Genomic DNA, 112782 nt, shown 5'->3' with positions numbered 1-112782 from the left:
GCCAATCCGAGGACGACCCCGAGACCGTGGATCACACCATCCGCCACGATCTCGCGGGGCGTGTAATGCCACGTCAGAGAGAGTGGGCGACCATCCTCCGCGAGAGACATTATCAAGCCTCCTGCCACGCCTGCAGTCTAAAGCTTAAAACGTCTTGATCGTTCCATGTGCAGAGTGCTGAGCGGGAGTTATCCCGAGGATTCACATGAGCACCTATAGCTCTCGTGCAATGGCAGCAGCATCGCCGCATTGCAGGAAAGACTAAACGCCGCGTCCCGCCAGCCCCTCAAAGCCGATCGGTGGGTCGGACGGCACCGACCGAACCCGGGCGATTCCCAATCCAACCCCGTGGCTGAGGCGGGCATGGACCGTCGCCATGATCAGGACCGCCATCGCCAGAACCTGATGGGCCAGCGCTGCCCAGAGCGGGATCGCGAGCAACAGTGTCGCGATCCCGAGCGCCGCCTGGGCCGATGCCAGAACGGCCACGCCGGCCGCGCGCCCCGCTGCACCGGCCGGTCCGGTGATCTTGGCATCCACCGCGTGCAGGATCGCCACGATGATCACGAAGTAGGCGGTCATCCGGTGGTCGAGCTGAACCAACGCGTGATTGTCCACGAAGTTCTCGATCCAGGGTCGAATGGCGAACAGGGTATCGGCCGGCGGGACGAGAGCACCGTCCATCGTCGGCCACGTGTTGTAGACCAGACCCGCATGCGAGCCCGCGACGAGCCCGCCCAAGAAGATCTGCACGAGGATCAGCACCGGAAGCAGCGCCGCGATCGCGCGCAGGCGGGTCGGCACCGGCTCCACCGCACGGCCGCGTTCACCCGCCGCGAGCCAGACCAAGCCCGCCAGGATGAGGCTTGCGGTGGTCAGATGAAGCGCGAGCTTGAGCGGGGCCACCGCGGTCATGCCGGGTTGGAGGCCTGAGGCCACCATGACCCAACCAATGGCACCCTGCAGCCCACCAAGGACGCCGAGACCGAGCAGGCCGAGTCCCAGAGTGCGGCTGATCCGGCCCTGCCACCAGAACACGATCAGCGGGAGGAAGAACACGAGACCGATCAGCCGGCCTAGCACTCGGTGACCCCATTCCCAACCGTACAGGACCCTGAAGGCAGAGAGCCCCATACCCTGGTTGAGGATGCTGTATTGCGGCGTGTCCTTGTACTTGGCGAACTCCGCCGCCCAATCGGCGTCGGAGAGGGGCGGGATGATCCCGGTGACCGGTCGCCATTCGGTGATGGACAGACCCGATCCCGTGAGACGCGTCGCACCGCCGACAGCCACCATGGCGACCACCAGTGCGGCGACCACGTAGAGCCAGGTCCGCACGGCGCCGGAGCGCGGCTCCTCCGCATTGTTGACAACCATCTGCAGTCCTTCGGCCTAGAACCGGGATGTGCCGATCCCGGTTGCCGGGTTAAAAGATGCATGGGCCTGCAGCAACGTCGGCGGCGCCGCAGCCCGCGGCAGGCTGCGCGTTGCCAAGCCCTTGCGTGAGCGCTAGCCCCTTTGCAGAGGCTCCAAGCAGAACCACCACGAGACGCCATGCGACGACGAACCCGGACCCTGATCGGCACCCTCGCGATCCTGGCCTTCGTCTGCGTCTACGGACCCTTGGCGATGACCTTGGCGGACAGCCGCATCGCGGAGACGCCGGCAGCAATGCAGGCCGTGCTCTACTCGATCCTGGGAATCGCCTGGATCTTCCCGCTGATGCCGCTGATCCGTTGGATGGAACGGCCGGATCGCTGACGCGACCCCTCGATTTCGCCGCACTCCGAGATCAGAAGCGACGCGTCCTCTTCCGAGATCGCTGCGTCGTGCTCCGTCCCCCCATGCGCCTCATGCCTCTGGCAGCCCTGATCGCGCTGCTCGCGCCCCTGCCGGCCCTGGCCCAGGGAACCCCGCGTTCGATCGGCGAATGCGAGCGGCTGAAGAACGATCTCGCCTACAATCAGTGCCTGGCGATGTTCGGTCCTGCCGCCAAGAACGTGGCCGGTGGCTTCGCATCCTCCGACTCGGCCCCGACGCCCGCCGCCGCGATGGCGGAAGCCATCCCGCAGTTGGAGGAGACAGCGGAGCCCGTGACGAGCGGACGGCGACGCTACCGCGGGCATCGCGGTCGGCAATACGCCTCGTTCTCGAGCGGGTATCGGCACCGGCGGCGGCGCTAGCGTCCGTTAAGCCACGTTCAGGCGGCGACCGCGGTTCCAGGCCAGGAACGGCACGCCGGAGAGCAGACCGCCCAGGGCTGCCCGCGTTTGATGGCAGCCGTTGATCGACACGCGGGGCAGCGCGTGGAGATGCCCGGCGTGGCCCGCGAAGAGGTGGCCGGGCCGGGTCGTCACCGCGGTGGCGAAGCCCTGGCTCCGGGCCAGCGCAAATTCCCGCGGCCCGGCCGAACCCGGATCGCCGACCGGATAGGACAAGTGCCGCACGGGCCGGTCGAGCGCCGCCTCGATCCGCGCACGCCCCTCGGCGATCTCCTGGGCGGCGAATGCCTCCGGGTGCTTGGCCAGCATCGGGTGGCTCACCGTGTGCGCCCCGATCGTGACGGCGGGATCCTTGGCCAGATCGCGCAGGTCCGCCCAGGACAGGCACAGTTCGGACGCGATCTGCCCCGGCTCGAAACCAGCTTGACGACACAGCGCCGCGATCCGGGCGAGGAGTTCGGCCTCACCGCCGCCGCGCAAGTCGCGATAGATCGCGTCGAAGGCGAGCGCCTTCTCGCCCGCGCTGCGCGCCGGCAGATCGACGCTGCGCGCGCCGATGTCGATGCGAACGCGGTCGAGCCGTGCGATGGCGCGCTCCAATTCGGTCCACCAGAGCCGTCCGGTCTGATCCGCGAAGGCGCTGGTGGCGAATAGCGTCCAGGGGGCGTTATGGCGGGCCAGAACCGGTCGCGCGTGCGCGACATTGTCCCGATAGCCATCATCGAAGGTCAGGACAGCGAAGGGTGGGCCGTAGTCGGGTTCGGCCAGGCGTTGCGGCACGGCGTCGAGGCCGATCACCTCGAAACCGCGGGCATCGAGTTCGCGCAGGGTCAGGTCGAGGAAGTCCGGGGTGATGGTCAGCAGGCGGTTCGGGGCGAAGGTTGGCGGCGCGTCCGGGCTGACATGGTGGAAGGTGAGGATCACGCCGAGCCCACGGGAGGCCGGAGCCATCCAGCGATCTGCCCCAATCGCCTGGATCGCGCGAAACCCGGTCGCGAAGACCCGATGCTTGGTATCCGACGACAGCATGATCTCACACCGATCAGGCCGATCGGCCCGCGCCCGGCACCCTGCGCGCGTCGCGGTAAACAAAGTTCGAAGACTGTACGACCGTCAATATGCACGCAACAGAGCGTTAGCCACATCAAGTTTTTGAGCGCCTGCCGACGCGTGAAGTGTCTTACCAGGCCGAGAATTCCACTGCTTGTTCAGCCGCAGGCGGCGAAGGTCTGGACGCGACGGGCGACCGGGCGCGGTCCAGCAAAGGTCAGAGGCAATGGCGGTCGCCCTTCGGGTCACGGATGCGGATAGGGTCGATGCTCCGTCGGTCGGAGCCCTCGCAGCGGAAATTATCGCGGACCCGGCCGCCGCGGAAGCCGTCTGGCGCCAGATCGAGTGCGATCCCGACAGCATTCAGACCCCCTATCAGCGGTTCGACTGGACCATGGCTTACTTGCGCGCGCGCAGTCAGGTCGGCACCGCGCGGATCCTGGTCCTCCGTGATCGGGACGGTCGTCCCCAGATCCTCCTGCCGCTGCTTGTCGAGCGACGGCTCGGCCTGCGCGTCGCCCGGACTGTGGGCGACACCCACGCGAATTATCATCTGCCCCTGTTCGCGAGCCGCGACGCGACGTCGATCCGGGCCGAGGACATATCAGCGGCTCTGACGCGCGCCGCGCGTTCGGCCGGGATCGACGTCTACGCGCTGCAGCATCAACCCCGGTCCTGGGACGGCACGGCGAACCCGTTCGCGACCGGCGGCGAGCCGGAGGCCAGCAATGGCTATGGGCTGACCCTCGAACCCGATCCCGAAGCCACGATGCGACGGGTCTTCAGTGCCGATGCCCGCAAGAAGCTGCGCTCGAAGGAGAAGCGTCTGATCGAGGCGCATGGACCCGTCGTCTATCGCCGCGCCGAGACGGCCCAGGAAGCGAACCGGTTCCTGGCGGCCTTCTACGCTCACAAGGCCATCCGGTTTGCCGCGATGGGCATCGCCGACCCTTACGCCGATCCGTCGATCCAGGCCTTCCTGGCGGCGGCCGCGGCGGGCCCGAATTCGGCGCTGGAGATCCATGCGCTGTGCATCGCCGAGAGTGGTCGGGTGCTGGCGACGTTCGGCGGAGCGGTCAATGCGCAACGCTACAGCGGGATGATGACGGCGTTCGATCCGGATTCCGAAATCGCCCGGTACAGCCCTGGGGATCTGCTGCTGCAACATCTCGTGCGCGAGCAGGCGACCCGTGGTCGCCTCGGCTTCGATCTTGGGGTCGGCGAAGCGCGGTACAAGGCCAGCATCTGCGACGAGACCATCGAACTCGTCGAGAAGATCATCCCGGTGACGCTGGCGGGCCGAACCTACGGGGCGGTCCGGCAGGTTCTCGTGCGCGCCAAGCGCGGGATCAAGCGTGACCCGCGCCTGTATGCTGCGTTTCAGCGGCTGCGGACGTGGCGGCGGGCCTGACCGGATTCGCGTCGGCTGCCCCGCGGTACACGACAGTATCCCGCGGCCGGCTCGTCGGCGATCCCTACCGCCGGGGTCGCCGACGGCCCGGGAACGCTCTCAGCGATCACGCGGCGTTGAGGCGCAGATCGGCGTCGATCGCAGCGCCGGCCGTCGGCCGGTCCTGGGCCACGAGGATCTGCCTGGCACCTGCTTCCTGCGCGGCGGCGTAGAGATCGGCCAAAGCCGGATCCTCCGCCGAGGCGTTCGAGGCGATCACCACCGTATCCATGTAGCCGGCGACGAGATCGAGAAGGTTGTCGGCATCCGCGGTGGCCTTGAGGCAGCAGACCACCCAGTCGTAGGCTTCCGCCATCGCCTCGAAGGTCAGGGTCAGGGCATCCGGCTCCTCGGACAACACAGAGCTCGAGTGCCGCCCGGCCTCGATCACATGCAGGCCGCTGGAGCGATCGGCCTGGATCACGTCGAGGAAGGCGGCCTCGCCGGCCACCAGATCTGTGAAGCCGAGCTTCCCGTCTCCATGTCCGCCGTTCAGCGCGACGGCGACGAGGGTTCCGGCGCCGCCGAGCGCCCGCGTCAAGGCGGTCGAGAGCCCTGCCACACCGTTGGTCCGGCTGGTCTCCAAGATCAGGACGCGCCGGCCGGAGGGTGCGTCGGCGGCGCGCGGAGCGGCCGAGATCCGGGCGATCAGCGGCGCGAGGTCGAATGCCTCCGCGGTGGCTGCGGGCGCCGTTTCCGGAGCCGCCGCCGTAGGCTCCGCTTCAGCGTCGGACGCATCGGACCAACCGGTCGGCGACATGGCCTCCGGGAAGGCGAAGCGTGGCCGATCCAGAACCGGCTCTCGGCGCTGGCGAGCCTCAGCGGGATCGAAAGCCTCGTCCCGATCGGACGCGGACCGGGCGGCATCGGTCAGCAGGGCGCGGGCGATGATGGCACCGATTGAGAGCAGTAGCGTGATCAGGGTCGCGAACGCGATGATCGGCAGCTTCTTCGGGAAGGACGGCACCTCCGGCGTGACCGCGCGCGACACGATGCGCGCATCCGCCGGAGTCGCGGCTTCGCCGTCGCGGGCCGACGCCTCGCGGTAGCGCGACAGGTAGGATTCGAGCTGCTCGCGCTGCGCCTTGGCCTCGCGCTCCAGGGCGCGCAGCTGGATCTCGCTGGAATTGCCGCGGACCACGACGTCCTGCTGGCCGTCCACCGCGGCCTGCAGGCTCTCGACGCGGGCTTCCGCGATCTTGGAATCGTTCTCCATCGTGCGAACGATGCGTTCGGCCGAAGCCTTGATCTGAGCGTCGAGATCTTCGAGCTGCGCCTTCAGCTCCTTGATGCGCGGGTGGGCCGGCAGGAGCGTCCGCGATTCAAGGGCGAGCTGCGCCCGCACGGCGATGCGGTTCTCGACGATACGCCGGATGACCTCGTTGTTGGCGACATCCGGGATCTCGAAGGACCGCCCGTCCTTGATCAGATCCTTGATGGCCTTAACCTTGCCGGTGAGATCCGCCTTGAGGATCCGAGCCGCGGAGAGCTGGCTGGACAGCTCGCCGAGCTGCTGTGCGTTGAGCGGCCGGCCTGCGGCGCTTCCGACGAGGCCGTTCTTGGCCCGGAATACCTCGACCCTCGCCTCGGCCTCCGCGACGCGCTTGCGCAGTCCGTCGATATTACCGCCGAGCCACGAGGAAGCGTAGCGGGCTGTGTCGACTTTGTCGGCTTCGAGCGACGCGATGTAGAGCTTTGCGATGGTATTGGCGGCTTCAGCGGCAAGTGCCGCATCCTTCGCGCGGAACTCAATCGTGAGGATGCGCGACTTACCGGCAGGATAAACGAGCAGGTGCTCGAAATAGGCGTCGAGCACCCGATCCTCGGCCGGGCGGTCGAGGGGGTTGGCGCCGATGCCGAGCATCATCAGTACGCGCTGCACCGGACCGATGCTGGTTGCGCCGGGGTCGAATTCAGGATTGCCGACCAGCTTGAGCCGGCGGATCGCCTCCCGGGCGAGATCGCGCGACATCACGACCTGCACTTGGCTCGCCACCGCCTGCTCGTCGATCGGCGCGAGCTGATCGCCCCGCTCCTGCGCGGTGCGGGCGAAGGCCGGGTCGCGGCTCTCGAGGATGAGCTTCGACTCGCCAGTGTAGCGGGGGCTTACGACGTTGACGAAGACTGTGGCACCCAGGGCAACGACGAGCGTCGGGCCGACGATCCAGCCGAGCGAGCGGCCCAGAATGCGCGGCACCTGCGCAAGACCGAGACCGTCCTGGGCGCCGGACAGCGTGCTCGGCAGGGCTTCGGTCGAGCGTTGACGAATACGAGACATGCGGACGCTCTGGGCACGGAGGCAGACCGGCAGCACGTAAAGCCGCCCGCCGGCTAGTAGCGGATATTAAGGTTGCTCAAGAGTTAAAGCCGGGCCGTCCGTGGCAAGACGCTCAGCGGTGACGTTTGATCAGACTTCGTTAACCTTAACAGCTTAGTCCTGGCCTCTACCGCATCCATGACGGCGATGGTGATGAACCGGCGTGCTCTTCTCCTCTCCCTCGGCACGACCCTGGCGCTCGGCGGATGCCTGCGTCCGACCTTCCGGACCGATCAGCTCGATGCGACCGGCACCGGGTCGATTGCCGCCCGCTACACCCTAGCTGCAGGCGACAAGCTGCGGGTGATCGTCTTCGGCCAGGACAACCTGTCGAATATTTATGCGGTCGATGGAGCCGGTCGGATCGCGATGCCGCTGATCGGCGTCGTGCAGGTCGGCGGGCAGACGACCGGGCAGGCGGCCCGCTCGGTCGAGGCCAAGCTCGCCTCCGGCTTCGTGCGAGAGCCGCACGTGACCGTGGAGGTCGATGCCTACCGGCCGTTCTACATCCTCGGCGAGGTCACGACCTCCGGCCAGTACCCGTTCGTGAACGGGATGACGGTCGAGACAGCGGTGGCGATCGCGGCGGGATTCGGCCCGCGCGCGGCACGGGACTATGCCGTCTTGACCCGCGACACGGGCGGCGGGAAGCTGGTCTCCGGCATCGTACCGATGACCTACTCGGTCAGGCCTGGCGACACGATCGTGGTCAAGGAGCGGTTCTTCTGAACCGTCCGATCACTGTCCGTCCCGCCATGGGTTGATCACCCGCATGGCGGTCTTTTCGGTCGGGATCGGCGTCGCGGTCACCGGCACGTTGGCATGCGCCACCATGCGCCCGGCCTCTTGGGCAGGACGCAGGCCTACGGGCGTGAACAGGCCAGCCAGAACCTTGCGCGTTCCCTTGCTGACGAAGCGCGAGCTTTGCGTCGGCTCGAAATCCCGGACAGTATGGCGTTTGTCGGGATCACCGGCGAAGACCTTGGCTCCGGTGTTGAGGACGACGATGTCACCGGGACGGAGCGTTTCGTCCTTCAGCAAGGCCGCGGTCGCTCCCGCCTTCATATCGATCGAGGTCTGACGCGGCGAGATATCCGCCTCTTTCACGCGGATCCTCACCGGCAAAGCGCTGTAGCGAGTCTGCAGGTGGCGGCGGGCCGCGCCGAGGCGCTGGTAGGTGTGCTCGGTGGTCTGGGACTCAAACGACGGCGCCGGCTGCACCGCTTGGGGCGCTGGGCGTGCACCGAACAGCATTTCCAGGAAGCCCATTTCGGCGGCTTCGGCCTGTGTTCCGCTTCCGACGACCAGTCCAGCGGCAGCGACGACAGCCAGCATGCAACACGTGCGAAGCGTCATAGCGCCCTCTGGAACCGATCCTCGACGTGAGCATCTTACCCTCAACCGCAAGCTGTGCGATTGAGTTCCAAGATTGCCGCACTCCGCAGACTCACTTCGTGATGTTTGAAATATGAGGTCTTCGAGACTTCGGTCGAGGCTATTGACACGCTTGACCGATCGGGCCGGCGTCGCAGTGCGGTTGGTCAGGCCGGAGCGGACTGCTCACCTTCGCCGATGCAATCCAAAGCCCGTTCAACCGCACTTACTGCATCCAGAAGGTTCTGGACGGTGCGTTCGACCTCGCGCGCGGGACGCCCCATAGCGGCGGCGCGTGCGCTCACGTCCTCAAGCTGGTCGAGCAGCTCGAGAAGGTCGCCTGCTACGGTGACGACCTCACAGCGGGCGAGGCGCGCGACGTTTGCGCGGGGACGGAAGGGCAAGACGTTGCTCATCGCCGGTGGTTGTCGCCCGAAAGGCCCCGGATTGGCCAGAGGGTGCCAAGCCCTATCCGCTGCAAACGAACGGCGTGGTGGATTTTCCGTGGCCGCTGCGCATCGGAGGCCGCAGAACCGATTCACGGTTGGCGGTCACTCTTGACGAGGTCTACCTGGGCCTGACGATGGCGGCACTGCCGTTTCTGCATTCAAGGCCGATCATCGGCCGAACCCGTCAGGACCTCCCATGCGCCTCGTCCTTTTGGCCTTCTCCGCGCTCACGATCGGCGGCCTGTGCGCCTGCGCCACCGACGGGCCGGACTCCCGCAGCGGTCTCGCCGAGAGCTTCAACCTCGACAATTACCGGGCCTCCAGCAACACCAACGGCACCCAGACCCGGCGGGATGTGAACCGCGCCTACACGCAGCCGACCCTGCCGACGATCGGCAACCGCGGTATGTAAGTGACGCGTCGCTGCCGCTGGGACGCGGAGGCGACGCGTTCACCGTCCGGCCATCGAAGCCCGTCAGCGCTTCGTCAGCGCGTCCGCGAAGGTGGTGATCCGGTTCCGGGCATAGACCGGCAGCCCGGCACTGATCGACGTGCCGGTGTTGAAGCTCGAATTGCCCATCAGCACCTGGGCGGGCAAGAGGTTCTTCAGCACCGGCACACGGGCGTATTCCGCCTTCCGGTCGAGCACGTCGCCCTTGATGGCGAGCGCCATGTAGGTGGTGACGACCGTCTTGCCCGGGTCATTCGGCATCGGCTGGAACACCGCCAGGAACTTGCCGAAGCGCAGGATCTGGTTGACCCAGAAGATCGTCTGCTCCAGCCCGCCAGTCACCGGCGTATCGATCTTGGTCAGGGCTCGGAGCGGCCCGTCCTGGTCGGGCCCGAGCACCCGCAACTCGCTCTGGAACGAGACATATTCGGCGATCTTCTTGGCCGAACCTTCCTCCAGCTTGTTGGCGAGCTTCACGCCGAGCGGCAGCTTGCCCTCCAGATCGTAACGCGACTCGATGCAGGCACCGGCGCCCTCGCACCAGGGCCGATCGGGCCGCTTGGCGAAGGCGGCGGCCGGATCCTTGTTGGGCGTCACCTCGGCGGAGGAGACGGCGCGGTGCTTGATCGCCGGATCCATCTTCTGAACGAAGGCGAGATTGGCGTAGGACGCGCTGTCGATCGACTCGGGCGGCCGAGGAACGACGAACCGGCCCTCGGCCACGTAGATCTTGAGGGTCTCGTGCCGCGGCTTGGTCACGCCGTTCACCGTGACGGTGTAGTCGGGCTCCTTGTAGCCGGGGTAGGGAGCGAGCACCGCCGCCTCGGCCGGACGCACCTTCTGCCAGTCGAGATACGGAATCAGCCCGTTCTCCGGGGCCGTCGGCTTGTCGCGATGGTCAGTGAACAGGATCTGGCCCGGCTTGATCGTCGCCGGATCGACGGCCGTGACCGACGGCACCTCCTTGATCCGGTCGGCCGCGGGGGCCGGCGCGGTGTTGGCGGCGGGCGTCTGCGCGCGGGCCGGGATCGCGGCCAGCAGCGCAAGGGCAAAAGCCGCGGGGACTCGGGCGGCGGGAAGCTGCATTCGCAACGGGTGTCTCATCTTACGGGGGAGGGCGGTCAGAAGCCGGACTCTTCGCCGAACAGGTAGTCCGGATCGCGGCGGCGGGGCCTGCGAACGCCGTCATCCCCGAACGGCGAGCGTGCGGCCTGGCCCGGCCACGGCCTGTACGGGTCCTGGCCGGACGGATCCAGATCCCCCTGCGCACGGCGGCTGCGCGGCGGCGGACGGTCTCCGAACGGGTCGAGCGGATCCGCGGGCGCACGCTCGCCGGTCATGGTGCCGTAATAGTCGCCCGCCACGCTCGCACCGTCCTCGGCACCGCCCAGGTCGCCATCCTCGGCGTCCGGCCGCATCGCGTAGAGCGTCTCGCGCGGGACGAGGCGGTATTGGGTATCGGCCATCCTGCCGTCGCCGCTGGTGCGGAAATGCTCGATAAAGCCGCCGCCCGCGACCCGGACACCGCTGCGCGGATCGATCGCCAAATCGGCGATGAACGGCCGCGCCTCGGACGTAGGCCCCTTCAGCGGCGTCTTCGGCACGCCGTTGGCCCAGGCCGCCTGCAGGATCGCCGAGGCGATCGGAACCGAGACATGGCCACCGGTCTGGCCGCGTCCAAGCGTTTTACGGCTGCCGTCGGCATTGTCGTAGCCGACCCAGACCACCACCGAAATCTCGTTGGTCAGACCCGCGAACCACGCATCGTTCTCGTTCTCCGACGTGCCGGTCTTGCCGGCCACGTAGGCCGAGACCTTCGACAACGCCGCAGCGGTGCCGTGCTGGGTGACGCCCTGGAGCATGGTCTTGAGCTGGTAGAATGAGACCCGGTCGGCCGAGCCGATCCGAACTGGTTCGCGCGCCGCATGCGTGTACAGCGACTTACCGTCCCGCTCGACCGATTCGAGGGCATAAGGTGTCGGCCGCGCCCCCTCGTTGGCCACCGCCGCGTAGAAGGCCGCAAGGTCGAGCATCCGTACCGGCTGCGCGCCCAGGACAAAGGGGTAATAGGGTTCGCACTCGGCGTAGATCTGCGCTTCGAGGGCGATGTCGCAGACGCGCTTGAGGCTTGCCGGCGCCTTCGGGGCGATACCACCCTGTAGGAGGCGGGCAGTCACCAGATTCTTGGAGAATTCCAACCCGCGCCGGAGCGTCGTGGGGCCAGAGCCGCCGCCCTCGTAGTTCTTCGGAGACCAGGAATCGCCGGTCCCGTTGATCGGCGGAAGGGTGACGGGCGAATCCATCACCAGCGTGTTCGGCTGCAGGCCGGCATTGAGGGCAGCGAGATAGGTCAGCGGCTTGAGGGTCGAACCCGGCTGGCGCACCGTCTGCGTGACGCGGTTGAGCTGGCTCAGCGGGTAGGAGAAGCCCCCCGCCATGGCGAGGATCCGGCCGGTCTGATTCTCGATGACCACAGCCGCCCCCTGGACGGTCGGCCGGACGCGGAGCTGCGCATGCGCGCCGCCCTTGCCCTGCGTGACCTTCACACGCACCACGTCGTAGAGTTGCAGCTTGCCGCGGGCGATCCCGGCATCGAGGGTGGCTGTGCGGCCGTCGGCGAGCCCGACTTTGAGGCCGCCGCGCCCCGTCTCCAGCACGATGGCCATCGGCCAGCGCACGTCGTAGAGCACCGGTCGCGCGCTCTCCAGCGCGAGCAGCCAAGCCGGTTTCCGCTGCGGCGTCACAGCTACCTTCGGTGTCCGCGGGCTCCTGGCGTCCGGCTTGACGGGATCCGCCCGGGCCCCGGTGACCGAGGGGGCCGATTGCGGCGATGCCTCAGGGGCCGGCGTCGCGACCTGGATGCGGCGGACGCTGTCGGCGAGGTTGAGCTCAGGGCCGGTAAAGGCTTGGCGGCCGGTGGAACGCTCGTAATTGGCGAGACCGTCCTGCAGCGCCTCCTCGACGGCGCGCTGCAGGCCGGCATTGATCGTCGAGCGCACTGTGAACGAGCCGGTGGTGAGGGAATCGACGCCCGCGAAAGTCCGGGCCTCGCGATTGAGGAAATCGACCGCGTAGAACCCGGAATCGCGTCGCGCGGTCTCGATCGACTTCAAGCCGAGATCCGACTTGATCGCGGCATTCATCTCAGCCTCGGTGATGGTGCCCTCTTCCTTCAGGCGCGACAGCACGTAGGCCCGGCGCTCCCGCGCCCGCTCGGGGTACTTGTCGGGGCTGTAGAAGTTCGGGCCCTTGGGCATGCCGGCGAGCAGGGCTGCCTCCGGCAGGGTGAGCTGGCCGACCGGCTTTCCGAAATAGCTCTCCGCCGCCATTTCGATGCCGTAGGCGCCGCGGCCGAGATAGATGCCGTTGAGATACAAGCCGAGGATCTGCGGCTTGGCGAGGATCCGCTCGAGTCGCGAGGCGACGATCATCTCGCGGATCTTGCGCTCGTAGGTGACATCGTCGCCCACGGAGAAGTTCTTGACCACCTGCTGGGTGATGGTCGAGCCGCCGGCGGGCCGGCCCGGCGAGGCGAGGTTGCCGATAAAGGCGCGGATCACGCCGCGTTCGTCGATGCCGTGATGGCTCTCGAAGCGCTTGTCCTCGGCGGCGATAAAGGCCTTCTGTACCAACGGCGGTACCGCCGAGATCGGTACCACGACGCGTCGCCCGTTCGGCTCGGACGCCTCGGCGAAGGGTTTTCCCGCGCCGTCGAGGATCCGGGTCATGCCGGGCAGGGCCTTGTCGCGCAGGGTCTCGGCGCTGGGCAGGTCTTTGACGGCGTTGTCGTAGAATTCGATCACCGCCTTCGCATCGAAGGGGGAATTGGGCGGGTTCTCACCCTTGCAGAATTGCTTGTAGCTGACGTTCAGCTCGTTGATATCGAGCCCGTGCAGGATCTTCGGCGCGGATGGGCCGGCGACCGTCGTCGGATCCTCCATCGCGGTGGAGATCAGGTCGTCGAGGTTGATATCCTCGATGTCGAAGCTCTTGCGCATGTGGGCGCAGCCGTCGCGCAGCAGCCGTATGACCTCCGGTCCGTCGGTGGCCGGATCGAAGCGGGTACGGACCGCATCCGGGTGGGTCGTGACCTGGCTGAGCGTCAGGGCAGTCGCGAACAGCTTGATCAGGATGGCGTTCATGCAGGCTGGGTTCGGGGACGCAACGGGTGCGCCGGACCGTCCGGGCACGCGTCTGAACAGGGCGTGCACAACGCGGCTGATTTAAGGACGCGCCGAACGGCAACGCTTTGGGCCGGCCCCACGTTCTGAAGGCGCGACGATGCCGGGGGGCAGTATGATCAACGACCTGTGGTACAAGAACGCCGTCATCTACTGCCTCTCCGTCGGAACCTTTATGGATGCCAACGGCGACGGTGTCGGCGATTTCGCCGGGCTCGAACGCCGCCTCGACTACATCCAGGGCCTGGGCGCCACCGCGGTCTGGCTGATGCCGTTCCAGCCCTCGCCCAAGAAGGATGGTGGCTACGACATCGCCGATTATTACGGCGTCGATCCCGCCTACGGCTCGCTCGGCGACTTCGTGGCCTTCACGCACGCGGCCAAGCAGCGTGGCCTGCGGGTGCTGATCGACCTCGTGGTCAACCACACCTCGGACCAGCATCCCTGGTTCCAGGCGGCCCGATCCGACCCGAACTCGCCGTTCCGAGACTGGTACGTCTGGTCGGACAAGCGGCCCGCCACCGCCGACGAGGGCATGGTCTTCCCGGGCGTACAGGACACGACCTGGACCTACGATTCGAAGGCCAAGGCCTGGTACTTCCACCGGTTCTTCAACTTCCAGCCGGATCTGAACACCGCCAACCCCGCGGTGCTGGCCGAGATCCTGAAGATCATGGGCTTCTGGATCCAGCTCGGTGTGTCGGGCTTTCGGATGGACGCGGCGCCCTTCGTCATCGCCGAGAAGGGCGCGGAAGTCGGCGGCAAACCGCGCGAGCAGTTCGACATGCTGCGCGACTTCCGGGAATTCCTGCAATGGCGCCAGGGCGACGCCATCATCCTGGCCGAGGCCAACATCCTGCCGAAACAGGATTTCGACTATTTCGGCGACGACGCCGACCGCATGCACATGATGTTCAACTTCCAGGTCAATCAGGCGAGCTTCTACGCTCTCGCGGCGCACGACGCGCGTCCCTTGCTCAAGGCGATCGAGAAGACGAAGCCCCGCCCGCTCTCGTGCCAGTGGGGCATCTTCCTGCGCAACCACGACGAGCTCGACCTCGGCCGCCTCACCGAGGCGCAGCGGGAGGCCGTGTTCGAGGAATTCGGTCCCGAGAAGGGCATGCAGCTCTACGATCGGGGCATCCGCCGCCGCTTTGCGCCGATGCTGTCCGGCGACCCACGGCGCATCCGGATGGCCTACTCGCTGATGTTCACCCTCCCTGGGACACCGGTGCTGCGCTACGGTGACGAGATCGGCATGGGCGACGACCTCACCCTGAAGGAGCGCGACTGCGCCCGCACGCCGATGCAGTGGACCGGCGAGCACCAGGGTGGGTTCTCGCAGTCAGACACCACCGTGCTCCCGGTGATCGACCACGGCCCGTACGGCTACGCCCATGTCAACGTCGCCGACCAGCGCCACGAGCGGGATTCGCTGCTCAACTGGATGCAGAGCATCATCCGCCAGCGCAAGGAGACCCCGGAGATCGGCTGGGGCGACGTCGTCGCGGTGCCGACGGGCCGAAGTTCGGTGCTGGCCCTGCGTTATGAATGGCGCGGCAACGCGGTCCTCTGCATCCACAATCTCGCGGCGGAGCCGGTGGAGATCGCGCTCGAATCAGGCAACCCGGATCCGGAGCACGACGTGCTGGTCGACGTGCTCACCGGGTCACGCAGCGAGGTCCGGGACGACGGCACGCATTGCTTGTTCCTGGAGGGGTACGGCTATCACTGGTTCCGCGTCGGCGGGCTCGACGCGCTCCTGAAGCGGCGTCCGGCATGAAGGAGGTCCGATCACGCCTCGCGCTCAGCCGGCCGAACCGGTAGGACACGCCGGAGCAAGGTGAACCATGGCCCGGACGAAGCCCTACCCCCCGGACGCGACGATCGCGGACATCCTGCCCGACCTCCCTGACGGAGAGGCCTATCTTCGGCAGGTGCTGGTCACGATGCGGATGTGCCAGAAGCATTACGGCGACGCCTGGGTCCGGATCGGCGTCTCCGGCAAGGCCGCTCCGCCTTCCTATCGGATCGACCGGTCCGATCCGACCTCCGATGGGGTGGAACGGGTGCTGTTCGGAGCCTATGGCGGCAAGTCCCACGACCGCTTCACGCAGACGAACACCGCCGAGACGTGGTGGAGCAGCCGGGCGCTGGGCATGGCCGATATGTTGAAGCTCCAGGACGGCTTCCGCCGGCCGCAGGGCCGGGCGGACGAGCCCGTGGTCTCGGAGGCCGGAGACGGCTCCGTTTCTTGAGCCCCCAGGTATAGGCTCTCGCCTGCGGCAAGGCCCGTCTTGGAAGGTGACGGCGAGCATCGATCCCAAGCAATCCGCGTTAGAAAACGCACGCGTCCGCTTGGGAAAGGGCCGCGTCACGTCGTTCTGGAGCCAATGGGAAAACGACGTCACCGACGGAGATGGGAGGCCGAAAGATGCTCGGCATACCCGAACGGTGCGATGCCTGCGACGCCGTCATCGGCGATAGCAGGGCCTGTCCTCATTGTAACTGCATCACGCCCAACGCCGAGGAACGCGCCGGAGACCGGATACGAATCGCGTTCGTGTTCGTCCTGGCTGTGCTGTTGGTGATCAGGTGAAGTGTCCTCGGCGCGCAGTATCGATGAGCGCCCCGCGCTGCCGTCCGGACAGAGCGAAGGCGCTCTCGACCGCGAAGACGACAGATCAGGCGCGGGCCGGGATTTCGGAAGACCGGTTTGGCCCAGCGCGCGATGGCGTTGCGACCATGCAGGGCGCAGCAAGGGTACCGCAGCGCCTCTTCTGCGCTAGAACCCCTCCACGAGCGCCGAAGCCGGCGCGGCCAACCCGCGGAACTCCATGCCAGGTACGCCCCGCGCCGGGATCATCCCGGTCACGCCCTTCCAGCAGAATTGCACCCTGATCTGGGACGAAGCCACCAAGATCGGCGCCGTGGTCGATCCCGGCGGCGACCTCGACCGGATCGAGGCGGCGATCCGTGAGCAGGGCGTGCAGGTGGAAAAAATCCTGCTGACCCACGGCCATGTCGATCACGCGGCCGGCGCCGACGAGCTGCGCGAGCGCCTCGGCGTGCCGGTGGAGGGCCCGCATCTGGCAGACAAGTTCCTCCTCGACTCCCTGCCGGAGACGGCGGCCAATTACGGGCTCGGTGAGGCTCGGGCCGTAACGCCGGACCGTTGGCTCGACGAGGGCGACGCCGTGACCGTGGGCGGCCTCGATTTCGACATCCTTCATTGCCCGGGCCACTCCCCCGGCAGCGTGGTGTTCGTCAGCCGGGACGCGCGCTTCGCCCTTGTGGGCGACGTGGTGTTCAAGGGCTCGGTCGGCCGCACCGACCTGCCGGGCGGCAACCACGATCAGCTCATCCGGGCGATCAAGGAGAAGGTGCTGCCGCTCGGCGACGACATCGCCTTCATCCCGGGCCACGGCCCGACCAGCACGCTCGGCGAGGAGCGCGTTTCCAACCCGTTCCTGCAGGATTGACCGCCATGGACAAGCGCCGCATCGGCCGCTCCGACCTCACGGTCGCGCCCTTCTGCCTTGGTGGCAACGTCTTCGGCTGGACCGCCGACGAGGCGACGTCTTTCGCGATCCTCGACCGGTTCGTCGAACGCGGCTTCGACTTCATCGACACCGCCAACGTCTATTCCCGCTGGGCTCCGGGCCACGCCGGCGGCGAATCCGAGACGGTGATCGGGCGTTGGTTCGCGGCCCGCCCAGGTGCGCGGGACCGGGTCGTGCTGGCCACCAAGGTCGGCATGGATATGGGCGAGGCCGGGAAGGGCCTGTCGGCGCAGCATATCGAGCAGGCTTGCGAGGCATCGCTGCGGCGGCTGCAAACCGACCGGATCGATCTCTACCAGTCCCATCTCGACGATGCCGAGGTTCCGCTGGAGGAAACCTTGCGCGCCTGCGAGCGTCTGATCGCGGCCGGCAAGGTCCGGGCGATCGGGGCGTCGAATTATGGCGCCGGGCGGCTCAAGGAGGCGTTGACGCTCTCGGCCAAGGCGGGCCTGCCACGCTACGAATGCCTCCAGCCCGATTACAGCCTCGCCGAGCGCGGCTACGAAGCCGAGCTGGAGCCCCTGTGCCGGGCCGAGCAGGTCGGCGTGATCGGCTATTTCTCGTTGGCGGCGGGCTTCCTCACCGGCAAGTATCGCTCCGCTCAGGACGCTGCCGGCCGGGCCCGGGAGAACCGGGTCGCCAAGTACCTCAACCCGCGGGGCTTCGCGTTGCTCGATGCGCTCGATTCGGTTGCAGCCGCGCACGGGGCGAGCCCGGCGCAGGTGGCGCTGGCCTGGATCATCGCCCGGCCAGGCATCACTGCGCCGATCGCCAGTGCCACCACGGTGGCGCAGCTCGACGAGTTGTTGGGTGCGGCCGGGCTGACGCTGTCGGCAGAGTCCGTTGCCCGGCTCGACGCGGCCAGTGCGGGCGGGATCGAGGGCTAACGCGGCGTTAAGCCGGGGGCCTCAGAAAAGACGGACCGGTCCCACCGCGAGCGCGCAAAAATCGTGCAAACTCAAGGTGGAACCCCTATATTGCGTAGACCGAGTGAGAGTTCAGGCGTGGGCGCCTGACGGCGCGAGACCCTCCGTCGCGTCAAGGCCCGCCTGCCCGAGGAAGTACATGGCCGACACCCCCCAATCCGAGCACGCCGATTACGGCGCGGAATCGATCCGCGTGCTGAAGGGCCTCGACGCCGTCCGCAAGCGCCCCGGCATGTACATTGGCGATACCGACGACGGCTCGGGTCTCCACCACATGGTCTATGAGGTGGTGGACAACGCCATCGACGAGGCGCTCGCGGGCCATGCCGATCTCGTCACCGTCACCCTCAACGCGGACGGGTCCGTCACGGTCTCCGACAATGGCCGCGGCATCCCGGTGGACATCCACAAGGAAGAGGGCGTCTCGGCGGCCGAGGTCATCATGACCCAGCTGCACGCGGGCGGTAAGTTCGACCAGAATTCCTACAAGGTCTCCGGGGGCCTGCACGGCGTCGGCGTCTCGGTCGTGAACGCCCTGTCGTCGTGGCTCAAGTTGCGCGTCTGGCGCAACGACAAGGAGCACGCGATGGAGTTCCGCCACGGCGATGCCGTGGCACCGCTTGCGGTGGTTGGGCCCGGCAACGGTCGGCGCGGCACGGAAGTCACCTTCCTGCCCTCGACCGGCACCTTCACCATGATCGAGTTCGATTACGGGACGCTAGAGAAGCGCCTGCGCGAACTCGCCTTCCTCAATTCGGGGGTGCGCATCGTCCTGACCGACGGTCGCCATGCCGAGAAGAAGCGCGAGGAACTGTACTACGAGGGCGGCATCGAGGCCTTCGTGCGCTACCTCGACCGCTCCCGCAAGCCGATCGACGGCATCAGCAATCCCGTGGTCGTATGCTCAGAACGCGATGGGATTCGCGTCGAAGTCGCGTTCTGGTGGAACGACTCGTTCAACGAGACGGTCCTGCCCTTCACCAACAACATCCCGCAGCGGGATGGCGGCACCCACATGGCGGGTTTCCGCGCCGCGCTGACCCGTCAGATCACCGGCTATGCCGATTCCTCAGGCGTGTCCAAGCGGGAGAAGGTCTCGCTCACCGGCGAGGATTGCCGCGAGGGTCTTACCGCGGTCATCTCCGTGCAGGTGCCGGACCCGAAATTCTCGTCGCAGACCAAGGACAAGCTCGTTTCCTCCGAGGTCCGGCCCGCGGTCGAGAACGTCCTCAACGAGGGCCTGTCGACCTGGCTCGAAGAGAACCCGCAGCAGGCCCGCTCTGTGATGGGCAAGGTCGTCCTGGCGGCCTCCGCCCGGGAGGCAGCCCGCAAGGCGCGCGAGACCGTGACCCGCAAGGGCGCGCTCGATATCGCCTCGCTCCCAGGCAAGCTCGCCGATTGCCAGGAGCGCGACCCAACCAAGTGCGAGATCCTGCTGGTCGAGGGTGACTCCGCCGGCGGCTCGGCCAAGCAGGGCCGCGACCGGACCTTCCAGGCGGTACTGCCGCTCCGCGGCAAGATCCTGAACGTCGAGCGTGTGCGCGCCGACCGGATGCTGTCCTCGGCCGAGATCGGGACGCTCATCACGGCGCTCGGCGCCGGGATCGGGCGTTCCTCCACAGATCGCGAAGGCTTCAATCCTGAGAAGCTGCGCTACCACCGCATCATCATCATGACCGATGCGGATGTGGACGGCTCTCACATCCGGACCCTGCTGCTGACCTTCTTCTTCCGGCAGATGCCGGAGCTGATCGATCGCGGCCACCTCTACATCGCGCAGCCGCCCCTCTACAAAGCCGAGCGCGGGCGCCGGGCGATCTACCTGAAGGACGAGCGTGCCCTTGAGGATTACCTGATCGATCAGGGCACCGACGGTGCGATCCTGCGGCTCTCCACCGGCGCAGAATTCGCCGGACCTCAGCTCAAGAGCCTCGTCGAAGAGGCGCGCACCTTCCGGAACATCCTACAGGGCCTGCACACGCGCTACGATCGTTCGGTGGTCGAGCAGGCGGTGCTGGCCGGTGCGTTCGATGCCGAGGTCGCAGACAATCCGGGCGAAGCGGAGGTGCTGGCCGACGTGACCGCGCGCCGCCTCGACGCCATCGCGGACGAGACCGAGCGCGGCTGGCAGGGTGAAGCCTTCGAGGGCGGCTACCGCTTGAGCCGGACGCTGCGCGGTGTCCGGCAGGTGGCAACGCTGGATGCCGGCCTCATCGCGTCCCAAGAGGCTCGCCGCCTGTCCGAGCGGGCGGACGCCTTCCGCGAGATCTACGGCGAGCCCGCCACGCTGATGCGCAAGGCCGATGAGACCGTCCTGCACGGTCCGGTCGCCCTGTTCGAGGCGGTGATGGCCTTCGGCCGCAAGGGCTTGCAGCTCCAGCGCTACAAGGGCCTCGGCGAGATGACCGCCCAGCAGCTCTGGGAGACGACGCTGGACCGCGAAGTCCGCTCGTTGCTGCAGGTCAAGGTTAAGGACGTCACCGATGCCGACGACCTGTTCGTCAAGCTGATGGGCGATGTCGTGGAACCGCGGCGCGAGTTCATTCAGGAGAATGCGCTGAGCGTCGCCAACCTCGACGTATAGACCGGCGCCGACCGCGCCGAGCACGCGAGCCGCCGGCCCCTGAACGGGGCCGGCGGCTCGTTGCGTTTCGGAAGTCGTCATTCGTCCGCGGGCAGCGTGACGCACGAGGCCGTCGCGGCAGACGAATCGGTAATCGAACCTCATCCAAAAGCGCGTCCCCGTTTTTCGGAAAAGACGATCTCCGATCAAAAATTCGAGAGCCGTTGATCGGATCCGATATCCGATTCGCTCGCATCAAAAATCTTCAGCAAAACCAGAGCTCCAATTGACTATCGTTGCGCTCGATCGACCAAATTGAATTCCTTTTGCCTAAAATCAGTCCGTACATCATCTGAGATATCGAATTATTACCGACATCGAAGTCTGACACTTGAGTTTCTTTTGCAAAGCACTAGGATGCCAAAGCTTTCGAAAAATTGGGCACCCTAGGACTTGTCCCTTCAAATGAAAATTTCGATCAAAGTGCGACTCATCGCACTCCTCGTGATGCTTGGCACTCTACTTCTTGGTTCCGCGGCGCTCGGCAATTTTGCGCTCCGCAGCAGCGACAGAAGCCTTCATACGATTGTCGAGGACCGAATTTTACCGCTCAGCCAGTTCAGCGCGTTCCGGGACGCCTACGACGCCATGCTCGTCGTCCTGCGGTCCATCGATAAAGCAACGACGAACAGGACCGAGGCAGCCGCAATCCTGGAACGGCAACTTGCACGCTCCAAGCAGGTCTGGTCCGAATACTTGGTCACCTACCTGACACCGGAAGAGGAGCGCCTCGTCGAAGCCCTAAAGCCGCATCTTGAGCGGGACGCGGTCATCCTCCACGATCTGAGCCGCAGTCTGAAGGCGCAGGAAACCGCCGCGACCGCATCCGACACGGCCGAGTTGCTTCAAGCTATGACAGTGACGATGGCGGGGGTGACGAAGCTCAGCGACTTGCAAGTCAGCGAGGCGCGCGCGGAGTTCGAGCGCGCGGAAGCCTTGGCGGACATCCTGCGCATCCTGCAACTCGCGGCGCTGCTTATCGCCGTGTTCGCGGTCGCATATGGAGTCAGGGTGATCCTCGATCAGGTCACACGACCCATCAAGGAGACCACGTTGACGATGGGTCGCCTTGCCTCCGGCGACCTCGACACGCAGGTGATCGGCGCCGAACGGTCCGATGAGATCGGCGCCATGGCAAAGGCCCTCGAAATCTTCCGCGAGGCGCTGATCGCCAAGCGCGTGGCCGATGAGGCGGCCGTTCAGGATCTCGCGGACAAAGCCCGCCGGGCGGAGGTCCTGGATGGGGCGACACGGGCGTTCCGGTCTCAGGTCGAACGCATGACGCAAACGCTGACGAGCGCAGCGGACGAGATGCAGGCGACGGCCCGGTCAATAAGCCGCAATGCCGATCAGACCGCCGCCCAATCCGCTACGGTCTCGTCGGCGGCCGAACAGACCTCGGCCAACGTCCAGACCGTCGCCGCGGCGAGCGAGGAGTTGTCGACCTCGATCGCCGAGATCAACAGTCAGATCACGCGGTCCTCCGAAATGGCCGAACGCGCCGCAACGACCGCCAATGAGACCAACACACTGGTCATGGGTCTGGCCGAGGGCGCCGAGCGGATCGGAGCCGTGATCGGCCTCATCTCGGGTATCGCTGCGCAGACGAACCTGCTGGCACTGAACGCCACGATCGAGGCGGCCCGGGCCGGCGAGGCCGGCCGGGGTTTCGCCGTGGTCGCCGCGGAGGTCAAGGAACTCGCCAACCAAACAGCGAAGGCCACCGAGACGATCTCAGGCCAAGTGAATGCCATTCAGGGCGAAACGACCCGCGCCGTGGACGCCATCCAGGCTATCACCGCCACGGTCCTCGATCTGCGGACCATCGCGGTCGGCGTGGCGGCCGCGATGGAAGAGCAGGGGGCCGTTACGCAGGAGATCGTGCGCAGCGCCAGCGAAGCGGCCGGTGGGACGCAGGCGGTGACGGTCAACATCGGAGCGGTCACGCACGCCGCCACCGAGACCGGCACCGCCGCCACCCAGGTTCTGACGGCCGCGACCGAACTGTCGCGGCAGTCGGATGCACTGAGCGCCGCCGTGGCGGACTATCTCGCAACCGTCCAGGCGGCCTGACCGACAGCGGGGCCCGTCACTCGGGCCTCGCTGCCGCGGGCAGGCGCATCAGCGGCTCGCCCATGCGCAGGCTTCGGCCCTCGGTCAACCCGGGCAGGAGCGTGAAGCCCTCCGGTGCCAGCACCACGATGGTCGAACCGTGCTCGAACCAGCCCATCTCGTCCCCCTTGGCGAGGCGGGTCGTGCAGGGCAAGGTCCGGCCGCCCGTCCGGCGCAGGACCGTGCCCTCCGGCAGGAAGCCGAGGCGCAGGCCTGCCACCAGGATCGCCGCGACCGGCACGAGCGTGACCGCGTGCCCCGCCTCCGTCACGCGCAGCCGCAGGACAGCACGCTCATTGCGGCAGAACAGGTTCTCGACGCGCTTCAGCGCGATCGGGTTCACGTTCCACGTGTCGCCCCAGATGTGCCGGACCGATTCGACCCGCGCGTCGTGGGGCGCGTGGAAGCGGTGATACATCCCGGCGGTCAAGCGTAGGGTGGCGTAGGTGCCGCCCTCGTGGGCGTCGGCGAGCTGCGCATCGCCCCCGAGCAGGTCCACCAGGCGATAGGACAGACCCTTGATCTGAAACAGGCGCCCCGCCTCGATCCGGCCGTGGGCGCCGAGGATCGCGTCGCTCGGGCTGGTGAGGATCGTGGGATCGGCCTCGACTGGCCGGGCCCCGGGCCGGAGCGTCCGGATGAAAGCCGCGTGGAGGCTCGGAAAACGCGTCTCGCGGGCGTCGGAGAGGTCCACGTCGCAGAACAGGCGCCAGGTGGCGATCGAGAAGTCGCGCACCAGCGGCTGCTCGATGCGGCTGAACCAGCCCATGAACCGGGTGGCGAGCCGGCGCGGCAGCCGGTTGGTCAGCAGGAAGTTCAGGTCCTCCTGGGCGCCGACCCGTGCCAGGGCCCGCCGCAGCGGCGATCCGGAAACCGTCATCATGCCGTGAACCGCCTCCGATAGGGCACGGGGCGATGTCCGCACTCCTCGCCACTCTGTCCGCCACCACCGCCGCCGCGGTTCTGGCTCTTCCGCGCGCCGCAGAGCGCCTGCGATTGTCCCGGGCGAAACATCCTTCGCTCACGGGCCATGCCCGGATGGCCCGGCGCGTCGCCGGGCTCATTCCAAATTACGCCTATTCCGAGCGCGCCTTCTTCCGCTCCGACGATCCGGAGGAAGCGGTGGCGCAGCGGCGCGAGGCCGGCTTCGCGCGGCTCTCCGACCTGTTCCGGACGCGCTACGCGCGCACCCGCGCCGAGACCGAGGCCGTGCGCGACGGCCTGTCGGACCTGCAATTCACCGGCCTGTACCGGGTGCCGTTCCAGTACGCCCGGCACGTGCGCGCACATCTCGGCACCGGCGCCTTCGCGACCGCCTCCGAGGGCGTGACCGTCACGGATCTCGACGGCAACGTCGCCTACGATCTCGCCGGCTCCTACGGGGTGAACCTGTTCGGCGTCGATTTCTACCGGGCCTGTCTGGAAAAGGGGGCCGCGCGCGTCGCCGCGCTCGGCCCGGTGCTCGGCCCGCTGCACCCGGTGGTCACCGGCAACGTCGCGCGGTTGAAGGCGCAGTCCGGCCTCGACGAGGTCTCGTTCCATATGTCCGGGACCGAGGCGGTGATGCAGGCCGTGCGGCTCGCTCGCTACCACACCGGACGGCGCCGGATCGTGCGCCTGTGCGGCGCCTATCACGGTTGGTGGGGCGAGGTGCAGCCCGGCATCGGCAACCCCGTCCCGACCCGCGACACGCTCACCCTGGCCGACATGTCGGAGCGGACCTTGCAGGTCCTCGCGTCCCGACGGGATGTCGCCTGCGTGCTGGTCAACCCGCTCCAGGCCATGCACCCCAACGCGGGCGCGCCGTCCGATTCGGCCCTGGTCGACAGCGCGCGCAAGACCGCCTTCGACCGGGTCGCCTACACGAAGTGGCTGCACGACCTGCGGGCGGTATGCAGCGCCCGCGGCATCGTGTTGATCCTCGACGAGGTCTTCCTCGGCTTCCGCCTCGCCCGGGGCGGCGCTCAGGAGTATTTCGGCGTCCAGGCCGACATGGTGACCTATGGCAAGACGCTGGGCGGCGGCCTTCCGGTCGGCGTTCTGTGCGGGCGCGCCGACCTGATGCGGCGCTACCGGGACGACCGCCCGGTCGACATCTGTTTCGCCCGCGGGACCTTCAACGCCCATCCCTATGTAATGGGCGCCATGAGCGCGTTCCTCGACCGGCTCGACACGCCGGAGGTCGCCACCCTCTACGCCGATCTCGACGCGACCTGGGACCGGCGCGCGGCGCGCCTCAACGCCCTGCTGGCGGAAGCAGGCCTGCCGGTGCGGGTCGCGAACATGTCCACGGTTTGGACGGTCCTGTACACCAAGACGTCGCGCTACAACTGGATGCTGCAATTCTACCTGCGCGCGGAGGGGCTGGCCCTGTCCTGGGTCGGGACCGGTCGCCTGATCTTCAGTCTCGCCTACGACGACGCGGCGTTCGAGGCCGTAGCGGCGCGGTTCGTCGCGGCGGCCACGGCGATGCGGGCCGATGGCTGGTGGGATGCGGGTGCGCCGAGCGACAAGGCGATCCGCCGCGCGCTCCTGCGGGAGGTTGCGGCGGTGCGCCTCGGCACGTTGGGCGCCCGGATCGGCCTGCGCGCACCGGATCGAGCCTGATCCAGCCCCAAGAGCGCCGGGCGGATCCCCGCCCGGCGTCCGCTCTGCGATCTCAGGCGCCGTGCTCGTGCGGCTCATGCTCCTCGACCAACTCACCGTGCAGCAGCGCGAGCGGCGCCTTGTGGTAGAGCTTGATGTCGTGGAACGGGTCCGTGAGGATCTTGGTGACCCAGACGAGTCCGGTCTGCACGTCGCGCAGGACGAACAGCTGCACCATCCGGAACAGCAGGCCCGCCAGCGCCAGCCACAGCCAGATCCAGCCGACGTTGCGGATCAGGTCCGTCGTCGTCTGGTGCGGCGAGATGAGGCCGAACAAGCTCCGATCGAAGTAGAGCGGTAGCGGCGACAGAGCCCAGATCGCGAGCAGCACGATCTTACGCTGCAGGTTGTAGCCGACCTTGATCTCTTCCTTGTGCTCGTGGCTGGCGTCGTTGACGTGGTCGTAGCCCTTCGGCTCGAAGAACAGGTGACCGGCCTGCCGAGACGTCATGGCGATCAGCCAGCCGATGAGCGCGGCCGTCGCCGGGTCCTTGAACGCCAGGGCGTAGGCCACCAGGAAGCTGATCGCACTGATGACGTGCAAGCTCTGATTGACGCGATTGTGGTGGTAGTACCGGTGATCATCCCAGCGCTGGATGCGCAGAGCTTCCAGAAAGCTCGCCATGGTGTGCGTCCTCGTGAAACGACGATGGGGGAGTGGCGTCGCGGGATCTCAGGCGTCGTGCTTGCGCAGGCGGACGAGGGAGAAATGGCCGAGCGGCGGCAGCGCCCGGCGCTCGACGATCTCGACCGGAGCGCCCGCCGCCCAGGCGGCGTAGCGGTTCCAGGCGAATTCGGTCCGCCAGCCGAGGCGGCTCGTGATCGGCGCCAGGGCATGCTCGATGGTGCGGCGCAGGCCGTTCTCGGCACCGATGCGGGTGGTGATGACGATCTCGCCGCCGGGGCGGAGAACCCGGGCGAATTCGTCCAGCGCCGCCTCGGGGTTCGGGACCGCCGTGACAACGTATTGCGCCACGATCACGTCGAAGAACGCGTCCGGGAAGTCGAGGTGCTCGGCATCCATGACGGCGAGGCGCTCGACATTGCGCAAGCCGAGCCGCGCCACGCGCTGGCGCGCCTTCTCCAGCATCGGCGCCGAGATATCGATACCCACGATGCTGAGCGCTCGGCGATAAGCCGGCAACGACAACCCGGTCCCGACCCCGACTTCGAGGATCCGCCCGCCGACCTGCTCCGCCGCGGCCGCCGCCAGGGTCCGCCCCTGGGCGAAGACCGGCCCGAACACCAGATCGTAGACCGGCGCCCAGCGACCGTAGGCCTTGGCGACACCGTCGCGATCGAGATCGGGGCCGAGCGCGCCTGAGCGCGATGAGCCGGTGCCGTGCATTCCGATAGCCATGGGTGTTCAGTCTCGCTGTCTGCCAGATCGAAAGCTGGTGAGATGAAAGTGAATGGATCGAGGTTTCGGCGCCTGCGCGCGGCCGACCTGTCCGGACCTCGCTCCGGATCAGGCCCGCCGGCGCGATCGCAGGGATCCTTGCCCTCGACAGCGCGACGGCACCGCGCCGGCATGCCGGGGAGAACGGTGCGCCGCCGTTGAGATCGCCGACATTGCGGTACGCTGAACGCGAATCAGGAGATGCGGTGCAGCGTAAGGCGTCGAGCTGCCCTGTCCGTGATGAGCCCCAAACCGCTTCTCCGGAGACCATTTTTCCGCCGGCAAAGCTATGACCGACATTTGACAACGTTGTGACGCCAGTAAGAACCGTTCGAAACGAATTCTCTTCGCCGGCAAATCAGTCCCATGGAGAACGAATGGCGGCGGGACATTGCATTGATGGGCCGCATGTCCGGCAAAGACCTTGCCGGCAAAGCGATCATCGAACCGATCGGCCCGATCGGCGGGCGTCCCCGCGCTGCCGGAGGAGCGGCCCGGCCGGCCGCGGCATGCAACAGTCGTTAAGCGAATTCGCAAGTGTGAAGGCAGGATTTCGGAGTTCGCGTCTTCGACATCTTCTCGCCCTGATATCGCCGAGATGTGGCAGGGTATCGCCAGGCGGATGAGGCGCGAGGACGCGCCGAAGGAGTGTTTCGTGATCGACATGATACGGCGTCAGACCCTCGCGGTAGCGGCCATCGCCGGGATCGCCTTGAGCGCCGGGCAGGCGCAGGCCGCGCAATGCGGCAACAGTGCCGCGGGCTTCGAGACCTGGAAGCGGGAATTCTCCGAGGAAGCGCGCGGCCGGGCCAGCGCGGCGAGCCTCGCAGCGCTGCAGAACACAACCTATTCGACCGCCACGATCTCGGCCGATCGTGGCCAGCACAGCTTCAAGCTGTCGCTCGACCAGTTCCTAGCCAAACGCGGCGGCCCGACGATCGTCTCCAAGGGGCGGGTGCTGAAGCGGCAGAACGCAGCGTTGTTCGATTCGATCGAGCAGCGCTACGGCGTCCCGCCGGGGCCGCTGCTGGCGATCTGGGGCATGGAGACCGGGTTCGGCGCCGTGCGCGGCAACGTCAATACCCTCTCGGCCGTGGCGACGCTCGCCTACGATTGCCGCCGCTCCGAGTATTTCACGGACCAGCTCTACGCCGCGCTGACCCTGGTTGACCGCGGCCTGCTGACGCCGAGCACCCGCGGGGCCGCGCACGGGGAGGTCGGCCACACGCAGTTCCTGCCCAAGAACGTGCTGACCTACGGCACCGGCGACCTGAACAACGTCAACGCAGCCCTATCGTCGACAGCCAACTTCCTGAAGGCGCACGGGTGGCGTGCCGGTGCGGGTTATCAGCCCGGTGAGCCGAACTTCGCCGCGATCCAGGGTTGGAACGCCGCGCCGGTCTATGAGCGCGCCATCGCGCTCCTGGGGCGCCAGATCGACAACGACTGAAACCAAGCCCGTAGGCGTACGTCCGGGTCCTGTTGACCCGGACGTCACCTTGATGCGCTCTCCAACGTCGAACCGGGATCCCGGTCGGCGGAGAGCACCTCAAGGCGTCCATCCTGACAGCGACCGTCGATGCCATCGCCGCAACGTGCCGGAATAGATGCTCGGCGAAGGCAGTTATCAGAAGCGTCCATGATCCGACGAATACTTGCGGAAGTGGTCTATAGCGCCTGAAAATGGCCCCGATCGATCCCAGATCGACCATGGACTTGCCGCAGAAAAGCCCGTTCAGACCCGCTGTTTCGGCCCGAGCGGAGCAGGTTGTCTGGTTGCACGTCCCACGCGTCGAAGGGTGACGATTCCGGACCGACCTGCCCCCGCCCGACGAGGAGCATGGGCATCTGCATGGCGATCGATACCGTGCCGCCGAACGGCCAGGACAGCAGACGGTCGCGACATTCGTGTCTCGCGCCGCTGACGGTTTTCACCGGCGCGCTCGCCATGGCCCTGGTCGGATCCGGCATCCGAGATCATGACCTGCGGCCATCCGCATCCGATATGGCGGCGGCAATCCGGAGCACGTCGCCCGGGGCAGCCGACCAGCCGGTCCGTTCGCGCAATACCGCCGCGGCATCGGAGGCCAGGACGTCCCCATCGGAGCCGGACGCGCTTGCATCGGCTGAGGCAAACCCGGAGATCGCCGACGGCCCTCCGGCGCATTGGGCCTGGATGCCGTTGGTGCCGGTTCCTGCCGTACCGAATCTGGAAGTGCCATCGGAGAGCCGGCCGGAAGAAGCGCCGCGCATCGCCGTGACCGTGCCGCTTCCGGTTCCGCGTCCCCCTGAATTTCGCAGCCCGGGGGCGCCCGTCCTCGCGCGCCGGGCCGACCGGCGCATGGCCCGGCGCGACGTTCCGCTTGCTCAGACGGCGGCACCGCCGACGGACGAGCGTACGTTCCTGGAGAAACTGTTCGGTCTCGAGCAGTCCCCGGCACCCACACCGGCCCTGGCCTACGCTGCGCTCGAGAGCAAGCCGATCGTGGTGGCCCCGCAGCGGCGGATCTCACCGCCGCTTGCCCTGTCGCGCGAGCCGAGCCCGACGGGGGGCGTTGCCATCTACAACATTGCCGCCCGGAGCGTGACGCTGCCGAGCGGCGAGCGACTCGAAGCCCATTCGGGACTCGGCGAGGGTCTGGACGATCCGCGGCTGGTCAATGTGCGGATGCGTGGACCGACGCCGCCCGGGACCTATGACCTGACCGAGCGCGAGCAATTGTTTCACGGCGTGCGGGCCATCCGGCTGACGCCCGTGGGCGGCAGCGAGGCGATCTACGGCCGGGTCGGGTTGCTGGCCCATACGTTCATGCTGGGACCGCGCGGTGATTCGAACGGCTGCGTCTCGTTCCGCGACTACGAACGTTTCCTCCAGGCGTTCCTCCGCGGCGAGGTCCAGCGCCTCGTCGTGGTCTCCGGCACGCAGGATCCGCTGCCCACGATGGCGGACGGTGGCCGCACGCGCATGGCGCGCAACGGCGGTTGATTCAGGAAAGTTGACGGCGCGCAAGTGCAGTCTTTCGCATCACCCGCTCCGGGCGCGGCGCGATGGTCACGCACCGGGCTTGCCAACACCGCCGCGCAGCGCACGGTGGCCGTGTCCTCACGATAGGCCGGTCGTCGAACATGCGCTTTGGAAGATCACGGATAGGCTTGCGCTGCGCTCTGATGGCGCTCGCCGCCCTCGCACTGCCCCTGGCGGCGCCACGGGTCGACGCGCAGGATCGTAAGGCCGATCGATCCGGCACAACGCTCGCCGAACGCATCGTCGGCACCTGGGAGCTCGTTTCCTACAAGGTTGAAGACTAGGAGACGGGTAAGCGCATCGACGCGATGGGCAGCACGCCCCGAGGACGCGTCATCTTCACCCCGGACGGCTGGGTGGCGTTCAATCTGGAGGGCAGCGACCGGAAACCGGCCGCAACGGATACCGAGCGTGCCGAACTGATGAAGAGTCTGGTTGCCTATATCGGTTGCTACCGAATCGAAGGCGACCAGTGGGTGACGATCGTCGAGACGGCGTGGGCGCCTGAATGGGTCGGCACGGAGCAACGGCGGGACGTCCGGCTCGACGGTGATTACGCGGACGTCACCACCCCATGGCGCGTGATGCCCAATTGGAACTCGGGCCGCCCGTCGCGTAGCCTGATCCGATTCAAGCGAATCTCGTAGTCCTCCTATCCATCGCGGAGACTGCAGCCGCAGTTAAAGCAAGGCTGCGGCGGTCGAGTTTGTAGCCGTGCGCTCCATGAGCATGTGGTCCAGCGTCGATCCAAGCAATCGCATTGCAGCGGCGAGCTTGCCGGATCGGCGGATATCGCCGTTCAACAGGGCAACGATCGGCGGGCCACGGACGGGGAATTTCGGTGATTGTCCTGCCGCGCTTCATCCTCTATGACGACGCCCGTCAGAGGCTGTACCGATCCGGCCAGAACGTGCCACCCGCGATGGTCGTCAATTGCGGTGCGGCCCATGGATTGAACCTGGAAGCGTTCCTGTTGGTCGGACCGCGGTCCGGTACAGGCAATAACAAAGCAAGCGATCCAACGCGCAGAGAAACGGAATAACGCGGCCATCCGCCTTTCGAGGCGGTGTCGCGTAGTCCCGAAAGCAATGCGCGCGGCAGGCCAACTCCGGGCGGTATTCCGGTGTGGCGCGACGATCCAGAGGAAACGATCCGGAAGGCCGGCACAGGACATTCCCTGTCGCCCATTTTGTCCGTGTCAGTCCGCGGGCGTGCTTGCCAAGCACGTCCGCCCTTCAATCGGGATCCGACCATGCGTGCCGACGATGAGACCGCGCCCTTCCGCCACCGTCAGCCGCAGGCCGCGCTGCCTCTGAACCGCAGACAGATCCTCGGGACCGCCGCGGTCGGGCTGGCAGTGGCTGCGCTGCCGACCTCCTTCGCGCTGGCCGACGCGGCCGACAGCAAGGTCGATGTTCTGCTGATCGGCGGCGGCATCATGAGCGCCACGCTCGGCGTGTGGCTGAACGAGCTCGAGCCCAACTGGTCGATCCAGATGGTCGAGCGCTTGGATCAGGTCGCGATGGAGAGCTCGAACGGCTGGAACAATGCCGGCACGGGCCACTCGGCCCTCGCAGAGCTGAACTACACGCCTGAGAAGAACGGCAAGGTCGAGATCCCCAAGGCGGTGGAGATCAACGAGGCCTTTCAGGTCACACGTCAATTCCTGGCCTATCAGGTCAAGAACGGCGTAATGACGAATCCGCGCTCCTTCATCAATTACACGCCGCACATGAGCTTCGTCTGGGGCGACGACAACATCGCCTATCTGAAGAAGCGCTGGGAAGCTCTCAAGGCGAGCCCGCTCTTCGCCGGCATGGAATACTCGGAGGATCCCGAGCAGCTGCGCAAATGGGTGCCGCTGATGATGGAGGGGCGCGACCCGAAGCAGAAGGTCGCCGCCACGTGGTCGCCGCTCGGCACCGATTGCGAGTGGGGCGAGGTGACCCGGGAATACGTCGCCTATCTGCAGAAGCAGCCGAGCTTCAAGCTGCGCCTGTCCACGGAAGTCGAGAGCATCGTCAAGAACGCGGACGGCTCCTGGCGGGTGACCTCGAAGAATCTCAAGGACGGCTCCCGCCAAAGCGTCGACGCCAAGTTCGTGTTCATCGGCGCGGGCGGCGGCGCCCTGCACCTGCTGCAGAAATCCGGCATTCCCGAGGGCGACGATTACGCCGGCTTCCCGGTGGGTGGCTCGTTCCTGATCAACGACAACCCGGATGTCGCCACGCTGCACCTGGCCAAGGCCTATGGCAAAGCCTCGGTCGGCTCGCCGCCGATGTCGGTGCCGCACCTCGACACACGGGTGCTGGGCGGCAAGCGCGTGATCCTGTTCGGGCCGTTCGCGACCTTCTCGACGAAGTTCCTCAAGGAAGGGTCGTATCTCGACCTCCTGAGTTCCACCACGACCAGCAACATCTGGCCGATGATGCGCGTCGGCATGGATGAGTTCCCGCTGGTCGAGTACCTCGCCGAGCAGCTCATGCTGTCGGACGATGACCGGATTGCGGCCCTGCGCGAATACTTCCCGAAGGCCAAGAAGGACGAGTGGCGCCTCTGGCAGGCGGGCCAGCGCGTGCAGATCATCAAGCGCGATCCGCAGAAGGGCGGCGTGCTGAAGCTCGGCACCGAGATCGTCAACGCCAAGGATGGCAGCATCGCGGCCCTGCTCGGGGCCTCGCCGGGCGCCTCAACGGCGGCGCCGATCATGCTGCAGGTGCTGGAGAAGGTCTTCGCCAAGAACGTGGCGACGCCGGAATGGCAGGCCAAGATCCGCGAGATCGTCCCGAGCTACGGCACGAAGCTGAATGACGATCCGGATCGCGTCGCGCAGGAATGGGCCGCCACGAGCGCCGCGCTCGAGCTGCCGGCACCGCCGCAGATCGACCGTGCGGTGGTGAAGCCGGTTTCCACCGGCAGCACGGTGCTCAACAGCAGTCCCGGCACGGTGAAGGAGCCGGTTCACGACCTCGCCCCCTGAGCGGTGCGATCGGCGTCCGGAGCGGCCCTTGGCGGCTCCGGACGCCCGATGCCGTGATCTACCCTATTGCTCTGACGCATTCACTTCGTTCATGCGAGTGAGCACGAGTACTTTGGTTTTGCATCAATTTTTCCAGACCCGGCTGACGCCTCCGTCTGGATCGATGCCCTAGATCCCGACCCGTCCCAGCGCCGGCAGCTTGATCCCGGGCCGGCGCAGGTCGATGCCGGCGACGCCGCCGAGCAGGTTCAGTTCGATTCCCTCGACCCAGCCGATCGTCAGCCCCGCATAGCCGCCGAGATTGAGCCGAACGCCGGTTCCAGAGGGCGTTCGGCCGATCCATCGGCCGTCATAGGGAAAATCCTTGCCGATCGCCGTGGTCGGCAAGCTGGCCTGGATCTCCGGCACGGCCGCCATGACGGCGGCCACGAAGGTATTCGAGTTCGGGCCCGGCCAGACCACGTAGTCGCCTGGGCGGGCGTAGCGGTACTCAGCCACGGCTTTCCGGATTCGCGGCAGCATCGCCTCGGCCGCCGGGCCATCCGCCGCGAAGACGGTCTCGGGCGGGTTGCCGAACCACCGCCCGTCGGGGACGAAGCGGTCGATCCAGATCGGCTGTCCCCAGGCCGTGTAGTCGAATCGCCGATAGGCGCGCTCACCCGGTCCCTTGATGACGATCCAGCTGTGCGTCGCCACGATCCCACGCCAGCTCACCGTGCGTGCAGAAAAGACTCGCACGATCGCGCCCGGCTCACGCTCGGCGGGCGGAAGCAGCCCCGCGCTGGAGCGGTCGGCGAGCCGCCAATCCCCGCTGGCCCGCAGCCAGTAGAGGGTGGCGGAAATCGCGACGGGCACGATGAAGAGGGCTGCAAGCGCAAGAAGCGCGATCCGGATCAGGGTCACGAAGAGGCCGGGGCAGGGGAGAGCAGGGCGGCGAGACACCCTATCTGGGTATGGCCGAGCCCCCCGAGAATGCGACCGAAGCGGCGCACCCGTTCAGACGTGCCGGGTCACACCGAGCGAATCGAGCAAGAGCGTCGCCGCAAGGAGATCGGCGCATCCGCCGGGGCTGAGCCGCGCGGCCACGAAGGCGCGATGAACTGCGATGGCCCGATCACGCCAGCCAGGCGTGCCGACGCCGCCGGCTTCCGTGAAGGCCGAGGCGTCCGCCCGCGCAGCCGCCAACCCGTCCACCCCGCCGCGGTGGAGGAGATTCGTATCGTCGACCACGGCGAGCAGGGCGAAGAAGCAATCGACGCGCGCGGCCTCCGGATCACCGGGTGCGCGGGCGCGGCCCGACTGCAGCGCGGGCAACCCGATCGCCCGGATCGTGGGAAAACCCGCCGCCGCCTCGGCGCTCGCGCCACCGACCCCGTATCGCCGGATCACCCGGCCTCCATGGCTCACCGGGGATGCCGGCATGCAGGCGATCGCCGCGCCCCAGCGGGCTGCGACCGTCTCCGCGTAAGTCTCCGGGGAAACAGGCGTCCTGCCGATCACACCTGCGGCCGCGCAGATCAGGCCCAGCGAGAAGATCGCACCGCGATGGGCGTTGATCCCGCCGGTGGCACGCATCATCGCGGCTTCCGCCCGGATGCCGATCGCGCGGAGTTCCACCATCGCGGCGCCCTTCGCGCCCGCCCCGACCAGTTCGGCGAAGAACGGCCGCAGCGCCGCCGCGCTGCGCGTCAGGGTATCGGCATCCATATCGTCGTGGCTGCCCGAATCGACCGGGCTGACGAGGCCAGGTTTCGGAAAGGTCTCCAGCTCGTCGATCAGCGCAGCGTGCGCACGCGCCGCGACATGCCCAGCCCAGGAACCGTCGTGGCGCCCTCGGTCCTCGACGGACGGCATCGCGAAGCGGTCATCCTGGCGCAGGGTCGAGGCTCCCGGCGACACCCATCGGCGTCGCCCGTGACGGGACGGGTCACGACTGTATACCGGAACACCGCCCCGCCGTATCCGGGCTTGCCCGGTTTCCTCACGCCGCCGAGGCCACCGCCGGCGAGATCCGCTTGCGGGCCTTCAAATCCTCGGTGCTGCTCAGGAAGGCCTGAGCTTCCTCCTTGCGCTCGAAGACGTGGGGGGCGACGCCGCGCTTGGTCAGCGCCTCTTCCATCTTCAGGCGCAGGAAGGCGCTGGTCGCGTAGCGGGTCGTGGTGGCGTAGTAGTTCGCCTGGAGATACTGGAGCACGCCGGCGTAATCATCGACCAAGTTCTCGTTCAGCCGGAAGCCGTCGTGGTTGATGACGGCGTTGACCCGCTGGCCGGCCTTGCGGCACGCCTCGACGATGGTCATGCGCAGCTCGTCCATGTCGCCCTTCACCCGGCAGTACCAGCCCTCCAGGTTGATGAAGAGGATGTTGCGCTCGGCGTCGTAGCTGACGCGGGACTTCAGATCGAGGTTGAGCAGGTCCGAGATCAGCTCCATCGGCTCTTCGCGGAAGATGCGCGGATCCATCGGTACTGGGTTTCGCACCACGGGGGCGAAATCCATGTGGGCGAGGATGTCACGCTCAATGTCGATGCCGGGTGCCACCTCAATCAGCTCAAGCCCTTCAGGCGTCAGCTGAAAGACGCAGCGCTCCGTGACGTAGAGAACGGGCTGCGAGCGCTCGACCGCGTAGGGACCCGAGAACGTGTTCTGCTGGACCTGGGTGACGAACTTCCGCGCCTTGCCCTCGGTGACGATGCGCATTCGCCCATCGTTGACGGCGATCTCCAGCCCGCCGGCCGTGAAGGTGCCGGCGAACACGACGGTGCGGGCGTTCTGCGAGATGTTGATGAAGCCGCCGCAGCCGTTCAACTTGCCACCGAATTTCGAGGTGTTGACGTTGCCGGCGGCATCGCACTCGGCCATGCCCAGACAGGTCATGTCGAGGCCGCCGCCGTCGTAGAAATCGAACATCTGGTTCTGGTCGATGATGCAATCGGCGTTCGTGGCCGCGCCGAAGCTTGAGCCCGAAGCCAACACGCCACCCACCGCCCCGGCCTCGGTGGTCAGGGTGATGTAGGGGGTGATCTTCTCCTCGTTGGCCACCGACGAGATGCCCTCCGGCGTGCCGACACCGAGATTGACCACGCCGTTGGGCGGCAGTTCGAACGCGGCGCGGCGGGCGATGATCTTGCGCTCGTTGAGCGCCATCCGCTTGATGCCGGTAACCGGCACGCGGATCTCCCCGGCCAGCGCGGCGTCGTACACCACGCCGTAGTTCATCCGGTGCATCTCGGGCTCGGCCAGCACCACGCAGTCGACCAGGATGCCGGGTACGCGCACATCCTTCGGCAGCAGGTAGCCGTCATCGACGATGCGCTCGACCTGCGCGATGACGATGCCGCCGTTGTTGCGGGCCGCCATGGCTTGCGCGAGGCAGTCGAGGGTCAGCGCCTCCTTCTCGTAGGAGAGGTTGCCCGACGGATCCGCCGAGGTGGCGCGGATGAAGGCGACGTCGATCTTGGTGGCTGTATAGAACAGCCACTCCTCGCCATCGACCTCCACGAGCTTGACGATGTCCTCAGTCGTCAGCTCGTTGACCTTGGCGCCGCCATGGCGCGGATCGACGTAGGTTTTGAGGCCCACCTTGGAGAACAGGCCCGGCTGACCGGCCGCGCAGGCCCGGTAGAGCTGCGAGATCACGCCTTGAGGCAGATTGTAGCCGCGGATCAGGTTGTCCTGCGCGGCCTTTGCGACCTTCGGCATGCGCCCGAAATTCGCCGCGATGACCCGCGTGAGCAACCCGTCATGGTGCAGCCGACCGGTGCCGAGACCTTTACTATCACCCGCACCCGCCGTCATGATCAGCGTGAGGCCCCTGGGCGAGCCGGTCTCGACGAACCGCGTCTCGAGGGCGGCGTGCAGCGCCTCCGGAATGCAGCTCTGAACGAATCCCGTGGTGGTGAGAACGTCGTTCTCGCGAATCAGCGCGATCGCCTCCTGCGCCGAGATCACCTTGTTCTTCTTCATGGGGCCCGTGATCCTTCCAGACTTCCGATCGCGGCGCCGCTCGCAGGACGGACCGTTCCTGACATCATCACCTGCCGACTGCGTACGGCCGGGACGGATCCAGGCACCAGACCAGCTGAGTTTTTCATTCGCATTCTATTGCATCGCATCAATACATGCGGCGTTGCGGCAGGACCGTCGTCTCCGCCAACATGATAATCTATTATAGAGCCACGTCGCCTTTTAAAAACTCTTCGACCCAACGTCAGAAAAATTGTACCGCCGGGCGCGCAGAGACCGTAGCCGAGGACCGGGCATCCCACCCCCCCGATCGCCTCGCCGTCGCGCGCTGTCGTGGACCGGGGGCTCGCCAACGCAAATCTGCCGGCCCTCTGCAATCCAGACCGAATGAACCGGGGACCGACCAACAGCTCGAATCGGACGGCTCTCCGAGAGACCGCGGGATATGTGCCTCGATCACGCGAATAAGAAACTGATTATTTTCTAATGCGGCAAACCGAGAGATGCGATCTCCTAGAGACGACGCAGCAATTGGATGCGCATTTCATTTACACAACCGGCAGCGAATGCGCATAAATACGGCATGGGATGCTCACTAGGCATGCTGAGCTGATCACAGAGCTGATCGCATGCCCCTCGGCCGGCTTGGATCGCGGCGAATGACGGCCAAACCACCCAGTGGGCTGGCGCGGCCAGGGCTGGCACGGGCCTGGTTGGCACATGTCGTGCGAGGTGTGGGCAGCTCACAGCTTGCTGTGAGAGACCCAATAGCACGCTGACGAGGTGACAGGATGACGAGCGCTTCTGCATCCCGGTCGACGCGCCCGACGGTCGGAGTGATCGCCGTCCCCGACGCGACGCGCAAGGGCAATCAAGCGTACGACCTGTTGCGGCGCGAGATCGTCGCCTGCCGGTTGCTTCCGGGGATCCGCTTCACCGAGGCAGAGGTGATGGAGCGCTTCGCGATCGGGAAGGCGAGCTGCCGGATCGCCCTCCAGCGTCTGGCCCAGGAGGGTTTCGTCAGCTCGATGCCCCGGCACGGCTATCGGGTCAGCCCGGTCACCGTGAAGGATGTCGACGAGGTGTTCGCGCTGCGGATGGAGCTCGAACCGCTGGCGGCCCGGGCCGCCGCCGGCCGGGTGAACCGGGCACATCTGGAACGCCTGGAGCAGGCCTGCCGCCGCCGGATCACGGTGGAGATGGGCAACCAGATCGATTTCTTCCTCGAAGCCAACCGGGGCTTCCACCTCGCGATTGCGGCAGCGGCGGGGAACGGCCGCCTGTATCGAACCCTGTCGGGCCTGCTGGACGAGATGACCCGCCTCGTCGCCCTCGGCTTCGGCGTCCAGGGGGTGCGGCCGAACATCGAGAACGACCACACCGCGCTGATCGAGCATCTCGTGGCCGGGGACGCCGACAGTGCCGCGCTCGTCGCGCGCCGCCACGTCGAGACCTTCCGGGCCATGACGATGGAGAAGGTCATCGCAAGCCTGCGAGACACCGCCGTGGTCCCCTCATCCAGCCGGCCCCTGGCCGCGGGAGGCGAGCCGTGAACGCCGTCGAACTCAACCATGTCAGCAAGTGGTTCGACCGGCGCGAGGGCGGCCCGCTCCACGTCCTCGACACGATCGACATCGCGATCCCGCAGCACGCAATCGTCGCGATCCTTGGCGCATCGGGCTGCGGCAAGAGCACCCTCCTGAACATGATCGCCGGGCTGGTCGAACCGGATGAGGGCGCCGTCCTCCTCGACGGCATCCCGTCGCACGCCTTCCGCGACTGGCGGGCCATGACTTACATGTTCCAGGAGGATCGGCTGCTCCCGTGGCGCACGGCCGCGCAGAACGTCGCCTTCGGGCTCGAGGCCGGGCGCATGGGCCGGGCAGAGCGGGCGCGGCGGGTCGACGAGACTCTCCGCCTCGTCGAGCTCGATACCTTCCGCGACGCCTACCCGCATGAATTGTCCGGCGGCATGCGCAGCCGGGTGGCTCTGGCGCGCAGCCTCGTAACCGAGCCCAGGATCCTGCTCCTCGACGAGCCGTTCTCGAAGCTCGATCCCGAGATTCGCGCGCAGATGCACGCGGAACTGCTGCGCATCGCCGGTCTGCGGGCGATGACCCTGGTCTTCGTCACGCACGACGTCGAGGAAGCGGTCGTGCTGGCCAGCCAAGTGGTCGTCCTGCACCCGCGGCCGGGCCGGATCGGCACCGTTCGGACGATCGATCTGCCCTATCCCCGCGACCCCCTTTCCGCGGAGGTCGCCGAAGAGGTCCGCCGCTTGCGCATCAGCCTCTCCGCCGCGAGCGCGCGATGCTCGTAAAGACCCCGCCACGCCTGATCCGGCAGGCACGGACCTCCGGGGCCGGCCGAAGGGCGGGCGTGCTCCTGCAGCGGCTGGCCCTGCTCGCCCTTGCGCTGGTCGCGTGGCAGCTCGGGTCGCTGCACGCGCCGAGCTTCGTCTTGCCGAGCCCGGCGCGGGTCTGGCACACTTGGCTCGGGCTGGTGGCCACGCCCGGGTTCGCCGCCGATCTCGGCATCACGCTGGGCCGGATCGGCGCCGGTCTCGCCTTCGCGGCCCTGGTCGGGCTGCCGCTCGGCCTTTTGCTCGGCGCGAGCCCCCGCCTCGGCCGTTTCTTCGAGCCGGTGCTGACGGTGACCAACACGGTCTCGTCCGCGATCTGGGCGATCTTCGCACTGATCTGGTTCGGTCTCTCGAACTGGACCACGATCTTCGTGGTGTTCATGACCGCGATGCCGCTGATCCTGACCAACGTCTGGCAGGGCACGCGCACGGTCAGCACCGAGCATCTCGAGCTCGCCCGCACCTTCCGCATGCCGCGCCACAAGGTGCTGACCAAGATCTACCTGCCGACGATCCTGCCGGCCTTCTTCTCGGGCGCGCGCCTCGCCATCGGCTTCGGGGCGCGGGTCGTGCTCGTGGCGGAGTCGCTGGGAGCGAGCAGCGGCATTGGCTATCGCCTGCGACAGGCGGCGGACCTCGTCCAGACCGATCAGGTCTTCGCCTGGACCCTCACCCTCGTCGCCCTGATGATCGGGCTCGAGACGCTTGTCCTGAAGCCGGCGGAACAGCGCCTGTTCGCCTGGAAGAAGGTGGCGCAGCCATGACGGCCGGCGCCCCGCAGGGACACGCCCGTCGCATGGGCCACCATCGCAGGTTCTGGAGAACACCTTGAAACGGATCCGCGTCCTCGCCGCCGCCGCCGCACTGTGCGCACTCGGCCTGCCCGGCCTCGCGCGCGCCGAGACGGTGCGCATCGGCTACTGGAGCTCCGGCATCAGCCTCGGCTTCGGCGCCGTGCTGGAGGCCGGCAAGTTCATGGAGAAGGAAGGCCTGACGGCCGAGTACATCAAGTTCCCGGACGTAAACGCGCCGACCAAAGCCATGGCGGCCGGGGCAATCGATTTCGCGATCGCGGCGAGCGCTGGAACGGCGCTGAGCGTCACCGCCGACGGGCTGCCGATGAGCATCGTTCTGGCGACGCAGGTGGCCGATCTCGACTTCGTCGTCCCGGCGGACTCGCCGATTCGGACGATGGCCGACCTCAAGGGCAAGAAGATCGGCACGTCGCCGGCGGGCAGCGGCACCGCCGCCATCGCGGCGGCGATTCTGGAGACCAATCACGGCCTCAAGCTCACGGATTATCAGGCCGTACCCGGCAACGATTCCCGGCTGGCGCAATTTCTCGTCCAGAAGGACATCGACGCGGCGGCCCTGCGCACCGTGACGCTGGCGCTCCTGTCGGACATGAAGCTGCGCCGGCTCGGCAGCTTTCGCGCGGAGTGGAAGCAGCTCACCCGGCAGGACGCGCCGCCGGTCCTCGGTGTCGGCTTGATGCGCAACGCCTGGATGGCGCAGAACCCGGACGCGCCCGCTAAGGTGGTGGCAGCGATGCGCAAGGCCTACGCCTTCGGCAAGGCCGACAAGGCGGCCGTGGCTGGGATCCTGAAGGCTGCCGCGAACCTGAGCGATGTCGACGCCGCGGCCTACGCGGGCCTCTGGGACGGCATCTACACGGTCAGCCTGGAGCCCGCCGACATCGCCTCGCTGAAGCGGGAGTTCGACGTGTTCAAGGCGGTCGGCGTCGTCCAGGGCAGCCTGCCCGACGCGGCCCTGGCTCCTGGCCCCTACGAGCGGTCGAAGACGATCCCGTAGCCTTCCCGACCTACAGAAGAGGGTTTTCACGATGGCTGAAACCATGAAGGCGCTCGTGCTGGAGGCGCACGGTGATATCGACACGCTGAAGGTGGTGAACGACTATCCGAAGCCGTCCCCCGGCGCGGGCGAAGTCGTGATCCGGGTCGGCGCGTCCTCGTTCAACTACCATGACGTGTTCACCGTGAAGGGCATGCCTGGCATCAAGGTGCCGATGCCGGTGGTGATCGGCCTCGACATGGCCGGACAGATCGTCGAGCTCGGCGACGGCGTCGCGGAGTGGCGCGTCGGCGACCGAGTGCTGGTCAACCCGCTCAACAAGGCCAAGGGCCTGATGGGCGAGATGCTCGACGGCGGTATGGCCGAGTATTGCCGGGTTTCGACGAGCCAGCTGATCGCGATGCCGCCGGACGTGAGCTACGCAGATGCCGCCTCGCTGCCGGTGGCCTACGGCACGGCCCACCGCATGCTGGTCACCCACAACACGGTGAAGGCCGGCGACACGGTCCTGATCCTCGGCGCGAGCGGCGGCGTCGGGACGGGCTGCGTGATGCTGGCCAAGCAGCTCGGCGCCGAGGTGATCGCGTGCGCAGGCAGCGAAGAGAAGATGGCGGCGCTTAAGGCACTGGGCGCCGACCACGTCGTCAATTACCGCGAAACCGACTTCTCCAAGTGGGCGATCCAGCAGTACGGCAAGCCCCAGCGCCGGACCTACGAGGGCGGCGTCGACGTGGTGATCAACTTCACCGGCGGCGACACCTGGGTGCCCTCGCTCAAGTGTTTGAAGCGCGGTGGCACGCTGCTCGTCTGCGGAGCGACCGCAGGGCACGATCCGAAGGAGGATCTCCGCTATATCTGGAGCTTCGAGCTCAAGGTGATCGGCTCCAACAGCTTCTACGACGACGACCTGTCGGCTCTGATGGAGATGATCCAAGCCGGCACGCTGAAGCCGACCATCGACAAGCTCCTGCCCCTCGAAGAGGCAGCCGAGGGCCTGCGGATGATCCGCGACCGCGAGGTCATGGGCAAGATCGTCGTCACCCCCTGACGCCAGCCCGAGGTCGCGCCTTCGGCTGCGTTACCGCCGCCTTGCACCGAGGGGCTTTCCCCCTGCCCCTTGCGGGGAGGGGTCAGGGGTGGGGGTGGCGCAGAAGGCACCACAGCGCCCCATCCTGAGCCACCCCACCTCCAACTCCTCCCCACAAGGGGGAGGAGAGTCCTGCCCGAGGAGACCCCGAAGCCATGTCAGACACCCCCCTCAGCAAGGAGCAGGTCGAGGCGCTGCTGCTGCGCGGCCCATTCCACCAGTGGCTCGGCCTCTCGGTGGTCGCCGTCGGCGAGGGCACGATCGAGCTGAAAGCAACGTGGCGGCCGGAATGGGTCGTCAACGCCGAGCGCGGCTACGTCCACGGCGGCATCCTGGCAACGCTCGTCGATCTCACCGCCGACTGGGCGCTGGTCTCCAAGACCGGGCGGGGCGTTCCCACTGTCGACCTGCGCGTCGACTACCATCGCGCGGCGATGCAGGGCGATCTCACCTGCCGCGGCACGGTGGTGAAGTTCGGCAACCAGCTCTCGGTGGCCGAGGCGCAGATTCTCGACGATTCAGGCCGCCTGCTCGCGAGCGGCCGCGGCGTCTACATGACGGCGCCGGCCAAATGACCGGGGGCCACCCCGCCGCCCCGGCGGACGGGGCCCTCGACCACGTGGTGATCAACGTGTTGCGGCGGATGGACGAGGCGGCGGACCTGTTCGCCGCCCTCGGATTCCGGCTAACGCCCCGCGGCCACCACTCGCTTGGCTCCATCAACCACCTTATGATGACGCCGGGCCCCTACCTGGAACTCGTCGGCGTGCCCGAGAACGGCGCGCAGCGACAGGACGTTCTGGACAGCCCCTTCGGCCTGAACGGCCTCGTGGTGGCAAGCCGGGACGCCGACGCGACCCAAGCCCGCCTCGCCGCTGTAGGACTCGCGGCCGGCCAGCCCGTCGCTTTTACGCGTCCGGTGATTGTCGGTGGACGCGAGGAAGCGGCCCGGTTCCGTACGGTGCGGGTCCCGGCACACTTATTTCCGGCGGGTCGTCTCTACCATTGCGAGCACCTGACCCCGGATTTCGTCTGGCGCACAGAATGGCTCGACCATCCGAACGGCTTTTCGGGGATCGACACGCTGACGATCGAGAGCCCCGCACCCGAGGCCGACGCCCCTCTCTACGCGGCCGCGAGCGGCGCGCCGGCCGAGGCGGCGGGTGGCGTCTGGACCCTCCGGCTCGGAGAGACGCGGATCGCGATCGTGCCGGGACTGGCGGCCCGCTTCGCCGCCCTGGCGTTGCGCTTCCGCGGCCTCGACGCCCTTGAGGCCCGCGCGGCTGCCCTTCCGGCGGCGACGTGGGTCCGGCACGGGCCGGACACGGCCGAGCTGACGCTGCCGGCCTTCGGTCTCCGTCTCCCGTGCAGGGCAGCCCCATGATGCGCCCGGCCACCGATGTGACCAATCTCGGCGACCTCGTCGATCGGTCCGGACCGCCGGACAAGCCGCTGATCATCGGCGTCGCACCCGATGGCGAGCCCGAGGTGATGACTCGCGCCGACCTCGACGCCCGAGCCGACGCCTTCGCGCGAGGCCTCGCGCGTGGCGGGATCGCCCGCGGGACGCGGATCGCGATCCTCGCGGCCAACCGGCCCGACACCATCGCGGCGCTTCTCGGCGCGATGCGGGCCGGCGTGGTTCCGATCCCGGTCAATCACAAGTTTCCGCCGGCCACGATCACCGCCGTGCTTGACGATTGCGGCGCACAGCTCGTGCTCTGCGACGGCCCGCGTCGGGCGATGCTGGCGGAGCTCGATCTCGACGTTCGGGTCGCCGTGTTCGACGATGGGGGGCGGGACGGCTTTGCGGCCTGGCTCGATCCCGGCCCCTTCGTGCCGATCGTGCCCGAGCCCGACGAAGCAGCCCTGTTCCTCTATACGTCCGGCTCCACGGGGCGACCGAAGGGCGTGCGGCTGAGCCATGCCAGCCATCTCTGGGTGGCCCGGACGCGCGCCGCGGAGACGGACCTGCGCGACGACCGGTTGCTCGTGGCGGCACCGCTCTACCACATGAACGCCCTGGCCCTGGCGCTCCTCGTCTGTGCGGCCGGCGCCACGATGGTGCTGCTGCCGCAATTCGAGGCCCGGGCCTACATCGCGGCGATCGACCGACACAGCTGCACGTGGCTCACCGCCGTGCCGCCGATGATCGCCATGATGCTGCGGGAGCCTGATCTCCTCGCGGAGGCCGACCTCACCGGCGTGCACACGGTGCGAATGGGATCGGCGCCGGTCAACGACGCCCTGGCCCGGCAGATCCGCACCCTTCTGCCGAACGCCCGCATCCTCAATGCCTACGGCACCACCGAGGGCGGCCCGGTCGTGTTCGGCAACCATCCGGACGGCCTGCCGACGCCAGTCGCGTCAGTCGGCGCGCCGCATCCCCAGGTCGTATTGCGCCTTGTCGGGCCCGATGGACCGGAGATCGGCATCCTGCAGGTGCGCAGCCCCGCGATCATGCTCGGTTACCACAACCGGCCGGACGTGCCGGTGCCGATCACGGCGGACGGCTTCTACGACACCGGCGACGTTTTTCGCCGCGACGCGGACGGATTCTACTATTTCGTCGGCCGGACCGACGACATGTTCGTCTCCGGCGGCGAGAACATTTTTCCCGGCGAGGTCGAGATCGTGCTGGAGCGCCACCCCGCGGTGCTCCAGGCCTGCGTGGTGCCCGTGGACGACGCCATCAAGGGCACCAAGCCCGTCGCCTTCGTCGTCCGCCGGCCCGGGGCCCTTGTCGACGAGGCCGCCCTCAAGGCACACGCGCTTGCCCACGCGCCGGCCTATCAGCATCCTCGCCGGGTCTGGTTCGTCGACGCGCTGCCGCTGGCCTCGACCAACAAGATCGACCGCGCGGCCCTGCGCCTGCGCGCCGAGGAGACGATCAGAACCGCGTGACGGGACGGATCGGATGGCCGATCGCCGCGATCCCGTCCCGATTGCTCGACCTGCGATCGCCGTCCGACCCTCGGCATGGCAGCGAACGGTTCTACCACCAGCCGGCGCGCATCTCGGGTGCCGGGTCACGGCGGGTGGTCGGAGGATGCAATGAGCGATCGAGGGCGGCCATGACCCGGCGCACCGCCTCCTCGTAGCGCGCCGAGACCGGATCGCGCGGGCGCGGCAGATCGATCGCGACGGTCTCTTCGAGCCGGCCCGGCTTCGGCCGCATCACCACGACCCGGTCGGCCAGCGTCACGGCCTCACCCACGTCATGCGTGACGATCAGGATCGTGGGTTTTGACGCGGCCCAGAGATCGAGCAGCTGCTCATGCAGGCCGCGGCGCGTGAAGGCATCGAGCGCGGAGAAAGGTTCATCAAGCAGCAGCACCCGCGGCCGCGGGACGAACGCCCGGGCGATGGCCACGCGTTGCTGCTGACCGCCGGACAGCTCCCGTGGCCAGCGGCGGCCATGCTCGGCCAGACCGACCCGCTCCAGGGCTTCGGCGACACGTGCCCGGTTCTCCGATCGCCCGAGACCGACAAGACCGAAGCCGACATTATCGGCGACGGTCAACCAGGGCAGCAGCCGCGGTTCCTGGAAAACCACGCCGACACGGGGATGCGGCTCAAGGATCTTCTCGCCAGCGACCTCCACGGCCCCCGCGCTGGCGCGATCGAGTCCCGCGATCAGCCGAAGCAACGTCGTCTTGCCGCAGCCGGATCCGCCGATGAGCGCGACGATCTCGCCGGGCGCGGCCGACAGGCCGATGTCGGAAAGCGCCTGCGTGCCGTCCGCATAAGTCTTTGAGAGGGCATCGACGATCAGCACAGGCAATCCTGGAACGAGCGAAACATTACAGAGTGCGAGACGAGACCAGAACCCCACCACCTTGGCGTTCGGCCATTACAGGCTTTCCCGCGCCGTATCCTGCCAGCGCGTCAAGGGGCGGGTCAGCACGACGAAGAGCGTATCGGCCAGCTTCCCGGCCAGCGCGAAGGCGATGATCGCGGCGAGGATCTGATCGGGCTTGCCGAGTTGCTGGCCATCGACGAGCAGGTAGCCGAGGCCCTCGGAGGCCCCCATGAGTTCGGCCGCGACCACGAAAAGGAAGCCGAGACCGAGGCCGGTGCGCAGCCCGACCAGGGTCGCCGGCAGCACTGCGGGCAGCAGGATGCGCCGGGCCATGGCGAGGCGCGACAACCGATAGATCCGTCCGACCTCGACGAGCTTGCGATCGACCGATGCGATCGCTCCGGACACGCCGACATAGACGGGAAAGAAGACCCCGACGGCGATCAGCAGGACCTTCGGCGTCTCCAAGATACCGAACCAGAGGATAAAGAGTGGGACCCAGGCGAGCGACGGAACCGCGCGCAGCGCCTGCAGGCTCGGATCGCAGATCCGGCGCACCAGCGGCAACATCGCGACCGCGGTACCCATCAGAATCCCGGCGGCGGCGCCCCCGAGGAAACCGAGGCCGACGCGGATCAGCGTCGCTTCGACGTGGGACAGGAGATCGCCCGACGCGGCGAGTTCGAAAAGCGTGGCGCCGATCCGGCTCGGCGGCGGCAAGAGGCGCCCGGATGCCGCACCGGTATCGACCGCGATCTCCCATCCGACCGCAAGGGCCATCGGAAGCGCGAGCGCGAGACCGACCCCGAGGCCGACGCGGCCACCCTGTCGCAACACTGGCATCCCCGCCTCAACGGCCGGCGACAGGATTATTGAAGCGCGTATCGAGCAGAGCATCGACCGCGGCGGCGACATCCGTGCCGGCTGGGATCACCCCGGCCTGCTGAAGGGCAATGCCAGCCGCTTTGATCGCTTCCGCCTGCGCAGGTCCGATCGTCGGCTGCGACAGGTCGGTGCGCTCCAGTTGGCGGGCGATCACCGGTTCGGGCAGCTTGGTGGCGGCGACCAGGGACGCGCTGAGCGCCTGCGGGTTGGCCAGCGCGTAGGCCCGGGCGCGCTCGTAGGCCGCTATGACCGCCTGAACGAGATCGGGATGGGCCTGCGCGAACGCCTCGCGGACATCGAGCAGGCCCCAGGTGTTGGCCGCTGCGTCGCGGTAAAACAGCACGTCGCCGTTCTCGATCTCGGCCGCGGCCATCATCGGGTCGAGCCCCGCCCAGGCGTCGACGTCCCCGCGGTCGAGGGCGGTACGCCCATCCGCATGCTGGAGCAGGACGAGCTTGGCGTCCTTCTCGGTCAGGCCTGCACCCTGGAGCGCGCGGATCAGGAAGATGTGCGGATCGGTACCCCGGGTTACCGCGACGCGTTTCCCCTTCAGGTCGGCGGGCTTGGCGATGCCGGCGTCCTTGCGGGTGACAAGGGCCGTCCATTCCGGGCGCGAGAAGGCGTAGACCGCGCGGATTGGATTGCCGTTGATCCGCGCCACGAGGGCGGCGGCGCCCGCCGCCGAGCCGACATCGATCGCGCCGGCATTCAGGTACTCAAGCGCCTTGTTCGATCCGAGCGATTGGACCCAGCGGACCTTGATACCCTTCGGCGCCAGCGCTTCCTCCAGAAAGCCCTTCTCCTTCAGCAGAAGGCCGACCGGATTGTAGGTCGCCCAATCGAGGCGGATCTCCGTCGGATCCTCGGCGTGGGCCATCTGCCCGAACGATCCCGGCAGGATCGCCAGGGCGAGGCCGGCGGCCAGGACGAGTCTGCGGGTTGCGGACATCAACGATACCTTGAGAAGCGTCGCCCTGCGGAAATGGCGGATCGTGGAGAGCTCAGGAAAGAATCGCGCGGTCAAGTCAAGCAGGGGCCAGTCCAAAAGATCGCGCGCCTCAACCGCGCGATCCAAGTGTTGTCGCGACGCGGATAGGAAATTGCGGCGTGGCGGGCCGCCCGGATCGCAATCGCCGGAGATGCTTTTCCCATCACCCCCGGTCGATCGGCCACGCGCAAGAGACCCAAAGTATTTTCTGGAAAACGATTTAAATCAAAAGGATAATTCCGCCAATCCAACGCCATCTCGGCAATTTCAAACGCGTCTTCATCTCGGGATGAAGAATTTTCTTGTTGTCGCCCTCCCAACTGTCGCCGAGCGATCCGTCGACAAATGCGCATGAAGATAGATTGCGAAGAAATATTTTGCTCCCGCAAAGGCTCAATTTGCATCGTCCTTCTGCATGAACCGAAATATATGGAAGACCTTTTCGTTGGATCATCCGGACCCCGATGGGGGGGGCGCGGCTTTCTCGGGGAGGCTACGAACGGCGTCCCACCGATCAGGCCGCAAATCCCCGCCAAGGCCGTCACCCTTCAACGGTCGGGTGTCGTCGGCAGCCGCGCCCAAGCTGGCGGAAAACCGATCTTCCCGTCTCCAGCTTGGCAGGCGTCGAAGCGGACGGCGACAGACGGCTCCGACCTGCCCGCAGCCCGGAACCGACTCATGTCGAATGGCCGAAATCCATGACGACGGCGAGCGGGGAGAACATCGATAGTCTCGGACCGCAGAACTCCGAAACAACGCTCCTCAAACGGGTCGAAATTCGATAGTTGCTACTCTTGCACGGTTTGTTGTGTTTTGGGACATGAAGAAGAACGTTCATCTACAAGATGACTTTGAAAAGTGCGTACCGTGCCTGCAGCGACCCGTCGTGTTTTCCTGTCCGGCGCCCTAGCCATGACCCTCGGACCGACCCGTGCAGCAGCGGGGCCGCTGCGGGTCGTAGCGTCGGCCGTTCCACACGTAGAAATCCTCGACTTTGTCGCGGGCAAGCTCGCCGCCGACCTCTCTCTGAAGATCATTGAGATCTCGGGCGATCTTCGCCCGAACGCCCTGCTGCGGGATGGCGACGCCGACGCCAACTACTTCCAGCACGTGCCCTTCCTCCGCACGGAGGAGGCCGCCATGGGGGTACGCTTCGCCGTCGTCGCGGCGGTGCATATCGAACCGCTCGGGTTGTACAGCCGTCGCGTCAAAGCGCTCGATGCCTTGCCGGCAGGCGGTGTCGTCTCCCTGTCGAACACCGTCTCGAACACCAATCGCGGGCTGTTGCTGTTGCAGGCCAACGGGTTGATCCGGCTGCGCGCGAAGGACGCGGGTGCGCTCGCAACCCTGGATGACATCATCGCGAATCCGAAAAACCTTCGCTTCGTCGAGATCGCGCCGCCGCAATTACCGCGCTCCCTCGATGACGTCGCCCTCGCGGTGATCAACGGCAATTACGCGTTGGAAGCGGGGCTGGAGCCCGCGCGGGATGCGCTCGCGCTCGAACGCGCCGAGGGCAACCCGTATGCGAACGTCCTCGTCACGACCGAGGGCCTGGTGAAGGATGCCCGCGTGCTGCGCCTCGGCACGCTGCTGACCTCGGCCGAGGTCGCAGCGTTCATCCGCACCCGCTACCGCGGCTCGGTCCTGCCTGTCCGCCCGTCCTGACCAGCGCAGCTCCCGCACAGAGCTCGAAACCTCGACAACTTGCCGGGTCTCACCTGAGCCGGCAGACCGGAGTCCACGACCGATGCGCTTTCTGAAGACCGTCGCCCTCGCCTTGTTCTGCCTGGGCACAATAGCGGCACAGGCCGAGACCCTGAGGATCGGAACCGTGCCGGGCGCCTACAGCGATGCGCTCAACGCGGCCGCCCCGGAAGCCAAGGCGCAGGGCATCGAGCTGAAGGTGATCGAGTTCAGCGACTGGACAACGCCGAACGTCGCCCTCGATGCCGGCGATATCGACCTGAACTTCTTCCAGCATCGGCCCTTCATGGAGAACACCGCGAAGCAGAAGGGCTACCGGTTCGACATCGTCGGGCTCGGCATTCTACAGAATATCGGGCTGTTTTCCCTCAAGCATAAGAGCCTGGATCAGATTCCAGCAGGCGGGAAGGTCGCCATCGCCAACGATCCGGTGAACCAGGGCCGCGCCCTTTTGCTCCTCCAGAAAGCCAACCTGATCAAGCTCAAGGACGGCGTCGGCTTCCTCGGCACCGTCGATGACATCACCGAGAACCTGAAGAGGCTGACATTCACCGAGGTCGAGGGACCGCAGCTGGTGCGGATCACCGGTGATGTCGATCTCGCGCAAGGCTACCCGCATTTCATCGTCGCCGCCGGCACCTTCGATCCGACAAGCGGGCTGATCTATTCCGGAATCGAGGACAAGCTGTTTGCGGTGAGCTTCGTCACCAAGGCATCGCGCAAGGACGATCCGACCATCAAGAAATTCGTGGCGCTATTCCAGAACTCCGAGGCCGTGAAGCAGCAGATCCACACCGCCTTCGCCGGCAGCGACAAGCTCTACCTGCTCGCATGGCGGAAATGACCATGGCGGTTCTGGCCCTGGACAGTCTCGGGACGGCACGCGCGGCCACACCGAGGGTGGCGGCTCCCGATGCGATCCCGCTCACCCGGGTGGATGCAGGCGCACGCGGAACCGTTCGGTTCGAGAATGTTTCGAAGACGTTCCGCTCCGCGTCCGGCGAGGTCTTCGCGCTCGACGACGTCAGCCTCGACGTTTCGTCCGGCGCGATCTTCGGCATCATCGGCCGCTCCGGCGCCGGGAAATCGACCCTGCTGCGCACGGTCAACCGGCTGGAGCAGCCGACGTCGGGCCGTATGCTGGTCGATGGCGAACCGATTGCCGCTTTGGGCACCGACGGGCTCGTGGCCCTGCGGCGCCGCATCGGTATGATCTTCCAGCACTTCAACCTGCTGTCGGCCAAGACCGTCCGCCAGAACGTGGCCCTGCCGCTCACGGTGGCGGGGGTCGGCAAGGCGGAAATCGCCCGCCGGGTGGAGGAGGCGCTGCGCCTCGTCGGCCTGGCGGGCAAGGCGGAGACCTATCCGTCCCGCCTGACGGGTGGGCAGAAGCAGCGCATCGGCATCGCCCGCGCCCTGGTGAGCGACCCCGAGATCCTGCTCTGCGACGAGGCGACCTCGGCCCTGGACCCCGAAACCACCCTGTCGATCCTGAGCCTGCTGCGCGACATCAACCGGCGGCTCGGTCTAACCATCATCCTCATCACCCACGAGATGAGCGTGATACGCGAGATCTGCACCGACGTCGTGGTGCTGGAGGCGGGCCGGATCGCCGAGTCCGGGCCGGTCTGGCGGGTCTTCGGCACGCCGGAGCACCCGGCGACGCGGGCGCTGCTCGCCCCCCTGACCCGCGACCTGCCGGAGGATCTGGCGGGGCGGCTCACGCCCCACCCGACACCCGGCAGGAAGGCTGTGTTGCGGATCACCTATTCCGGGCGGACGCCGCCCGACCTGTCGGCCCTCGTCGCGGCCACGGGCGGACCGGTGCAATTGCTGCAGGCCGGCATCGAGCGGATCCAGGGGCATGCGATCGGCCACCTGCTGATCGCCGCCGGCCCGGAGGCAGAGGCCCGCCTCCGGGCCATCAGGGAAACCGTCGCAGGGATCGGCTATGTCGCCGCAGATGATTGACCGCCTTTGGCAGGCGGCGTTCGACACGCTGTTCATGGTCGGAGTCTCCGCCGGGATCGCCGTGCTCGTCGGCATTCCCCTCGCGCTGTTCCTCGTCACCTCCGAGCCCGGCGGGATCTTTTCGGTGCCGCGGGCGAACCGCCTTGTCGGCATGGTGGTGAACGGTTTCCGCGCCGTGCCCTTCATCGTGCTGCTCGTGGCGCTGATCCCATTCACCCGGTTCGTTGTCGGCACCACCATCGGGGTCTGGGCCGCAATCGTCCCGCTCGCCGTGAGCGCGACGTCGTTCTTCGCGCGGATCGCCGAGGTCTCGCTGCGGGAGGTTGATCCCGGGCTGATCGAGGCGGCGCAATCCATCTGCTGCCGTCGTCGCCACATCCTGCTCCACGTGCTTCTGCCCGAGGCCCTGCCGGGGATCGTCGGTGGCTTCACCATTACGGTCGTGTCGATGATCGGCGCCTCGGCGGTGGCCGGCGCGGTCGGTGCGGGCGGACTCGGCGACGTCGCCATCCGCTACGGCTACCAGCGCTTCGACACGACAGTGATGTCCGTGGTGATCGCGATGCTGATCGTCCTCGTGTGTCTTGTGCAGGTCGCTGGCGACAGCGTAGTGCGCAGGCTCCGGGCGCGATGACGGCCCCCCGCAAGGAGATCCGTCTCAACGCGTTCAACATGAACTGCGTCGGCCACATCAACCACGGCCTGTAGACCCACCCGCGCGACCAATCTAGCGCCTACAACACGCTGCGCTACTGGACCGATCAAGCAAAGCTTCTTGAGCGCGGCCTGTTCGACGGGATGTTCATCGCCGATATCCTTGGCGTGTACGACATCTACGGCGGCGGCATCGACGTGACCGCGCGGGAGGCCGTGCAATTGCCGGTGAACGACCCGACGCTGATCGTCCCGGCCATGGCGGCGGTAACGGAGCATCTGGGCTTCGGCGTCACCGTCAACGTCTTCGCGGAGGCGCCCTACACCTTCGCCCGGCGGTTCTCGACGCTCGACCACCTCACCGGCGGCCGGGTCGGCTGGAACATCGTCACGGTCTATCTCGAAAGCGCCCATCGCGGCCGGGGCGAAGCGCTGCCGGTCCATGATCGCCGCTACGATTACGCCGACGAGTATCTGGAGGTGCTCTACAAGCTCTGGGAAGGAAGCTGGGACGATGACGCGGCGCGCCGGGACCGCGCGGCGCGCGTCTTCAGCGATCCGACGAAGATCCGGCCGGTCTCCCATCGCGGCGAATTCCTGGCGGTCGAGGGCACCCATCTCTGCGAGCCTTCGCCCCAACGGACGCCGGTTCTCTACCAGGCGGGCGCCTCCGGCCGCGGCCGCACCTTCGCGGGTCGACACGCCGAATGCGTGTTCATCTCGGCCCGGGACAAGCCATCCGCCCGCGACGCCGTGCGTGCAATCCGCACGGAGGCCGCCGCGGCCGGGCGCGACCCGCAGGACGTGAAGGTGTTCATTGGCATCGCCGTCATCCCCGGCCGCACCCGGGCGGAGGCCGAGGATAAGCGCGCCGAGTACATGCGCCACGCCAGCGCCGAGGCCGGGCTCGCGCATTTCTCGGACTCCACCGGCATCGACTTCGCCCGCTACGGCCTCGACGAGCCGATCCCCTATGCACCCGGCAACGCGATCCAGTCGGCGACGGCGGCGGCTGCCAAACGCGGTCTGACCAAGCGCGATCTCCTGGGGGAACTCGGCCTTGGCGGGCGCTACGCTGTACTGACCGGCGACGCCGTGTCCGTCGCCGATGAGTTGCAATCTTGGGTTGAAGAAGGCGAAGTGGACGGGTTCAACCTCAGCCCGATCGTCGTGCCGGAGAGCTTTTCCGACTTCATCGACCTCGTGATCCCCGAGCTTCAGGATCGCGACCTCTACAAGACTGCCTACGCGCCCGGATCACTTCGGCGGAAGCTGTTCGGCGAGGGCGACCACCTCCCCGACCGCCACGCTGCCCATTCTTTCCGGAACATACATCGGCTTTGACACGCGGCGCGGTAACGATCGAATGGACACTATCTTATGTTATCAAATCGAAATCCGACCCTGAGCCGCTGTATCATGCGCGAACGGCTTTTCCGGTTCGGTGGGTGACTGCGCGACCCTGTAGCCCTCGCTCCACGGTATCGATTGCAGCGCACATCTACCGTTCCGCCCTGGAACGCGGAGCGCGCGGAGAGGCCGGCCATGCTGCGGCCGAGGAAAGCGTGCCCTATCGGGACATCGCAAAGGCAATCGGTCGCCAGCTTGGCGCCAGCCAGATCGCCGCCCCCTTGGGAGGGGGAAGCGCCTTTTGGCCCGCTCGCGATAGGGGGCGCGAGCAACGGGCCGGCCTACATCACACGGTCGGTGATGGTCTGAGCATAGGGCACCGAGTTCCGGAACGAGGGCCGCTGCTCTAGGCGATCGCTGAGCGCAACAAGGTTCGGGTAGAGATCCCGCCAGGGCAATTCGGCAAAGCGAACCGACAGATAGCCGACCACTGTGCCGGCCGCGATGTCGCCGAGGCCGAAGCGGTCACCCACCGCCCATTCGCGGTCGCCGACAAGGCGCGCGATCTCGGCCAGGCCGCCCTCGATCTTGCGGCGTTGGCGCGCCAACCAGGGGGCACTCGCGTGCTCGCCGCGCTGGCGCTCGAAGAAGGTGAGCACCAAGGCGTCGCAGATACCGTCGCACAAAACCTCGAGCTTGCGCGCCGCGAGCGAGCCAGCAACATCGTCAGGCAGCATCGGCGTCTCGGGGTGCATGAGGTCGAGGTATTGCAGGATGTAGCTCGATTCGTAGACGCTGCCGCCATCGGGCAGCAGCAGCACAGGTAGCTTCTCCAGCGGATTGTGGAGCGGCAGGCTGGTCGTGGAATCCCACGGCACCTCGGTCAGCAATTCGAACGGCAGTCCCTTCTCGGCGAGGGCGATTCGTACCTTTCGGGCGTAGGGGCTCGGGGTCGCGCTGATCAGCTTGAACATCGTCGAGTCCCTAAAACCTATTCGGCCGGCACGGTTTCGAAACGCGCGCGATCGGTGGCGCCCTGATGGCTGCGGTCGAGGCGCGAGACCAGCCAGCAGGTCACGAAGGCGAGCGGCAAGGTCACAAGGGCCGGCGGATCGAGCGGAAAGAGCGGGGCAGCGTGCCCCAGGACCTTCACCCAAACCGCCGGTCCGAGCACCGTGAGGACCAGCGCGCTCACCAAGCCGGCTGTGCCGCCGGCGACGGCGCCGAGCGTGGTCAGGCCGCGCCAGTACAGCGCCAGGATCAGAACCGGGAAGGTCGACGAGCAGGCGACCGCGAAGGCGAGGCTGACCATGTAGGCGACGTTCTGGCCCTTGAAGGCGATGCCCAGGCCGATCGCCACGAGGCCCAGGACCAAGGTTGCGATGCGCGAGACCTGGACCTCCCGGCGCTCGTCGACGCGCCCACGCCGGAACACGCTGGCGTACAGATCGTGGCTGACCGCGCTGGCTCCGGCGAGCGTCAGCCCGGCCACGACGGCCAGGATGGTGGCGAAGGCCACAGCCGAGACGAAGCCCATCATGGCGTCCCCTCCCACGGCGTGGCTGAGATGAATCGCCGCCATGTTGCCGCCGCCCCGCAGCATCCCGGCCGCGTCGACATAGGCGGGATTGCCGGCCGTCAGCGCCACGGCACCGAAGCCGAGCAGGAAGATCAGGGCGAAGAAGGCGTTCATGAAGGTCGCCGCCCAGAACACCGAAAGGCGCGCGGCGCGGGCATCCGGCACGGTGAAGAACCGCATCAGGATGTGCGGCAGACCCGCCGTGCCCAGCATCAGCGCGAGACCCAGGGAGAAGGCCGAGAGCGGATCCTTGGCCGGAAACTGCGGCGCGAGGATCGCCGCGCCTTTCGGATGAACGGTCGCCGCCCGCGCCAAAAGGGCATTGAGGTCGAAGCCGAAGCGGGCGAGCAGCAGGCCGGCGATGGTGAAGCCGGCAATCAGAAGAAGCACTGCCTTGACGATCTGAACCCAGGTCGTCGCCACCATGCCGCCGAACATGACGTAGCAGACCATCAGCACGCCGACGACGAACTCGGCGTAGAGATAGTCGAGGCCGAACAGCAGCTGGATCAGCTGACCGGCGCCGACCATCTGGGCGATGAGATAGAACGCCACCACGACGAGGGAGGCGCAGGCCGCGAACACACGAATCGGACGCTCGGCGAGGCGGGTGCAGACCACGTCGGTGAAAGTGAAGCGTCCAAGCCGCCGCAGCTTCTCAGCCAGCAGGAACACCACGATCGGCATGCCGGTGGTGTAGCCCACCGCGTAGATCAGGCCGTCGAAGCCGTTGGCGACGACGAGGCCTGTCAGACCCAGGAAAGCGCCGGCCGACATGAAGTCGCCCGCGATGGCAAGGCCGTTCTGAAACCCGGTGATGCGTCCGCCCGCGGCGTAGAAATCCTGCGCCGAGTGGGTGCGCCGCGCGGCCCACCAAGTGATCCAGAGGGTGAGCGCTACGAAGACGAGGAAGAGGCCGATCGCCACGAGGTTCATGCCGCGCGTCCCGGGTCAGGAGCGTGCGCGGAAGACCCGCGCCTCGGCACGGTTCGCGACCACGACGTAGAGACCGGTGAGCACGACCCCGAGGCCGATCACGCCAAGCCCCAGGACGAAAGCCGCGTTGACGCTGCCACCCGGGACGAGAGGCGCGGCGCACCAGGCCGGCGCGAAGGCGCAGAGCCCGATGAAGCCGAAGAACGCAGCGGCGAGCAGGCCCAATAGGAAAAGCCCGAGACCGAGCGGCTCGGTAGCGGAGGCAGGGGGTTCAGGGCTCACAGCAGGTCTCGGTCAATTGATCGCCCCGGGTGATTGCACGGCCCATGCCAGTCCTGATTCCCGAGCTATGCCGTTCCACGTACGCTTGGTCCGGCGGGACGCTCCCGAAACGGCCAGGCTGCCGCCATCGGACCGGCAAGGGCGGGGACAACGCGACCTACCCCGCATTGTCCCGCACCGATGGTCGGCACCGATGACCCCAGGTGATCGGTTGGATGGCCCCCTGACGGTGGCACCACTGGCTCGCGCGCACGGCAGCGCTTTGTCTTGTCCGGCTCTTCAGTACATCGCTGGGTCCGGGCTATCGCTCGGATGCATCATGGTCTTGCTCATGGACGCGTTCATCGGGAAGTTGAGATTGATCCCGCGCGGCGGGATCGGCTTGGTGAACCACTTGTCGTAGAGCACCTTGCCGTCCGGGCTGGCGTACAGCTTGGCGGTGGCGGCATCCGCAACCTTCTTGAACGCCGGATCGTCCTTGCGCACCATGATCCCGTAGGGCTCCGGACGGGAGAGGGCGTCCGACGAGATCCGATAGGCACCCGGCTCCTTCGAGGACGCGATCAACGAGGCGAGCAGGACGTCGTCCATGACGTAGGCCGCGGCGCGGCCGTTCTCCACCATCAACCACGCCTCGCCATGGTCCTTGGCCTGCAGAACCGTCATCCCGAGGTTTCTCGCAGTGTTGATTTCGAGGGTCTGTACGATGTTGGTCGAACCTGGGATCGACACGACGGTCTTGCCTTTGAGATCGTCGATCTTGTCGATCTGCGCCGATTTCTTCGAGGCGAACCGCGTTGCGGTGAGGAAGTGGGTGTTCGTGAACCAGACTTGCTTCTGCCGATCCGCGTTATTGGTGGTCGAGCCGCACTCGAGGTCGATCGTACCGTTGGCCATCAGCGGGATCCGCGTGGAGGCAGTCACGGGAACCAGCTTGACCGCCAGCTTCGGAAGCTTGAGTTCGGTTTTGACCGCGTCCGTAATCGCGTAACAGATGTCCATCGCGAACCCGATCGGCTTCTGATCGCCGTCGAGATAAGAAAACGGTATCGACGCATCCCGATAGCCGATGGCGATCTCGCCATTGTCCTTCACCTTCTTCAGCGTACCGGTAAGTTCTTCGGCCCCGGCGGGGTGAGAACCGAGGAAGAGGATCGTCGACAGGATCAGCCAGGACTTGTGCGACATGACGGTCCTCCAGCCACACAGGGAGCCGCGCTTCCGGGCGGTTCGGGAGCGGACATCGCGTCCGCGCCCATTCGGCACGGCAGCGGGTGCGTAACTGAGGGCAATTTTCGCGCCGGTCTCCACATTAAGCTTCGGACAACAAACCCGGCCGGTGACGTGCCGGCTCAGGCTGGCTCAACGAAAATGCTTGTTCCACCGCGGTGATATGCGAATTAAATCCGCCGGATATTGGTGAACAGCGGCAGGCCAACCTGCATCCCGTCGAGGTCGGCCCGGTAGGCCGTGGGCTGAAGATAGGACCCCAAAGGCAGGAACGGGACGTCCTCGAAAGCCTGGATCTGCATCTGCCGCGCGATGTCGAGCCGCTGGGCTTGGTCTGCCGTGTCGATCCAGGCTTGACGCTGCTGCTCCAGCTGCACATCGGTCGGCCAGCCGTTCCAGCCCTTCAGCCCGGTACCGCGCAGCAGCAGGTGGCCCGCCGGGTTTAGCATGTCATAGCCGCCCCAGAACGAGCCGAACACATTCCAGCCGCCCGCGTCGATCGGCTGCTGGCGCGTGGCGCGCTGCACCACGGTCCCCCAATCGGTGGCGACCTCGTCGACGTTCAGGCCGAGCTGTCGCATCATCGCGACGCCGACGCTGCAGATCGCGTTGATGCGTGGGACGTCCGTCGCCGACAGGAACACGACCCGTTCGCCCTTGTAGCCAGCCGCGGCGATGTCGCGCTTGAGTTGAGCGAGATCGTGCGTCCCGTTCAGGTCCTCCATGCCGGCGTCGTTGGCCATGGGCAGGCCAGCGGGTCCGAACACCCCGACCCGGGTATCCACGGCGGCGTTGTCACCCGCGACAGCCTGCATGAACTCGGCCTGATTGACGGCGCGGAGTACGGCGCGGCGGATCGCCGGGTTGTCGAAGGGTGGATAGAGGAAGTTAAAGCGCAGGACGCCGATCAGGCCCTTATCCTCCACGACCTGCAACTTGATCGCCCTGTTCGTGCGCAGGCTCGGCACGAGATCCATGAGCGGTTGCTCGACCCAATCGACCTCGCCGGCTTGGAGGGCGGCGACCTGCGTGCCCGGGTCCGGGTTGGTCAGCCACTCGACGCGGTCGAAATGGGCGATGCGGGGGCCGGCGCAAAAACTCGGCGGTCCGTCGGTCCGGGGTACATAGCCCTCGAAGCGGCGGTACACATTGCGCGCGCCCGACACGCGCTCGTCGGCGACGAAGCGAAACGGGCCCGAGCCGACCATCTCGGTCAGCCGGGTGGTGGGCGGTGTCGCGGCCAGCCGCTCCGGCATGATGGCCGCCATGAGGTTCGTTGGTTTGGCCAGGGCGTTCGGCAGGAGCGGGAATGCACGCTTGAGGCGGAACTCGACCACCGTGTCAGAGGGCGCCGAGAGTTCGTCGGCGGCCGCCATCAGCGCCTGGCCGAAGGGATCCGTGCTCGCCCATCGCTTGAGGCTGGCGACGACGTCCCGTCCCAGAACCGGGTTGCCATCGTGGAACCTCAACCCGTCGCGTAGGGTCAGGCGCACGCGCCGGCCACCGTCTTCGACGCTCTCGCCCCCGACCATCTGCGGCCGGGGCACACCGGCGGCATCGAGGGCATAAAGGGTGTCGAACACCATCATCACGTGGTTGCGGGTGACGAAGGCGCTGACCAGCGGATCGAGCAGGGCGAGGTCGGCGTAGGGGACGAACTTGAGGGTCGTGGCGATCTGCGCACGCGCGAGGCTCGGCGCGGCGATAAGGGAGGCGGTGACGCCAGCAAGTACATCGCGTCGCCTCATCGAGCGTCTCCAACCGCTTGGATGGCGTCCATTGTGCAGGTGGCATGCCAGAAGGGGCAACGGCGCGCTTGGCGGTCAATCGTACAACGCTTGCAGCAATAAGCAGCCGTGCGTGCTTCGATACCCGGAGGTACATCGGCCGGCATAAACACCGGGGGTGAACCGTTTGGACGGGCGTTGGCCCAAACGCGGCGCCCAGCTCGTTTGCAAGGTGGCAGGCCCCATCGCCAACAGACTCGGACGATGGGATGCCCGGTTGATCTTGGCGATCTCCAGATCGACACCGTGCCTATGGATGCACCTTCGCCCGATTGTGCAGAAGGTTGAGGATCAAAGCCGTCCAACCTGTCTGATGAGAGGCGCCGAGTCCCCGACCGGTGTCGCCGTCGAAGAATTCGTGGAACAGGAGAGCCTCCTCAGCCTCTGGGGTGGGCGGGATCGAGACCCTTTTGCCGAGGTACGGCCGGCCGCCAGCCTCGTCCTTGGTGAAGAGGGCGATCAGCCGATCCTGGAGCGCGTCCGCGATCGCGGCGAGCGTACGCATCTCCCCCGAGCCGGTTGGAAATTCCACCAGGAAGTCGTCGCCGTAATAGGTGTAGAAGCGCCGCAAGGCCTCGATGATCAGGTAGTTCATCGGCATCCACACCGGCCCACGCCAGTTGGAGTTGCCGCCGAACATGTTCGATGTGGAGTCCGCCGGATCGTAGCGGACCGAGAAGGAGGCGCCGAACTCGTTCAGGGCATAGGGCTGGTCGCGATGTGCCTTCGACAGTGAGCGAATGCCGAACGGCGAGAGGAACTCCGCCTCGTCGAGCATCCGCCGGAGCAGCGCCTTCATTCGATGACCGCGCAGCAGCGACAGCAGCTTGCGGTCTTTGACCCCGCCTTCGTCCCAGCGCGACACGAGGCGGGCGAGGTGCGGGCGGTTCTCCAGCAGCCAGTTCAGACGTCGGGCGAAATCCGGCAGGCGCTGAAGCACGGAGGGCTCGATCACCTCGACGGCGAAGAGCGGCACCAGACCGACCATGGAGCGGACCCGCAACGGCAGCAGCCCGGCGCCGGGAATATCGACCTCGTCGTAGTAGAATTCGTCGTCCTCGTCCCAGAGCCCGAAACCCTCGCCGCCCATGTCGGTCATGGCTTCGGCGATCAGGAGGAAGTGCTCGAAGAATTTCGAGGCGGTGCTCTCGTACACGTCGTTGTGGAGCGCGAGTTCGAGGGCGATCCGCATCATGTTGAGGGCATACAGCGCCATCCAGGCGGTGCCGTCGGCCTGATGCACCATGCCGAAGCCCGGCGGCGGCCGGGACCGGTCGAACACGCCTACATTGTCGAGGCCGAGGAAGCCGCCCTGGAAGACGTTGCGGCCCCCCGCATCCTTGCGGTTCACCCACCATGTGAAGTTGATCAGCAGCTTGTGAAAGACGCCTTCAAGGAAGGCGAGATCACCGCGCCCGCCGCGGCGGCTGCGGTCGATCTCGAACACCCGGTAGGTCGCCCAGGCATGGACCGGCGGGTTGGTGTCGGAAAACTCCCATTCGTAGGCCGGGAGCTGGCCGTTGGGGTGCATGTACCATTCGCGCGTCAGGAGCAGGAGCTGCTTCTTGGCGAAGTCCGGATCGAGCAATGCCAGCGGCAGGCAGTGGAAGGCGAGATCCCACGCCGCGAACCACGGATATTCCCACTTGTCCGGCATCGAGAGCACGTCGGAGGCCGCGAAGTGCCGCCAATGGGCATTGCGGCCCCCGTCGCGCTCCCGGGGCGGCACCGGCTGCAGCGGATCGCCCTTGAGCCAGACCTGCACGTCGTAGGCGTAGAGCTGTTTCGACCAGATTAGCCCCGCGGCGGCCTGCCGGAAGATCGTGCGAGCATCGGGATCAGCGATCCCATCCTGAAGGTCGGTGTAGAAGGCATCGGCCTCGGCGACGCGCAGGTCGCGCACGCCGCCGTCGAGATCGAGCGGGCGCGTCCGCGTGCCCGCCGAGAGCCGCAGGCGGATTCGCGTCGTTTCCCCCGGCTCCAAGCGGTTCGCGTAGTGGAGGCCGAGCTTGGTGCCGGTATCGTGCCGGATCGCGGAGGCATCACCGTCCACGATCGCCGTGTGGAGACCGTCCTTGAACGGTCCTTCGGCGTCGGGCCGTCCGGCGTGGCGCTGCAAGTTCGTGTCGTTCTCGCAGAACAGCACCTCCGGTTGCCCCTCGAAAGCCAGCCGATAGCGGCCGAGGCGGGGATGCTCGCAGGCGATGCCGCCCTCGGGATGGCGCTCCAGACGCGGGCGCGGGCCATTCTCCCGCCACGACCATGTGTTGCGGAACCAGAGCTGCGGGACGAGGTGGAGATCGGCGGCCTCCAAGCCGCGGTTCGTCGCGGAAACGACGACGTGGATGTCGTCGACATCCGCCTTCGCGTATTCGACAGTTACGTCGAAGAAGCGATTGCCTTCGAAGATCCCCGTGTCATCGATCTCGTATTCCGGGACCTCGCGACTGCGTTGCAGGCCCTCGCGCACGAGATCTTCGTACGGGTAGGCGGCCTGCGGATAGCGGTAGAGGAACTTGAGGTAGGCGTGGCTCGGAACCGCGTCGAGGTAGTGGTAGTGCTCCTTGACGTCCTCGCCGTGGTTGCCCTGCTCGTTGGTCAGGCCGAACAGGCGCTCTTTCAGGATGCGGTCGCGACCGTTCCAAAGGCCGAGGGCGAGACAGAGCAGGCCGCGCTCGTCGCAGATCCCGGCAAGCCCATCCTCGCCCCATCGGTAGGCGCGCGAGCGGGCATCCTCGTGGGTCAGCGAGCGCCACGCATTGCCGTCGCAGCTGTAATCCTCGCGCACGGTGCCCCATTGCCGCTCGCTGAGATACGGCCCCCAGAGCGACCAGGGCCGCTCGCCACGCGCCTGCTCGGCGATCCGGCGGCGTTCCGCCCAATCGATCGCGTCGCTCACGCTCGCCCCTTTCGCGGGTCAGCCGCCGGGGCAGGACGATGAACAGGGCTTGGCCGAACGACGATGCGATGCAGTTGATCGTAGGTCATGGAGGTCCAAGCCGACAGCGGTCCGGTGACGCCGCAATGCATCATCGAAGCCAAGCGTCGCGGATGGGATACCGGAGCCGAGACGCGCGCCTCGGCCTGGATGGTGCGCGTCTCGGACGGCGCCCATCGACGTGCGGCCAGCCCGGGCGGCCGGCAGGTCGTCTTGGCCCGGATGATCGCCGTGCTGGATACCGCCGGTGCGACGCCGCAGCCGATGTTTGATCAGCCGCGTCCTGCTTGAGCCTCTTCGGCTCAGCGGCCTCGCGGGTGGCGCCATCGTCTCGGGTAAGAACCGATGGAATGCGCCACCGCTCCTGAGAACCGATACAGCTTGCCAGGCGTCGCAGCATCTGTGGTGGCTTGCGAGCAGCGCCCCGGCGATGGACACCCCGCGTCGAGCCTCGGCGGCTGGCATAGGTCGCCCCGCTGGCGCATCGAGGCGTGCGGCGCGGTGCCGTTGGGCCCCGCTTTTTTGATACGGCCCAAGCGAAAGAGAGAGATGGAAAGCGTAACCGTCGTTCTGGCCTTACTGCTGTCCGTTCTGGTGAGTGGTGCCCTCGGTCGCCTGCTGCCTCTGCCGCTCCCCTTGATTCAGATCGTCATCGGCGTGGCGCTTGCCCTCGGGCCGCTGCCCAGCACGTCGCTGGATCCGGAAATCTTCTTCCTCGTCTTCCTGCCACCGCTCCTGTTCCTCGACGGATGGCGCATCCCGAAACGCGACCTGTTCCGGGACGGCAAGGCCGTGCTGGCGCTGGCACTTGGTCTCGTCGTGCTGACGGTGCTCGGCATCGGGACTCTCATCCACGGCATGATCCCCGGTATCCCGCTGGCCGTTGCGTTCGCGCTGGCAGCAGTCCTGTCTCCGACCGATCCGATCGCCGTCTCATCGGTCACGGCGCAGGCACCTGTCCCGCGTCGGCTGATGCACATCCTCGAGGGCGAGGCGCTCCTGAACGACGCCACCGGCCTCGTCTGCCTGCGCTTTGCCATCGCCGCGGCGCTCACCGGGACCTTCTCACTCCCAGAGGCCGCGACCACCTTCGTCTGGCTGGCTCTCGGAGGCGTCAGCGTCGGTGCCCTGACGACCTTCGTGCTGATGGGGGCTCAGGATCTCCTGCGGCGGCGCACGGGCGAGGATCCGGGCCTGCAGATCCTGTTCAGCCTGCTCACGCCGTTCGGTGCCTATCTCGCGGCCGAGCACGTGCATGCCTCCGGCATTCTGGCCGCCGTCGCCGCGGGCATCGCCATGACGTATGTCGAGATTCAAGGACGCAGCCTTGGCACCACCCGTGTCCGCCGGACCGCCGTATGGGACACCGTCGCGCTCGCGGCCAACGGCGCGATCTTCGTCCTGCTGGGCGAGCAGTTGCCGGAGGTGTTCGGCCATGCCGTGAAGCAAGCCGACGTGCAGGGGGCGGGCCGGCTCGTCGCCTGGATCCTGATCATCACCGCGGGCCTTATGGCGATCCGGTTCGTTTGGGTCTGGATCTCTCTCCAGTTCATGCTCGCGAAGGCGCGCCGGCGTGGCGAGAAGCGCGAAGGACCGACCTGGCGCCTCGTGGCCGCCACGACCTTGGCGGGCGTAAAGGGGGCCATCACCCTGGCGGGCATCCTCACGCTGCCGCTGACCCTCAGGGATGGCACCCCGTTCCCCGCCCGGGATCTCGCGATCCTGCTGGCGATGGGCGTGATCCTGACGTCCCTCGTCCTGGCGAGCACCGTCCTGCCGCCGCTGCTCCGCGGGCTTCGTCTCCCGCCCGAGCCCAGCCACGATGCCGAGGAGGATGCGGCCCGCGCCGCTGCGCGCGACGATGCCGTGAAGGCCATCGAGGCGCTGCAGCATCGCCTCGTGGAAGAACAGGAGGATGCATCGATCGCCGTCGAGGCTGGCGCCCGGGCCATGGACCGATACGAGGGTGTCGAGGCGCCGACCTCGGAGCGGCGGAAGGTCCTCAGCCGCGCCCGGCAGCTTGCAAACACCGAGAAACGTTTGCGCCTGGCTGGCATCGAGGCCGAGCGCCAGGCGCTCTACCGCTTGCGACGCTCGCAGATCATCGATGACGTGCTCCTGCGTCGCCTCGTCCGAGAGATCGATCTGATCGAAGCGCGGCTCGTGATCTAGTTTCCGATCGCCAGAAATCGGATGCGCCCCTGATGCTGGACCATCCCGGGAGCGCGTTGTAGGCGCTTCACGACGGCATCTGATTGGCCGCGCGGAACGGGAACAGCCCCTTGAGTGAGCACAGCGGGGTTGGACCACTGACGATCTACCTCGACATCGACGGTGTCGTGACGACGGTCGGCTATCAGCGGCAAGCCGGCAAGGACAGACTCGATCCATCGCAGGTGGCCCGCGTCGCCGCCCTCGTGCGGGATTTCGACACCAAAGTGGTTGTCTCGTCGACCTGGCGTGTCGACGATTGCCGTCCTACCCTGGTCGAAGCCGGCCTGCCCGAGCGGTGTTTTCACCCCGACTGGCGGACCGCCATCCTGCCGACGAGCCGAGACCCGGAGACGGGGGGCATGCGGCCAGCCGAGCAAGCCGGGCGCGGCGACGAGATCGCCGAGCACGCGATCCGAAATCGGATACCCCATTACCTGATCCTCGACGACGTCGAGGTGGGAGCGGCTCATGCGGGATGGCACGTTCGACCGGAGGCCGAGGTCGGCCTTTGCGAAACGGACGCAATCCTGGCCCGGAGGCTGCTGACCGAGATGGTCCAGGCGCGGCGCAGGACCGGGAGGACTGGCGCCGGATCTTCGGCTGCAGATTTACGATCCGGTAGGGATTGAACTTTCCGAGCACACCGGTCATTCCATGACAGTGGAGTGACACGCGCGTCACGCTACTCCCGACATCGACAGGGTCACCTGGACCCACGCCGGACCCGCCCGTCCGGCTCCTCCTCGACGCCGCTTCTGTGCGGCTGCCGGGGAAGCGTCGCGTCGGAGCGTTGAGCGGCAGGAAGGAGTGGCTGCGATGTTCGGGTTCAAGACTCAGGAATCGACGGACAGTCCCTCGCTGTCGGCGCTGGGCATCATCGAACGTTCTGCTGCGCAGGCCCATGCCACGCTGATCGCCATGGGGTGGTCCGAAATCGGTTTCGGGTATCACGGGTCGGTTCATGCACATCCGGATCATCCGGACGTTGTCGTGCGCTTCGCACGCAAGGCCGACGGGTTCGGTGATTACGCAGCGCTGCTCCGCAAGGGGTTTGCGGGCTCGAACGGACCGCATGCACCGCGCGTCCATGACATGCACATCAGCCGCTGCGGTGCGTTGATGACGGTGGGCTCGCGCCTGAGCGAGCCCGCGCGGGATGTCTGGTGGCTGGCCTACGCCCATGCCGTCATCGCGGACCACCCGGGCAGCGCGATGGATGAAGGGGTTCGCGATCGGTTCAAGGCGGAATGGCCGGCGCACGAACCCAGAATTGATCACGCCAGCTATGACGGCATCCGAGAGAGGTTCAGGGCCGCTTGGCCGGGATACGAGACCTACGTTGCGACCCTACGGAGTGTGTCGCCGCAGGGACTCGATCCGAACATCGGCAATGTCCTGATGGGTCTCGATGGCGACCCCGTGGTGAACGATCCGCTATGCGATGACGGACATGGTCTGTGGCGCTCGCCACTCGCTCGCGTGATGGGGCGTATCGCGGACGTTCTGCGTCGCTGGGTGGGCGATGCTCTGGGTCGAGCACCCATTCCTGCCTGATCGTGGGGACCGGCTGTTGAACGAAGTTCCGGCCCTCAGTACCAGCACAGTCGCATTGCGGCAGCTCGAGGGAAGTTGCGGGAAATGCGCTTTCGCGCTGCAGACTCGCACAAATCGGCGATGTACTGGCCTCGACACGCGCGTCTGAGGCTGCGAGCCCACCTGCGCCGAACCAATATGTTTGGAAAGAGTGATCGAACGATCGACCGATCCTGATCCGGCGAGCCAATGGCTGTTCAGCTCACCGGTCGCATCACGTATTCGGCCTAAGATGTTGAACTTGATGGTAGCGAGGGACGGATTTGAACCGCCGACACAAGGATTATGATTCCTCTGCTCTAACCAACTGAGCTACCCCGCCACGAGCCGAAACCGCGCTGCGCACGGTCGACGAGGGCGGTATAGGGAGCGCCGGCGTATGGTGTCAACGGTCCCGCGCGGGCAAATCGCATGGGCGTGGAGGGCGATGCTTCGCGCTGCGGACGTGAGACCAAACGGGACCACCGTCCCGCCCCGCAAGCGGTCAGGCACTGTGCCGGTCGACACGTCGCGCTAGGATGTGGATCGGGTTCGCCTAGACCCGACTCAACACTTGGAGCGTTCGATGACGCGTCACGCCTGCCGATATCTCGCTGTTGTGTTGGCCTTAGCGGCGGCGCCTGCCGCCCAGGCAGACGGGGAGGGGGCCACCTACCGGGCGACCCTGAACGCAGCCGGCGAGGTGCCACCCACCCCGTCGAAGGGGACTGGCGAGCTCTCTGCGACGTTCGATCCGGTCACCAAACGCCTCAGCTGGAACGGGAGCTACAGCAACCTCACCGGCCCGGTGACGGCAGCCCATTTCCACGGGCCAGCCAAACCGGGAGAAAATGCCGGGGTCCTCGTGCCGGCGACCGTGGCGGCCAGCCCGTTCACCGGCGAGGCGACCCTGGACGATGCCAAGGCTGCGGATCTCGAAGCCGGCCGCGTCTATTTCAACATCCACACGGCGGCGAATCCGAAGGGTGAGATCCGCGGACAGGTTCTGCGCGCACGCTGACGGCCCGGGCACGCTGACGATCTTGGATCGTCATCTCGACGCGCGGCGGCAGGGCCGGTAGGCCGACATCTCCCTGCCGGAGTTCCCGATGAAGCAGACCGAAGCCATCATCGCTTGGACGCCCGCCCGTTGGTCCGAGCTCAAGCCTGAGACGGCCGGGCAGGTTGTCATCCTGCCAGCCCCCGACGAGGCCGGGGTGTCGAAGCGCTACGTCATGCGCGCGGGCGCCAGTTCATCCGCGCTGGCCGGGCTCTCGGAAGAGGCGCGCATCGCCCGGCTGTTCATCGATTTCCAGACGCTCGTCGTGCGTGACGGTATCGATCCGCAGGTCGCCCACCGCGCCTTTCTGGCCATCGACGAGTATCGGTTCCGCATCGCGCCCGATACCGAGGGCGCCGAATTCGAGGACCCGCCCGAGGAAGATTAGCCGGGCGCATACCCTGCGCTGGCTGACCCCGGACATCCGATCGCGCAAGCGTGAGAATAAGGAATACAAAATCGGACGCAGCGCCCTATCTCGGATCAGCGTCCAGAACTCTCCGGAACTCGGCCATGCCCGTTTCCCGCCGCGCCGTCATCGCCGCCGCGGCCCTTGCGCCGCTCGCCCGCCGCGCGGCCTTCGCGGCTGAGCCACTGATCCGCCGGCCCATCCCGTCGAGCGGCGAGATACTGCCGGCGATCGGGATCGGCACCTCCCGCCGGTATGAGGTGGAGCCGACCCCCGACAGGATCGCTCCCCTGAAAGAGGCGGTGCAGACTTTCGTGTCCCTTGGCGGGACGGTGATCGACACCGCGCCGAGCTACGGCACGGCCGAGGAGGTGCTCGGCGCGATCTTGGCGGAGACCGGCCTGCGCCAGAAGATCTTCCTCGCCAGCAAGGTCGACACGACCGGCCGAGACGAGACCCTCAAGGAGTTCGAGCGATCGCTGAAGCGGCTGAAGGTCGAGACGCTGGACCTCGTCGCGGTCCATAATCTGATCGACGTAACCGAGAATCTTGGCGTGCTGCGCGACCTGAAGGCCGCCAAGCGGATCCGCTACGTCGGCGTCACGGTCTGGCGCGACAACCAGCTCGACGCCCTCGAAGCCGTGATGAAACGCGAGTCCCTCGATTTTATCCAGGTGAATTACGCCATCGACAACCGCGCCGCCGCCGAGCGGGTGATCCCGTTGGCTGCCGAGCGGGGCATGGCGGTGATGACCAACGTGCCCTTCGGCCGCGACCGCCTGTTCAAGGCGGTCCAGGGCAAGGAGCTGCCGCCCGTCGCGAAGGATCTCGGCTGCACGAGCTGGCCGCAGGTCTTCCTCAAATACGTGCTCGGCAACCCGGCCGTGACCTGTCCGATCCCCGGCATGGCGAAGGCCGCCTATGTCGAGGACAACCTCGCCGCCGCCCGCGGGAAACTCCCCGATGCGGCCCAGCGCAAGCAGATGGAGGCTTTCATCGATGCGGTCTGATCGTTTCACGCGCCGGACGGCGCTCGCCCTCGCGGCCGGACTATCCTTATCGGCTGCGGTTCCGGCCCTCGCGCAGGACGGGACCAAGAAAATCCGGATCGGCGTGATCGGGGCCGGCAATATCGGCGGCACGATCGGGAGCCTCTGGGTCAAGGATGGCCATGAGGTGATGTTCGCCTCACGCCATCCGGAAACGCTCGCCCCCCTGGTGTCGGAGCTGGGTCCGAAGGCGAAGGCCGGCACCCCGGAGGAGGCAATCAAGTTCGGCGACGCCGTGTTCATCGCCGTTCCGTACAAGGCCTATCCGGATCTCGCGAAGGAGATCGGTCCGGCGCTCAACGGCAAGTTCGTGCTCGACGCCGGCAATGCCACGCAGAAGCGGGACGGGGCGCTGTACGACGAAGTCCAGGCCGGCGGCATCGGGGCGACCTCGGCCAAGTATTTTCCCGGCGCGAAGCTGGTGCGCGCGTTCAACGCGGCCAACTATAAGGTCTTCGCCAAGGAGGGCGCCGATGGCGGCAAGGGCCGCGCCGGCGGCCGCATGGCGATCCCGATCGCAGGGGACGATCCGGACGCCCTGAAGGTCGCTGCGAGTCTAGTTCGCGATGCCGGCTTCGATCCGGTCGTGGTCGGTCCGCTCAAGGATGCCGACAAGTTCGCAATGGGGTCGCCCGGCTTCGGCCACGACGTCACCGCACCGGAACTGCGTGAGAAGCTCGGGCTCACTCAGTGAACCGATGCGGGTACAAAGCCATCGTCCAGGCGGGGCGCGCTCATGCCTGATCCGGATCTACACCGCGGTCCGCTCGCGCGCCTGATCGACGTGAAGCCCGGCGAAGGCCGGGCGCTCGGCTGGGCCTGGGCCTATATCTTCTCGATCCTGGCCGCCTACTACGTGCTGCGCCCGATCCGCGACCAGATGGGCGTGGCGGGCGGCATCGAGAACCTGCCCTGGCTGTTCACCGCGACCCTGGTGGGCATGCTCTGCTTGAACCTGCCCTTTGCCTATCTGGTGAAGCAGATGCCGCGGGCGCGGTTCGTGCCGATCACCTACCGGTTCTTCGCAGCCAACATCCTGGCCTTCGCGCTGGTCCTGTACCTCGCCCCGCCGGAATGGAATATCTGGATCGGCCGCGTTTTCTTCGTCTGGCTGTCGATCTTCAATCTCTTCGTCGTCTCGATCTTCTGGGCAACCATCGTCGACGTGTTCTCGAACGAGCAGGGTCGGCGCCTGTTCGGCTTCATCGCGGCGGGGGCGACGCTCGGCGCCATCGCGGGTTCGGCCACCACGGCGGTCCTCGCCAAGAATGTCCCGACCTGGGGCCTGATGCTCTGCGCCGTGGCGCTCCTCGAAGTCGCCGTGTTCTGCATGCGCGGCTTGGCCGCTCTATCGAGCCAACTCCACGAGGTGCCAGGCAGCAGCACGACCCAGAAGGGCGATCAGGATCGGACGATCGGCGGCAGCGTGCTGGCGGGTGTGACCCGAACCTTCGCGTCCCCCTATCTCCTCAACATCTCGCTGTTTCTGCTGCTGTTCTCGGTGACCTCGACCTTCCTGTATTTCGAGCAGGCCGGCATCGCGAAGCGCAGCTTCCCGGATCGCGGCGCGCAGACGGCCTTCTTCGCGAGCGTCGATCTCGCGGTGAACGTCCTGACGCTCGGCGTGCAGCTGTTTCTCACCGGCCGGATCGTGAACCGGCTCGGCGTGGCCCTGACGCTTGCCATCCTGCCGGCCTTCAGCATCCTCGGCTTCGCGGCGCTCGCGATCTGGCCGACGATCGGCGTCATCGTCGCGTTTCAGGTGCTTCGGCGGGCGGGAAACTACGCCATCGCCCGGCCGATCCGGGAGGTGCTGTTCACGGTCGTTCCGCGGGAGGACCGCTACAAGGCGAAGAGCTTCATCGACACGGTGGTCTATCGCCTGGGCGACCAGATCGGGGCGTGGTCCTTCACGGGGATTCAGGGGCTGGGCTTGGGCAGCACCGGCATCGCCGGGGCGGCGATCCCGCTCTCCGCTGCGTGGCTCCTGAACAGCCTCTGGCTCGGCCACGCGCAGGATCGGCGCCGGACCGCCCGTGAGACGGAGAGCGGCGAGACGGTCGAATCTTCGGCGCCGTTAGCGCGCGCGGCTCCGTCAGCCTGAGCAGGTTCGAAACAACGGCCGCCGGTTTTGCGATCAAAACCGGCGAGCAGCCAAGGGTCATGACGGGGATCCGCAACCTACCGGTGCTGCATACAGTCCCAGACCAGATAGGCCGGGACGGGGATCATCATGGCGACGAAGATCCAATCGAACATCTGAGGCATGGGGCAGTCCTTCGTTCGGTCCGCCCCTGGTTCTACCGACGCCGGCGGCCGAAGTTCCGGCCGCGACATACCCGTTGCGGCCGCGCCTGAGCCGCGGCTTCGTTAAGCACTGGTTTACCTTACGGGGCGACGTTTCGCGCTGGGTTCGGCCGAGAGGGACGCATGGCCAGTCTTGCTGCGCCGGCATCGACACGGTCGTACAGGCTGGGTCGCCTCATCCTGGCCGTGCTCGGACTGCTCATGCTGGTTCCGGCCCCCACGATGGCGCAGGAGCCGCTCTTCCTCCGCATCCGTCCCATCGCGGACGCCGAGGCCGCACGCGCAGCCCGGGAAGCTTTGTGGCTACGCCGGCAGGCTCATGCCCGAGCGGTGATCGGATCTGTCTGCACCGGATGCCTCACCGCTTGGAAGCCCACGGGCGAGCCGGTCCCCATCGCGCCGGCCGCGCCACCCGTGGGGGCAGTGGCGAACCTCACGGTCCGAATAGGGGTTGAAACCGACCCCGGCCCCGTTGCATCCGACGACCCCGATCCACCGATCCCCGAGAGGCAACCATGACACAATCGCACCCGACGAGCGGCGCCGAGCCCGAAGTCGATTGTCCCGTGAGCCTCGAAGTCCTGGGCTCCGTGTACCGTGCCGACGATTTCGACCTGCCGCTGATCCTCGAGCAGATCGAGCCCCTCAAGCGCGCTCAGCTCGCCACCTACCTTTACGGCAAGAGCCACATGCACAAGCTCGGCTTGAAGGTCGCCCGCTCCTGCGACCGGGACGACCTGATTCGCGTTGCCGGCGAGATCGGCTCGGTCATTCACGGCCAGGCGCATCTGAAGCCGTCCAAGCCGGCACCGGTCGCTGCACCCGAGCTGCGCGCCAAGACCATGCCGGGCCAGAAGAAGGTCAGCCTCGCGGGCGCGCCGGCGAAGCCTGCCATCAGCCTGGGCGGCTCGGCCAAGGTCCGCAACTTCGACTGAAGGCGCGACTATCCTGGCGCGCGCCTTGCGCCGCGATCCCCAGCTCGCATGGGGGGTGCGCGTTGCGCGCGCCCCGGGCTTCGGATAATCGCCCGCGATGAACACCGACCACGACAAGATCCTGATCGTCGATTTCGGCTCCCAGGTGACGCAGCTCATCGCCCGCCGGGTGCGGGAGGAGGGTGTGTACTGCGAGATCGTGCCCTTCACGAAGGCCGAAGCGGCGTTCCGCGAGCAGAAGCCGAAGGGCGTGATCCTCTCCGGCGGCCCCGAATCAGTGACCGTCGAGGCCTCGCCCCGCGCACCGCAGTCGGTGTTCGATTCGGGCGTCCCAGTCTTCGGCATCTGCTACGGTCAGCAGACGATGGCGGCCCAGCTCGGCGGTGCGGTCGAAGGTGGGCATCACGCCGAGTTCGGGCGGGCCGAGGTCGAGATCCTGGCTGATTGCCCCCTGTTCGAGGGCGTTTGGCATAAGGGCGAGACCTATCCGGTCTGGATGAGTCACGGCGACCGGGTCACCAAGCTGCCGGACGGCTTCACCACGGTGGCGATCTCGAAGAACGCCCCGTTTGCAGCGGTGGCTGACGCGGCGCGCAACTATTACGCGGTCCAGTTCCACCCGGAGGTGGCCCACACGCCCCACGGCGCTCTGCTCATCCGCAACTTCGTGCGGGACATTGCGGGCTGCTCGGGCGACTGGACCATGGGTGCCTACCGCGAGGAGGCGATCGCCAAGATCCGCGAACAGGTCGGCACCGAGAAGGTGATCTGCGGCCTTTCGGGCGGCGTCGATTCCGCCGTCGCGGCGGTGCTGATTCACGAGGCGATCGGCGATCAGCTGACCTGCGTGTTCGTCGATCACGGTTTGCTGCGCCTGGGCGAGGCCGAGCAGGTCGTGGCTTTGTTCCGCGACCACTACAACATCCCGCTGGTCCACGTTGAGGCGTCGGGGATGTTCCTCTCCGCGCTCGAAGGTGTTTCCGATCCGGAGGTGAAGCGGAAGACCATTGGCCGCCTGTTCATCGACGTGTTCGAGGCCGAATCGAAGAAGATTGGCGGTGCGAAGTTCCTGGCGCAGGGCACGCTCTACCCGGACGTGATCGAGAGCGTGTCGTTCACCGGCGGCCCGTCGGTGACGATCAAGAGCCACCACAATGTCGGCGGCCTGCCCGAGCGCATGGACATGAGGCTCGTGGAGCCGCTGCGCGAGCTGTTCAAGGACGAGGTCCGGGTGCTCGGCAAGGAACTCGGCCTGCCCGAGGCCTTCGTCGGCCGCCATCCATTCCCCGGCCCGGGTCTGGCGATCCGCTGCCCCGGCACGATCACTGGTGAGAAGCTGGAGGCCCTGCGCAAGGCCGACGCGATCTACCTCGACGAAATCCGGCAGGCCGGGCTCTACGACACGATCTGGCAGGCCTTCGCGGTGATCCTGCCGGTGAAGACCGTGGGTGTGATGGGCGATGGGCGCACTTACGATCATGTCTGCGCGCTGCGCGCCGTCACGTCGGTGGACGGCATGACGGCCGACTTCTACCCCTTCGACATGGCCTTCCTCGGCCGGGTCGCGACCCGTATCATCAACGAGGTGAAGGGCATCAATCGGGTGACCTACGACATCACCTCGAAGCCGCCCGGGACGATCGAGTGGGAATGAGCCGTCGCGTGGTTCCTTCGGTCGTTGTTGTGATGCACTCCCTTGCGCCGAACCGGTGTCCCTGTCGTGGGAGAACGCGCTAGCCGGTTGCGGAGCGTAGCGTGCGCTGGAACGTGTCCATCCGGAATTCCCGCGGGCTCGCGCCGTAGCGGTCCTTGAAGCGTCGGGAGAAATGCGCCTGGCTGGTAAAGCCGCAGGCGTAGGCGAGGAGCCCGATCGGCATCTGGGCCGCGTGCGGCTCCCGAAGACGCTGCGCCGCGACCGTGAGGCGGCGCTCCCAGATGTAATCCGAGATGTTCTGCCCGCGTTCGTGGAAAAGTTCCTGCAGGCGGCGCAGGGAGACGCCCACGGCTGCCGCGAGGTCGGACGGACTCAAGGCGGGGTCGTGGAGCGTGTCCTCGATCTGCGCCTTCGCCCGCTGGACGACGACGGTGCCGTGAAGGGCGCGTGGGACGTCCTGCGTCAAGCGCTCGGCGATGCTGGCGATGAGCATGTCGACGCCGATCGAGCCCATCCTCTCAGCCTGCCGGGCCTCCATCCTTCGATGCACCTCCAACAATTGATGGAAGTATCGCACGGCCAGCTGCGTCGTGGCCTGCTCGGCGGGGATGCGCGTCCGGGAATAGAGCTTGGCCGGCCCGATGACGCGCTCCAGCCGCTCCTGCGGGATCTCGATGAAGAGGCCCTGCCCACCCTCTGGCGTCAAAATCGAAGATGGCTGGCGATCGAGCACGACCAGATCGCCCCGCGCCGTCGTGGCCTCGCGATCGGCCTGACTGAAGGTCATGGCCCCGGATATCTGCAGCGCGACGGTGATGGTGCTGCCGATCTCCGACCGGCGGATCGCAGCGCTGGTCAGCTCCGTGCGGATGCCGGACGTCGTAATCCGGTTGACGGTCAGTGCGCCGACCTGGGCCGCCTCGATGCGACCGGAGAACGGTCCGGGACCGACCTCGGAGATCTCGAGCGGCATGACGCGCTCGATGATGGTCTCACGCCAACGCCGGAAGCGCTCTTTTTCCGCAACCGGATCGGTCGAATATAGCACCCGCATCGCCCACCCGACTTCTATTGGCGTACTATCCACCGCTTTATAAAATCAATTAAAACTATCTATCGTGTTTAAAATCACCCCATACGTGTTCCTATATCGATATTCATATAAGAATTAGATTGATCTCCCGTAGACGCAGGACGAAACACGCTGATGCGCTGATAGCATCGATACAAGCGAATGCAATACGGCATCTCTAAAAAGCTTGAAGCCTGGCGAGCTTCACTGGATCAGGGGCCGGCGATCCTGTCCACACCGAATCTGTTGGATATGCGCGGCATACCGGCGGTTGCGCCGTTCAAGGATGCCGGACCATGGCTGCGGAGCCGATCGTCGACCGACCTGCAACATTTCGCCTCGGGCTCATGCGCGGATACCGCGCGATGGACAAAACCGCGTCACCTCAGGGGCGGCAGAGGACAGGCTCGAGCGCTTGCAGGGCCGGCCGAAACGCCGCCAGATGAAGCCCGTCACGCAGGGAACCGGGTTTCGCGTAGCCGCTGTCACCGTCGCGCAGGGCTGCGAACGGGTCTGCGTAGACGCAGCCGAGACGTCCGCACAGAGTTTGGAGCCGCTGTGAATACACCGCCACGGCGGCGGCATCGACGAGCTTGCCGATCTCGCGACCGACCGGGGGGAGGGCGGTCACGACGACGCGCGGGCTCACGGCCTTGAGCCGCGTGATGATCGCCTCCGCGGCGGCCTCGAAGTGCTGGCCCTGCTGCGGCGATTGGGGATTGTTCTTCGTCAGGATGTCGTTGGTGCCGATCGTGAGGGCGGCGACGCTTGGCAGAACCGTGAAGGTCGTGCGCGCGAGGTATTCCGCGTAGCTGGCCGCAGTGGCGCCGCTGATCCCGCCGTTGACGAAGTCATGGCCGCACGGCCGTTGGCCGCCGGGTTGCAGTTCCACCTGGGAATCACCGGCATAGAACATGTAATCGGGCGGCGCCTCGTCGAGGCTGACCTGGACGGCGATCCGGCGCATCTCCGCGTAGGCCCGGGCATCGGCAGCGGGTCGGTGGAAGCGCCAGCCGGCGAGACCTCCGAGCCCCATGAGTCCGAGTCCACCGACGATGAACAGCGCGACGCGCCTCACGGCTCGGCTCCGGCACGATCGACGGCGGCGTCGGGGCGGGAATCCGTAGTGGCGTAATAGGGTTTGATGTCGACGAGCGGCGTGCCGTCGAGGCAATCCAGGCCACGCACGCGAAGAGTGTCGCCGTGTCGGCCTAGCAACGCCACGACCGACAGGGCGATCGGGTTGGGGCGCGCGGGCGAGCGCAGCGCGAAGGTACCGCGCGGGCCATTAGCATGACGCGGGTGCTGGATCAGCAGGCCACGGGTCGCCCGATCCATCCAGTAGAGGAGGATCAGGTGCGTGCAGCCCGTGATGTTGCGCAGGCCGGGCGCATAAGCGGCATCGACCTCGACGGTGCAGACGGCATCGGTCTGAAGCCCATTCTTCGGGCACTCGGAGCGCGTCCGCCAGGGCGTGCGAAGCCGGCCGATGAAATGGAGGCCCGCATCGAAGGTCGCGGGCAGGTTCGCCATCTCCTCCCCGGGACGGATCCCGAACTCGTCCGCGCTCATGCGACCTCGCTCTGTCTCCGGGGCTTCTCGGCCAAGCCCCCGCCGCCCGCAAGCCCGGGATCTCGCGCGCCCGCGTCCGGCGGTGTAGAGCCGGCCCCCGGATCGGAGGCGACATGATCGAGCGAGAATTGCGGCCGATGCAGGCCGTGGCGGATGCCGGGACTGCGATCGATCGCTTGATCGAGCTCTACGACGGGGCCGTCGGCGCATTGCGACAGGCCCTGGAGCGCTACCTCGCCGGGGGGCCGCCCCCGGACGCCACCGAGCGCCTTGCCTTCCGCTACCCCGAATTGCGGATCAGCTACCGTCCGGACGGTCCGCTGCCGCGGGTGCGGCGCGCTACCGCGAAGCTCCAAGCCGCCGGCACCTACGCGACCACGGTCACGCATCCCGCCTTCTTCCGCCACTACCTGACCCGCCAGCTGGAGCCGCTGATCGCCGATTATGGGATCACCCTCGAAGTCGGTCTGAGCGCGCAGGAAATTCCCTATCCCTACGTACTCGAGGCAGGACTCGACGCGCGCGGACGCGCCGTCGACGGCGCGGACCTCGCCACCTATTTCCCGGTGCCGCTGCTGTCGCTGGTGGGCGACGAGATTGCCGATGGCATCTTCGACCGCGCCGAGGGTGAGCCGCTACCGCTCGCCTTGTTCGATGCTGTCCGGGTCGACTACTCGCTGCGACGGCTCGTCCACTATACGGGCTGCGACTGGCGCGAGGTCCAGCCCTGGATCCTGCTGACCAACTATCACCGTTACGTCGATCAGTTCGTCCGCCACGGGCTGGATCGGCTGGCCTCGGGTACGGAAGGGTTCGAACGTCTGGTCCTGCCGGGCGGGATCTCGGTCTCGCGCGCCGAGGCCGCGCAAGCCGACCCGGCGGCGGTGATCGCCGCCTCGCCCTGGCACCGCCACCAGATGCCAGCCTATCACCTCGTTGCCCGGGGCGAAGACGGGACGCATCAGGGCACGACCTTGGTGAATATCGGTGTCGGTCCCTCGAACGCGAAGACGATCACCGATCACCTCGCGGTGCTGCGCCCGGATTGCTGGCTGATGGTCGGCCATTGCGGCGGCCTGCGGCAATCGCAGACCATCGGCGATTACGTGCTGGCGCACGCCTATCTCCGTCGCGACCGGATCCTCGACGAGCTTGTGCCCCCGGACGTACCGGTCCCGGCGCTCGCCGAGGTGCAGGTCGCGCTCCAGAACGCCGCGGCCGCCGTGACGGGCGAGCAGGCCGAAGCCCTCAAGCGTCGCCTGCGCACCGGCACGGTCGTCACCTACGACGACCGCAATTGGGAGTTGCGGTTCAGCCAGGAGCGGCGGCGGATCAACCAGTCGCGAGCCGTGGCGGTCGACATGGAAAGCGGCACCGTTGCCGCCCAGGGCTTCCGCCTGCGCGTGCCTTACGGAGCGTTGCTCTGCGTGTCGGACAAGCCCCTGCACGGCGAGATCAAGCTGCCGGGCGCCGCTAACGCGTTCTACGATCGGGCGGTCTCCGAGCATCTCAAGGTCGGGCTCGCCGCGCTCGACGCCCTACGCGCCGACCGGCACGGGCTGCACTCGCGCAAGCTGCGGAGCTTCGACGAACCGCCCTTCCGGTAAACGACCGGTCCGATTCGCTTAGCCAAGCTCTCAAGCGACCATGCTGTCGGCCCGGTGCAGCGACGGAACGACACGCACGCGTCGAATGATGCTCGGATACACGCGGGTTCAGCACTGTTGGACAAGCAACGATCACACGATACGTTGGGTTGTTCGATGAAGTATCCTGCATTGGTATCGACTGCATTGCTTGCGGCCGTGGCTTTCAACCCGCTCGGCGCGGATGCGCGCGGCTCTGGCAGCGGCGGGTTGCACGGGGGCGCAGGCTTCGGCGGTGCCCGCGCGGGCGGACTCGGCGGCTTCCACCCGCTGGCTTGGGCGGCGCAGGGTTGGGCGGAACCGGCGTGACCGGCACCGGCGGCCTTCGGACCGCGGGATTCGGTAATTCCGGCCGCGTCGGCGGGGTCGGGACCCGTGGAATCATCGGAAATCGGGGTGTTATCCGAAGCTCCGGGCCGGCTGGGCGGGGCTTCGGCGCCGTCACGCTGGCCGCGGCTACGGGCACGGTCTCGGGTATGGCCTCGCGGGTGTGGGGCTCGGCCTCGGCGTCGGATACGGACTCGGTGGCTTCGGCGATGACAGCTTCAACACCGAGCATGGCTATGGCGCCTACGATTCGGCTTCTTGCGGCACGTACGGCTCCGGCTACTGACCCCTCGGAATCACGCATCCGGACTCGAATTCGGGAGGCCCGGCCGGTGTACAGCCGGTCCTCCGCGTGTCGAGATCCCTCAGCGCGTTTCGGATTGCCTTTTGCACCCCGTCGGTCCCAGCGTACGGGCCTTCGCCGTTGAAGAAGGCTCGGTCCATCACTGCCGAATTGCGAACCTTTCCAAACCGGCCAGGATGTTCGCATTGTCGGGGGTGTGAAGAGGGGAGGATCGCGTGAGCGGGGTTGCAGCTGTGCCGGCGACCGCCGCTCTGCTCGTGCTGTGCATGAGCCTGTGGGCGACTGCGCTGTTGCCAGAGGTTGTGACGGCGCTTGCCTTCTTCGGACTGGCGATGCTCTTCCGCCTGGGAAGCGCCACCACGGTCTTTTCCGGCTTCTCGGCTTCGGCCTTTTGGCTCGTCCTGTCCGGCATGGTGGTTGGACAGGCCATGACTCGTACGGGGTTGGGCAGCCGTGTGGCCCGCGCGCTGGCGCTTCGCCTCTCCGGCTCCTACCCGCAGCTGATCGCTGGCTTGGTCGGTCTCAGCTTCCTGATCGCCTTCGTCATGCCGTCGAATCTCGGGCGGATCGCCCTGATGATTCCGGTGACGCTGGCGCTCTGCGACGCATTCGGGCTCGTCCAGGGCCGCCCGGGGCGGACCGGGGCGGTTCTGGCCGTGGGCGTGGCTACGCCGATCCTCTCGGCGGCGATCCTGCCCGCCAATGTGCCGAACCTCGTGATGGCCGGCTCGGCCGAACATCTGCTCGGTTTCCACTTCTCCTACCTGTCGTATTTCCTGCTGCATGCGCCCGTCCTGGCTGGGGTCAAGGGCGTCATCCTGGTGCTGTTGGTCGTGCGGCTGTTCCCGGATCGGCTGGCGCACGGTGCTCCGGCCTTGCCGGCACTGCCGCCGATCTCCGCCGGCGAGCGGCGCCTCGCCGCGATCCTGGCCTGCACGCTCGCGCTTTGGATGACCGACAGCCTTCATGGGCTCGCCCCGGCCTGGGTCGGCCTCGCCGCCGCCGTCGTCTGCCTGCTGCCACGGATCGGCGTGCTTCCATCCGAGAGCTTCCAGCAGATCAATCTGCGGATCTGCTTCTACATCGCGGCCCTGCTGGGGCTCGTTGCCCTCGTCAACGAAACCGGGCTCGGCGAACGCCTCGGGCACCTCGTGTTGTCGGTGGCGCCGCTCGAGCCTGGCGCCCCGGTGCAGAACTTCACCGTGCTGACGGTTCTCGGGACGGGGCTGACGCTGCTTCTCACCGCCAACGGCGCACCGGCGCTTTACACGGCTCTGGCGGGCGAGATGACGGCGGCCAGCGGAATGTCACCCTACGCGGTCGTCTCGCTGCAGGTCATCGGCTACTCGACGGTCTTCTTCCCGTACCAAGCGCCTCCGATCGTGTTCGCCAGCGAACTCGGCGGCGTCCGCCTCAGGGATGCGACGCGACTCACCCTGAGCTTCGGATTGGTCAGCCTCATCGTGGCGGCCCCCCTCGATTATGCTTGGTGGCGGCTGCTCGGCCTCCTGAAGTGACAGAATTCGATTTGTGTTGCCCGCGTGGGCACATTGCGTCGCACCATGACGGATTGCGGCTTGCCCGCGCAGGCACTAGCGCTACCAGATTAGAGACGGTCCAGTTCGCAGCTGCGAGGCTTCATCCCGATGGCACCCACCGCACGCCCGACAGTGGCTCAGCCGCTTTCGCCGCATCTCCAGATCTATCGCTGGACCTGGACCATGGCGATGTCGGTGTTTCACCGCATCACCGGCACGGCGCTTTACGGAGGGACTGCACTCGTCGCGATCTGGCTGCTGGCGCTGGCTTCCGGGCCGGTGGCCTATTCTTACGTCGCCGGATTTTTCGGCTCCGTGATCGGGCGCCTGATCCTGTTCGTCTACACGTGGATCCTGATGCACCACATGCTCGGCGGCCTGCGCCATTTCGCCTGGGACTTTGGGATCGGCTTCGATCGGGAGAAGCGGCTGGCGATGTCCCGTCTGACCCTGATCGGGTCGGTGGCGCTCACGCTCGTCATCTGGGCGGTCGCCCTTCTGGTCCGCTGAGGAGGTCGTCATGGCCAAGGAAAAGATCCGCCAGGACACGAGCGTCTCGATCCGCACCCCGCGGGCCCGCGTCCGGGGCCTGGGCGTCGCCCATCACGGCGTCAGCCATTGGTGGTTGCAGCGCGTCACCGCGCTGACCAACACGGTGCTGATGCTGGCGTTCGTGGTCATCATCGCGAACATGGCCGGCCGCGATTACGCGGGTGCAGTCCATATCGTCGCAAACCCCTTCGTCGCGATCATCCTCATCCTGGCACTTCTGTCGGTGACGCTCCACATGCGCATCGGCATGCAGGTGATCATTGAGGATTACGTCCACGCGCAGGCGACCAAGATCGCCGCGGTGCTTGCCAACAACGTCTACGCGGTCCTCGTGGCCGTCGCCTGCCTCTACGCGGTCCTGCGCATCGGCTTCGGACAGCCGGCCTGAACCCCGCCATCACGACATTCGAGGAGCCGAACATGGCCGCCAACGGCACCAACGGCAGCGGGCCTGCCTACACCATCCACGATCACGCCTTCGACGTGGTGATCGTCGGCGCAGGCGGCGCGGGCCTGCGGGCCACGGTCGGCTGCTCGGAGGCCGGCCTGCGCACCGCCTGCATCACCAAGGTGTTCCCGACCCGCTCGCACACCGTGGCCGCGCAGGGTGGCATCTCGGCCTCGCTCGGCAACATGGGCCCGGATGACTGGCGCTGGCACATGTACGACACCGTGAAGGGGTCGGACTGGCTCGGCGATCAGGATGCGATTGAGTACCTCGTGCGCAATGCGCCGGCCGCCGTCTACGAGCTGGAGCACTGGGGCGTGCCGTTCTCCCGCACGGAGGAAGGCAAGATCTACCAGCGCCCGTTCGGCGGCATGACCACCGATTACGGCAAGGGCACCGCCCAGCGCACCTGTGCGGCGGCCGACCGCACCGGCCACGCCATGCTGCACACCCTCTACGGGCAGGCGGTGAAGAACCAGACCGACTTCTTCATCGAGTACTTCGCCCTCGACCTGATCATGGACGAGGAGGGTCGCTGCCGCGGCGTCATCGCCCTCGATCAAGCCACGGGAGAGATCCACCGCTTCCGTGCCCAGACCACCATCCTGGCGACCGGCGGCTACGGCCGCGCGTATTTCTCAGCGACCTCGGCTCACACCTGCACGGGCGACGGCAACGCCATGGTGCTGCGCGCCGGCCTGCCGCTGCAGGACATGGAGTTCGTGCAGTTCCACCCGACCGGCATCTACGGCGCGGGCTGCCTGATCACCGAGGGTTCGCGCGGCGAGGGCGGTTACCTGACCAATTCCGAGGGCGAGCGCTTCATGGAGCGCTACGCGCCGTCGGCCAAGGATCTCGCCTCGCGCGACGTGGTCTCGCGCTCCATGACCATGGAGATCCGCGACGGCCGCGGCGTCGGCAAGAACAAGGATCACATCTACCTGCACCTCGATCACCTGGATCCGAAGATCCTGCACGAGCGCCTGCCGGGCATCTCGGAATCGGCGAAGATCTTCGCAGGCGTCGACGTGACCAAGGAGCCGATCCCGGTCCTCCCGACCGTCCACTACAACATGGGCGGCATCCCCACGAACTACCACGGCGAGGTGCTGACGCTGCGCGATGGCAACCCCGACACGGTGGTGCCCGGCCTGATGGCGATCGGCGAGGCGGCCTGCGTGTCCGTTCACGGCGCCAACCGCCTCGGCTCGAACTCGCTGATCGACCTCGTGGTGTTCGGCCGCGCCGCCGGGAAGCGCTGCGCCGAGATCGTCGAGCCGAACGGTCGGGCGATGGAGTTGCCCAAGGGCGCCACCGATAAGGCGCTCGATCGCCTCGACCGCTTCCGCCACGCCAACGGCGCGACGCCGACCGCGGAGCTGCGCGCCGAGATGCAGAAGACCATGCAGAACAACTGCGCGGTGTTCCGCACCGGCGAGGTTCTGGAAGAGGGCAAGGGCCTGATCCACAAGGTCTGGAACGCCGCCGCCGACGTGAAGATCACCGACCGGTCGCTGATCTGGAACACCGACCTCCTGGAGACCCTGGAGTTCGACAACCTGATCGGCCAGGCGGTGGTGACGATGGAATCGGCGGCCAACCGCAAGGAATCCCGCGGCGCCCATGCCCGTGAGGACTTCCCGGACCGTGACGACAAGGACTGGATGAAGCACACCCTGTCCTGGCTCGACGAAAGCCGGCATCAGGTGAACATCGATTATCGCCCGGTCCACACCTACACGATGTCGAACGAGATTCAGTACATCGAGCCGAAGGCGCGGGTGTACTGACGCCCGAACGAGGAGCCATCGTCATGAGCGACATAGCGCGGCGCATCAACGGCTTCTCCCGCATCACCGTCGATCCACGGGTGATGGGTGGGAAAGCCTTCATCCATGGGATGCGCGTCACCGCTTCCATCATCCTCGGCAACCTCGGTGCCGGCGTCACAGTGGAACGGCTCCTCGAGATGTACCCGTATATCGAGCGCGAGGACGTGCTCGAGGCAATCCGTTCCGCAGCTTGGCTCGCCTCGGAACGCGCGATCACGACCTCGGCGGTGACCGCGGAGGCGGCGGCGTGAGATTCGTCGTCGACATGAACCTGTCGCCAGAATGGGTACACCCCCTGGCCGAGCAGGGTCACGTCACCATACATTGGCGGGATGTCGGAGCCGTCGACGCCCTCGACGACGACATCCTCATCTGGGCGGCCGAGGATGATCGGATCGTCCTCACGCCCGATCTGGACTTCGGCGTCGCGGCCCGCGGGCTGAAGGCGCCAAGTGTGGTCCAGCTCCGGCTCGACAACCTCGACCCATTGGTGGTCGGCACTTCGGTTGTCCAATCCATCGCCGCGGCCGGTGAAGCCGTGGTCGGCGGCGCCATCCTCACGATCGAACCTGGTCAAACCCGCCTCCGGCCCGGTTTGGGCACGATCGCCATCGACGGATAAGACTCATGGCTCAGTTCAACCTTCCAAAAAACTCCCAGATCACGCAGGGCAAGTCATGGCCGGCCCCTCCGGGCGCCAAGAGCCTGCAGACTTTCAAGATCTATCGCTGGAACCCGGATGACGGGGCCAATCCGCGCATCGACACCTATCAGGTCGATCGCGAGGATTGCGGCCCGATGGTCCTCGACGCTTTGCTGTGGATCAAGAACACGGTCGATTCCACTCTGGTCTTCCGCCGGTCCTGCCGCGAGGGCATCTGCGGCTCCTGCGCGATGAACATCGAGGGCCAGAACGCGCTCGCCTGCACGATGGGCATCGACGAGTGCAAGAGCCCCGACAACGCCCTGCCGGTCATGACCCGCAAGGACAAGGATGGGGCGATCCGCATCTATCCGCTGCCGCACATGCCGGTGCTGAAGGACCTCGTGCCGGACCTCACCAACTTCTACGCCCAGCACGCGGCGATCGAGCCGTGGCTGCAGACCGAGACGCCGGCCCCCGAGAAGGAGTGGCGCCAGACCCCCGAGGATCGTTCGCGGCTCGACGGCCTCTACGAGTGCATCCTGTGCGCGTGCTGCAGCACCTCCTGCCCAAGCTACTGGTGGAACGGCGACAAGTTCCTGGGCCCGGCGGCCCTGCTCCAGGCCTATCGCTGGCTCATCGACTCCCGTGACGAGAATACCGGCGATCGGCTCGACAACCTGCACGATCCGTTTCGGCTCTATCGCTGCCATACGATCATGAACTGCGCCAATACCTGCCCGAAGAACCTGAATCCCGCAAAGGCAATCGCCGAGATCAAGAAGATGATGGTCGAGCGCGCGCTCTGATTAGACGGCGCGATCTCTTCCGAAATGGATTCCGGTTCGGCGCCGAAAAACGCGTCACCGCAGAAACTCAGAGTCGGTCGCGATCGGGACCGGCACTGAGTTTGCGGCCTGAACGCCACACTTCTTCGAAAAGGCGCGCCTTCCGCGACGGACTCACCGGGCATCGCCGGGGCCGCCTTGCAGTCAGCGCATTTGCCGCCGAGTCAGGAGCGACGCGCGAAAGCGTGCCCGTTCAAGCCTGACCCAAGTGGATCGATGCTGCGCCCGAGTTTGTCGACGTTCGCCGTTCTCTGCCTGGCCGCCAGCCTCGGGGCCTGCGCATCCAGCCGGCTCGACGCACCACGCACCCGGGCGCCGCAGGTCGGTCTCGAGGCCGTCCCGGCCGTTCCGTCGGGAACGGTGACGGCGGCGCCGCTCGCCCCGCCGCCGGGCGTGGCGGCGAGCCCCGACGCTTCGCTGCCCCCTCCCGGCCCGCAAGCGGCCCTGTCGCCCGCCACGCCGACGGTGATCGCGGAGCCGGTCACCCCGCCGGCACCGCCGCCACCGGTGGTCGCCACCGGGCGCGCCGCTGTGGTCGGAAGCTGGGATGCCCGGGACGCGACCGGGGCGAACTGCAAGGTCACGCTCTCCAGCGCCCCCGCTCTCGACCTCTACAAGGCCTCGGCCTCGGCCTGCCCGAACAAGGATCTGGCCAAGGTCTCGGCCTGGGATTTCCGAGACGGGGAGGTCTACCTCTACCAGCCCGGCGGCACCGTGGCGGCCCGCCTGCGCCAGGGCGGGGGCGGAGGCGGCCTGGAAGGCGCGCTGACCAAGTCGGGGGCCGCCCTCGCGCTGAACCGCTGAGGCGGTTGGCGCGACCTCCGCGCGCGGTTGGCGCGGCGCGCCCCGCGCTTACATGAGGGGCTCCCGTAGCGTCACGCCCCAGGCAGCATGTTCCTCGATTGGCTCGAGCGCCGCGTCGATCCGTTCGCGCCCTTTGACGAATCCCAGATGCCGCCGCGCACGGTGCTCGGCTTCGCGTGGTTCTACCTGCGCCCGATCCGCGCTGCGCTGGCGGCCCTGTTCGTCATCGCGGTGCTCGCCGGAACGGTCGAGGCCTCGCTCTATTTGGTCATGCGGTGGTTCATCGACCTGCTCGGCACAGCCGATCGCGCCACCGTGCTGTCGGATCACGCCACCGGCCTCGGCTTGGCGGTGCTGCTGATCGCGGGGGTCAGGCCGGTGTCGATCTGGGCCCACGAGGTGCTGTCCAACCAGCTCATCGTGCCGCAATCGACGAGCCAGATCCGTTGGCGGGCGCATCTCTACACCCTCGGTCACGCGCTCTCGTATTTCCAAGGCGACTTCTCGGGACGGCTGGCGAACCGCGTCGTGCAAGTCGGGCCGGCGGTGCGCGAACTCGCGGTCGTGTTCATCGACACGCTGCTCTACGTGGCGATCTATGCGGTGACGGCGGTCGGCCTGTTCGGCTCGATCTCCCCATGGCTCGCCCTGCCGGTCCTGATCTGGATCGGCGCCTACGCGTGGCTGACCGCATGGTTCGTGCCCCGCGCCCGGGCTCGCTCGCACAAGACCGCCGATACGCGTTCGACGCTGATCGGCCGCATCGTCGACAGCTACACCAACATCCTGACCGTGAAGCTCTTTGCCCGGGATCGGGAGGAGCGGGCCGCCGTGCGCGACGCCGTCGACGTTCATACCGAGGCGTACCTGCACCAGTTCCGGCTGGTGACGCTCACCACCAGCCTGCTGGGTGTCCTCAACAGCGCCTTGCTGATCGCCACGGGCGCGGCCTGCATTGTCCTGTGGCGCGGGGGCGGCATGACGACCGGCGAAGCATCGGCGGGGCTCGCCCTCGTGCTCCGGCTCATCGCGATGTCGGGCTGGGTGATGCAGACGGTGCGCGGCGTGTTCGAGAATGTCGGCGTGGTCCAAGAGAGCATGCAGACGATGGCGCGTCCTCACGGGCTCCTCGATGCACCGGACGCGCGGGAACTCGCGGTCACCGGCGGCGAGGTCCGGTTCGAGACGGTCGGCTTCCACTACGGTCGCGGCGACGCGACGGTGATCGAGGACTTCTCCCTGACGATCCGCCCCGGCGAAAAGGTCGGCCTCGTCGGGATCAGCGGCGCGGGAAAGTCGACGCTCGCGAGCCTGCTGCTGCGCCTCTACGACGTCGAGAGCGGCTGCATCCGCGTCGATGGGCAAGATATCGCCACGGTGACGCAGCAATCCCTGCGCGAGGCGATCGCGATGGTCAGCCAGGACACGTCGCTCCTGCACCGCTCGATCCGCGACAACATCGCCTACGGCCGGCCGGAGGCCTCCGATGAGGCGATCGCGCGGGCCGCGCAACTGGCCCATGCGGACGGCTTCATCGCCGATCTCGTCGACCACAAGGGGCGGCGTGGATACGACGCTCAGGTCGGCGAGCGTGGCGTCAAACTCTCGGGCGGCCAGCGTCAGCGGATCGCTATCGCGCGGGTGATTCTCAAGGATGCGCCGATCCTGATCTTGGACGAGGCGACCTCGGCTCTCGACAGCCAGGTCGAGGCGGCGATTCAGGAATCCCTCGACACGCTGATGGCCGGCAAGACCGTGCTGGCCATCGCTCATCGGCTCTCGACCATCGCGGCCCTCGACCGGCTCGTCGTGATCGAGCGCGGGCGCATCGTGGAGGAAGGGACGCATGCGGAACTCGTCGCCCGCGGCGGCGTCTATGCCGGCCTGTGGTCGCGGCAATCGGGCGGCTTCCTGGCCGACCAATCGAAGCTGGGGGCACCCGAGGCCGAGCCTACGCCGGACCGGCGCGCGCGACAGGTTTCAGACGCATTACGCGGATAGAACCCAACCCTGAAGGACGAGCGCCGACACGCAACGGCAGCCGATCCGTCCTGATCCCGAACAGACCGAGAGTTTTTCATGCCGGCACTCGACCTCGCGGGTCTTCCCGCGCGGGAAGGGGCCCCGTCACACCGCCCCTGGCTCCGCGAACTGCACGCGACACTCGCGCTAGCCGGGCCGCTCGTGCTCATCAACCTCGCCCAGCACGGCCTCATCATGGCCGATGTCGTCATGCTCGGCCGTCTCGGCTCCGAAGCCCTGGCGGCAGCGACCCTGGCGCATGGACTCTACTTCATCCTGTTCATCGGTGGCCTGGGTTTGACCGGGACGGTAGCGCCGCTGATCGCGGCGGCGCTCGGGCACGACCCAGGCGCGACCGACGCCGCGCGCCGGACCCTGCGGGCCGGCTTCTGGGCTGCCACGCTGGTCGCTGCGCCCCTGATGGCGATCCTCTGGCACACCGGCGCGCTCCTCGCCGCGATCGGCGAACCGCTGCCCCTGGCCGAGGCCGCCGGCGCCTACATGCGTGTCCTGCAATGGGCGATGTGGCCGGCCCTGCTATTCATGGCCCTGCGGGGAGCGCTTGCCGCCCTGCAACGGCCGGGCTGGGCGATGGCTGCGAGCCTGGCGGCGCTCCCGGTGAACGTCGCCCTGGGACTCTGGCTCGCCTTTCCGGCGGGTCTTGCCCTCGGCATGACGGGCATCGGCGCCGCCACGCTCTGCTCGGCCGTGTTCAGCCTAACCCTTCTGGTCGTTGTGGTGTTGTGCGATCCGCGTCTCCGGCGCCACCGGTTGCTCCAGGGGTTCTGGCGCTCCGACGGCGCGCGGCTCGCCGCCGTGTTCCGCCTCGGCCTGCCGATGGCGGCCACCGGCCTCGCCGAGGCCGGATTGTTCGAGGCGGCCGCCCTCGGCATGGGCCTGTTTGGGGCCAGCCAGCTCGCAGCCCACGCCGTGGCGATCCAGATCGCGGCCGTCTGCTTCATGGTGCCGAACGGCGTCGCGCAGGCCGCGACCGTCCGCGTCGGCCTGGCCTTCGGACGACGGGATGGAAGCGGTGTGCGCCGGTCCGGCGCGGTTGCCCTCTGGCTCGCATCCTCTTTCATGGCCCTCTGCGCGCTCACGCAGCTTGCTGCCCCGGACCGACTGACCGGCCTGTTCCTCGACCTCGGCGATCCGGCCAACGCAGCGGTTCTACCGATCGCCGTCGCCTTCATCGGCTTCGCGGCCCTCTTCGCGGTTGCGGACGGCATCCAGTCGGTGACGCTCGGGATGCTGCGCGGCCTGCAGGACGCCACCGTTCCGATGTGGATCGCAATCGGCGGTTATTGGGGACTCGGCGTGCCGTTGGGCGCCGCCTTGGCCTGGGGCGCGGGGCTTCAAGGCTACGGCATCTGGCTTGGCTTCTGCGCCGGCCTCTTTGCGGTGGCGAGCTTGCTGGTTCTGCGGTGGCGATGCCTCACCGTCGCCTCCTGATTCGGGAATCGATCCAAGCGTTGTCTTGAGACACCGCTCATATCCCCGTCGGTCGCGAAGCGATGCAAACCGGGGGTCCGCATCACCATCAGGTATCGCCCGGCTTGGGACATTCGTGGCAGCCGGGATGGCGGAGGGAACGCAACACCGAGCGTACGCGCGTGAGAACCCGATCCGGCGGCGTTCGGACGCCGGATGTGAACAGCGCCCCGTCGCCTGGGTCGACCGCACAGGACGGCCGACAAGCGCGGACAGGCTCCGAGGCGGGCGCTTCCCGGCAATCGGCACGATATCTGGACAGACACGTCCGATCCGTATCGCTGCGCCGCAAACCGTCGCTTGACTCAGGGGCGGCAGACGGTCTCATTGCCCCGATTAGAACGATAATGCTTTGATCCTGGCTACAGCCGGGAGACCAGGGCAGAGCGCCTGCGGCCCTCACGCCGACGCACGGAGTTCATGAACTTGGCGAACACATCAGCCGCCGCGCCCGTTGCCCACGGGCAGGATACACACGGGCAGGGCACGCACGGGCCGGAGGGTAGCCGGCGCGACTTCCTGTTCCTGGCAACGGGCGCCGCGCTCGCCGTCGGGGCCGGCTCCGTCGTCTGGCCGCTGATCTCGTCGATGGCGCCCGACGCCGACACCATCGCGGCCGGCGCACCGATCGAGGTCGACCTGACGCCGATTCAGGACGGGCAGATCGTCAACGTCTTCTGGCGCGGCAAGCTGATCTTCGTGCGCAAGCTGACCGCGAAGGAATTGACCGATATGAAGGCGGTCCCGCTCTCGGCGATGATCGACCCGGCCGCCTTCACGACCCGTGTCAAGAACGGGCACGACCAATGGTTGGTAGTGTACGGCAATTGCACGCATCTCGGCTGCGTGCCGATCGGCCACCAGGGTAATTTCGAGGGCTGGGCTTGCCCCTGCCACGGTTCGCAGTTCGACGCGGTGGGTCGCGTGCGCCATGGACCGGCGCCGATCAACCTGCCCATCCCGCCCTACGCCTTCCAGACGGATGCCAAGATCCGGATCGGCGAAGGCGGCAAGGAAGCGGCCTAAGGAGGACGGAAGCATGAGCGGTACGGCCAGCACCTACGTCCCGAAGAGCCGCGTAGCCAAATGGTTCGAGGCGCGTCTGCCCATCGCCGGGCTGGTGCACTCGTCCTTCATCGCCTACCCGGTTCCGCGGAACCTCAACTACTTCTGGACCTTCGGCGCGATTCTCGCCGCCTTCCTAGGGATCCAGATCATCACCGGCGTCTGGCTGGCGATGCACTATGAGCCTTCCGCGACGGGCGCCTTCAACTCCGTCGAGAAGATCATGCGCGACGTGAACTACGGGTGGCTGCTGCGCTACGCGCACGCCAACGGCGCGTCGATGTTCTTCGTCGCGGTCTACGTCCACATGTTCCGGGCGCTGTATTACGGGTCCTACAAGGCCCCCCGCGAGGTGCTCTACATCCTCGGCGTCGTCATCTACCTGCTGATGATGGCCACGGCCTTCCTGGGCTACACGCTGCCCTGGGGCCAGATGAGCTTCTGGGGTGCCACCGTCATCACCAACATCCTGGCGGCGATCCCGGTGGTCGGCGACACGATCCAGACCCTGCTCTGGGGCGGCTACTCGGTCGGCAACCCGACGGTGAACCGCTTCTTCTCGCTGCATTATCTCCTGCCCTGGATGATCGCCGGCGTCGTCGTGCTCCACGTCTGGGCGCTGCACGTCACGGGTCAGAACAACCCGGCCGGGATCCCGATCAAATCGGGCAAGGACACGGTGCCGTTCACCCCCTACGCGACGGTCAAGGATGTGTTCGCGACCTGCGTGTTCATGATCCTGTTCGCGTGGTTCCTGTTCTTCCAGCCGAACTTCCTCGGCCACGCCGACAACTACATCCCGGCGAACCCCGCCGTGACGCCCGCGCACATCGTGCCGGAATGGTACTTCCTGCCGTTCTACGCGATCCTGCGCGCAGTCCCGAGCAAGCTCGGCGGCGTCATCCTGATGTTCTCGGCGGTGCTCATCCTGGCTTTCGCGCCCTGGCTCGACACGTCGCGCATCCGCTCGTGCAACTATCGGCCGATCTACCGCCAGTTCTTCTGGGTGTTCATCGGAACGACCCTCCTGCTCGGCTGGCTCGGCTCGCAGCCTCCGGAGGGCGGCTACGTGATCGCGTCGCAGGTCTGCACGGCCTACTACTTCGCCCATTTTCTGATCGTCATGCCGCTCTGCGGCCTGTTCGAGACACCGAAGAAACTTCCGGGCTCGATCCTCGAGAGCGTGACCGGACCGGGCAAGCAGGTCAGCGGATCCGCCATGCCAGCAGGCGCCGCAGCCGCTCCGACCACCAAGGGCTGACGGGCTGACGACAGGACCATGAACATGACCCGCGTCCTCCCGATGACCGCCGCGGCCGCCCTTGCGGCCTTCCTGATCGGCGCCGTGCCGTCCTCCGCCGAGGAAGGCCATGGCGGCCCGATCCCGGCCCGCGTGAAATGGAGCTTCGCCGGCACGTTCGGCCGCTTCGACGCCGCGCAGCTGCAGCGCGGCTTCCAAGTCTACAAGGAAGTCTGCTCGGCCTGCCATTCGATGAAGCTGGTTTCCTTCAGGAACCTTGCGCAGGAGGGCGGACCCGACTTCACCGCCGGCCAGGTCCAGGCGCTCGCCGCGACCTATCAGGTCAAGGACGGGCCGAACGATGCCGGCGACATGTTCGACCGCCCCGGTCGCCCGGCCGACACGTTCCCGCCGCCCTTCCCGAACGATCAGGCCGCGGCGGCGGCAAACGGTGGCAAAGCGCCCCCGGACTTTTCGGTGATCGCCAAGGCGCGGACCTTCTCCCGCGGCTCGCTCTACTTCCTCACCGACTGGCTGCCGCTGATCGGCTACTCGGAGCAGGGCCCCGACTACATCCACGCGCTGCTCAACGGCTACGAAGAGGCGCCGAAGGATTTCACGGTTCCGGACGGCGGCCACTACAACAAGTACTATCCCGGCCACATCATCGCGATGCCGCCGCCAATCTCCGACGGGCAGGTCACCTACCTGAAGGACGACAAGGGCCAGCCGGTGGCGCCCGAGACCGTCGATCAGTACGGCAAGGACGTCGCGGCCTTCCTGATGTGGTCGGCCGAGCCCCACATGATGGACCGCAAGGCCCTGGGCTTCCGGGTGATCCTGTTCCTGATCATCCTTTCGGGGCTGCTCTACTACGTGAAAAAGAAGATCTGGGCTGATGTCGGCGGCGAGGTCCACGGCCTCCAGCCGGAGCTGCACAAGGCGTATTGAGCCGACGCACCTGATCGATGATACCGGTGGGCCTCCCTTGTGGGGGCCCATCTTTTTTGGGCCGGGGCTCCATGCTACCGCTCGGCCACCGCGATGACCGGCCTTTCGACGACGCCTGTCCGCTCCGGCGCCTCAGAATGAGGTGGTGGTTGAGACGAGCGGTTCGTCGATGCGCCGCGCCATGACAGGGATTTAGGCATGACGGCAGCGGTACTCGGGGTTATGGGCGGCTCCGGCGTCTACGACCTGCCTGGGCTCGAAGATGTCCGGGAGGAACGTGTGGCCTCCCCCTGGGGCGAGCCTTCGGACGCGCTGCGCATTGGGCGGATCGGCGACACCAAGATCGTGTTCCTGGCCCGCCATGGCCGCGGACATCGCTTCTCGCCCGCCGGGATCAACTACCGCGCCAACATCGACGCGATGAAGCGCGCCGGGGTCACCGATCTCGTCTCGCTTTCCGCCTGCGGCTCGTTCCGCGAGGAGCTGCCGCCGGGCCTGTTCGTGCTGGTCGATCAGTTCGTCGACCGCACCCATGGCCGTGCCAGCTCGTTCTTCGGCGACGGCTGCGTCGCCCACGTCTCGCTGGCCCATCCGGTCGGGCCCAGCCTCCAGTCACGCATTGCGTCAGCCGCCAAAACAGAGGAGATCGCCGTCCATCGCGGCGGTACCTACGTCTGCATGGACGGGCCGCAATTCTCCTCGCTCGCCGAATCCCGGGCCTACAAGGCGCAGGGCTTCGACGTGATCGGCATGACCAACATGCCCGAAGCCAAGCTCGCCCGCGAGGCCGAGATCACCTACGCGACGATCGCCATGGTGACCGATTTCGATTGCTGGCACCCCGGCCACGACGCCGTGGACGTGGCCGCCGTGGTGGCGGTGGCGCGCGCCAACGCCGATAAGGCAGCGCGGCTCGTCGCCCGGCTGGCGCGCGATTTCCCGGCCAAACGCGAGCCCTGTCCGGCGGGCTCGCACCGGGCACTGGACGGGGCGATCATGACGGCGCCGGCCGTCCGCGACCCCGCGCTGCTCGCCAAACTCGACGCCGTCGCAGGGCGGGTGCTGAATGGATAGGCAGCGGCCCTTTCCATTTCAGCAGGACTCCCTCTAGAAGGCGCGGGCGGCAACGGCCGCCCTGGACGCGAAATCCGAAGACAAATGCGTAGCGCCACCATCACCCGGAAGACCGCGGAGACCGACATCGCGGTCACCGTCGCCCTCGATGGGACCGGCCGATCGACGATCGCCACCGGGATCGGCTTCCTCGACCACATGCTCGATCTGCTGGCGCGGCACGCCCTGTTCGACCTCGACGTGAAGGTGGACGGCGACCTGCACATCGATCAGCACCATTCCGCCGAGGATTGCGGCATCGCGCTCGGTCAGGCCTTCTCGAAGGCGCTCGGGGACAAGCGTGGGGTGACGCGCTATGCCGACATCCACCTGCCCATGGACGAGGCGCTGACCCGCGTTTGCGTCGACATTTCGGGTCGCCCGTTCCTGGTGTTCCGCACCGCCTTCAAGGTCGAGAAGATTGGGCAGTTCGACACCGAACTGGTGCGCGAATGGTTCCAGGCCTTCGCGATGAATGCCGGCCTGACCCTTCACGTTGAGACGCTGTACGGCGACAACGCCCACCACATCGCGGAGAGTTGCTTCAAGGGGCTGGCTCGAGCCTTGCGGAAGGCGGTGGCGATCGATCCGCGGGAGGAGGGGCGCGTTCCCTCCACGAAGGGCTCCCTGTAGAGCATCTTGTCGTCGCGCTTCCCGGCCGCCTCGATGGCGGTTCGAGAGCGCCGTTGTCGGAGTCCCGCGATGCGGATGCGCAGCTACACGCTCCACCTGCCCCCCGATGCGCGCCCGGGCGAATCGATTGGCCTCGATCGGGCCGTTCTGGTGCCGGACGGCTTCTCGTGGTCCGCCTTTGCGTTCACGGTGCTGTGGTTCCTCTACCACCGGCTGTGGATCGCGGCGCTGATCGTGCTGATCGGCCTGATCGCGCTCGCCGGCGGGGGGATCCTGCTCGGGCTGCCGACCGGCGGCGGCCTGATCGTCACGCTGCTCGCCGGATGGCTGGTCGGGCTCGAAGCGTCGAGCCTGCGCCGCTGGACCCTCGCCCGGCGGGGCTGGCCGGCGCGCGATGCCCTGATCGCCGCCACGTCCGAAGACGCCGAAGCGCGCGCGCTCAATCGGTGGCTGGGCGCAAGCCCGGCGGTGGCGCGCGCCCCCTTCCCAAGCGGCCCGAGCCGCCGGGGCGAGCCCGTGATCGGCCTGTTCCCTGCTCAAGAGGGCGCCCGGTGATACGGCGGACGACACGCGCATGAGTACCGAGACCGTCGCGATCATCGATTACGGATCGGGCAACCTCCATTCCGCCGCCAAGGCGTTCGAGCGTGCCGCCCGTGAGTCCGGGCGCGATGCACGGATCCGCCTGACGGCGGACCCGGAGGTGGTAGCCACAGCCGATCGCGTCGTCCTGCCCGGCGTGGGCGCTTACGCCGATTGCCGCCGCGGGCTCGACGCCGTGCCCGGCATGGTCGAAGCGATGACTCAGGTGGCTCACCGGGACGCGCGGCCGTTCCTCGGCATCTGCGTCGGGATGCAGCTCCTGGCGACCCGCGGGCTGGAATACACCACGACGCCGGGTCTCGGCTGGATCCCCGGCGATGTTGGCCCGATCAGGCCGTCGGATCCGGCGTTGAAGGTCCCCCACATGGGCTGGAACACCCTGCAGCCGGCCCGCGAGCACGCGCTGCTTGCCGGCATTCCCACCGGCGAGGACGGCCTGCACGCCTATTTCGTGCACAGCTATGCGCTGTCACCCGAAAGTCCCGACGACGTGGTTGCCCGCGCGGATTATGGCGGACCGATCACCGCCTTCGTCGCCCGCAACAACGTCGCCGGCACGCAATTCCACCCCGAGAAGAGCCAGCGGCTGGGCCTCGCGCTCATCGCGAATTTCTTGAACTGGCGGCCCTGACGGCGGCTCCGCCCCGGCAACAAGGATAGATGTACCCGTGATCCTCTACCCGGCGATCGACCTCAAAGAGGGACGCTGCGTCCGCCTCATCCAGGGCGACATGGCCCAGGCCAAGGTGTTCGGCGACGATCCAGCTGCGCAGGCCGCGATCTTCGAAGGGCAGGGCTTTCCCTGGCTCCACGTGGTCGATCTCGACGGGGCATTCGCGGGCGCTCCGCGCAACGCGGCGGCGGTGGACGCGATTCTGGAACGCGTCACCATCCCGGTGCAGCTCGGCGGCGGCATCCGCGAGATGAAGACTCTGGAGGGCTGGCTCGCCAAGGGCGTGTCGCGGGTGATCATCGGCACCGCGGCGGTGCGCGATCCTGAATTCGTCCGTGAGGCCGCCCGCCAACATCCGGGGAAGATCGCGGTCGGCATTGATGCCAAGGACGGGCGCGTCGCCGTCGAGGGCTGGGCACAGACCTCCAGCATGACCGCCGAAGAACTCGGCCGCCGCTTCGAAGACGCGGGCGTCGCGGCGCTCATCTACACGGACATCGCCCGGGACGGGATCCTGAAGGGCCTCAACGTCGAGATGACCCTGGCGCTGGCGCAGGCCGTGCGCATCCCGGTGATCGCCTCCGGCGGCCTCGCGTCGATCGACGACGTGCATCGCCTTCTCCAGCCGGATTGCGCGCTGATCGCCGGCGCCATCACGGGGCGGGCGCTCTATGACGGGCGGATCGATCCGCAAGCGGCGCTGGCGGCGATCGCTGCGGCGCGCGGTCCGGCTTCGTGATAGAGGAAGCACAGCGAGGGCGCCGATACCGGAGGCTTCGATGACTGCATTGAAGACCTGGCCCGCGCCGGCCGGAACGGCCTACGCGGACGATTTCTACACCTGGACCCAGGAGCAGGGCGCGCGTTTGCGAGCCGGGGATGTCTCAGAGTTCGACCGCGAAAATCTTGCCGAGGAGATCGAGAGCTTGGGCAGGAGCCAGTTCGCCAGCTTGGTGAGCGCCTTGCGCGTGGTGCTGCTGCATATGCTGAAGGTCGATCATCAGCCTTCCAAACGGACACGAAGCTGGTTGATCTCGGTTGCGACGCATCGCATCCATATCGCGGACGAGTTAGACGATAGCCCTGGGTTGAAGAGCCGCCTCGTCGAAGCAATCGGCAAGGCTTATCGCCTCGCGCGCCTCGCGGCGGCGCAGGAGATGGGGCTCGCGGTCGGGAGCTTCCCAGAGACCTGCCCTTACACCTATCAGGACATCACGGATCGCCCCTTCGCGATCGATCCCGAATCCTGAAGCGAACGGACGAGCCCCTTTTGCTCAAGACCCGCATCATCCCCTGCCTCGATGTGAAGGACGGGCGCGTCGTGAAGGGCGTGCGCTTTGAGGGCCTGCGCGATGCCGGCGACCCGGTCGAGGCCGCCAAGGTCTACGACGCGGCCGGCGCCGACGAGCTGTGCTTCCTCGATATCACCGCGAGCCGCGAAGCCCGGGGCACGCTGCTCGACATCGTCAGCCGAACCGCAGAGGCCTGCTTCATGCCGCTGACCGTGGGTGGCGGGGTGCGCACCGTCGAGGATGTTCGCGCGCTCCTGCTCGCCGGGGCCGACAAGGTCGCGATCAACACCGCGGCCGTGAAGGATCCGGACCTCGTCGCCCGCGCGGCGGAGAAGTTCGGCGCCCAGTGCATCGTGGTGGCGATCGACGCCAAGCGCGTCTCGCCGCCCGGGGCGCCCGCGTCCTGGGAAATCTTCACCCATGGCGGCCGCGATCCGACGGGGATCGATGCCGTCGCCTTCGCCCGATTGGTCGCCGGGAAGGGCGCGGGTGAATTGCTGGTCACCTCCATGGACAAGGACGGGACACGCTCCGGCTACGATCTCGCCCTCACACGGGCGATCAGCGACGCGGTCTCTGTGCCGGTCATCGCCTCCGGCGGCGTCGGCGGCCTCGACGATCTCGTGGCCGGCGTGGCCGAGGGCGGGGCGAGCGCGGTGCTGGCGGCCTCCATCTTCCATTTCGGACAGGCGAGCGTCGCCGAGGCCAAGGCCCATATGGCGGCGGCCGGCCTTGCCATGCGTCTCGATGGTCCGGCCTCATCCGCGAGGACGCCCCTGTGAGCAGCTACCTTCTGGCGAACGCCAACCTCCTCGACCCGGCGACGGGACGGAAGACCCCCGGTGCGGTCCTGGTGCGGGACGGCCGGATTGCCGACATCGTCGGCGGCGCAGCTCCGGGCACGCCGGACGGCGCAAAGCGCATCGACTGCGCCGGCCGAGTCCTGACACCCGGCCTTATCGACATGCGCGCCTTCGTGGGCGAACCCGGGGCCGAGCATCGCGAGACCCTGGCCTCGGCGAGCGCCGCCGCCGCCGCGGGGGGCGTGACCACCCTGGTCTGCATGCCGGACACCAACCCGGTGATCGACGGGCCGGCCATCGTCGATTTCGTGCTGCGCAGGGCCCGCGACACGGCGAGCGTCAACGTCCTGCCGGCCGCCGCGATCACCAAGGGGCTCGCCGGCCGGGAGATGACCGAGTTCGGCCTCCTCAAGGAGGCCGGCGCCGTGGTGTTCACGGACGGCCTGCATGCGGTCGCCAACGCCCAGGTGATGCGGCGCGCCTTGACCTACGCCCGGGACTTCGACGCCCTGGTGATGCAGCATGTCGAGGATGCGGATCTCGTCGCCGAAGGCGTGATGAACGAGGGCGAACTGGCCTCCCGCCTCGGGCTGATGGGCATCCCCCGCGAGGCCGAGACCGTGATGCTGGAGCGCGACATCCGCCTCGTGCGGCTGACCGGCGCCCGCTACCACGCCGCCATGATCTCCTGTGCCGATTCGGTGGAGATCGTCCGCCGGGCCAAGCAGGATGGCTTGCCGGTGACCTGCGGGGTGTCGGTGAATAACCTCGTGCTGAACGAGAACGACATCGGCCATTACCGCACCTTTTGCCGACTCTCGCCGCCGCTGCGCGACGAGGCCGACCGGCACGCGATCGTCCAGGCTTTGGGCGAGGGCGTGATCGACGTGGTCGTGTCCGATCACAACCCGCAGGACGTGGAGACCAAGCGCCTGCCCTTCGCGGAAGCCGCGGACGGCGCCCTCGGGATCGAGACCCTGCTGGGTGCGGCCCTGCGCCTCGTTCACACCGGCGACCTCGATCTGGCCAAGCTCGTCGCCGCGCTGACGGTGAACCCGGCCCGGATCCTCGGGCGCGAAGCCGGCCGGCTCGCAGTTGGTGCGCCGGCCGATCTTGTGCTGATCGACCCCGATCTGCCCTATGTTCTCGACAAACGGCGGTTGAAGTCGCGTTCGAAGAACTCGCCGTTCGACGAGGCGCGCCTCCAGGGTGCTGCGGTGCTCACGCTGGTCGGCGGAGCGATCGTCCACGCGGCCGACGATTTGGCAGCGGCGGCCTGATGCCCCCGGATCTTACGACCTGGGCCGCGCTGGGCGGGCTCGTCATCGGATACGCGCTGGGCTCGATCCCGTTCGGCCTGATCCTGACGCGCTTCGCCGGACTCGGCGACGTGCGGTCGATCGGATCGGGCAATATCGGCGCCACCAACGTCCTGCGCACCGGCCGAAAGGGGCTGGCGGCCGCGACCCTGGTGGGTGACGCCCTGAAGGGGACCGCGGCGGTCCTGATCGCCGGGCAGTTGGGGGAGGGGCCCGCGCTCGCCGCAGGTCTTGGGGCGTTCCTCGGCCATTGTTTCCCCGTCTGGCTCGGCTTCAAGGGCGGCAAGGGCGTCGCCGTCTTCATCGGCGTGCTCCTCGCTTTCTCCCTGCCGGCCCTCGGAATCTTCGCGTTGATCTGGCTCGGTCTCGCCTTCGCGCTGAAGTATTCGTCGCTTGCGGCGCTCGTCGCATCGGCCGCGACGCCCCTGGCGTTGTGGGCCCTCGGCGCGCCGGCGCAAGCTGTGCTGTTCCTGCTGCTGGGCGTGCTGCTATGGTGGAAGCACGCGCCCAACATCCGCCGGCTGGCCTCCGGCACCGAGGGGCGCATCGGCCAGAAGGGCTGAGCGCACGGACGGGATGCGCGGTCCTCGGGGGATCGCATGCAGCTCACCGATGCCCAGCGTCTCGATTGGCTGCGCCTGATCCGCACCGAGGGCGTCGGGCCGCGCACCTTTCGCACCCTGATCAACCGCTTCGGCGGGGCGGCCGCCGCCCTTGAGGCGATCTCTGATCTCGGCCGGCGGCAGGGCAAGAGGCTGGAGCCGCCGACCCGGGCGCAGGCCGAGGACGAGATCGCGGCGCTGGCCCGCCTTAACGGCAGGCTGATCGCCACCGGCGAGGCGGATTTTCCGCGTCTCCTCCAGCAAACCGACGCGGCGCCGCCGCTCCTCGCGCTCCGGGGCGCCGCGATCCTGAACCGTCCGGCGGTAGCGCTGGTCGGCTCGCGCAATGCCTCGACGGCCGGGCTCGCCTTCACGGAGCGACTGGCCCGGGGCCTCGGCGAGGCCGGCCTGACGGTGGTCTCGGGGCTGGCCCGGGGCATCGACGCACGGGCCCACAAGGCGAGCCTCTCGACCGGCACCGTCGCGGTGATGGCCGGCGGTCAGGACCGGATCTATCCCGCCAATCACGGCGCCCTGGTCGACGCGATCCTGGGGGAGGGCGGCGCGGTGCTCGCCGAGATGCCGATGGGCTGGGTTCCGCGCGGGCGCGACTTTCCGCGGCGCAACCGCATCATCTCGGGCCTGTCGTACGGCACCGTGGTGGTCGAGGCGGCGCGCCGCTCCGGCTCGCTGATCACCGCGCGCTACGCGCTTGAGCAGAACCGCGAGGTCTTTGCGGTCCCCGGCTCGCCGCTGGATCCGCGGGCGGAGGGCACCAACGATCTGATCCGCCAGGGAGCGGCGCTCGTCTCCGAGGCGTCGCATGTCCTCGAGGTGCTCGGACCGATCATCGAGCGCGGCCCGGATGCGGACGCCGCCCCGGCGCGGGACCGGCCGGATCTCCGCGAGCAGCCGGACTTCTGGGATGAGATCGACCTCGACGGGTCGATCCCGCAGGATTTTGGCGCTGCGGACATAGGCAACCCGCTGGAGAGAGCCGTTTCGGACGAAATGGACGAGGAGCCCGGGCCGGACGACGACCGAGCCCGCATCGTCGCGTTGCTCGGACCGAGCCCCATCGGCACCGACGAGCTGGCGCGCAGCGCCGGCATCGGGATCCGGGTCGTCCAGACCGTCCTGCTGGAGCTGGAACTCGACGGGCGGATCGAGCGCCACGGCAGCGGCGCGGTCTCGCTGCTCAGCCGCTGAACGGGTCCGCGTCGGCCTCCGCGTCGGCGTCGACGTCGGCGAGGTGGCGCATCACGTCGAGGCAGCCCTGGAGGATGTAGGCAGCGGCAAGCTTGTCCACGAGTTCGCCGCGCCGGGCCCGGGAGGCGTCCGCCTCGATCAGCGCCCGGGTCACCACCGCGGTCGACAGGCGCTCGTCGAAAAACACGTGGGGCAGGGGCAGGATCGGCGCGAGGTTGCGCACGAACGCTCGGGTCGATTGCACCCGCGGGCCTTCGCTGCCGTCCATGTTGAGCGGCAGGCCGACCACGAGACCGCCGACCGCGTGCTGGCGGCACAGGGCCGCGAGGCGCTGCGCGTCCGGCGTGAACTTCACCCGGCGGATCGTCTCCAGCGGCGTCGCGATCTGGCGGCCGAGATCGGACAGCGCGAGACCAATCGTCTTGGTGCCGAGATCGATGCCGATCAGCCGCGCCCCGCCGCGTGAAGCGCTCGCGAAGGCGCGGATCGCGTCGTGATTCATGGGTCCGCCTGTGTGCTGCGTGCCAGCGTGGCCTCAGCAACGCCCTCGAATCGCGCGGGCAGCGGCTCGAAGCCCGGCCCGAGCACCAGGGCGGCTGAGTGCGCGGTGACTTGCGTGAAGAAGTCGTCCAGGCTCTCCCCGCCGAACCGGATCGTCTCGAGATCGGGGGCGAGCAGCCAGATATCGTATTCCGGGCCGCTTCCGGACACGTCCCAAAACAGAAGCCCGCCATCCTCGCCCCGGCCGAAGAAACAGGCCCGTTCGACGATGGCCGGATCGCCGCCCTCGACGTCGAACCGGTGCGATTCGGCCCCGTCCTCCAGCATCCCGATGGTGGCCCCGACGCTGTGGGCGATGATGCCGGCCTGCGTGATCAGATCGACGGCTTCGTAGGGGCCCGGAACCGCGATCCTGAACTGGTCACCTCCGAGGCCGACGCCGCACGTCCGGCAGAAGCTGCGGTAGGAGGCCGGTAAGGCGAAGCCGAGTTCCGCCGCGGCACGGTCGAGCTCCGTCTCACCCGGCGTGAAGCCCGGGGACAGGCTGGTGAAGATCCGCTCCCACATCGATCCCGGTCTCTCATCCACAGGCTTGCCGCTCTCCGTAGATCGCCCCGGATGCACACGGAGCGGTTCACGATTAGGTAGGTAAACACTTCGTTAAACCATCATGCGGGTTCCTGCCGTGTCGACACTTGGCCAGCCCACCCGTTTTGCGCCTCTCGGCTCGCCGCTGGCGATGCCGCGGCGGCATCGCCTGATGCTGCTGCTGGCCTTCGAGATCCTGGTCTTGGGCTTTGCCCAAGCCATGGTCCAGCCGGTTCGGCAGACCGGAATCACCATCGAGATGTCGGTTACGCCGCACCACGTGGTGACCTGACCCCAGGCATGCCCACCCGATCCTGAAGGCGGTCAGACGCCCGACTTTCCACACCGCGCGTTGCGGCGCGTCGAACGCCGATGCTATAGCCCGGCCGATCGCGGGAGGCTGCTCCCGGACAGGGACGAACGGGACGGCATGTCGGTCGACGAGAGGACGGTTCGGCGGATCGCGCATCTGGCGCGCATCGCGGTCACCGACGAAGAGGTCGGGCCGCTGCAGGGTGAGCTGAACGCGATCCTCGCCTTCGTGGAGCAGCTCGGGACCGTCGACGTGTCCGGCGTCGAGCCCATGACCTCCGTGACGCCGATGGCGATGAAGAAGCGCGAGGACGTGGTCACCGAGGGTGGCCGCGCCGCCGACGTGGTCGCCAACGCGCCCGAGACCGAGGACAATTACTTCCTGGTCCCGAAGGTGGTCGAGTAGGCTGGTCTCGGCGCCAACCGAGCGGACCGGATTTCTGATGGGCGCGCCGCGGCGCGCGGGGACGGGAACAGCGTGAATCCGAACGAACTCACCCTGGCCGAGGCGCGCGACGCCCTCAAGGCGAAGCGGCTCTCGGCCCGCGAGCTGACGCAGGCGCATCTCGACGCCATGGGCAAGGCCCGCGCGCTGAACGCCTATCTCCTCGAGACGCCGGACCGCGCCCTGGCGATGGCCGATGCGTCGGACCAGAAGCTCGCCGCGGGCGAGGGCCGGCCGCTGGAGGGCATACCGCTCGGCATTAAGGATCTGTTCTGCACCCACGGCGTGACCACGACGGCGGGCTCCAAGATCCTGCAGACCTTCGAGCCGCATTACGAATCGGCGGTCTCTGCCAATCTCTGGCGCGACGGCGCCGTGATGCTCGGCAAGCTGAACCTCGACGAATTCGCCATGGGCTCGTCGAACGAGACCAGCGCCTACGACAACGTCGTCTCGCCCTGGCGGCGCACGGGCTCGGACGCGCAGATCGTGCCCGGCGGCTCCTCGGGCGGCTCGGCCGCCGCGGTCGCGGCGCGACTCTGCCTCGGCGCCACCGCCACCGACACAGGCGGTTCGATCCGCCAGCCCGCGGCCTTCACCGGCACGGTCGGGATCAAGCCGACTTACGGCCGTTGCTCGCGCTGGGGCACGGTGGCGTTCGCCTCGTCGCTGGATCAGGCCGGCCCGATCGCCCGAACGGTGCGCGACTGCGCGATCCTGCTCGGCTCGATGTCCGGCGCGGATGCCCGGGACACGACCTGTGCCGACATCGCGGTGCCCGACTTCGAGGCGGCGGTCACCCGCGGCGTGAAGGGCCTGACCATCGGCATCCCCAAGGAGTACCGGGTCGACGGCATGCCGGCCGAGATCCAGAAGCTCTGGGACGAGGGCGCGGCGTGGCTGAAGGCCGCCGGTGCAACGATCAAAGAGATCTCGCTGCCGCACACCTCCTACGCGCTACCGGCCTATTACATCGTCGCGCCGGCCGAGGCTTCCTCGAACCTCGCCCGCTACGACGGCGTCCGCTACGGCCTGCGGGTCCCCGGCAAGGACATCGCCGGGATGTACGAGAACACCCGCGCCGCCGGCTTCGGCCGCGAGGTGAAGCGCCGGATCATGATCGGCACCTACGTGCTCTCGGCCGGCTACTACGACGCCTATTACGTCCGCGCGCAGAGGATCCGCACGCTGATCAAGCGCGACTTCGAGCAGGCTTACGCCGACGGCGTCGATGCGATCCTCACCCCCGCGACACCGTCCGCCGCCTTCGGCATCGGCGAGAAGGCCTCGGCGGACCCGGTGGAGATGTACCTCAACGACGTGTTCACCGTGACGGTAAACATGGCCGGGCTTCCGGGCATCGCCGTGCCGGCGGGTCTCGACGGACAGGGGCTGCCGCTGGGTCTCCAGCTCATCGGGCGGCCCTTCGATGAAGAGACGCTGTTCGCGGTGGCTCAGGTCATCGAGGATTCGGCCGGGCGGACCCAATTGCCTGAGCCGTGGTGGGCATGACCGTCCCGTATTACCCCTGGACGGTCTGGATCTGGGCCGGGTTCGATCCGGCGCTGATCGTGGTGGCGGTCTATCTCGGCTGGACCGCCAGCCAGTTCGGCAAGGTGTTCATCGCGGCGATCGCGGCGCTCGGATTTTCGGTGCTGTTCTCCTACGCGGTGAGCGCGGCCGGGATCCCATGGCCGGCGCCCGTCACCCATGACGGGCCGACCTTCTTCCCGGTCCGGGCCGTAGCGGCTTTGCTCTGGGCAGTGGTGGGCTACGGCGCACGCCGGGCGTTCGGACGCCGCGCTTGATCTTTTCGCGCCGCCGCCCGTAAGTAACCGCACGACATTGACCCCGTTCGCGACCTCATCCTGAGGTGCCGGAGCGCAGCGGAGGCCTCGAAGGAGCCCTTCAGCCAGCCGCGCGATCCGTGGAGCCCTCCTTCGAGGCTGCTGCGCACCACCTCGGGATGAGGTCGCGGGTGGGAGGCCCCCACCACGCACCTCTCTCGGCCCGGACGACCATGAACGCACCCGTCGACCCCAAGAAGCTGATCAAGGGCGGCCTCCACGATTGGGAGGTGATCGTCGGCATGGAGGTTCATGCCCAGGTCTCCAGCCGGGCGAAGCTGTTCTCCGGCGCCTCCACCGAGTTCGGGGCCGAACCGAACGACCACGTCTCGCTGGTCGATGCCGCGATGCCCGGCATGCTGCCGGTGATCAACGCCGAATGCATCGCCCAGGCGGTGCGCACCGGTCTCGGCCTCAAGGCCCAGATCAATCTGCGCTCGGTGTTCGACCGGAAGAACTACTTCTACCCGGATCTGCCGCAGGGCTACCAGATCTCGCAGTACAAGGACCCGATCGTCGGCGAGGGCGAAGTGCTGGTCGACATGGCCGACGGCTCCTCGATCACCGTCGGCATCGAGCGCCTGCACCTGGAGCAGGATGCCGGCAAGTCGCTGCACGATCAGGACCCGACCCGCAGCTTCGTCGATCTCAACCGCTCGGGCGTGGCGCTGATGGAGATCGTCTCCCGGCCGGACCTGCGCTCGTCCGAAGAGGCGAAGGCCTACGTCACCAAGCTGCGCACGATCCTGCGCTATCTCGGCACCTGCGACGGTGACATGGAGAAGGGCTCGCTCCGCGCCGACGTGAACGTCTCGGTGCGCCTTCCCGGTGCGCCTTTGGGCACCCGCTGCGAGATCAAGAACGTCAACTCGATCCGCTTCATCGGGCAGGCGATCGAGACCGAGGCGCGCCGCCAGATCGCGATCCTGGAGGATGGCGGCAAGATCGATCAGGAGACCCGCCTGTTCGATCCCGGCAAGGGCGAGACGCGCTCCATGCGCTCCAAGGAGGAGGCGCACGATTACCGCTACTTCCCCGATCCGGACCTGCTGCCGCTCGAATTCGACCAAGCCTTCGTCGACGGCCTGGCGGAGGGGTTGCCCGAGCTGCCGGACGCGAAGAAGGCGCGGTTCGTCGCGGATTACGGCCTCTCGCCCTACGATGCCGGCGTGCTGGTCGCCGAGCGGGCCTCGGCCGATTATTACGAGGCGGTCGCCAAAGGCCGGGACGGCAAGGCCGCGGCCAACTGGGTGATCAACGAGCTGTTCGGCCGCCTCAACAAGGAGGGCCTGTCGATCGAGGCGAGCCCGGTCTCGGCCGCCCAGCTCGGAGCGATCGTCGACCTGATCGGCGAGGACGTGATCTCGGGCAAGATCGCCAAGGATCTGTTCGAGATCGTCTGGACCGAGGGCGGCGACCCGCGCGCTTTGGTTGAGAGCCGCGGGATGAAGCAGGTGACCGACACCGGCGCCATCGAGGCGGCGATCGACCAGATCATCGCGGCCAATCCCGACAAGGTCGCCCAGGCCAAGGAGAAGCCGACGCTGCTCGGCTGGTTCGTCGGCCAGACCATGAAGGCCACGGGCGGCAAGGCCAATCCGGCCGCGGTGAACGCGCTCCTGAAGGCCAAGCTCGGGATCGCGTGAACGGTTCGCAGGGAGCGACCATCTCACCCATGACCTCATCACCGGCTACTGCACGCGCGGCTCAAGAGAAGGGGGCAGGTGGGATCGTGGAGCCGGCGTAACCGCCGGCAACGCCGCACGCGCGTAAGACCGCCTTTGATGAACGCGGCGCGGGTCCCCTCTCCCGCACGGGAGAGGGACAGGGTGAGGGATGAGAACTGCCCGAAAGAGGCACATCCTGTCGGCGCATCGATGACGCGCCCTACCCTGAGAGTTCTCGACCCTCACCCCAGCCCTCTCCCGCACGGGAGAGGGGGCAGGTCGCGCCGATGGAGCGCGTCGGCCTCCGTAAATCGAGCGGCAGGCCATGGTCCGGGCGGGAGCCCGTCTCGTCCTCCGCCACGACAAATTCCCGCCGCGGCGCTGCCGGGCAGGTGAGGGTGTTCCGATCCTCTAGAGAAACCGCGGCGGTACGGCTCGAGTTGGGGCTTTTCGCGCATTCGAAGGCGTGCCGTATCGGCCGCTTCTGCGCCCCTGGAGCCGCTTCCGTCCGGCTGTTCGTCTGGTGCCGCTAGGCCCGGGCCGAACCTGTCCCGAAACCGTCTATGCGGCGTTCCGCTGCGGTGGAGTCATCCCTGTCTCCTCCAGTTTCAGCCAATCGCAACCGTTGCGAAACCCGATCTCCTCAAGGTTTCCGGCCGATCCGTGCCTGCAATCGCGAAGCACACAGTGAGACTGCGCCCGTCATTGCAGTCGGTCAACTGCAAATATGCCGATGGAATGCTTTTTCCCGACCGCCAGCGCCATGCCGCAATGCATCGTGAAGCGGCGCAACCACTTAGATCGATCTTACGGCAGCGCAGAAACTTCAATGGTGCCCCAACTAATCGGCGACTTTTAAATTGGACTGACCGGCAAGCCGGTGCCCCGATCGGAGGATGCGTTCGTATCGCGTGTGGCTCGACGCTATAGGCGTTCCGGCGGCTTGCCGGTCAGCGACTCCACTCAAACGGTCAGGGACACGCCCCGCATTCTTACTTCCGCTGAGACGACACAGCGAACTGAAATCAAGTCACATCCGACGTGTCGTCAGCGTCGGTCAGCTTCGACGGTGGGCGTCTGCGTCAGGGCGGAAACACGCTCGCGCAGATCCATGAACCACGTCGGCGCTGGCGCACGGCCGCCATTGACCACGACCGTCGCGGTCATGCCGGCGATTAGGGGAATCTCCGGCGGAACGTGATCGATGCGGATGCGGACGGGGACACGCTGCGCCAGACGCACCCAGGTATAGACGGGATTGACGTCCGGCAGGCCCTGCGTGCTGGAAGCGGCGTTCGCCGTCGAGATGCCGAGGGTGATGCTGGACACCGTGCCGGTGAGGCGCGGGTCGAAGCCCATCAGTTTGACGTCGGCCCGGTCGCCGACATGGATGTTGGGCATCTTCGTCTCTTCGAAGTAGCCGTCGATCCAGTAGGAATCGGTGTCGACCACATTGATGTTCGACGTTCCGGTCCGGGCATAATCGCCCACGCGCATCAGCAGGTTGGTGACGCGGCCGTTGACGGTGGATTTCACCTGCGTGCGTTCGAGGTTGATCTTGGCCTGCCGGAGCTGCGCCTGCGCGCTCTCCAGGGCGGCCTCGGCGATCTTGGCCTGACCGGCAAATTGCTGCTTCTCCTCGACCGAGGTCGAAACCGTGGTGAGGGCCTGCCGCCGGGCCGACTGGGCGTTCTTGACCTGTAGATCGGCCTCGCGGTTCTTCACCTCGGCATCGGCCGAGGTCACGTTGACCTCGAAATCGACCGGGTCGATCACGTAGAGCACGTCGCCCTTGTGTACGTTCTGGTTGTCATGGACGCGCACATCCACGATTTGCCCGGCGACCTGCGGGGCGATGTTGGCGACCTGCACCCGCACCGTCCCGTCGCGCGTCCAGGGTGCAGCGACGTAGAATTCCCAGACATAGGCAGCCGCCACGAAGGCGACGAGCAGGATCACGCCCGTGGCGGCCAGGCGGAAGACCTTGGCGGCCCGGCCCCGGCGCGGAACAATCGGCAAAAGATCGTTGTGATCCGTCGTACCCGCGCGGGCGGCGGGCTTGGGATCGTCCTCGTCGGCGGTCGTTTCGGGCATCAGATCAACGCGATGAGCAGGGCGAGGACACAGACGTAGATGCCGGCCTCGGCGAGCGGGGCATTGGCAACATAGCGGCTGAAGCGGATGCGGGCGAAGACCCAGCGCAGAATCAGGAGGATGACGAAGGCCGCCAGGGCGTAGGCGACGAATGAGGAGATCAGCACCCCACCGATGTGAATGTCTTCAATCATGTTCGCGCGCGATCAACCTGTCCGCTTGAGGGGCGACACGGCTCCGACGCCGATGCGCCGAAGGAACCTGCGGTGTCGGGCGATGGTACGCGCCGCGGTGAGGAGATCGCTGGCGGCCCGCGCCGTCGTGAGGCGCACGCGCCGGTCCTGCCGCGAGGCCGCGCGGATCAGATCGCCAGCGGAGGCTTCCAAAGCGCGATCGTCCGCGGTGGCCAGCCCGGCCCGGGCGCGCAGGATCGCGTCGCGCAGGGCCGTCGTCGACCAGAGCCGTCGCAACTCGGCATGGCCGCGGGCGGCCGCCGCCTCCAGCCGGGCCACGGCGAAGGCGTGCGAGAGGCTCGCCTGCCGCACGGCGCCGCTCCCCGAGCTGTAGGCGGCGAACTGGAACAGGCGGTCGGCATTCAGGCTGGTCCGCGTCGTGGCATCGCCGCCCTCGCCGAGGAGGGCGTTCGCCAGCGCGCGGCGGGCGGATTCGAGCGCGAAGACCCGCTTCTGCGCCGACGTCACCGGGATGAGAAGGCGGACGACGATCGACAGGATGGTTGCAGCGACCACGACCAGGAACGCGTTCAGCAGAAAGGTCTCCGCGTCATAGGTCTGGGGGTTCGCGGGTCCAAGCAGGACCGGGAAGAACACGATCACGATGAAGCCGATGCCGAAGGTCTTCGGGTTCAGTGACAGGAAGCAGCCGAAGAAGATCACCGGCGCCATCACCATGGCAAGCATCGGAAAGCCCTGGACGCCGGTGAGGAAGACGAAGCGCGCGATGCCCGCGAAGGTCGACGCGAGAATCATCCCGATCACGACACCGGTGGCGAACTTTTTCGGGTCCGGCGTCACCGAGGACAGGGAAGCGGTCGCCGCCACTTGGACGAGCGCGAAGGAAGCCTGCGGCAGGCCGAGCGCCACGAAGGTTGCGGCGGTGGCGGCGAAGCCCAAGGCGACCCGGAGCGCGCCGCGCAGGGCGACGGGAAAATCCCGGTGGGTCGGCAGGCTGGCATCGCGCAGAGGCTGGTGGCCGTCCGCCACGGCCCCGATGCCGTCCTGCGCGAAGGTCGCCGCGCAGACGAAATCCAGGGCGCGCTGAAGCATTACCACCTCGTCGAGGGGTCTTTGACCGTCCCGGACGGCCTCATCTACGAGATCGCGCAGGCGCTCATCGTCGCGGTCGAGGCTATCGGGATCGGGCGCATCGGCGACTCGGAGGCAGATCGCCAGCGCCTCGGCGACCGCTGGGCTCGGGTTCCGCAGATTCGCGCTGGCCGCCGCCACAGTCCGGATCGAGGCCGCCATCACGTACAGCGCGGCGATGCAGCTCCGCGCGCCGGCAGCCCGGAAGGGGCCGTCGTCGAGTTCCCCCGCGATGGCGCTGGCATCGGCCCGCATCGGCGCGATCGTCCGGATCAGCGCGGCGGTGCGCGCGGCACCGAGATCGCCTTGCGCCAGGGATTCACGGGCGTAGGCGCGCGTCCCGTCCCAGGCCTTGCGGAGCTGCGGCAGCAGGGTCCGCCACGTGCTCGGGGAGGCGAGGGCATCGTTGATGAAGGTGATCGCCACGATACCGAGGACGATCACGGCGACGCGCGAGACGGCGGCATCGAAGGCCCCCTGAGGATCGTCGATCTGTCCCAGCGCAATGATCGCAACCGTGTAGCCCGACAGCATCGCCCCATAGGCGCGGGTATCCTGGAGATACTGCGCCACGAACACGCACAGGCCGAGCCAGACCGTGACGCTGGTGAACAGCAGGACCCGGTCCTGCCCGAACAGCGCGACGACGACGATCGACACCACCGCACCGATCAGCGTGCCGAGCAGGCGATAAACGGCCTTGGAGATGGCCTGCCCGCGCTTCGGCTGGGCCAGGATCGCCACGCAGGTGGCGGCCGAGGAGGCGCTGTCGAGCTGCAGCCAAAAGGCCGCCGCCAGCGCCAGCATCATGGCGATCCAGACGCGCAGGGCGAAGGCCCAGGCCGCGGGCTTGGGCACCCAGGCGTCGAGAAACCCGATCACCCGATCGATCGGCGAGACCGGACCCACGCCGGTGGCCGACGACTCAGCCATGCCGGGACCGGCCCGGCACAGCCCCGCGGCTTCGGTTCGACAGAACGGCGCGCGCCGATCCAGCCTCCGCTTCGACGGAAACGGCGCGGGGCATCCACCGGGGCAGGCCTTCGTGCGTCACAATTCGTACCCCGGTGGTCCGCAGCTCCGGCGTTAGGAACGAATGAGACGCGTCGCAGTTCGCGCGCCTTAGGTCTTATCGCCGCCCTTCAGGCGCTTGTTGCACTTGCTCCAGTATTGGGGCCACTTCGGACCCTGCGCGGCCTTCTGCGCGTCGGTGAGCGCGCGCCACTCGGAGCCACAGGTCTTCTGGCGGGTGCGCGCGGCGGTCTGGCCGGGCGTCAGCTCCTTGGTAGCCGGGGTGCCCGGTGCGGTGGCCGGCGCCTCGGCGGCGGCCGGAGGTTTTGCGGGCGCATCCTTCGCCAGCAGCGGCTGGGCGGCGAGCAGCGGCACGGCAAGCCCCACGATCGTCACGAATCGGTTGATCATCGTCTCGGTCCCCCACGGCGCCATGGCGACGCCCCGGTCGCCTATCTCGCCGCGCCCGCGTGGGGTCGGCAAGGGTCAACCGGACGCTGCCAACAGGCAGTGCATCACAGCGCGGATCTTGAACCGCCAGCCGCTCCTGCCGTTGAGCCCTTGAGCGCGACGGGGAAATCGTCTTCATTGCCGGGATTGTCCGAACCCGGCAGTGGGGGCGCCGCGCCGCGGCGATACGGTCGAGGAGCAGGCAGAGCATGGCAGCGGTTTCCGGGCGGCCGATCGACGTCCATACCTGGAGCACGCCGAACGGCTGGAAGATTCCGATCATGCTGGAGGAGTGCGGGCTCCCGTACAGGATCGTCCCGGTCGACATCGGCAAGAACGAGCAGTTCGCGCCGGATTTCCTGGCGCTCTCGCCCAACAATAAGATTCCGGCGATCGTCGATCCCGACGGACCGGGCGGCGAGCCGATCTCTGTGTTCGAATCGGGCGCCATCCTGCAGTATCTCGGGCGCAAGACCGGTCAGCTCTATCCTACCGACGAGCGCGCCCGCGTTCTCGTGGACGAATGGCTGTTCTGGCAGGTCGCGGGCTTCGGGCCGATGCTCGGGCAGACCCACCATTTCAAGATCTACGCGCCCGAGAAGGTGCCGTACGCGATCGAACGCTTCACCGCCGAGGCGAAGCGCCTGTACGGCGTGCTGGAGCGCCGCCTCGAGGGTCGGGCCTATCTGGCCGACGATTACTCGATCGCCGACATCGCGACGTTCACCTGGGCCAAGCTCAACTTCAAGCAGGGTGTCGCCATCGAAACCCTGCCGAACGTGGGGCGCTGGCTGGAGAGCATGCTGGCGAGGCCGGCGGTCCAGCGCGGCCTCGCGGCGATCTGACGAACCGTTTCAGCCGTCAGTTCTTGTTGGCGGCCTGCTGATTGACGTCCGGCACCCGCGTCCAGGTCTGGGAGCCGCACAGGATCTTGAGCATGCAGCCGGAGACGCTGAGCTCGGCCTCGCTCTCCCGCTCGAGGCTGACCGTGTAGATCTTGCCCTCCTCGATATTGTAGATCTCGCCGGAGAATTTTTCCTCGTCGGGCTTCAACCCGTCGATCAGCTGTAGGCCCATGACCGGGCGGCTGCGCTTCTTCGGATCGGGGTTCTTGAGGTCGGTGCGCGGCGCGCCGGACTCGGTGGTCGGCAGCTTGAGCCACACGACCTTGCCGCAGACCAGCTTCTGGCCCGGGCCGCACCGGTCGATCCGGATCTTGGCTCGGCCATCGCCGGTCAGCCACGTGCCGGAGGGATCCTTGCCGGTGTCTGCGGTGGCGGCCGAGAGGCCGGTGAGGAGCAGGGCGGCGCTGAGAGCGATGCGCATGGTTCGTCTCCGTGAAGGGGGCGTCGCAGACGCCCGGGGGATGGACGAAGTCGATGGAGCGGGAGTGAGCCGTCGCAATCAGGCGAATTTTCGGCGGTGTTGCGGCGGAGCCACGGCCACGCTTGCGGGTCGAGTTCACCCGGCGCCGCTTGAGACCCTGCGGACCCACCGCTATAAGCCCGGCGCCGAAGCGAAATTTTCGCTCATGCGGCGCGGCCGGCATCCCGACGCGCCGTACGCCTTTTCCACAGACGGACCGGACGCATCATGGCCACCGAGCGCACCTTCTCGATCCTCAAGCCCGACGCCACGCGGCGGAACCTCACGGGCGCCGTCAACGCGGTGATCGAGGAGGCCGGCCTGCGCATCGTCGGCCAGCGCCGCATTCGCATGAGCCAGGCCCAGGCCGAGACATTCTACGAGGTGCACAAGGAGCGCCCGTTCTTCGGTGAGCTCACCAGCTTCATGACCTCCGGCCCGGTGGTGGTCCAGGTTCTGGAAGGCGAGAACGCCGTGGCGAAGTACCGTGAGGTCATGGGCGCGACGAACCCCGCCCAGGCCGCCGATGGCACGATCCGCAAGAAGTTCGCGGAATCGGTCGGTGAGAACACCGTCCACGGTTCGGACAGCGCCGAGAACGCCAAGCTCGAGATCGCGCAGTTCTTCCAGGATTCCGACATCGTCGGCTGATCCTGAAGGCGGTGGCGGGCCGGGCACACCGGGCCGCCATCGTTCCCCCGCGCGCTTCGGGGTGCGGTGAATGCCGCCCTGTGTGTCCGGCCCGCCATTGACGGACGGGAGCCTGGAGGCGTCCAACGGCCGAGCTTGATCAATTTCAGCCCTGGACTAGGACCCCCATGACGATGCGCCGCCTGCCCCTGCTGATCGCGACCGGTCTCATCGCCCTCGGCGCGACCGCCGCCCTCGCGGGCGGATCCTCGGCCCCGTTCCAGCAATACGAGCCGGACCCCGCGCTCAAGACCGCCACCAAGGCGAACCTCGAAGGGCGCGTGCGCCACGCCTGCACGATCGTCCAGGCTCGCCTGACCAGCGCCCCCGAGGCATCCCTGGAGCGTCCCTGCGGCTGCTACGCCCGGCAGACCCTGCGCAGCCTCGACGCCTCCGAGATCGAAGCCTATCGGGCGACCGGCTATTTCAACGATACCGCACGCGCCAAGGCGCTCTCGGCACTGGACAGCTGCAAGCTGCAGCGGCCGGTCTGAGGATCACCGGGGCGCCGCCCCGGACCCTGCCGAAGGGACTCGTCCCTTCGGAATCCCCTTATACGCTGAACAGGACGCCCTCCGGGGCC

Annotated in this window: 107 protein-coding genes, 1 tRNA gene and 1 pseudogene (1 of these 109 only partly in view); 73 read left to right on the top strand and 36 right to left on the bottom strand. The window is 67.3% G+C overall.

The annotated features are described in order from the left end of the window. Nucleotides 1–110, bottom strand: partial view of a hemolysin III family protein gene (locus OXS49_RS01460; RefSeq protein ID WP_244000312.1) — the 5' end (the start) only. 574 nt of this gene lie to the left of the window's left edge; 110 of the gene's 684 nt are visible here — the first part of the coding sequence; it begins with the start codon at nt 108–110; its stop codon lies off the left edge, out of view. A 151-nt stretch (nt 111–261) separates the two neighbouring features. Beyond that, complete coding sequence (locus OXS49_RS01455) at nt 262–1377, bottom strand: COX15/CtaA family protein (RefSeq protein WP_267421071.1); 1116 nt, start codon at nt 1375–1377, stop codon at nt 262–264. 177 nt (nt 1378–1554) lie between these two features. Between OXS49_RS01455 and OXS49_RS01450 the strand changes: the two genes are divergently transcribed. Together OXS49_RS01450 and OXS49_RS01445 are read left to right on the top strand one after the other, a co-directional pair. Then, entirely contained in the window at nt 1555–1761 is a 207-nt protein-coding gene (locus OXS49_RS01450; protein WP_244000207.1) for a DUF2842 domain-containing protein, read from the top strand. 83 nt (nt 1762–1844) lie between these two features. Then, nucleotides 1845–2183: a hypothetical protein gene (locus OXS49_RS01445; RefSeq protein WP_244000310.1), complete on the top strand. Its 339-nt coding sequence runs from the start codon at nt 1845–1847 to the stop codon at nt 2181–2183. Nucleotides 2184–2189: 6 nt separating this feature from the next. Here OXS49_RS01445 and OXS49_RS01440 read toward each other — a convergent pair whose 3' ends face one another. Continuing rightward, nucleotides 2190–3251, bottom strand: a complete 1062-nt coding sequence (locus tag OXS49_RS01440; protein WP_244000204.1) for a polysaccharide deacetylase family protein — start codon at nt 3249–3251, stop codon at nt 2190–2192. A 247-nt stretch (nt 3252–3498) separates the two neighbouring features. Here OXS49_RS01440 and OXS49_RS01435 point away from each other — a divergent pair, with 247 nt between their 5' ends. Continuing rightward, nucleotides 3499–4683 (top strand): GNAT family N-acetyltransferase, encoded by a 1185-nt coding sequence (locus OXS49_RS01435; RefSeq protein ID WP_267421070.1) that lies wholly within the window; start codon nt 3499–3501, stop codon nt 4681–4683. A 106-nt stretch (nt 4684–4789) separates the two neighbouring features. Here the strand turns inward: OXS49_RS01435 and OXS49_RS01430 are convergent, their stop codons facing one another. Next, a complete protein-coding gene (locus OXS49_RS01430) occupies nt 4790–7000 on the bottom strand; it encodes a GumC family protein (protein ID WP_267421068.1) in 2211 nt (736 codons plus the stop codon). Between the two features lie 186 nt (nt 7001–7186). On the opposite strand from OXS49_RS01430, the gene OXS49_RS01425 reads away from it, so the two are divergent. Continuing rightward, nucleotides 7187–7768 (top strand): polysaccharide biosynthesis/export family protein, encoded by a 582-nt coding sequence (locus tag OXS49_RS01425; RefSeq protein ID WP_243919665.1) that lies wholly within the window; start codon nt 7187–7189, stop codon nt 7766–7768. A gap of 9 nt (nt 7769–7777) precedes the next feature. On the opposite strand, the gene OXS49_RS01420 is transcribed toward OXS49_RS01425, so the two are convergent. Together OXS49_RS01420 and OXS49_RS01415 are read right to left on the bottom strand one after the other, a co-directional pair. Next, nucleotides 7778–8374, bottom strand: coding sequence for a hypothetical protein (locus tag OXS49_RS01420; protein ID WP_267421067.1), 597 nt, complete (start codon nt 8372–8374; stop codon nt 7778–7780). Between the two features lie 206 nt (nt 8375–8580). After that, nucleotides 8581–8829 carry a hypothetical protein gene (locus tag OXS49_RS01415; protein ID WP_244000196.1) on the bottom strand — a complete coding sequence of 83 codons (249 nt, stop codon included), beginning with the start codon at nt 8827–8829 and terminating at the stop codon, nt 8581–8583. Between the two features lie 229 nt (nt 8830–9058). Here OXS49_RS01415 and OXS49_RS01410 point away from each other — a divergent pair, with 229 nt between their 5' ends. Beyond that, nucleotides 9059–9274, top strand: coding sequence for a hypothetical protein (locus tag OXS49_RS01410; RefSeq protein ID WP_243919415.1), 216 nt, complete (start codon nt 9059–9061; stop codon nt 9272–9274). Nucleotides 9275–9337: 63 nt separating this feature from the next. Here OXS49_RS01410 and OXS49_RS01405 read toward each other — a convergent pair whose 3' ends face one another. Then, nucleotides 9338–10417 (bottom strand): hypothetical protein, encoded by a 1080-nt coding sequence (locus OXS49_RS01405; protein ID WP_267421064.1) that lies wholly within the window; start codon nt 10415–10417, stop codon nt 9338–9340. A gap of 17 nt (nt 10418–10434) precedes the next feature. Next, complete coding sequence (locus OXS49_RS01400) at nt 10435–13455, bottom strand: transglycosylase domain-containing protein (protein WP_267421062.1); 3021 nt, start codon at nt 13453–13455, stop codon at nt 10435–10437. 154 nt (nt 13456–13609) lie between these two features. On the opposite strand from OXS49_RS01400, the gene OXS49_RS01395 reads away from it, so the two are divergent. The 6 genes from OXS49_RS01395 to OXS49_RS01370 all read left to right on the top strand — a co-directional run bounded on the left by OXS49_RS01395 (nt 13610) and on the right by OXS49_RS01370 (nt 22679). After that, entirely contained in the window at nt 13610–15277 is a 1668-nt protein-coding gene (locus OXS49_RS01395; protein WP_267421061.1) for an alpha-amylase family protein, read from the top strand. 67 nt (nt 15278–15344) lie between these two features. After that, on the top strand, nt 15345–15752 hold the full coding sequence (locus OXS49_RS01390) for a hypothetical protein (protein WP_267421060.1): 408 nt from the start codon (nt 15345–15347) through the stop codon (nt 15750–15752). Between the two features lie 579 nt (nt 15753–16331). Next, entirely contained in the window at nt 16332–16976 is a 645-nt protein-coding gene (locus OXS49_RS01385) for an MBL fold metallo-hydrolase (protein WP_244000188.1), read from the top strand. Between the two features lie 5 nt (nt 16977–16981). Next, nucleotides 16982–17944 carry an aldo/keto reductase gene (locus OXS49_RS01380; protein ID WP_244000186.1) on the top strand — a complete coding sequence of 321 codons (963 nt, stop codon included), beginning with the start codon at nt 16982–16984 and terminating at the stop codon, nt 17942–17944. 178 nt (nt 17945–18122) lie between these two features. Further along, nucleotides 18123–20567, top strand: coding sequence for a DNA topoisomerase (ATP-hydrolyzing) subunit B (gyrB, locus tag OXS49_RS01375; RefSeq protein WP_267421059.1), 2445 nt, complete (start codon nt 18123–18125; stop codon nt 20565–20567). Between the two features lie 444 nt (nt 20568–21011). Next, the gene (locus OXS49_RS01370) at nt 21012–22679 is read left to right on the top strand and encodes a methyl-accepting chemotaxis protein (protein WP_267421058.1); all 1668 of its coding nucleotides are present in this window, start codon (nt 21012–21014) and stop codon (nt 22677–22679) included. A 16-nt stretch (nt 22680–22695) separates the two neighbouring features. Here the strand turns inward: OXS49_RS01370 and asd are convergent, their stop codons facing one another. Beyond that, entirely contained in the window at nt 22696–23601 is a 906-nt protein-coding gene (gene asd / locus OXS49_RS01365) for an archaetidylserine decarboxylase (RefSeq protein WP_267421057.1), read from the bottom strand. 32 nt (nt 23602–23633) lie between these two features. On the opposite strand from asd, the gene OXS49_RS01360 reads away from it, so the two are divergent. Continuing rightward, nucleotides 23634–25325, top strand: coding sequence for an aminotransferase class III-fold pyridoxal phosphate-dependent enzyme (locus tag OXS49_RS01360; protein ID WP_267421056.1), 1692 nt, complete (start codon nt 23634–23636; stop codon nt 25323–25325). A gap of 52 nt (nt 25326–25377) precedes the next feature. Here the strand turns inward: OXS49_RS01360 and OXS49_RS01355 are convergent, their stop codons facing one another. Together OXS49_RS01355 and OXS49_RS01350 are read right to left on the bottom strand one after the other, a co-directional pair. Further along, nucleotides 25378–25989, bottom strand: a complete 612-nt coding sequence (locus OXS49_RS01355) for a hypothetical protein (RefSeq protein WP_244000175.1) — start codon at nt 25987–25989, stop codon at nt 25378–25380. A gap of 48 nt (nt 25990–26037) precedes the next feature. Beyond that, a complete protein-coding gene (locus OXS49_RS01350) occupies nt 26038–26724 on the bottom strand; it encodes a methyltransferase domain-containing protein (RefSeq protein WP_267421055.1) in 687 nt (228 codons plus the stop codon). 703 nt (nt 26725–27427) lie between these two features. Here OXS49_RS01350 and OXS49_RS01345 point away from each other — a divergent pair. Next, entirely contained in the window at nt 27428–28213 is a 786-nt protein-coding gene (locus OXS49_RS01345) for a lytic transglycosylase domain-containing protein (protein ID WP_244000303.1), read from the top strand. Nucleotides 28214–28431: 218 nt separating this feature from the next. Here the strand turns inward: OXS49_RS01345 and OXS49_RS01340 are convergent, their stop codons facing one another. Beyond that, nucleotides 28432–28734 carry a hypothetical protein gene (locus tag OXS49_RS01340; protein WP_267421187.1) on the bottom strand — a complete coding sequence of 101 codons (303 nt, stop codon included), beginning with the start codon at nt 28732–28734 and terminating at the stop codon, nt 28432–28434. On the opposite strand from OXS49_RS01340, the gene OXS49_RS01335 reads away from it, so the two are divergent. The 4 genes from OXS49_RS01335 (at nt 28616) to mqo (ending at nt 32768) form a co-directional block, all read left to right on the top strand. Then, nucleotides 28616–29749 (top strand): tlde1 domain-containing protein, encoded by a 1134-nt coding sequence (locus tag OXS49_RS01335; protein ID WP_267421053.1) that lies wholly within the window; start codon nt 28616–28618, stop codon nt 29747–29749. The two genes, OXS49_RS01340 and OXS49_RS01335, sit on opposite strands and share 119 nt — an antisense overlap. Nucleotides 29750–29931: 182 nt before the next feature. After that, nucleotides 29932–30072 carry a hypothetical protein gene (locus OXS49_RS01330; RefSeq protein WP_267421052.1) on the top strand — a complete coding sequence of 47 codons (141 nt, stop codon included), beginning with the start codon at nt 29932–29934 and terminating at the stop codon, nt 30070–30072. A 15-nt stretch (nt 30073–30087) separates the two neighbouring features. Beyond that, the gene (locus tag OXS49_RS01325) at nt 30088–30435 is read left to right on the top strand and encodes a lipocalin-like domain-containing protein (RefSeq protein WP_346016921.1); all 348 of its coding nucleotides are present in this window, start codon (nt 30088–30090) and stop codon (nt 30433–30435) included. A 605-nt stretch (nt 30436–31040) separates the two neighbouring features. Beyond that, entirely contained in the window at nt 31041–32768 is a 1728-nt protein-coding gene (mqo, locus tag OXS49_RS01320) for a malate dehydrogenase (quinone) (RefSeq protein ID WP_267421050.1), read from the top strand. A 168-nt stretch (nt 32769–32936) separates the two neighbouring features. Here mqo and OXS49_RS01315 read toward each other — a convergent pair whose 3' ends face one another. The 3 genes from OXS49_RS01315 to OXS49_RS01305 all read right to left on the bottom strand — a co-directional run bounded on the left by OXS49_RS01315 (nt 32937) and on the right by OXS49_RS01305 (nt 36732). Continuing rightward, nucleotides 32937–33671 (bottom strand): DUF3750 domain-containing protein, encoded by a 735-nt coding sequence (locus tag OXS49_RS01315; protein ID WP_244000167.1) that lies wholly within the window; start codon nt 33669–33671, stop codon nt 32937–32939. Between the two features lie 93 nt (nt 33672–33764). Further along, nucleotides 33765–34622, bottom strand: a complete 858-nt coding sequence (gene mdcB, locus OXS49_RS01310; RefSeq protein ID WP_267421048.1) for a triphosphoribosyl-dephospho-CoA synthase MdcB — start codon at nt 34620–34622, stop codon at nt 33765–33767. Nucleotides 34623–34749: 127 nt separating this feature from the next. Next, nucleotides 34750–36732: a CoA-transferase gene (locus OXS49_RS01305; protein WP_267421047.1), complete on the bottom strand. Its 1983-nt coding sequence runs from the start codon at nt 36730–36732 to the stop codon at nt 34750–34752. Between the two features lie 836 nt (nt 36733–37568). Between OXS49_RS01305 and OXS49_RS01300 the strand changes: the two genes are divergently transcribed. The 8 genes from OXS49_RS01300 to OXS49_RS01265 all read left to right on the top strand — a co-directional run bounded on the left by OXS49_RS01300 (nt 37569) and on the right by OXS49_RS01265 (nt 44897). Then, the gene (locus tag OXS49_RS01300; RefSeq protein ID WP_267421045.1) at nt 37569–38285 is read left to right on the top strand and encodes a GntR family transcriptional regulator; all 717 of its coding nucleotides are present in this window, start codon (nt 37569–37571) and stop codon (nt 38283–38285) included. Then, a complete protein-coding gene (locus tag OXS49_RS01295; RefSeq protein WP_267421043.1) occupies nt 38282–39052 on the top strand; it encodes an ABC transporter ATP-binding protein in 771 nt (256 codons plus the stop codon). Before OXS49_RS01300 ends, OXS49_RS01295 begins: the two co-directional genes overlap by 4 nt. Continuing rightward, nucleotides 39043–39858 (top strand): ABC transporter permease, encoded by an 816-nt coding sequence (locus OXS49_RS01290; RefSeq protein ID WP_244000157.1) that lies wholly within the window; start codon nt 39043–39045, stop codon nt 39856–39858. Before OXS49_RS01295 ends, OXS49_RS01290 begins: the two co-directional genes overlap by 10 nt. Before the next feature lie 64 nt (nt 39859–39922). Further along, nucleotides 39923–40906 carry an ABC transporter substrate-binding protein gene (locus tag OXS49_RS01285; RefSeq protein ID WP_267421042.1) on the top strand — a complete coding sequence of 328 codons (984 nt, stop codon included), beginning with the start codon at nt 39923–39925 and terminating at the stop codon, nt 40904–40906. A 31-nt stretch (nt 40907–40937) separates the two neighbouring features. After that, complete coding sequence (locus OXS49_RS01280) at nt 40938–41954, top strand: SDR family NAD(P)-dependent oxidoreductase (protein ID WP_267421041.1); 1017 nt, start codon at nt 40938–40940, stop codon at nt 41952–41954. A 194-nt stretch (nt 41955–42148) separates the two neighbouring features. Beyond that, complete coding sequence (locus OXS49_RS01275; RefSeq protein WP_267421040.1) at nt 42149–42568, top strand: PaaI family thioesterase; 420 nt, start codon at nt 42149–42151, stop codon at nt 42566–42568. Continuing rightward, entirely contained in the window at nt 42565–43377 is an 813-nt protein-coding gene (locus OXS49_RS01270; protein WP_267421039.1) for a VOC family protein, read from the top strand. The genes OXS49_RS01275 and OXS49_RS01270 overlap by 4 nt, the downstream gene beginning before the upstream one ends. After that, nucleotides 43374–44897 (top strand): class I adenylate-forming enzyme family protein, encoded by a 1524-nt coding sequence (locus OXS49_RS01265; protein ID WP_267421038.1) that lies wholly within the window; start codon nt 43374–43376, stop codon nt 44895–44897. The genes OXS49_RS01270 and OXS49_RS01265 overlap by 4 nt, the downstream gene beginning before the upstream one ends. Nucleotides 44898–44988: 91 nt before the next feature. Here the strand turns inward: OXS49_RS01265 and OXS49_RS01260 are convergent, their stop codons facing one another. The 4 genes from OXS49_RS01260 to OXS49_RS01245 form a co-directional block, all read right to left on the bottom strand. Next, nucleotides 44989–45771, bottom strand: a complete 783-nt coding sequence (locus tag OXS49_RS01260; RefSeq protein ID WP_267421037.1) for an ABC transporter ATP-binding protein — start codon at nt 45769–45771, stop codon at nt 44989–44991. Between the two features lie 75 nt (nt 45772–45846). Continuing rightward, nucleotides 45847–46638: an ABC transporter permease gene (locus OXS49_RS01255; protein ID WP_267421036.1), complete on the bottom strand. Its 792-nt coding sequence runs from the start codon at nt 46636–46638 to the stop codon at nt 45847–45849. Nucleotides 46639–46645: 7 nt separating this feature from the next. Beyond that, complete coding sequence (locus tag OXS49_RS01250; protein ID WP_267421035.1) at nt 46646–47629, bottom strand: aliphatic sulfonate ABC transporter substrate-binding protein; 984 nt, start codon at nt 47627–47629, stop codon at nt 46646–46648. Nucleotides 47630–47700: 71 nt separating this feature from the next. Continuing rightward, on the bottom strand, nt 47701–48072 hold the full coding sequence (locus OXS49_RS01245) for a hypothetical protein (RefSeq protein WP_267421034.1): 372 nt from the start codon (nt 48070–48072) through the stop codon (nt 47701–47703). 508 nt (nt 48073–48580) lie between these two features. Here OXS49_RS01245 and OXS49_RS01240 point away from each other — a divergent pair. The 5 genes and pseudogenes from OXS49_RS01240 to OXS49_RS01220 all read left to right on the top strand — a co-directional run bounded on the left by OXS49_RS01240 (nt 48581) and on the right by OXS49_RS01220 (nt 53344). Then, on the top strand, nt 48581–49336 hold the full coding sequence (locus tag OXS49_RS01240; protein ID WP_267421032.1) for a MetQ/NlpA family ABC transporter substrate-binding protein: 756 nt from the start codon (nt 48581–48583) through the stop codon (nt 49334–49336). Between the two features lie 82 nt (nt 49337–49418). Beyond that, complete coding sequence (locus OXS49_RS01235) at nt 49419–50219, top strand: MetQ/NlpA family ABC transporter substrate-binding protein (RefSeq protein ID WP_267421030.1); 801 nt, start codon at nt 49419–49421, stop codon at nt 50217–50219. 2 nt (nt 50220–50221) lie between these two features. Further along, complete coding sequence (locus OXS49_RS01230) at nt 50222–51346, top strand: ATP-binding cassette domain-containing protein (protein WP_267421027.1); 1125 nt, start codon at nt 50222–50224, stop codon at nt 51344–51346. Beyond that, entirely contained in the window at nt 51327–51980 is a 654-nt protein-coding gene (locus OXS49_RS01225; RefSeq protein WP_267421024.1) for a methionine ABC transporter permease, read from the top strand. The genes OXS49_RS01230 and OXS49_RS01225 overlap by 20 nt, the downstream gene beginning before the upstream one ends. Further along, a pseudogene (locus OXS49_RS01220) lies at nt 51977–53344 on the top strand (LLM class flavin-dependent oxidoreductase). The gene OXS49_RS01225 and the pseudogene OXS49_RS01220 overlap by 4 nt, the downstream one beginning before the upstream one ends. A 347-nt stretch (nt 53345–53691) precedes the next feature. Here OXS49_RS01220 and OXS49_RS01215 read toward each other — a convergent pair. The 6 genes from OXS49_RS01215 to OXS49_RS01190 all read right to left on the bottom strand — a co-directional run bounded on the left by OXS49_RS01215 (nt 53692) and on the right by OXS49_RS01190 (nt 62063). After that, entirely contained in the window at nt 53692–54324 is a 633-nt protein-coding gene (locus tag OXS49_RS01215) for a glutathione S-transferase N-terminal domain-containing protein (RefSeq protein ID WP_267421022.1), read from the bottom strand. Between the two features lie 17 nt (nt 54325–54341). Then, entirely contained in the window at nt 54342–55865 is a 1524-nt protein-coding gene (gene actP / locus OXS49_RS01210; protein WP_244000126.1) for a cation/acetate symporter ActP, read from the bottom strand. Nucleotides 55866–55880: 15 nt separating this feature from the next. Continuing rightward, nucleotides 55881–56147: a DUF485 domain-containing protein gene (locus OXS49_RS01205; RefSeq protein WP_267421011.1), complete on the bottom strand. Its 267-nt coding sequence runs from the start codon at nt 56145–56147 to the stop codon at nt 55881–55883. Nucleotides 56148–56426: 279 nt separating this feature from the next. Then, nucleotides 56427–57335 carry an amino acid ABC transporter substrate-binding protein gene (locus OXS49_RS01200; RefSeq protein WP_267421009.1) on the bottom strand — a complete coding sequence of 303 codons (909 nt, stop codon included), beginning with the start codon at nt 57333–57335 and terminating at the stop codon, nt 56427–56429. Between the two features lie 212 nt (nt 57336–57547). Next, nucleotides 57548–59125 carry an ABC transporter substrate-binding protein gene (locus OXS49_RS01195; RefSeq protein ID WP_244000121.1) on the bottom strand — a complete coding sequence of 526 codons (1578 nt, stop codon included), beginning with the start codon at nt 59123–59125 and terminating at the stop codon, nt 57548–57550. Nucleotides 59126–59414: 289 nt separating this feature from the next. Further along, on the bottom strand, nt 59415–62063 hold the full coding sequence (locus OXS49_RS01190; RefSeq protein ID WP_267421006.1) for a glucosidase: 2649 nt from the start codon (nt 62061–62063) through the stop codon (nt 59415–59417). A gap of 87 nt (nt 62064–62150) precedes the next feature. On the opposite strand from OXS49_RS01190, the gene OXS49_RS01185 reads away from it, so the two are divergent. The 4 genes from OXS49_RS01185 (at nt 62151) to OXS49_RS01170 (ending at nt 65870) form a co-directional block, all read left to right on the top strand. Beyond that, a complete protein-coding gene (locus OXS49_RS01185; protein ID WP_244000117.1) occupies nt 62151–62393 on the top strand; it encodes a hypothetical protein in 243 nt (80 codons plus the stop codon). A 258-nt stretch (nt 62394–62651) separates the two neighbouring features. Further along, nucleotides 62652–64274 (top strand): Na+/H+ antiporter, encoded by a 1623-nt coding sequence (locus OXS49_RS01180; protein WP_267421002.1) that lies wholly within the window; start codon nt 62652–62654, stop codon nt 64272–64274. A gap of 110 nt (nt 64275–64384) precedes the next feature. Next, nucleotides 64385–64945, top strand: a complete 561-nt coding sequence (locus OXS49_RS01175; protein WP_267421000.1) for an HAD domain-containing protein — start codon at nt 64385–64387, stop codon at nt 64943–64945. A 187-nt stretch (nt 64946–65132) separates the two neighbouring features. Next, entirely contained in the window at nt 65133–65870 is a 738-nt protein-coding gene (locus OXS49_RS01170) for a hypothetical protein (protein ID WP_267420998.1), read from the top strand. 284 nt (nt 65871–66154) lie between these two features. Here the strand turns inward: OXS49_RS01170 and OXS49_RS01165 are convergent. Further along, a tRNA-Met gene (locus tag OXS49_RS01165) sits at nt 66155–66231 on the bottom strand. A 243-nt stretch (nt 66232–66474) separates the two neighbouring features. Here OXS49_RS01165 and OXS49_RS01160 point away from each other — a divergent pair. From OXS49_RS01160 to guaA, 7 genes are all read left to right on the top strand, one after another. Continuing rightward, nucleotides 66475–66909 (top strand): CHRD domain-containing protein, encoded by a 435-nt coding sequence (locus OXS49_RS01160; RefSeq protein ID WP_267420996.1) that lies wholly within the window; start codon nt 66475–66477, stop codon nt 66907–66909. A gap of 88 nt (nt 66910–66997) precedes the next feature. After that, nucleotides 66998–67336 (top strand): hypothetical protein, encoded by a 339-nt coding sequence (locus OXS49_RS01155; protein WP_267420994.1) that lies wholly within the window; start codon nt 66998–67000, stop codon nt 67334–67336. A gap of 125 nt (nt 67337–67461) precedes the next feature. Next, entirely contained in the window at nt 67462–68367 is a 906-nt protein-coding gene (locus tag OXS49_RS01150; protein WP_267420992.1) for an aldo/keto reductase, read from the top strand. Next, nucleotides 68357–69100, top strand: coding sequence for an NADPH-dependent F420 reductase (locus OXS49_RS01145; protein WP_244000102.1), 744 nt, complete (start codon nt 68357–68359; stop codon nt 69098–69100). The genes OXS49_RS01150 and OXS49_RS01145 overlap by 11 nt, the downstream gene beginning before the upstream one ends. Before the next feature lie 42 nt (nt 69101–69142). Then, nucleotides 69143–70510: an MFS transporter gene (locus OXS49_RS01140; RefSeq protein WP_267420989.1), complete on the top strand. Its 1368-nt coding sequence runs from the start codon at nt 69143–69145 to the stop codon at nt 70508–70510. Between the two features lie 718 nt (nt 70511–71228). Next, complete coding sequence (locus OXS49_RS01135) at nt 71229–71648, top strand: hypothetical protein (protein ID WP_243926671.1); 420 nt, start codon at nt 71229–71231, stop codon at nt 71646–71648. A gap of 97 nt (nt 71649–71745) precedes the next feature. Then, nucleotides 71746–73302, top strand: a complete 1557-nt coding sequence (gene guaA / locus OXS49_RS01130; RefSeq protein WP_267420988.1) for a glutamine-hydrolyzing GMP synthase — start codon at nt 71746–71748, stop codon at nt 73300–73302. Between the two features lie 79 nt (nt 73303–73381). Here guaA and OXS49_RS01125 read toward each other — a convergent pair whose 3' ends face one another. From OXS49_RS01125 to tsaA, 3 genes are all read right to left on the bottom strand, one after another. Continuing rightward, the gene (locus OXS49_RS01125) at nt 73382–74356 is read right to left on the bottom strand and encodes a helix-turn-helix domain-containing protein (protein ID WP_267420985.1); all 975 of its coding nucleotides are present in this window, start codon (nt 74354–74356) and stop codon (nt 73382–73384) included. Between the two features lie 403 nt (nt 74357–74759). Continuing rightward, nucleotides 74760–75452 carry a GDSL-type esterase/lipase family protein gene (locus OXS49_RS01120; RefSeq protein ID WP_267420982.1) on the bottom strand — a complete coding sequence of 231 codons (693 nt, stop codon included), beginning with the start codon at nt 75450–75452 and terminating at the stop codon, nt 74760–74762. Next, entirely contained in the window at nt 75449–75946 is a 498-nt protein-coding gene (gene tsaA / locus OXS49_RS01115; protein WP_244000091.1) for a tRNA (N6-threonylcarbamoyladenosine(37)-N6)-methyltransferase TrmO, read from the bottom strand. The genes OXS49_RS01120 and tsaA overlap by 4 nt, the downstream gene beginning before the upstream one ends. 113 nt (nt 75947–76059) lie before the next feature. Here tsaA and OXS49_RS01110 point away from each other — a divergent pair, with 113 nt between their 5' ends. The 24 genes from OXS49_RS01110 to dprA all read left to right on the top strand — a co-directional run bounded on the left by OXS49_RS01110 (nt 76060) and on the right by dprA (nt 99904). Continuing rightward, nucleotides 76060–77553 (top strand): AMP nucleosidase, encoded by a 1494-nt coding sequence (locus tag OXS49_RS01110; RefSeq protein ID WP_244000089.1) that lies wholly within the window; start codon nt 76060–76062, stop codon nt 77551–77553. 885 nt (nt 77554–78438) lie between these two features. After that, nucleotides 78439–79740 (top strand): SLC13 family permease, encoded by a 1302-nt coding sequence (locus OXS49_RS01100; RefSeq protein ID WP_267420979.1) that lies wholly within the window; start codon nt 78439–78441, stop codon nt 79738–79740. A gap of 129 nt (nt 79741–79869) precedes the next feature. Further along, nucleotides 79870–80271: a succinate dehydrogenase, cytochrome b556 subunit gene (gene sdhC, locus OXS49_RS01095; RefSeq protein ID WP_160533055.1), complete on the top strand. Its 402-nt coding sequence runs from the start codon at nt 79870–79872 to the stop codon at nt 80269–80271. 10 nt (nt 80272–80281) lie between these two features. Beyond that, on the top strand, nt 80282–80701 hold the full coding sequence (gene sdhD, locus OXS49_RS01090; RefSeq protein ID WP_244000083.1) for a succinate dehydrogenase, hydrophobic membrane anchor protein: 420 nt from the start codon (nt 80282–80284) through the stop codon (nt 80699–80701). 32 nt (nt 80702–80733) lie between these two features. Beyond that, nucleotides 80734–82551 carry a succinate dehydrogenase flavoprotein subunit gene (gene sdhA, locus OXS49_RS01085; protein WP_244000081.1) on the top strand — a complete coding sequence of 606 codons (1818 nt, stop codon included), beginning with the start codon at nt 80734–80736 and terminating at the stop codon, nt 82549–82551. Nucleotides 82552–82574: 23 nt separating this feature from the next. Continuing rightward, nucleotides 82575–82844, top strand: coding sequence for a DUF433 domain-containing protein (locus OXS49_RS01080; protein WP_267420975.1), 270 nt, complete (start codon nt 82575–82577; stop codon nt 82842–82844). Further along, complete coding sequence (locus tag OXS49_RS01075) at nt 82841–83215, top strand: DUF5615 family PIN-like protein (RefSeq protein WP_267420973.1); 375 nt, start codon at nt 82841–82843, stop codon at nt 83213–83215. The genes OXS49_RS01080 and OXS49_RS01075 overlap by 4 nt, the downstream gene beginning before the upstream one ends. Nucleotides 83216–83220: 5 nt before the next feature. Then, nucleotides 83221–84045 carry a succinate dehydrogenase iron-sulfur subunit gene (locus OXS49_RS01070; RefSeq protein ID WP_244000075.1) on the top strand — a complete coding sequence of 275 codons (825 nt, stop codon included), beginning with the start codon at nt 83221–83223 and terminating at the stop codon, nt 84043–84045. 255 nt (nt 84046–84300) lie between these two features. Then, nucleotides 84301–84888 (top strand): AprI/Inh family metalloprotease inhibitor, encoded by a 588-nt coding sequence (locus OXS49_RS01065; RefSeq protein ID WP_267420971.1) that lies wholly within the window; start codon nt 84301–84303, stop codon nt 84886–84888. An 87-nt stretch (nt 84889–84975) separates the two neighbouring features. Beyond that, complete coding sequence (locus OXS49_RS01060) at nt 84976–86889, top strand: ABC transporter ATP-binding protein (RefSeq protein WP_267420969.1); 1914 nt, start codon at nt 84976–84978, stop codon at nt 86887–86889. A 78-nt stretch (nt 86890–86967) separates the two neighbouring features. Continuing rightward, nucleotides 86968–88362 (top strand): MATE family efflux transporter, encoded by a 1395-nt coding sequence (locus OXS49_RS01055; RefSeq protein WP_267420967.1) that lies wholly within the window; start codon nt 86968–86970, stop codon nt 88360–88362. 465 nt (nt 88363–88827) lie between these two features. After that, the gene (gene petA / locus OXS49_RS01050) at nt 88828–89427 is read left to right on the top strand and encodes a ubiquinol-cytochrome c reductase iron-sulfur subunit (protein ID WP_267420964.1); all 600 of its coding nucleotides are present in this window, start codon (nt 88828–88830) and stop codon (nt 89425–89427) included. 13 nt (nt 89428–89440) lie between these two features. After that, on the top strand, nt 89441–90727 hold the full coding sequence (locus OXS49_RS01045; protein ID WP_267420961.1) for a cytochrome b N-terminal domain-containing protein: 1287 nt from the start codon (nt 89441–89443) through the stop codon (nt 90725–90727). Nucleotides 90728–90751: 24 nt separating this feature from the next. Then, the gene (locus OXS49_RS01040; RefSeq protein WP_267420958.1) at nt 90752–91657 is read left to right on the top strand and encodes a cytochrome c1; all 906 of its coding nucleotides are present in this window, start codon (nt 90752–90754) and stop codon (nt 91655–91657) included. Between the two features lie 198 nt (nt 91658–91855). Continuing rightward, complete coding sequence (locus OXS49_RS01035) at nt 91856–92731, top strand: S-methyl-5'-thioadenosine phosphorylase (protein WP_267420956.1); 876 nt, start codon at nt 91856–91858, stop codon at nt 92729–92731. Between the two features lie 84 nt (nt 92732–92815). Beyond that, the gene (hisB, locus tag OXS49_RS01030) at nt 92816–93403 is read left to right on the top strand and encodes an imidazoleglycerol-phosphate dehydratase HisB (RefSeq protein ID WP_244000063.1); all 588 of its coding nucleotides are present in this window, start codon (nt 92816–92818) and stop codon (nt 93401–93403) included. A 69-nt stretch (nt 93404–93472) separates the two neighbouring features. Then, nucleotides 93473–93958, top strand: a complete 486-nt coding sequence (locus OXS49_RS01025) for a DUF2628 domain-containing protein (protein ID WP_267420952.1) — start codon at nt 93473–93475, stop codon at nt 93956–93958. A gap of 19 nt (nt 93959–93977) precedes the next feature. Next, entirely contained in the window at nt 93978–94637 is a 660-nt protein-coding gene (gene hisH, locus OXS49_RS01020) for an imidazole glycerol phosphate synthase subunit HisH (protein ID WP_244000059.1), read from the top strand. 37 nt (nt 94638–94674) lie between these two features. Beyond that, complete coding sequence (gene hisA, locus OXS49_RS01015; RefSeq protein WP_244000057.1) at nt 94675–95418, top strand: 1-(5-phosphoribosyl)-5-[(5-phosphoribosylamino)methylideneamino]imidazole-4-carboxamide isomerase; 744 nt, start codon at nt 94675–94677, stop codon at nt 95416–95418. A 40-nt stretch (nt 95419–95458) separates the two neighbouring features. After that, nucleotides 95459–95929 carry a DUF29 domain-containing protein gene (locus OXS49_RS01010; protein ID WP_244000055.1) on the top strand — a complete coding sequence of 157 codons (471 nt, stop codon included), beginning with the start codon at nt 95459–95461 and terminating at the stop codon, nt 95927–95929. A 20-nt stretch (nt 95930–95949) separates the two neighbouring features. Then, nucleotides 95950–96753, top strand: coding sequence for an imidazole glycerol phosphate synthase subunit HisF (hisF, locus tag OXS49_RS01005; protein WP_267420945.1), 804 nt, complete (start codon nt 95950–95952; stop codon nt 96751–96753). Next, complete coding sequence (locus OXS49_RS01000) at nt 96750–98054, top strand: dihydroorotase (protein ID WP_267420943.1); 1305 nt, start codon at nt 96750–96752, stop codon at nt 98052–98054. The genes hisF and OXS49_RS01000 overlap by 4 nt, the downstream gene beginning before the upstream one ends. Continuing rightward, nucleotides 98054–98656 (top strand): glycerol-3-phosphate 1-O-acyltransferase PlsY, encoded by a 603-nt coding sequence (gene plsY, locus OXS49_RS00995; RefSeq protein WP_244000049.1) that lies wholly within the window; start codon nt 98054–98056, stop codon nt 98654–98656. Before OXS49_RS01000 ends, plsY begins: the two co-directional genes overlap by 1 nt. A 36-nt stretch (nt 98657–98692) precedes the next feature. Beyond that, the gene (dprA, locus tag OXS49_RS00990) at nt 98693–99904 is read left to right on the top strand and encodes a DNA-processing protein DprA (protein ID WP_267420939.1); all 1212 of its coding nucleotides are present in this window, start codon (nt 98693–98695) and stop codon (nt 99902–99904) included. Here dprA and ruvX read toward each other — a convergent pair. Together ruvX and OXS49_RS00980 are read right to left on the bottom strand one after the other, a co-directional pair. Then, complete coding sequence (ruvX, locus tag OXS49_RS00985) at nt 99894–100406, bottom strand: Holliday junction resolvase RuvX (RefSeq protein WP_244000045.1); 513 nt, start codon at nt 100404–100406, stop codon at nt 99894–99896. The genes dprA and ruvX overlap by 11 nt on opposite strands. Further along, nucleotides 100403–100993, bottom strand: a complete 591-nt coding sequence (locus tag OXS49_RS00980; RefSeq protein ID WP_346016920.1) for an SMI1/KNR4 family protein — start codon at nt 100991–100993, stop codon at nt 100403–100405. Before OXS49_RS00980 ends, ruvX begins: the two co-directional genes overlap by 4 nt. 82 nt (nt 100994–101075) lie before the next feature. Here OXS49_RS00980 and OXS49_RS00975 point away from each other — a divergent pair, with 82 nt between their 5' ends. The 5 genes from OXS49_RS00975 to gatB all read left to right on the top strand — a co-directional run bounded on the left by OXS49_RS00975 (nt 101076) and on the right by gatB (nt 105243). Then, complete coding sequence (locus OXS49_RS00975; protein WP_267420936.1) at nt 101076–101285, top strand: hypothetical protein; 210 nt, start codon at nt 101076–101078, stop codon at nt 101283–101285. 138 nt (nt 101286–101423) lie between these two features. After that, nucleotides 101424–101711, top strand: coding sequence for an Asp-tRNA(Asn)/Glu-tRNA(Gln) amidotransferase subunit GatC (gene gatC / locus OXS49_RS00970; protein ID WP_244000040.1), 288 nt, complete (start codon nt 101424–101426; stop codon nt 101709–101711). A gap of 72 nt (nt 101712–101783) precedes the next feature. After that, the gene (gatA, locus tag OXS49_RS00965; RefSeq protein WP_267420933.1) at nt 101784–103262 is read left to right on the top strand and encodes an Asp-tRNA(Asn)/Glu-tRNA(Gln) amidotransferase subunit GatA; all 1479 of its coding nucleotides are present in this window, start codon (nt 101784–101786) and stop codon (nt 103260–103262) included. Beyond that, nucleotides 103259–103558 (top strand): hypothetical protein, encoded by a 300-nt coding sequence (locus OXS49_RS00960; RefSeq protein ID WP_244000296.1) that lies wholly within the window; start codon nt 103259–103261, stop codon nt 103556–103558. The genes gatA and OXS49_RS00960 overlap by 4 nt, the downstream gene beginning before the upstream one ends. A gap of 212 nt (nt 103559–103770) precedes the next feature. Beyond that, a complete protein-coding gene (gene gatB, locus OXS49_RS00955; protein WP_267420931.1) occupies nt 103771–105243 on the top strand; it encodes an Asp-tRNA(Asn)/Glu-tRNA(Gln) amidotransferase subunit GatB in 1473 nt (490 codons plus the stop codon). A gap of 1068 nt (nt 105244–106311) precedes the next feature. On the opposite strand, the gene OXS49_RS00950 is transcribed toward gatB, so the two are convergent. From OXS49_RS00950 to OXS49_RS00935, 4 genes are all read right to left on the bottom strand, one after another. Beyond that, nucleotides 106312–107358: an HlyD family secretion protein gene (locus tag OXS49_RS00950; RefSeq protein WP_267420929.1), complete on the bottom strand. Its 1047-nt coding sequence runs from the start codon at nt 107356–107358 to the stop codon at nt 106312–106314. Then, nucleotides 107358–107552: a DUF1656 domain-containing protein gene (locus tag OXS49_RS00945; RefSeq protein ID WP_244000031.1), complete on the bottom strand. Its 195-nt coding sequence runs from the start codon at nt 107550–107552 to the stop codon at nt 107358–107360. The genes OXS49_RS00950 and OXS49_RS00945 overlap by 1 nt, the downstream gene beginning before the upstream one ends. A gap of 12 nt (nt 107553–107564) precedes the next feature. Then, complete coding sequence (locus tag OXS49_RS00940) at nt 107565–109616, bottom strand: FUSC family protein (protein WP_267420928.1); 2052 nt, start codon at nt 109614–109616, stop codon at nt 107565–107567. A gap of 189 nt (nt 109617–109805) precedes the next feature. Beyond that, nucleotides 109806–110105 carry a hypothetical protein gene (locus OXS49_RS00935; RefSeq protein ID WP_267420927.1) on the bottom strand — a complete coding sequence of 100 codons (300 nt, stop codon included), beginning with the start codon at nt 110103–110105 and terminating at the stop codon, nt 109806–109808. 248 nt (nt 110106–110353) lie between these two features. Here OXS49_RS00935 and OXS49_RS00930 point away from each other — a divergent pair, with 248 nt between their 5' ends. Continuing rightward, a complete protein-coding gene (locus OXS49_RS00930) occupies nt 110354–110989 on the top strand; it encodes a glutathione S-transferase N-terminal domain-containing protein (protein WP_244000025.1) in 636 nt (211 codons plus the stop codon). A gap of 16 nt (nt 110990–111005) precedes the next feature. Here OXS49_RS00930 and OXS49_RS00925 read toward each other — a convergent pair whose 3' ends face one another. Beyond that, nucleotides 111006–111470 (bottom strand): DUF2147 domain-containing protein, encoded by a 465-nt coding sequence (locus tag OXS49_RS00925; protein WP_244000023.1) that lies wholly within the window; start codon nt 111468–111470, stop codon nt 111006–111008. A gap of 267 nt (nt 111471–111737) precedes the next feature. On the opposite strand from OXS49_RS00925, the gene ndk reads away from it, so the two are divergent. Both ndk and OXS49_RS00915 read left to right on the top strand, forming a co-directional pair. Next, entirely contained in the window at nt 111738–112160 is a 423-nt protein-coding gene (gene ndk / locus OXS49_RS00920) for a nucleoside-diphosphate kinase (protein WP_244000021.1), read from the top strand. Nucleotides 112161–112327: 167 nt separating this feature from the next. Next, nucleotides 112328–112693, top strand: a complete 366-nt coding sequence (locus OXS49_RS00915) for a hypothetical protein (protein ID WP_243926590.1) — start codon at nt 112328–112330, stop codon at nt 112691–112693. Nucleotides 112694–112782 lie beyond the last annotated feature (89 nt).

The sequence above is a fragment of the Methylobacterium sp. GC_Met_2 genome (genome assembly GCF_026540795.1).
Taxonomy (GTDB): Bacteria; Pseudomonadota; Alphaproteobacteria; order Rhizobiales; family Beijerinckiaceae; genus Methylobacterium.
Note: the sequence above shows the minus strand (reverse complement) of the source record. Positions and strands in the feature narration are given on the sequence as shown.

What these genes read in the sequence shown, in the direction of transcription:
- tsaA (WP_244000091.1), bottom strand. Translation starts at nt 75,946, where the DNA reads ATGAGCGCGGACGAGTTCGGGATCCGTCCCGGGGAGGAGATGGCGAAC.
- actP (WP_244000126.1), bottom strand. Translation starts at nt 55,865, where the DNA reads ATGAACCTCGTGGCGATCGGCCTCTTCCTCGTCTTCGTAGCGCTCACC.
- OXS49_RS01155 (WP_267420994.1), top strand. Translation starts at nt 66,998, where the DNA reads ATGAAGCAGACCGAAGCCATCATCGCTTGGACGCCCGCCCGTTGGTCC.
- OXS49_RS01405 (WP_267421064.1), bottom strand. Translation starts at nt 10,417, where the DNA reads ATGAGACACCCGTTGCGAATGCAGCTTCCCGCCGCCCGAGTCCCCGCG.
- sdhC (WP_160533055.1), top strand. Translation starts at nt 79,870, where the DNA reads ATGGCACCCACCGCACGCCCGACAGTGGCTCAGCCGCTTTCGCCGCAT.
- ndk (WP_244000021.1), top strand. Translation starts at nt 111,738, where the DNA reads ATGGCCACCGAGCGCACCTTCTCGATCCTCAAGCCCGACGCCACGCGG.
- OXS49_RS01150 (WP_267420992.1), top strand. Translation starts at nt 67,462, where the DNA reads ATGCCCGTTTCCCGCCGCGCCGTCATCGCCGCCGCGGCCCTTGCGCCG.
- OXS49_RS00960 (WP_244000296.1), top strand. Translation starts at nt 103,259, where the DNA reads ATGACCGTCCCGTATTACCCCTGGACGGTCTGGATCTGGGCCGGGTTC.
- OXS49_RS01390 (WP_267421060.1), top strand. Translation starts at nt 15,345, where the DNA reads ATGGCCCGGACGAAGCCCTACCCCCCGGACGCGACGATCGCGGACATC.
- plsY (WP_244000049.1), top strand. Translation starts at nt 98,054, where the DNA reads ATGCCCCCGGATCTTACGACCTGGGCCGCGCTGGGCGGGCTCGTCATC.
- mqo (WP_267421050.1), top strand. Translation starts at nt 31,041, where the DNA reads ATGCGTGCCGACGATGAGACCGCGCCCTTCCGCCACCGTCAGCCGCAG.
- OXS49_RS01270 (WP_267421039.1), top strand. Translation starts at nt 42,565, where the DNA reads ATGACCGGGGGCCACCCCGCCGCCCCGGCGGACGGGGCCCTCGACCAC.
- gatB (WP_267420931.1), top strand. Translation starts at nt 103,771, where the DNA reads ATGAACGCACCCGTCGACCCCAAGAAGCTGATCAAGGGCGGCCTCCAC.
- OXS49_RS01355 (WP_244000175.1), bottom strand. Translation starts at nt 25,989, where the DNA reads ATGGCGAGCTTTCTGGAAGCTCTGCGCATCCAGCGCTGGGATGATCAC.
- OXS49_RS01410 (WP_243919415.1), top strand. Translation starts at nt 9,059, where the DNA reads ATGCGCCTCGTCCTTTTGGCCTTCTCCGCGCTCACGATCGGCGGCCTG.
- OXS49_RS01230 (WP_267421027.1), top strand. Translation starts at nt 50,222, where the DNA reads ATGGCGGTTCTGGCCCTGGACAGTCTCGGGACGGCACGCGCGGCCACA.
- OXS49_RS01350 (WP_267421055.1), bottom strand. Translation starts at nt 26,724, where the DNA reads ATGGCTATCGGAATGCACGGCACCGGCTCATCGCGCTCAGGCGCGCTC.
- OXS49_RS01110 (WP_244000089.1), top strand. Translation starts at nt 76,060, where the DNA reads ATGATCGAGCGAGAATTGCGGCCGATGCAGGCCGTGGCGGATGCCGGG.
- OXS49_RS00975 (WP_267420936.1), top strand. Translation starts at nt 101,076, where the DNA reads ATGCGGGTTCCTGCCGTGTCGACACTTGGCCAGCCCACCCGTTTTGCG.
- OXS49_RS01170 (WP_267420998.1), top strand. Translation starts at nt 65,133, where the DNA reads ATGTTCGGGTTCAAGACTCAGGAATCGACGGACAGTCCCTCGCTGTCG.
- OXS49_RS01010 (WP_244000055.1), top strand. Translation starts at nt 95,459, where the DNA reads ATGACTGCATTGAAGACCTGGCCCGCGCCGGCCGGAACGGCCTACGCG.
- OXS49_RS01330 (WP_267421052.1), top strand. Translation starts at nt 29,932, where the DNA reads ATGGCGCTCGCCGCCCTCGCACTGCCCCTGGCGGCGCCACGGGTCGAC.
- mdcB (WP_267421048.1), bottom strand. Translation starts at nt 34,622, where the DNA reads ATGCCGTCCGTCGAGGACCGAGGGCGCCACGACGGTTCCTGGGCTGGG.
- OXS49_RS01275 (WP_267421040.1), top strand. Translation starts at nt 42,149, where the DNA reads ATGTCAGACACCCCCCTCAGCAAGGAGCAGGTCGAGGCGCTGCTGCTG.
- OXS49_RS00915 (WP_243926590.1), top strand. Translation starts at nt 112,328, where the DNA reads ATGACGATGCGCCGCCTGCCCCTGCTGATCGCGACCGGTCTCATCGCC.
- OXS49_RS01385 (WP_244000188.1), top strand. Translation starts at nt 16,332, where the DNA reads ATGCCAGGTACGCCCCGCGCCGGGATCATCCCGGTCACGCCCTTCCAG.
- sdhD (WP_244000083.1), top strand. Translation starts at nt 80,282, where the DNA reads ATGGCCAAGGAAAAGATCCGCCAGGACACGAGCGTCTCGATCCGCACC.
- OXS49_RS01055 (WP_267420967.1), top strand. Translation starts at nt 86,968, where the DNA reads ATGCCGGCACTCGACCTCGCGGGTCTTCCCGCGCGGGAAGGGGCCCCG.
- OXS49_RS01035 (WP_267420956.1), top strand. Translation starts at nt 91,856, where the DNA reads ATGACGGCAGCGGTACTCGGGGTTATGGGCGGCTCCGGCGTCTACGAC.
- dprA (WP_267420939.1), top strand. Translation starts at nt 98,693, where the DNA reads ATGCAGCTCACCGATGCCCAGCGTCTCGATTGGCTGCGCCTGATCCGC.
- OXS49_RS01065 (WP_267420971.1), top strand. Translation starts at nt 84,301, where the DNA reads ATGCTGCGCCCGAGTTTGTCGACGTTCGCCGTTCTCTGCCTGGCCGCC.
- OXS49_RS01160 (WP_267420996.1), top strand. Translation starts at nt 66,475, where the DNA reads ATGACGCGTCACGCCTGCCGATATCTCGCTGTTGTGTTGGCCTTAGCG.
- OXS49_RS01430 (WP_267421068.1), bottom strand. Translation starts at nt 7,000, where the DNA reads ATGTCTCGTATTCGTCAACGCTCGACCGAAGCCCTGCCGAGCACGCTG.
- OXS49_RS01040 (WP_267420958.1), top strand. Translation starts at nt 90,752, where the DNA reads ATGACCCGCGTCCTCCCGATGACCGCCGCGGCCGCCCTTGCGGCCTTC.
- guaA (WP_267420988.1), top strand. Translation starts at nt 71,746, where the DNA reads ATGAACACCGACCACGACAAGATCCTGATCGTCGATTTCGGCTCCCAG.
- OXS49_RS01250 (WP_267421035.1), bottom strand. Translation starts at nt 47,629, where the DNA reads ATGTCCGCAACCCGCAGACTCGTCCTGGCCGCCGGCCTCGCCCTGGCG.
- OXS49_RS01335 (WP_267421053.1), top strand. Translation starts at nt 28,616, where the DNA reads ATGGCGATCGATACCGTGCCGCCGAACGGCCAGGACAGCAGACGGTCG.
- OXS49_RS01450 (WP_244000207.1), top strand. Translation starts at nt 1,555, where the DNA reads ATGCGACGACGAACCCGGACCCTGATCGGCACCCTCGCGATCCTGGCC.
- OXS49_RS01245 (WP_267421034.1), bottom strand. Translation starts at nt 48,072, where the DNA reads ATGCAAATTGAGCCTTTGCGGGAGCAAAATATTTCTTCGCAATCTATC.
- gyrB (WP_267421059.1), top strand. Translation starts at nt 18,123, where the DNA reads ATGGCCGACACCCCCCAATCCGAGCACGCCGATTACGGCGCGGAATCG.
- hisB (WP_244000063.1), top strand. Translation starts at nt 92,816, where the DNA reads ATGCGTAGCGCCACCATCACCCGGAAGACCGCGGAGACCGACATCGCG.
- OXS49_RS01265 (WP_267421038.1), top strand. Translation starts at nt 43,374, where the DNA reads ATGATGCGCCCGGCCACCGATGTGACCAATCTCGGCGACCTCGTCGAT.
- OXS49_RS00930 (WP_244000025.1), top strand. Translation starts at nt 110,354, where the DNA reads ATGGCAGCGGTTTCCGGGCGGCCGATCGACGTCCATACCTGGAGCACG.
- OXS49_RS01290 (WP_244000157.1), top strand. Translation starts at nt 39,043, where the DNA reads ATGCTCGTAAAGACCCCGCCACGCCTGATCCGGCAGGCACGGACCTCC.
- OXS49_RS01455 (WP_267421071.1), bottom strand. Translation starts at nt 1,377, where the DNA reads ATGGTTGTCAACAATGCGGAGGAGCCGCGCTCCGGCGCCGTGCGGACC.
- OXS49_RS01080 (WP_267420975.1), top strand. Translation starts at nt 82,575, where the DNA reads ATGAGCGACATAGCGCGGCGCATCAACGGCTTCTCCCGCATCACCGTC.
- OXS49_RS01045 (WP_267420961.1), top strand. Translation starts at nt 89,441, where the DNA reads ATGAGCGGTACGGCCAGCACCTACGTCCCGAAGAGCCGCGTAGCCAAA.
- OXS49_RS01200 (WP_267421009.1), bottom strand. Translation starts at nt 57,335, where the DNA reads ATGTCGCACAAGTCCTGGCTGATCCTGTCGACGATCCTCTTCCTCGGT.
- asd (WP_267421057.1), bottom strand. Translation starts at nt 23,601, where the DNA reads ATGATGACGGTTTCCGGATCGCCGCTGCGGCGGGCCCTGGCACGGGTC.
- gatC (WP_244000040.1), top strand. Translation starts at nt 101,424, where the DNA reads ATGTCGGTCGACGAGAGGACGGTTCGGCGGATCGCGCATCTGGCGCGC.
- OXS49_RS01255 (WP_267421036.1), bottom strand. Translation starts at nt 46,638, where the DNA reads ATGCCAGTGTTGCGACAGGGTGGCCGCGTCGGCCTCGGGGTCGGTCTC.
- OXS49_RS01425 (WP_243919665.1), top strand. Translation starts at nt 7,187, where the DNA reads ATGGTGATGAACCGGCGTGCTCTTCTCCTCTCCCTCGGCACGACCCTG.
- OXS49_RS01215 (WP_267421022.1), bottom strand. Translation starts at nt 54,324, where the DNA reads ATGTTCAAGCTGATCAGCGCGACCCCGAGCCCCTACGCCCGAAAGGTA.
- ruvX (WP_244000045.1), bottom strand. Translation starts at nt 100,406, where the DNA reads ATGAATCACGACGCGATCCGCGCCTTCGCGAGCGCTTCACGCGGCGGG.
- OXS49_RS01240 (WP_267421032.1), top strand. Translation starts at nt 48,581, where the DNA reads ATGACCCTCGGACCGACCCGTGCAGCAGCGGGGCCGCTGCGGGTCGTA.
- OXS49_RS01140 (WP_267420989.1), top strand. Translation starts at nt 69,143, where the DNA reads ATGCCTGATCCGGATCTACACCGCGGTCCGCTCGCGCGCCTGATCGAC.
- OXS49_RS01435 (WP_267421070.1), top strand. Translation starts at nt 3,499, where the DNA reads ATGGCGGTCGCCCTTCGGGTCACGGATGCGGATAGGGTCGATGCTCCG.
- OXS49_RS00935 (WP_267420927.1), bottom strand. Translation starts at nt 110,105, where the DNA reads ATGATCAACCGATTCGTGACGATCGTGGGGCTTGCCGTGCCGCTGCTC.
- OXS49_RS01395 (WP_267421061.1), top strand. Translation starts at nt 13,610, where the DNA reads ATGATCAACGACCTGTGGTACAAGAACGCCGTCATCTACTGCCTCTCC.
- OXS49_RS01235 (WP_267421030.1), top strand. Translation starts at nt 49,419, where the DNA reads ATGCGCTTTCTGAAGACCGTCGCCCTCGCCTTGTTCTGCCTGGGCACA.
- OXS49_RS00940 (WP_267420928.1), bottom strand. Translation starts at nt 109,616, where the DNA reads ATGGCTGAGTCGTCGGCCACCGGCGTGGGTCCGGTCTCGCCGATCGAT.
- OXS49_RS01280 (WP_267421041.1), top strand. Translation starts at nt 40,938, where the DNA reads ATGGCTGAAACCATGAAGGCGCTCGTGCTGGAGGCGCACGGTGATATC.
- OXS49_RS01415 (WP_244000196.1), bottom strand. Translation starts at nt 8,829, where the DNA reads ATGAGCAACGTCTTGCCCTTCCGTCCCCGCGCAAACGTCGCGCGCCTC.
- OXS49_RS01180 (WP_267421002.1), top strand. Translation starts at nt 62,652, where the DNA reads ATGGAAAGCGTAACCGTCGTTCTGGCCTTACTGCTGTCCGTTCTGGTG.
- OXS49_RS01195 (WP_244000121.1), bottom strand. Translation starts at nt 59,125, where the DNA reads ATGAGGCGACGCGATGTACTTGCTGGCGTCACCGCCTCCCTTATCGCC.
- OXS49_RS00945 (WP_244000031.1), bottom strand. Translation starts at nt 107,552, where the DNA reads ATGATTGAAGACATTCACATCGGTGGGGTGCTGATCTCCTCATTCGTC.
- OXS49_RS01185 (WP_244000117.1), top strand. Translation starts at nt 62,151, where the DNA reads ATGGAGGTCCAAGCCGACAGCGGTCCGGTGACGCCGCAATGCATCATC.
- OXS49_RS01345 (WP_244000303.1), top strand. Translation starts at nt 27,428, where the DNA reads ATGATACGGCGTCAGACCCTCGCGGTAGCGGCCATCGCCGGGATCGCC.
- OXS49_RS01225 (WP_267421024.1), top strand. Translation starts at nt 51,327, where the DNA reads ATGTCGCCGCAGATGATTGACCGCCTTTGGCAGGCGGCGTTCGACACG.
- OXS49_RS01420 (WP_267421067.1), bottom strand. Translation starts at nt 8,374, where the DNA reads ATGCTGGCTGTCGTCGCTGCCGCTGGACTGGTCGTCGGAAGCGGAACA.
- OXS49_RS01025 (WP_267420952.1), top strand. Translation starts at nt 93,473, where the DNA reads ATGCGGATGCGCAGCTACACGCTCCACCTGCCCCCCGATGCGCGCCCG.
- OXS49_RS01360 (WP_267421056.1), top strand. Translation starts at nt 23,634, where the DNA reads ATGTCCGCACTCCTCGCCACTCTGTCCGCCACCACCGCCGCCGCGGTT.
- OXS49_RS01305 (WP_267421047.1), bottom strand. Translation starts at nt 36,732, where the DNA reads ATGAAGAAGAACAAGGTGATCTCGGCGCAGGAGGCGATCGCGCTGATT.
- OXS49_RS01440 (WP_244000204.1), bottom strand. Translation starts at nt 3,251, where the DNA reads ATGCTGTCGTCGGATACCAAGCATCGGGTCTTCGCGACCGGGTTTCGC.
- OXS49_RS01370 (WP_267421058.1), top strand. Translation starts at nt 21,012, where the DNA reads ATGAAAATTTCGATCAAAGTGCGACTCATCGCACTCCTCGTGATGCTT.
- OXS49_RS01400 (WP_267421062.1), bottom strand. Translation starts at nt 13,455, where the DNA reads ATGAACGCCATCCTGATCAAGCTGTTCGCGACTGCCCTGACGCTCAGC.
- OXS49_RS00950 (WP_267420929.1), bottom strand. Translation starts at nt 107,358, where the DNA reads ATGCCCGAAACGACCGCCGACGAGGACGATCCCAAGCCCGCCGCCCGC.
- OXS49_RS01340 (WP_267421187.1), bottom strand. Translation starts at nt 28,734, where the DNA reads ATGCCGGATCCGACCAGGGCCATGGCGAGCGCGCCGGTGAAAACCGTC.
- OXS49_RS01135 (WP_243926671.1), top strand. Translation starts at nt 71,229, where the DNA reads ATGACACAATCGCACCCGACGAGCGGCGCCGAGCCCGAAGTCGATTGT.
- OXS49_RS01125 (WP_267420985.1), bottom strand. Translation starts at nt 74,356, where the DNA reads ATGCGGGTGCTATATTCGACCGATCCGGTTGCGGAAAAAGAGCGCTTC.
- OXS49_RS01380 (WP_244000186.1), top strand. Translation starts at nt 16,982, where the DNA reads ATGGACAAGCGCCGCATCGGCCGCTCCGACCTCACGGTCGCGCCCTTC.
- OXS49_RS01145 (WP_244000102.1), top strand. Translation starts at nt 68,357, where the DNA reads ATGCGGTCTGATCGTTTCACGCGCCGGACGGCGCTCGCCCTCGCGGCC.
- OXS49_RS01070 (WP_244000075.1), top strand. Translation starts at nt 83,221, where the DNA reads ATGGCTCAGTTCAACCTTCCAAAAAACTCCCAGATCACGCAGGGCAAG.
- hisH (WP_244000059.1), top strand. Translation starts at nt 93,978, where the DNA reads ATGAGTACCGAGACCGTCGCGATCATCGATTACGGATCGGGCAACCTC.
- OXS49_RS01060 (WP_267420969.1), top strand. Translation starts at nt 84,976, where the DNA reads ATGTTCCTCGATTGGCTCGAGCGCCGCGTCGATCCGTTCGCGCCCTTT.
- OXS49_RS01445 (WP_244000310.1), top strand. Translation starts at nt 1,845, where the DNA reads ATGCGCCTCATGCCTCTGGCAGCCCTGATCGCGCTGCTCGCGCCCCTG.
- sdhA (WP_244000081.1), top strand. Translation starts at nt 80,734, where the DNA reads ATGGCCGCCAACGGCACCAACGGCAGCGGGCCTGCCTACACCATCCAC.
- OXS49_RS00925 (WP_244000023.1), bottom strand. Translation starts at nt 111,470, where the DNA reads ATGCGCATCGCTCTCAGCGCCGCCCTGCTCCTCACCGGCCTCTCGGCC.